The 115343-nt window shown below is 64.4% G+C and carries 100 protein-coding genes and 2 pseudogenes (2 of these 102 cut by a window edge); 55 read left to right on the forward strand and 47 right to left on the reverse strand.

Translation table 11 applies throughout. The features are described from left to right. The 3 genes in view from P8T11_RS14735 to P8T11_RS14745 are tightly spaced (at most 24 nt apart) and all read left to right on the forward strand, a layout consistent with a single transcriptional unit that may run on beyond the window. On the forward strand, positions 1 to 1360 hold the 3' portion of the coding sequence (locus tag P8T11_RS14735; RefSeq protein WP_268081248.1) for a ShlB/FhaC/HecB family hemolysin secretion/activation protein. It extends 374 nt beyond the left edge of the window; 1360 of the gene's 1734 nt are visible here — the last part of the coding sequence; its start codon lies off the left edge, out of view; its stop codon occupies positions 1358 to 1360. Between the two features lie 24 nt (positions 1361 to 1384). Beyond that, the gene (locus tag P8T11_RS14740) at positions 1385 to 18205 is read left to right on the forward strand and encodes a filamentous hemagglutinin N-terminal domain-containing protein (RefSeq protein WP_268081247.1); all 16821 of its coding nucleotides are present in this window, start codon (positions 1385 to 1387) and stop codon (positions 18203 to 18205) included. 9 nt (positions 18206 to 18214) lie between these two features. Continuing rightward, on the forward strand, positions 18215 to 18973 hold the full coding sequence (locus P8T11_RS14745) for a SapC family protein (protein ID WP_268081246.1): 759 nt from the start codon (positions 18215 to 18217) through the stop codon (positions 18971 to 18973). Positions 18974 to 19091: 118 nt separating this feature from the next. Here P8T11_RS14745 and P8T11_RS14750 read toward each other — a convergent pair whose 3' ends face one another. Next, positions 19092 to 19862, reverse strand: coding sequence for an aldolase (locus P8T11_RS14750; RefSeq protein WP_268081245.1), 771 nt, complete (start codon positions 19860 to 19862; stop codon positions 19092 to 19094). 193 nt (positions 19863 to 20055) lie between these two features. Between P8T11_RS14750 and P8T11_RS14755 the strand changes: the two genes are divergently transcribed. After that, positions 20056 to 21069 carry a helix-turn-helix domain-containing protein gene (locus P8T11_RS14755; protein WP_268081244.1) on the forward strand — a complete coding sequence of 338 codons (1014 nt, stop codon included), beginning with the start codon at positions 20056 to 20058 and terminating at the stop codon, positions 21067 to 21069. A 19-nt stretch (positions 21070 to 21088) separates the two neighbouring features. On the opposite strand, the gene P8T11_RS14760 is transcribed toward P8T11_RS14755, so the two are convergent. Then, a complete protein-coding gene (locus tag P8T11_RS14760; protein ID WP_268081243.1) occupies positions 21089 to 22399 on the reverse strand; it encodes an MFS transporter in 1311 nt (436 codons plus the stop codon). A gap of 45 nt (positions 22400 to 22444) precedes the next feature. Next, a complete protein-coding gene (locus P8T11_RS14765) occupies positions 22445 to 23071 on the reverse strand; it encodes a glutathione S-transferase family protein (protein ID WP_268081242.1) in 627 nt (208 codons plus the stop codon). Positions 23072 to 23460: 389 nt separating this feature from the next. Here P8T11_RS14765 and P8T11_RS14770 point away from each other — a divergent pair, with 389 nt between their 5' ends. The 6 genes from P8T11_RS14770 (at position 23461) to P8T11_RS14795 (ending at position 29334) form a co-directional block, all read left to right on the forward strand. After that, a complete protein-coding gene (locus tag P8T11_RS14770; protein WP_268081241.1) occupies positions 23461 to 23748 on the forward strand; it encodes a hypothetical protein in 288 nt (95 codons plus the stop codon). 213 nt (positions 23749 to 23961) lie between these two features. Continuing rightward, a complete protein-coding gene (locus P8T11_RS14775; RefSeq protein WP_268081240.1) occupies positions 23962 to 25011 on the forward strand; it encodes an alpha/beta fold hydrolase in 1050 nt (349 codons plus the stop codon). A 171-nt stretch (positions 25012 to 25182) separates the two neighbouring features. Continuing rightward, positions 25183 to 26082, forward strand: coding sequence for a helix-turn-helix domain-containing protein (locus tag P8T11_RS14780; protein WP_268081239.1), 900 nt, complete (start codon positions 25183 to 25185; stop codon positions 26080 to 26082). Positions 26083 to 26210: 128 nt separating this feature from the next. Then, positions 26211 to 27896, forward strand: coding sequence for a thiamine pyrophosphate-binding protein (locus tag P8T11_RS14785; protein ID WP_268081238.1), 1686 nt, complete (start codon positions 26211 to 26213; stop codon positions 27894 to 27896). 85 nt (positions 27897 to 27981) lie between these two features. Beyond that, positions 27982 to 28980, forward strand: coding sequence for a Bug family tripartite tricarboxylate transporter substrate binding protein (locus P8T11_RS14790; RefSeq protein ID WP_268081237.1), 999 nt, complete (start codon positions 27982 to 27984; stop codon positions 28978 to 28980). A gap of 36 nt (positions 28981 to 29016) precedes the next feature. Next, the gene (locus P8T11_RS14795; protein ID WP_268081236.1) at positions 29017 to 29334 is read left to right on the forward strand and encodes an NIPSNAP family protein; all 318 of its coding nucleotides are present in this window, start codon (positions 29017 to 29019) and stop codon (positions 29332 to 29334) included. Between the two features lie 4 nt (positions 29335 to 29338). On the opposite strand, the gene P8T11_RS14800 is transcribed toward P8T11_RS14795, so the two are convergent. From P8T11_RS14800 to P8T11_RS14850, 11 genes are all read right to left on the reverse strand, one after another. Continuing rightward, positions 29339 to 30112 carry an alpha/beta hydrolase gene (locus P8T11_RS14800; protein WP_268081235.1) on the reverse strand — a complete coding sequence of 258 codons (774 nt, stop codon included), beginning with the start codon at positions 30110 to 30112 and terminating at the stop codon, positions 29339 to 29341. Next, positions 30109 to 31266 (reverse strand): glycosyltransferase family 4 protein, encoded by a 1158-nt coding sequence (locus P8T11_RS14805; protein WP_268081234.1) that lies wholly within the window; start codon positions 31264 to 31266, stop codon positions 30109 to 30111. The genes P8T11_RS14800 and P8T11_RS14805 overlap by 4 nt, the downstream gene beginning before the upstream one ends. Then, the gene (locus P8T11_RS14810) at positions 31241 to 32197 is read right to left on the reverse strand and encodes a glycosyltransferase family 9 protein (RefSeq protein WP_268081233.1); all 957 of its coding nucleotides are present in this window, start codon (positions 32195 to 32197) and stop codon (positions 31241 to 31243) included. Before P8T11_RS14810 ends, P8T11_RS14805 begins: the two co-directional genes overlap by 26 nt. A gap of 125 nt (positions 32198 to 32322) precedes the next feature. Beyond that, positions 32323 to 33639, reverse strand: a complete 1317-nt coding sequence (locus P8T11_RS14815) for an ATP-binding protein (protein WP_268081232.1) — start codon at positions 33637 to 33639, stop codon at positions 32323 to 32325. Beyond that, complete coding sequence (locus tag P8T11_RS14820; RefSeq protein ID WP_268081231.1) at positions 33632 to 34333, reverse strand: response regulator; 702 nt, start codon at positions 34331 to 34333, stop codon at positions 33632 to 33634. The genes P8T11_RS14815 and P8T11_RS14820 overlap by 8 nt, the downstream gene beginning before the upstream one ends. A 215-nt stretch (positions 34334 to 34548) precedes the next feature. Then, positions 34549 to 35514, reverse strand: coding sequence for a Bug family tripartite tricarboxylate transporter substrate binding protein (locus tag P8T11_RS14825; protein WP_277550111.1), 966 nt, complete (start codon positions 35512 to 35514; stop codon positions 34549 to 34551). A gap of 31 nt (positions 35515 to 35545) precedes the next feature. Further along, positions 35546 to 36406, reverse strand: a complete 861-nt coding sequence (locus P8T11_RS14830; RefSeq protein WP_268081229.1) for an alpha/beta hydrolase — start codon at positions 36404 to 36406, stop codon at positions 35546 to 35548. A 32-nt stretch (positions 36407 to 36438) separates the two neighbouring features. Next, positions 36439 to 36870: a RidA family protein gene (locus tag P8T11_RS14835; RefSeq protein WP_268081228.1), complete on the reverse strand. Its 432-nt coding sequence runs from the start codon at positions 36868 to 36870 to the stop codon at positions 36439 to 36441. A gap of 7 nt (positions 36871 to 36877) precedes the next feature. Continuing rightward, the gene (locus tag P8T11_RS14840; protein WP_268081227.1) at positions 36878 to 38356 is read right to left on the reverse strand and encodes a 2-hydroxymuconic semialdehyde dehydrogenase; all 1479 of its coding nucleotides are present in this window, start codon (positions 38354 to 38356) and stop codon (positions 36878 to 36880) included. 51 nt (positions 38357 to 38407) lie between these two features. Next, positions 38408 to 39220 carry a tRNA U-34 5-methylaminomethyl-2-thiouridine biosynthesis protein gene (locus tag P8T11_RS14845; RefSeq protein ID WP_268081226.1) on the reverse strand — a complete coding sequence of 271 codons (813 nt, stop codon included), beginning with the start codon at positions 39218 to 39220 and terminating at the stop codon, positions 38408 to 38410. Between the two features lie 38 nt (positions 39221 to 39258). Beyond that, positions 39259 to 40182: a tRNA U-34 5-methylaminomethyl-2-thiouridine biosynthesis protein gene (locus P8T11_RS14850; protein ID WP_268081225.1), complete on the reverse strand. Its 924-nt coding sequence runs from the start codon at positions 40180 to 40182 to the stop codon at positions 39259 to 39261. Between the two features lie 431 nt (positions 40183 to 40613). On the opposite strand from P8T11_RS14850, the gene P8T11_RS14855 reads away from it, so the two are divergent. Next, a complete protein-coding gene (locus P8T11_RS14855; protein ID WP_326494518.1) occupies positions 40614 to 40967 on the forward strand; it encodes a MarR family winged helix-turn-helix transcriptional regulator in 354 nt (117 codons plus the stop codon). Between the two features lie 241 nt (positions 40968 to 41208). Further along, a complete protein-coding gene (locus tag P8T11_RS14860) occupies positions 41209 to 42390 on the forward strand; it encodes an MFS transporter (RefSeq protein WP_268081223.1) in 1182 nt (393 codons plus the stop codon). A 61-nt stretch (positions 42391 to 42451) separates the two neighbouring features. Here P8T11_RS14860 and P8T11_RS14865 read toward each other — a convergent pair whose 3' ends face one another. Genes P8T11_RS14865 through P8T11_RS14875 form a run of 3 tightly spaced genes read right to left on the reverse strand, consistent with a single transcriptional unit; the run spans position 42452 to position 45761 of the window. Further along, positions 42452 to 43477, reverse strand: a complete 1026-nt coding sequence (locus P8T11_RS14865; protein WP_268081222.1) for a Bug family tripartite tricarboxylate transporter substrate binding protein — start codon at positions 43475 to 43477, stop codon at positions 42452 to 42454. Beyond that, a complete protein-coding gene (locus P8T11_RS14870; RefSeq protein WP_268081221.1) occupies positions 43426 to 44490 on the reverse strand; it encodes an NADPH:quinone oxidoreductase family protein in 1065 nt (354 codons plus the stop codon). Before P8T11_RS14870 ends, P8T11_RS14865 begins: the two co-directional genes overlap by 52 nt. Further along, a complete protein-coding gene (locus P8T11_RS14875; protein ID WP_418910299.1) occupies positions 44490 to 45761 on the reverse strand; it encodes a CaiB/BaiF CoA transferase family protein in 1272 nt (423 codons plus the stop codon). Before P8T11_RS14875 ends, P8T11_RS14870 begins: the two co-directional genes overlap by 1 nt. 90 nt (positions 45762 to 45851) lie before the next feature. Here P8T11_RS14875 and P8T11_RS14880 point away from each other — a divergent pair, with 90 nt between their 5' ends. Further along, positions 45852 to 46841, forward strand: coding sequence for a LysR family transcriptional regulator (locus tag P8T11_RS14880; RefSeq protein ID WP_268082350.1), 990 nt, complete (start codon positions 45852 to 45854; stop codon positions 46839 to 46841). Positions 46842 to 46867: 26 nt separating this feature from the next. On the opposite strand, the gene P8T11_RS14885 is transcribed toward P8T11_RS14880, so the two are convergent. Then, positions 46868 to 47143 (reverse strand): type II toxin-antitoxin system RelE/ParE family toxin, encoded by a 276-nt coding sequence (locus P8T11_RS14885; RefSeq protein WP_268081220.1) that lies wholly within the window; start codon positions 47141 to 47143, stop codon positions 46868 to 46870. 33 nt (positions 47144 to 47176) lie between these two features. Continuing rightward, on the reverse strand, positions 47177 to 47395 hold the full coding sequence (gene relB, locus P8T11_RS14890; protein ID WP_268081219.1) for a type II toxin-antitoxin system RelB family antitoxin: 219 nt from the start codon (positions 47393 to 47395) through the stop codon (positions 47177 to 47179). 325 nt (positions 47396 to 47720) lie between these two features. Here relB and P8T11_RS14895 point away from each other — a divergent pair, with 325 nt between their 5' ends. The 4 genes from P8T11_RS14895 to P8T11_RS14910 all read left to right on the forward strand — a co-directional run bounded on the left by P8T11_RS14895 (position 47721) and on the right by P8T11_RS14910 (position 51020). Further along, on the forward strand, positions 47721 to 48179 hold the full coding sequence (locus P8T11_RS14895) for a hypothetical protein (protein WP_268081218.1): 459 nt from the start codon (positions 47721 to 47723) through the stop codon (positions 48177 to 48179). A gap of 17 nt (positions 48180 to 48196) precedes the next feature. Then, a complete protein-coding gene (locus P8T11_RS14900) occupies positions 48197 to 49144 on the forward strand; it encodes a sensor domain-containing diguanylate cyclase (RefSeq protein ID WP_268081217.1) in 948 nt (315 codons plus the stop codon). Between the two features lie 249 nt (positions 49145 to 49393). Next, positions 49394 to 50632, forward strand: coding sequence for a sulfite oxidase (locus P8T11_RS14905; protein ID WP_268081216.1), 1239 nt, complete (start codon positions 49394 to 49396; stop codon positions 50630 to 50632). Positions 50633 to 50732: 100 nt separating this feature from the next. Then, positions 50733 to 51020, forward strand: coding sequence for a c-type cytochrome (locus P8T11_RS14910; protein ID WP_268081215.1), 288 nt, complete (start codon positions 50733 to 50735; stop codon positions 51018 to 51020). A gap of 48 nt (positions 51021 to 51068) precedes the next feature. Here the strand turns inward: P8T11_RS14910 and P8T11_RS14915 are convergent, their stop codons facing one another. The 3 genes from P8T11_RS14915 to P8T11_RS14925 all read right to left on the reverse strand — a co-directional run bounded on the left by P8T11_RS14915 (position 51069) and on the right by P8T11_RS14925 (position 53092). Beyond that, positions 51069 to 51554: a DUF6644 family protein gene (locus tag P8T11_RS14915; RefSeq protein ID WP_268081214.1), complete on the reverse strand. Its 486-nt coding sequence runs from the start codon at positions 51552 to 51554 to the stop codon at positions 51069 to 51071. 18 nt (positions 51555 to 51572) lie between these two features. After that, complete coding sequence (locus P8T11_RS14920; RefSeq protein ID WP_268081213.1) at positions 51573 to 51959, reverse strand: DUF6152 family protein; 387 nt, start codon at positions 51957 to 51959, stop codon at positions 51573 to 51575. A gap of 191 nt (positions 51960 to 52150) precedes the next feature. Then, complete coding sequence (locus tag P8T11_RS14925) at positions 52151 to 53092, reverse strand: LysR family transcriptional regulator (protein WP_268081212.1); 942 nt, start codon at positions 53090 to 53092, stop codon at positions 52151 to 52153. Positions 53093 to 53207: 115 nt separating this feature from the next. On the opposite strand from P8T11_RS14925, the gene P8T11_RS14930 reads away from it, so the two are divergent. After that, on the forward strand, positions 53208 to 54167 hold the full coding sequence (locus P8T11_RS14930; protein ID WP_268081211.1) for a Bug family tripartite tricarboxylate transporter substrate binding protein: 960 nt from the start codon (positions 53208 to 53210) through the stop codon (positions 54165 to 54167). After that, entirely contained in the window at positions 54164 to 55753 is a 1590-nt protein-coding gene (locus P8T11_RS14935; protein ID WP_268081210.1) for a sulfatase family protein, read from the forward strand. The genes P8T11_RS14930 and P8T11_RS14935 overlap by 4 nt, the downstream gene beginning before the upstream one ends. 448 nt (positions 55754 to 56201) lie before the next feature. Here P8T11_RS14935 and P8T11_RS14940 read toward each other — a convergent pair whose 3' ends face one another. The 7 genes from P8T11_RS14940 to P8T11_RS14970 form a co-directional block, all read right to left on the reverse strand. Next, the gene (locus tag P8T11_RS14940) at positions 56202 to 57176 is read right to left on the reverse strand and encodes a Bug family tripartite tricarboxylate transporter substrate binding protein (protein ID WP_268081209.1); all 975 of its coding nucleotides are present in this window, start codon (positions 57174 to 57176) and stop codon (positions 56202 to 56204) included. 87 nt (positions 57177 to 57263) lie between these two features. Then, positions 57264 to 58139, reverse strand: coding sequence for an HpcH/HpaI aldolase/citrate lyase family protein (locus tag P8T11_RS14945; RefSeq protein WP_268081208.1), 876 nt, complete (start codon positions 58137 to 58139; stop codon positions 57264 to 57266). Positions 58140 to 58149: 10 nt separating this feature from the next. Next, a complete protein-coding gene (locus tag P8T11_RS14950; protein WP_268081207.1) occupies positions 58150 to 58923 on the reverse strand; it encodes an enoyl-CoA hydratase/isomerase family protein in 774 nt (257 codons plus the stop codon). 1 nt (position 58924) lies between these two features. Continuing rightward, on the reverse strand, positions 58925 to 60127 hold the full coding sequence (locus P8T11_RS14955) for a CaiB/BaiF CoA transferase family protein (RefSeq protein WP_268081206.1): 1203 nt from the start codon (positions 60125 to 60127) through the stop codon (positions 58925 to 58927). 37 nt (positions 60128 to 60164) lie between these two features. Then, positions 60165 to 61097 (reverse strand): 3-keto-5-aminohexanoate cleavage protein, encoded by a 933-nt coding sequence (locus P8T11_RS14960; protein WP_268081205.1) that lies wholly within the window; start codon positions 61095 to 61097, stop codon positions 60165 to 60167. Between the two features lie 70 nt (positions 61098 to 61167). Continuing rightward, complete coding sequence (locus P8T11_RS14965) at positions 61168 to 62334, reverse strand: acyl-CoA dehydrogenase family protein (protein WP_268081204.1); 1167 nt, start codon at positions 62332 to 62334, stop codon at positions 61168 to 61170. Positions 62335 to 62382: 48 nt separating this feature from the next. Next, entirely contained in the window at positions 62383 to 62847 is a 465-nt protein-coding gene (locus P8T11_RS14970) for a MaoC family dehydratase (protein ID WP_268081203.1), read from the reverse strand. Positions 62848 to 62979: 132 nt separating this feature from the next. Here P8T11_RS14970 and P8T11_RS14975 point away from each other — a divergent pair, with 132 nt between their 5' ends. From P8T11_RS14975 to P8T11_RS14990, 4 genes and pseudogenes are all read left to right on the forward strand, one after another. After that, on the forward strand, positions 62980 to 64002 hold the full coding sequence (locus tag P8T11_RS14975; protein ID WP_268081202.1) for an NADP-dependent oxidoreductase: 1023 nt from the start codon (positions 62980 to 62982) through the stop codon (positions 64000 to 64002). Further along, positions 64003 to 64470: a MarR family winged helix-turn-helix transcriptional regulator gene (locus tag P8T11_RS14980; RefSeq protein ID WP_268081201.1), complete on the forward strand. Its 468-nt coding sequence runs from the start codon at positions 64003 to 64005 to the stop codon at positions 64468 to 64470. A gap of 187 nt (positions 64471 to 64657) precedes the next feature. Next, positions 64658 to 64990, forward strand: a pseudogene (locus P8T11_RS14985) (transposase); the annotation flags it as partial. Positions 64991 to 65135: 145 nt separating this feature from the next. Then, positions 65136 to 65549 (forward strand): annotated as a pseudogene (locus P8T11_RS14990) (substrate binding domain-containing protein). A 260-nt stretch (positions 65550 to 65809) separates the two neighbouring features. On the opposite strand, the gene P8T11_RS14995 reads toward P8T11_RS14990, so the two are convergent. Together P8T11_RS14995 and P8T11_RS15000 are read right to left on the reverse strand one after the other, a co-directional pair. Continuing rightward, the gene (locus P8T11_RS14995) at positions 65810 to 66286 is read right to left on the reverse strand and encodes a thioesterase family protein (RefSeq protein ID WP_268082349.1); all 477 of its coding nucleotides are present in this window, start codon (positions 66284 to 66286) and stop codon (positions 65810 to 65812) included. 5 nt (positions 66287 to 66291) lie between these two features. Continuing rightward, entirely contained in the window at positions 66292 to 67179 is an 888-nt protein-coding gene (locus P8T11_RS15000) for a LysR substrate-binding domain-containing protein (protein ID WP_268081200.1), read from the reverse strand. Positions 67180 to 67399: 220 nt separating this feature from the next. Here P8T11_RS15000 and P8T11_RS15005 point away from each other — a divergent pair, with 220 nt between their 5' ends. The 20 genes from P8T11_RS15005 (at position 67400) to P8T11_RS15100 (ending at position 88350) form a co-directional block, all read left to right on the forward strand. After that, on the forward strand, positions 67400 to 68563 hold the full coding sequence (locus tag P8T11_RS15005) for a thiolase C-terminal domain-containing protein (protein ID WP_268081199.1): 1164 nt from the start codon (positions 67400 to 67402) through the stop codon (positions 68561 to 68563). 9 nt (positions 68564 to 68572) lie between these two features. Further along, on the forward strand, positions 68573 to 68965 hold the full coding sequence (locus tag P8T11_RS15010) for a Zn-ribbon domain-containing OB-fold protein (RefSeq protein ID WP_268081198.1): 393 nt from the start codon (positions 68573 to 68575) through the stop codon (positions 68963 to 68965). Further along, a complete protein-coding gene (locus P8T11_RS15015; RefSeq protein WP_268081197.1) occupies positions 68966 to 69406 on the forward strand; it encodes a MaoC/PaaZ C-terminal domain-containing protein in 441 nt (146 codons plus the stop codon). Continuing rightward, complete coding sequence (locus tag P8T11_RS15020; RefSeq protein WP_268081196.1) at positions 69407 to 70156, forward strand: SDR family oxidoreductase; 750 nt, start codon at positions 69407 to 69409, stop codon at positions 70154 to 70156. Between the two features lie 32 nt (positions 70157 to 70188). After that, on the forward strand, positions 70189 to 71226 hold the full coding sequence (locus P8T11_RS15025; protein ID WP_326494517.1) for an ABC transporter substrate-binding protein: 1038 nt from the start codon (positions 70189 to 70191) through the stop codon (positions 71224 to 71226). Positions 71227 to 71259: 33 nt separating this feature from the next. Beyond that, complete coding sequence (locus tag P8T11_RS15030; protein ID WP_268081194.1) at positions 71260 to 73005, forward strand: ABC transporter permease; 1746 nt, start codon at positions 71260 to 71262, stop codon at positions 73003 to 73005. Then, positions 73002 to 74066, forward strand: coding sequence for an ABC transporter ATP-binding protein (locus tag P8T11_RS15035; protein ID WP_268081193.1), 1065 nt, complete (start codon positions 73002 to 73004; stop codon positions 74064 to 74066). The genes P8T11_RS15030 and P8T11_RS15035 overlap by 4 nt, the downstream gene beginning before the upstream one ends. A gap of 6 nt (positions 74067 to 74072) precedes the next feature. Further along, entirely contained in the window at positions 74073 to 74870 is a 798-nt protein-coding gene (locus tag P8T11_RS15040; protein ID WP_268081192.1) for an enoyl-CoA hydratase, read from the forward strand. Positions 74871 to 75050: 180 nt separating this feature from the next. Further along, positions 75051 to 76247 carry a CaiB/BaiF CoA transferase family protein gene (locus tag P8T11_RS15045; protein ID WP_268081191.1) on the forward strand — a complete coding sequence of 399 codons (1197 nt, stop codon included), beginning with the start codon at positions 75051 to 75053 and terminating at the stop codon, positions 76245 to 76247. Between the two features lie 1204 nt (positions 76248 to 77451). Then, complete coding sequence (groES, locus tag P8T11_RS15050) at positions 77452 to 77739, forward strand: co-chaperone GroES (RefSeq protein ID WP_006221616.1); 288 nt, start codon at positions 77452 to 77454, stop codon at positions 77737 to 77739. A 37-nt stretch (positions 77740 to 77776) separates the two neighbouring features. After that, positions 77777 to 79417, forward strand: a complete 1641-nt coding sequence (groL, locus tag P8T11_RS15055) for a chaperonin GroEL (RefSeq protein WP_104142010.1) — start codon at positions 77777 to 77779, stop codon at positions 79415 to 79417. Positions 79418 to 79677: 260 nt separating this feature from the next. Continuing rightward, a complete protein-coding gene (locus P8T11_RS15060; protein WP_268081190.1) occupies positions 79678 to 80685 on the forward strand; it encodes a YihY/virulence factor BrkB family protein in 1008 nt (335 codons plus the stop codon). A 68-nt stretch (positions 80686 to 80753) separates the two neighbouring features. Continuing rightward, entirely contained in the window at positions 80754 to 81710 is a 957-nt protein-coding gene (locus P8T11_RS15065; protein WP_268081189.1) for a LysR substrate-binding domain-containing protein, read from the forward strand. A 194-nt stretch (positions 81711 to 81904) separates the two neighbouring features. Further along, the gene (locus P8T11_RS15070) at positions 81905 to 82474 is read left to right on the forward strand and encodes a 3-hydroxyanthranilate 3,4-dioxygenase (protein WP_268081188.1); all 570 of its coding nucleotides are present in this window, start codon (positions 81905 to 81907) and stop codon (positions 82472 to 82474) included. A gap of 80 nt (positions 82475 to 82554) precedes the next feature. After that, entirely contained in the window at positions 82555 to 83556 is a 1002-nt protein-coding gene (locus tag P8T11_RS15075; RefSeq protein ID WP_268081187.1) for an amidohydrolase family protein, read from the forward strand. Positions 83557 to 83658: 102 nt separating this feature from the next. Beyond that, on the forward strand, positions 83659 to 84852 hold the full coding sequence (locus P8T11_RS15080) for an ABC transporter substrate-binding protein (protein WP_268081186.1): 1194 nt from the start codon (positions 83659 to 83661) through the stop codon (positions 84850 to 84852). Positions 84853 to 84892: 40 nt separating this feature from the next. Further along, a complete protein-coding gene (locus P8T11_RS15085; protein WP_050449601.1) occupies positions 84893 to 85813 on the forward strand; it encodes a branched-chain amino acid ABC transporter permease in 921 nt (306 codons plus the stop codon). A 10-nt stretch (positions 85814 to 85823) separates the two neighbouring features. Further along, positions 85824 to 86855: a branched-chain amino acid ABC transporter permease gene (locus P8T11_RS15090; protein ID WP_268081185.1), complete on the forward strand. Its 1032-nt coding sequence runs from the start codon at positions 85824 to 85826 to the stop codon at positions 86853 to 86855. Next, positions 86852 to 87643 carry an ABC transporter ATP-binding protein gene (locus P8T11_RS15095; RefSeq protein ID WP_268081184.1) on the forward strand — a complete coding sequence of 264 codons (792 nt, stop codon included), beginning with the start codon at positions 86852 to 86854 and terminating at the stop codon, positions 87641 to 87643. The genes P8T11_RS15090 and P8T11_RS15095 overlap by 4 nt, the downstream gene beginning before the upstream one ends. Beyond that, complete coding sequence (locus P8T11_RS15100) at positions 87640 to 88350, forward strand: ABC transporter ATP-binding protein (RefSeq protein ID WP_268081183.1); 711 nt, start codon at positions 87640 to 87642, stop codon at positions 88348 to 88350. Before P8T11_RS15095 ends, P8T11_RS15100 begins: the two co-directional genes overlap by 4 nt. Here the strand turns inward: P8T11_RS15100 and P8T11_RS15105 are convergent. The 9 genes from P8T11_RS15105 to P8T11_RS15145 all read right to left on the reverse strand — a co-directional run bounded on the left by P8T11_RS15105 (position 88347) and on the right by P8T11_RS15145 (position 98484). Beyond that, positions 88347 to 89399, reverse strand: a complete 1053-nt coding sequence (locus tag P8T11_RS15105) for an Ldh family oxidoreductase (protein WP_268081182.1) — start codon at positions 89397 to 89399, stop codon at positions 88347 to 88349. The two genes, P8T11_RS15100 and P8T11_RS15105, sit on opposite strands and share 4 nt — an antisense overlap. A gap of 61 nt (positions 89400 to 89460) precedes the next feature. Beyond that, positions 89461 to 90981, reverse strand: a complete 1521-nt coding sequence (locus tag P8T11_RS15110; RefSeq protein WP_268081181.1) for a mannitol dehydrogenase family protein — start codon at positions 90979 to 90981, stop codon at positions 89461 to 89463. A 159-nt stretch (positions 90982 to 91140) separates the two neighbouring features. Further along, entirely contained in the window at positions 91141 to 92676 is a 1536-nt protein-coding gene (locus tag P8T11_RS15115) for a UxaA family hydrolase (protein WP_268081180.1), read from the reverse strand. A 56-nt stretch (positions 92677 to 92732) separates the two neighbouring features. Next, positions 92733 to 93599, reverse strand: coding sequence for a fumarylacetoacetate hydrolase family protein (locus P8T11_RS15120; RefSeq protein WP_268081179.1), 867 nt, complete (start codon positions 93597 to 93599; stop codon positions 92733 to 92735). A gap of 31 nt (positions 93600 to 93630) precedes the next feature. Then, complete coding sequence (locus tag P8T11_RS15125; RefSeq protein WP_268081178.1) at positions 93631 to 94377, reverse strand: SDR family oxidoreductase; 747 nt, start codon at positions 94375 to 94377, stop codon at positions 93631 to 93633. A gap of 13 nt (positions 94378 to 94390) precedes the next feature. Continuing rightward, the gene (locus P8T11_RS15130) at positions 94391 to 95800 is read right to left on the reverse strand and encodes a TRAP transporter large permease (protein WP_268081177.1); all 1410 of its coding nucleotides are present in this window, start codon (positions 95798 to 95800) and stop codon (positions 94391 to 94393) included. Positions 95801 to 95858: 58 nt separating this feature from the next. Continuing rightward, entirely contained in the window at positions 95859 to 96530 is a 672-nt protein-coding gene (locus P8T11_RS15135) for a TRAP transporter small permease (protein WP_268081176.1), read from the reverse strand. Between the two features lie 117 nt (positions 96531 to 96647). Beyond that, positions 96648 to 97622: a sialic acid TRAP transporter substrate-binding protein SiaP gene (locus P8T11_RS15140; RefSeq protein ID WP_268081175.1), complete on the reverse strand. Its 975-nt coding sequence runs from the start codon at positions 97620 to 97622 to the stop codon at positions 96648 to 96650. 127 nt (positions 97623 to 97749) lie between these two features. Next, on the reverse strand, positions 97750 to 98484 hold the full coding sequence (locus P8T11_RS15145; RefSeq protein WP_268081174.1) for a FadR/GntR family transcriptional regulator: 735 nt from the start codon (positions 98482 to 98484) through the stop codon (positions 97750 to 97752). A gap of 223 nt (positions 98485 to 98707) precedes the next feature. On the opposite strand from P8T11_RS15145, the gene P8T11_RS15150 reads away from it, so the two are divergent. From P8T11_RS15150 to pyrF, 3 genes are read left to right on the forward strand one after another with little or no spacing between them, the layout of a single operon-like run. Then, entirely contained in the window at positions 98708 to 99106 is a 399-nt protein-coding gene (locus P8T11_RS15150) for a diacylglycerol kinase (protein WP_050449565.1), read from the forward strand. Between the two features lie 48 nt (positions 99107 to 99154). Beyond that, positions 99155 to 100474: an NAD(P)/FAD-dependent oxidoreductase gene (locus tag P8T11_RS15155; RefSeq protein WP_268081173.1), complete on the forward strand. Its 1320-nt coding sequence runs from the start codon at positions 99155 to 99157 to the stop codon at positions 100472 to 100474. 7 nt (positions 100475 to 100481) lie between these two features. After that, on the forward strand, positions 100482 to 101300 hold the full coding sequence (gene pyrF / locus P8T11_RS15160; protein WP_050449563.1) for an orotidine-5'-phosphate decarboxylase: 819 nt from the start codon (positions 100482 to 100484) through the stop codon (positions 101298 to 101300). A 55-nt stretch (positions 101301 to 101355) separates the two neighbouring features. Here the strand turns inward: pyrF and P8T11_RS15165 are convergent, their stop codons facing one another. The 6 genes from P8T11_RS15165 to ribBA form a co-directional block, all read right to left on the reverse strand. Further along, a complete protein-coding gene (locus tag P8T11_RS15165) occupies positions 101356 to 101913 on the reverse strand; it encodes a CinA family protein (RefSeq protein ID WP_268081172.1) in 558 nt (185 codons plus the stop codon). Then, positions 101910 to 102416 (reverse strand): phosphatidylglycerophosphatase A family protein, encoded by a 507-nt coding sequence (locus tag P8T11_RS15170; protein WP_268082348.1) that lies wholly within the window; start codon positions 102414 to 102416, stop codon positions 101910 to 101912. Before P8T11_RS15170 ends, P8T11_RS15165 begins: the two co-directional genes overlap by 4 nt. A 113-nt stretch (positions 102417 to 102529) precedes the next feature. Further along, positions 102530 to 103495, reverse strand: coding sequence for a thiamine-phosphate kinase (gene thiL / locus P8T11_RS15175; protein ID WP_268081171.1), 966 nt, complete (start codon positions 103493 to 103495; stop codon positions 102530 to 102532). A 175-nt stretch (positions 103496 to 103670) separates the two neighbouring features. Next, positions 103671 to 104180, reverse strand: coding sequence for a transcription antitermination factor NusB (nusB, locus tag P8T11_RS15180; protein ID WP_006227614.1), 510 nt, complete (start codon positions 104178 to 104180; stop codon positions 103671 to 103673). Beyond that, complete coding sequence (gene ribH / locus P8T11_RS15185) at positions 104149 to 104679, reverse strand: 6,7-dimethyl-8-ribityllumazine synthase (RefSeq protein ID WP_268081170.1); 531 nt, start codon at positions 104677 to 104679, stop codon at positions 104149 to 104151. The genes nusB and ribH overlap by 32 nt, the downstream gene beginning before the upstream one ends. Then, a complete protein-coding gene (ribBA, locus tag P8T11_RS15190) occupies positions 104676 to 105866 on the reverse strand; it encodes a bifunctional 3,4-dihydroxy-2-butanone-4-phosphate synthase/GTP cyclohydrolase II (RefSeq protein ID WP_268081169.1) in 1191 nt (396 codons plus the stop codon). Before ribBA ends, ribH begins: the two co-directional genes overlap by 4 nt. 148 nt (positions 105867 to 106014) lie before the next feature. Between ribBA and P8T11_RS15195 the strand changes: the two genes are divergently transcribed. From P8T11_RS15195 to phnE (P8T11_RS15220), 6 genes are all read left to right on the forward strand, one after another. Continuing rightward, positions 106015 to 106851, forward strand: coding sequence for an HAD-IIB family hydrolase (locus P8T11_RS15195; RefSeq protein ID WP_268081168.1), 837 nt, complete (start codon positions 106015 to 106017; stop codon positions 106849 to 106851). 13 nt (positions 106852 to 106864) lie between these two features. Next, on the forward strand, positions 106865 to 107680 hold the full coding sequence (locus tag P8T11_RS15200; protein ID WP_268081167.1) for an IclR family transcriptional regulator: 816 nt from the start codon (positions 106865 to 106867) through the stop codon (positions 107678 to 107680). A gap of 168 nt (positions 107681 to 107848) precedes the next feature. After that, positions 107849 to 108847, forward strand: coding sequence for a phosphate/phosphite/phosphonate ABC transporter substrate-binding protein (gene phnD, locus P8T11_RS15205; protein WP_268081166.1), 999 nt, complete (start codon positions 107849 to 107851; stop codon positions 108845 to 108847). A 6-nt stretch (positions 108848 to 108853) separates the two neighbouring features. Continuing rightward, positions 108854 to 109624, forward strand: a complete 771-nt coding sequence (gene phnC / locus P8T11_RS15210) for a phosphonate ABC transporter ATP-binding protein (RefSeq protein ID WP_268081165.1) — start codon at positions 108854 to 108856, stop codon at positions 109622 to 109624. Beyond that, entirely contained in the window at positions 109621 to 110505 is an 885-nt protein-coding gene (phnE, locus tag P8T11_RS15215) for a phosphonate ABC transporter, permease protein PhnE (protein ID WP_050449552.1), read from the forward strand. The genes phnC and phnE (P8T11_RS15215) overlap by 4 nt, the downstream gene beginning before the upstream one ends. Continuing rightward, complete coding sequence (phnE, locus tag P8T11_RS15220; RefSeq protein ID WP_050449551.1) at positions 110502 to 111326, forward strand: phosphonate ABC transporter, permease protein PhnE; 825 nt, start codon at positions 110502 to 110504, stop codon at positions 111324 to 111326. The genes phnE (P8T11_RS15215) and phnE (P8T11_RS15220) overlap by 4 nt, the downstream gene beginning before the upstream one ends. A 33-nt stretch (positions 111327 to 111359) precedes the next feature. On the opposite strand, the gene P8T11_RS15225 is transcribed toward phnE (P8T11_RS15220), so the two are convergent. Beyond that, the gene (locus tag P8T11_RS15225) at positions 111360 to 111506 is read right to left on the reverse strand and encodes a hypothetical protein (protein ID WP_268081164.1); all 147 of its coding nucleotides are present in this window, start codon (positions 111504 to 111506) and stop codon (positions 111360 to 111362) included. A 58-nt stretch (positions 111507 to 111564) separates the two neighbouring features. On the opposite strand from P8T11_RS15225, the gene P8T11_RS15230 reads away from it, so the two are divergent. The 3 genes from P8T11_RS15230 to P8T11_RS15240 form a co-directional block, all read left to right on the forward strand. Continuing rightward, positions 111565 to 113223, forward strand: a complete 1659-nt coding sequence (locus P8T11_RS15230; RefSeq protein ID WP_268081163.1) for a CYTH and CHAD domain-containing protein — start codon at positions 111565 to 111567, stop codon at positions 113221 to 113223. Positions 113224 to 114062: 839 nt separating this feature from the next. Next, positions 114063 to 114254, forward strand: coding sequence for a hypothetical protein (locus P8T11_RS15235; protein WP_268081162.1), 192 nt, complete (start codon positions 114063 to 114065; stop codon positions 114252 to 114254). 72 nt (positions 114255 to 114326) lie between these two features. Then, positions 114327 to 115343: the start of a phosphocholine-specific phospholipase C gene (locus P8T11_RS15240; RefSeq protein ID WP_268081161.1), read on the forward strand. Its footprint extends 1182 nt past the window's final position; 1017 of the gene's 2199 nt are visible here — the first part of the coding sequence; the start codon lies at positions 114327 to 114329; its stop codon lies off the right edge, out of view.

Below are 115343 nucleotides of genomic sequence, written 5' to 3' on the forward strand. Positions count from 1 at the left end.
CAAGGTGGCCAACGACATCGAACTGCTCTACCGCAACGACGGCTACGTGACCACGCGCGTCATCGTGCCGGAACAGACGGTTGACGGCGGCGTGTTCCGCATCGTGGTGGTCGAAGGCTATGTGTCCGACGTGAAGTACGACGGCGACATCGGCCCCGCGCAAGCGGCGGTTGAAAAGCTGGTGCAGCGCCTGCGCGGCGTGCGCCCGATCAATGTGGCCGAGGTCGAACGCCAACTGCTGCTGGCCAATGACCTGAGCGGCATGGTCGTGCGCGCCTCGCTGGAAGCCTCACCCAAGGAAGTGGGCGGGTCGGTGCTGGTGGTGCACAGCGAACGCAAGCCGGTGGATGCGCGCCTGGGCTTTGACAACCGTGGCTCGCCCTACCTGGGCTGGAGCGAAATGACCGGCCAGGTCACGCTGAATTCGTTTGGTGCGCGCGCCGACACCTTCACGCTGAGCGGGCGCCTGGGCTTTCCGGCCTACCGCAGCCAGGCCGTGGCCGGCAACTACGACATGCTGGTTTCCGACAGCGGCATGACCTTCGGCCTGGCCGCCAGCTACGCCAAGAGCGAGCCGGGCCGCGACCTGGCCCCGCTGAACGTCGCCAGCGACGTGCAGGCCTACACCGCCACGCTGACCTATCCGCTGATCCGCTCGCGTCTGGAAAACCTGCGCGCCTTCGGCATGTTCGACGTGCGCAACGTCACCACCGACATCACCGACACCCCCTTCACGCGCGACCGCCTGCGTGTGCTGCGCGCGGGGCTGAGCTATGACCGCACCGACAGTTGGAACGGCATCACCGCCATCCGCGGCACCGTGCACCAGGGCCTGGACGCGATGGGCGCCACGCAGGAAGGCGCCGAACTGGCTTCGCGCGCCAAGGGCCGCTCTGATTTCCTGAAGCTCACCGCCGAACTGACCCGTCTGCAACAGCTCACCGAACGCCTGTCGCTGGTCGCCACCTTCGCCGGCCAATACAGCGCCAGCCCGCTGCTGGCCAGCGAGGAATTCGCGCTGGGCGGCCCCAACTTCGGCCGGGGTTACGACGACGGCGAAATGTCCGCCGACTCCGGCCTGGCCGGCTCGCTGGAACTGCGCTATGCGGTGTCCACCGACAACTTCCTGCCGCACGGGGCGCACGTCTACTCGTTCATTGACGGCGGCCGCATCTGGTCGCGCAGCGAAAGCGCGCCCTTGACGCGCGCCAACGTGTCCTCCATTGGCGCGGGCATGCGCGCCAACCTCAGCAAGAGCCTGTACGCCACGCTTGAAGTGGCCAAACCCACAAGCGGCGATGTCCTGACCCAGGGCAACAAGAATCCCCGCGTGTTCTTCAGCATTTCGGCGCAGTACTAAGCAGCGAACGACAAGAGACCGACCATGAATCGCAATTCCCGCAGCCTCGCCCAATCCGCTCGCCGCTCGCGCACGAAAAAAGACGCCGCCCTGCCCGCGCTCAGCACACTGGCCGTGCTGATCGGCTCGCTGGCATCCAGCGGCGCGCACGCCAACCCCACCGGCGGTAACGTCGTGGGTGGCGCCGCCAACATCGTTGACCGCGGCAACGGCACGCTGGACATCAACCAGTCGACCGGCAAGGCGATCATCAACTGGAAAGACTTCAGCATCGGCGCCAACGAGACGGTCAACTTCCGTCAGCCTGGCGGCAAGAGCGTCACGCTGAACCGCGTGGTCGGCAATGACCCCTCGGCGATCTTCGGCCGCTTGAACGCCAACGGCACGGTGATGCTGGTGAACCCGAACGGCGTGGTGTTCGGCAAGGGTGCGCGCATCGACGTGGGCGGGCTGGTCGCCACCACGGCGAACATCAACGACAAGGACTTCCTGGCCGGCAACTACAAGTTCAACCAGGCCTCGACCAAGGCCAATGCCGCGATCGTCAACGAAGGCACGATCAGCATCAAGGCCAGCGGTCTGGCCGCGCTGGTGGCGCCGTCGGTGCGCAACTCGGGCGTCATCGAAGCCAAGCTGGGCCGCGTGGCCCTGGCGGGCGCCAAGACCGTCACGGTCGACTTCCAGGGCGACGGGCTGCTCAGCTTTGACGCCACGTCCACGGTCGGCGAACTGCCCAAGGACGCCAGCGGCAAGCCCGTGTCGGCGCTGGTCACCAACACCGGCGTGATCCGCGCCGACGGCGGCACGGTGCTGATGACGGCGCGCGCCGTCAAGGGCGTGATCGACAACGTGGTCAACACCGACGGCATCATCAGCGCCCAATCGGTCGGCATGCAGAACGGCAAGATCGTGCTGTCGGGCGGCGATGCCGGCACCGTGAAGATCGCGGGCAAGGTCGACGCCACGGGCGTGGGCGCGGGTCAGCAAGGCGGCAAGGTCGTCGTCACCGGCGAACACGTGGACGTGACGCGCAGCGCGGCCATCGACGTGTCGGGCGCCGCGGGCGGCGGCGAGATTGCGTTGGGCAGCCTGGGTGTGTCCCCGGACAATGGCTCGGCCGCGTTCAGCGGCAAGTCGTCCACCGTCAAGGTGGCGGCGGGCGCCACGCTGAAGGCCGATGCGCTTGTGAAGGGCAACGGCGGCAACGTCACGATGTGGTCGAACGACGCCACGGCCTTTGCCGGCAGCCTGTCGGCGCGTGGCGGTGAACAAGGCGGCGACGGCGGCTTTGCCGAAGTCTCCAGCAAGAAGAACATCGGCCTGACCGGATCGGTGGACATGCGCGCGCCCAAGGGCAAGACGGGCCTGCTGCTGATCGACCCGACCGACCTGCGCATTGTCGATTCCGGTAGCGGCTCGGGCGCGCTGGACGGCAGCGCCGGCGATGGCACCGTCAATGGCAGCGACGCCAACGCGGCCAACAACACCGTGTCGCGCGGCCTCCTGGAAAGCCTGGCCGGCACCACCAACATCAAGCTGGAAGCCACTGGCCAGATCACCATCGCGGACATGGCCGCGATCAATCTGCAAACCACCTCGGGCAACAGCTTCACGCTGCGCTCGACGCAAACGGGCGGCATCCGCTTCGAGAATTCGAATACCGAAATCAGCACCCAGGGCGGCGCCATCACGATGGAAGCGCTGGGCGTGGGCAGCACGCTGGATAACATCGGCAAGCTGAACAGCCGGGGCGGCACGATCACGCTGAACGCCACCGGCGACATCAACCTGGCCAACGTCATTGACGCCGGCAGCGGCGCGGCGCTGGTCCGTACCAGCGCGGGCACCATCCGCAACGTGGGTGGCGCGAACCAGGTGGTGGCGGGCAACACCGTCACGCTGGACGCCAGCGGCGGCAGCATTGGCGAAGCCGGCAACGCGGTCAACACCCAGACCACACGGCTGGCGCTTGCCACCGGCGGCAACCTGGCCGTGGCCAACCGCTCGGTGCTGAGCACGCTGGACATCACCAGCCGCCATGCGCAACCGGGCGTCAACAACACCTACGCGCTGACGTCCAGCGGACTGGATTTCTCGCTGACGGACAACGGCAGCTACCAACTGAACACGGTCGAACAGGCCGGCCTGAACTTCTCATTCACCGGCGACCGCACGATCAACGTCGGCAACATTGCGCTGGGCACGGGCGCGCTGGCGCTGACGTCCACGGCCGGTGACATCCAGGCGCGCAACAGCCTCGGCAGCATCACCGCCGGCAGCATCGCGCTGAAGGCCACGGGCAGCACCGGCAACAACGGCGCCATCGGCTCGTCGGCCCTGGCGTTGACCACAAACACGGGCGCGCTGACGGCCGCAAGCGGCTCGGGCGGCGTGTATGTGAACAACCTGGGCAACTTGGCCCTGCGTTCGATCGACACCACCGGCGCGCTGTCCGTCTGGGCTGGCGGTCACTTGACCGTGGGCGCAATCAAGGCCGGCACGTCCGTCCTGAGCTCGGATATCGGCAACATCATTGATGATGGCGATGACGCCACGTCGATTTCCACCAGCATGCTGACGTTGTCGGCGCAGAACGGCGGCATCGGCGCCGCATCCCGCGCCCTGAAGACCAACGCCAACAGCGTGTCCGCCACCTCGGGCGCGGGCGGCGTGTATCTGGACAGCACCAGCGGCAACCTCACCATCACCCAGGCACAGGCCAACAACGCCGCGATCGTGATCAACGGCGCAGGCGCCCTGTCCGCCAACAACGTCAGTTCTTCGGGCGGCGCGGTCAACCTGACCGGCAACAACATCTTCGCCGGCGAGATCAACGCGGGTTCGGGCAACGTCACGCTGACCGCGCGCGCGGGCAACATCACGGGATCATCGGCGTCGCTGATCACCGGCAACCTCGTCACCCTGCTGGCACCGGCTTCCAACAGCAACTACACCGTGGGCACGTCGGGCACCTACCTGCGCACGGCGGCCGGTGAACTGCGCGCCACGGGCGGCAGCATCTACCTGAACCAGGCCCAGGGCTCAGTGCTGCTGGACGACCTGAAAGCCTACAACGGCATTTCGGTAATCGGCGTGGCCGACCTGACCGGCAACAAGCTGGACGCCGGCAACGGCACCCTGTGGCTCAACGCCCAGGGCGGCAACATCCTGCGCGCCAATGCCAACAGCGAACTGCTAGGCAGCAGCATCAACCTGCAGGCCCAGCGCCACATCGGCACGGCCAGCGATCACATCAAGACCGCCACCACCAGCCTGATGCTGGCAAGCGGCGGCGACATCTATGTCGACAACCCCGACAAGACGCTGACGTACCTGTCGGTCAGCAACACGCACGCCGACCCCACGCGCCGCAACACGCTGCTGGTGTCCGCGCCCTACCTGGCGTTCGATGTCAATGACGATCTGGGCAACAACGTCTACGAACTGAAGCAGGTCTATAGCTCGTTGCTGAACCAGTTCATCTTCAGCGGTGACCAGAGCCTGCAACTGGGCAACATTCGCGCGGGCAGCAGCGTTGCGCTGACGTCCACGCAAGGCAGCATCCTGGACGATGGCATCGCGGATACGCGCGTCACGGCCAACTCCGTCACCCTTAGCGCCAACCAGGACATCGGCACCGCCGCCGATGCCGTCGCGGTCAACGCCCCGTACCTTTCGCTGAGCACGCGCGGCAACCTCTACGCCACCGACATCGCCGACCTGTATTCACTGACGGTGACCGCACGCCACAAAGCCGAGGATGACCGCTACGTGCTGGATGTGCGCGCGCCGTCGCTGCTGTTCAACATCACCGATGACATCGGCGGGCATACGATTCACGAGATGCGCGACAGCAACTGGGTGAACTTCAGCTTCACCGGTGACCGCGACATCACAGTCGGCAGCATCGACGCCGGCTACAGCGGCAGCATCTCGCTGAACACCACGGGCGCCATTCGCGACGACGGCGACAAGAGCACCCAGTTGCTGGCCAACTCGGTGTACCTGTATGCCGGCCGCGCCATCGGCGCCACCGGCACGGGCTACCTGGACATCCTGACCAGCAACCTGTCCGGCTCGGCCGGCAATGGCGGCTTCTACGCCCAGTTGCCTAAGCCCACCGGCGCCAACAACACCACCGGCATCATCACGCTGGGCAACATCACGGCGACCGACGCGGTGCAGATCGACGCGCGCCAGGGCGACCTGCTGCTGACCGGCACGGTGCGAAGCTGGAACGACGACGTCACGCTGAACGCGGCCAACGGTTCCATCCTGGGCAACGGCGTGGGCAGCGTGTATGCCGGCGGCAGCGACGTCCTGCTGACGGCCACGGGCGCGATCGGCGGCCTGTATTCGGGCAACGTGAGCTATGTGGGCGTGGGCGGCGCGGGCCTGGTCAACGTGCAGGCCAACGCAGGCGGCGACCTCTACCTGAACGGCGGCAACAGCAACATCAAGCTGACGTCGCTGGCGGCGGGCGGCCAGCTTGGCTACATGCAGTTTTCCGGCAACACGACGGTGGGTAGCGTGCAGGCCAACGGGCCGGCCTCGCTTGCCAACAGTTCGGGTTCCATCCTGGACGACGGCGACGACGCCACGAAGATCCAGGCCAGCAGCATCGCGCTGTCGGCAGGTGGCGTGCTGGGCGCGGCGGGCGCCGCGCTGACCTTGCAAGCCCCCGACGTCAGCCTGACCAGCGGTGGCGACATCATCGTCAACAACGAGATCGGCCTGACCCGTCTGGCCGTCACGCGCAATGGTTCGAGCTACGGCACGTACGCCATCACCGCGCCGAACTTGTCGGCCTTCACGCTGACGGACGACGCCAACGGCATTCATCTGAAAGACATCGCCAGTTCGAGCGATCTGGACTTCGCTTTCTCGACCAACGGCAAGCACTTGCTGGTCGGCAACATCGATGCCGGTGCGGCCGGCAAGGTCAGCCTGGTGTCGGCCGGCAACATCGCCAACGACGATCTGGCCAACCCGGGCGCGATCCACGCGGCCAATGTTTCGCTGACCGCGGGGTCGAGCGGCTCGATCGGCTCGTCGGCCACGGGCGGCACGCTGGCCCTGAACGGCACGTCGGCGTTGAGCTTGAAGGGCAACGACTTCTATGTGGGCAGCGACACCGTCCTGCAGAGCCTGGCCATCAACAGCCTGCGCGCGGCCGGCGGCACCAGCACCATCGCCATCGGCGGCGGCGCGGGCCAGACCATCCGCATCACCGACGACGGCATCACGCAGTACCTGGAAGAGATCACCGGCGGACTGACGGACTTCAGCTTCACCGGCCGCAAGAACATCCAGGTGGGCGACATCAGCGCCAGCGACTTGGTCAACCTGACCACGGCTGGCGGCGGCATCTATTCCAGCATCACCAGCGATGCCGGCTCCGGCCGTATCTCGGCCGGCACGGTCAAGCTGTCGGCCACCGGTAGCGACAACTACACCGCGCGCAATGCGAACACGGGCGCCATCGGCAGCAGTGGCCGCGCGCTGCGCACGTTGACCGACAACCTGGTGATCGCCAACAACGGCGACATCACCCTGAACAACGGCGGTCTGAAGCTTGAAAGCCTGGATCTGAACCTGACGCGTCGCGACGCCGGCAGCACCACGAATTTCGATACCAACGCTTATTCCTTCGGCGGGCTAGGAGTCCAATCGCTGTCAATCTCCGGTGGCGAAACCCTGTCGATCGGGGCTAGCATGAGCGGCGCCGCACTCGCCATCAGTGCCGATTCCGCCATCACGACCGGCACGATCAACACGGGCGCTGCGGGTTCGGTGTCGCTGACCTCGCGCTACGCGAACAGCCTGCTCAATCCGACCATCTCGCGCACGTCCGGCACGATCACCGGCAACAGCGTCACCTTGAACGCGCTGGGCACGAACGGCAGCGTGTGGGCGTCCACCAACACCGGCAACCTGACGATCGGCTCGGCGGGCAACGTCACCGTCGCCAACACCCAGCAGTTGTCGTCGCTGTCGCTAACGGCGAACCACAGCAACACCACCGGCACGCAGACGAATGCGTACAGCATCTCGTCCACCGGCCTGACCTTCGCGCTGAGCGATTCGACCGGCGTCAATGGGCTGACGCTCAGCAACGTCACCAGCGCGAACAATCTGGCGCTGTCGATTGCGTCCGACCGCGCGCTGACCGTCAACAATGTCGCGACCGGCGCGGGCGGCTCCGTCACGCTGAACAGCAACAACATCTACGGCACCAGCAGCAGCGCCAGCAGCCCCAACATCACCACCGGCGAGCTGACGCTGAACGGCGGCTCGGTCACGGGGCCGTACAACAGCAACCAACCGCTGTATGTCAGCGTCGACAAGCTGTCGTCGAACCTTCGCGGCATCCTATGGTTGTCGAATAACAAGACGCTGACGCTGGGCAACAACAGCGTCCTCGGTTCGGCGCGCGTCAGCGTCACCGACGGCTCCATCCTGCAAGGCGCGGGCAGCAACTTTGTCACCCCCTCGCTGACGCTGATCGCCACGGGGTCCATCGGTGCCGCAGGCAATGCGCTGCAAACCGATACCCGCCAACTGACCACTCAGACCGGCCGCGACCTGTTCCTGAACAACGCGTCGAACCTGTTCAGCCTGAACGTCACGGCCAACCACGCGGATCAGGGCGTGAACAACACCGTGCAGGTGGCGGCGCAGGGTCTGACGTTCAACGTCACGGATACCAACGACGGCTATAAGCTGTTCGACGTGCGCGACACCACCGGCCTGAACTTCTCGTTCAACGGCGACCGCACGCTGAACATCGGCAACATCGACACGGGCCCGGCCCATACCGTCAGCCTGGCCGCCAACGGCGCCGGCAGCAACCTCGTCAACCTGTCGCCCACCTCGCACGTCACGGGCGATTCGGTGTCGCTGTTCGCCACCGGCCAGATCGGCTTGGGCTCGGCCGACAAGATCAGCACGACCACCAGCGAGCTCTACCTGACGGCCGGCAGCCACGTCTATGTGGGCAACGACCGCGACCTGTCCAGCCTGTCGCTATACGCGACCGGCGTATCGCCCGCCACCTACGACGTCACGTCGAACCAACTGGTGTTCAACGTCGAACACAACGGCCGCCTGGTCGTCAACGAGGTCCGCGACAACACCGGCCTGAACCTGATACTGTCCAGCAGCGTGGGCCAGGACATCGGCACCATTGACACGCAGTCCACCGGCACCGTGCGCCTGTCCACCAACGGCAGCATCCTGGGCAGCGCCGACGACAGCCAGCGCATCACCGCCGGCCAGGTATCGCTGACCGCCCAGGGCACGGGCGGCATCGGCGCCGACGGACGAGAAATCAATCTGTCCGCCCCGGTGTTGACCATCCAGAACACCGGCGATGTCTACATCGATTCCGACACGCACATTGATTCGCTGTCGCTGTACTCGATGGGCAACGGCGCGCGCACCTACAGCATCAACTCGCCGACGCGCGACGGCCAGGGCAACATCGGCTTTACCGCCACGGACGGCGGCAGCGGCAGCACGGCTGGCCTGGTGCTGGGCAACATCACGGACGCGGGCGGCCTGAACCTGAGCGTCAGCAGCGACCGCAACATTACCGTCGGCACCATCAACGTGGGCTACGACAACGTGTCGCTGACCGCGCGCAATAGCTCGCTGTTGGGCGATGGCGACGCCAACACCAAGATCGACGCCGCATCGCTGACCTTGACCGCCAACACCGCGATCGGCGCCGACGGCGCCGGCAACGCCATCGACACCCGCGTCAGCACGCTGACCGGCCGCGCTCTCGGCGGCGGCGCGTACATCACGGTGGAAGGCAATACCAGCCTGCCCAGCCTGACGTCGGTGGGCGCCAGCGCGGTCAGCAATACCGTTGGCGATATCGAACTGGGCTCGGTCAACACCAACGGCAACGCCTTCACCGTCGACAACACCGGCGGTTCGATCCTTAGCGGCACAATCACCAACGCCACCACCGTCAACCTGAAGGCCAATGGCTCGATCGGCAACAAGAGCGCCATCCGCACCACGAACCTCACGGGCGGCACGACGACCGTCAACTTGAGCGCCAAGAAGACGGACACGGCGGACGGCAGCATCGCGCTGATTGAAACCTATGGCCTGCGCGCGGACTCGGTCACCGGCGATGGCAACATCACGCTGACGGCCGACACCGCCTACGCCGGCCGCGACCTGGTCGTGGGCACCATCAGCACCACCGATGGCGCGGTGGCGTTGGCGACCAACCGCGGCAGCATCATCGGCGCGGATAACAGCAACCGCATCACCGGCAAGAGCGTCACGCTGACGGCTGATTACGGCTCGAGCCGCGGCATTGGATCGGGCAACACCAACCGCATTCATCTGGACACGCCGTCGCTGACGTTGAACTCCGCGGGCAGCATCTACGTCGACAACCTGGCCGACCTGAGCGATCTGACCATCAACCGGAACAACAGCGCGGGCAATCAGAATGGCAGCTATGGTTTCCTGACCATTGACGCCCAGAACCTGACGTTCAGCGGCGCCGACACCGGCAACAACACCGCGCTGACCATTGTTCGCGACACCACCGGCCTGAACTTCACGTACAAGGCGATCGGCTCGATCACGCTGAACGACATCGACGTGACGTCCAATGGTTCGGTCAACCTGTCGACCAATCCCTACAACACCGGCGGCTCTATCCAGGGCATGGTCAGCACGTCGAAGATCACGGCGGGCGACCTGACGCTGTCCACGGCATGGGGCAACACCGGAAACTCGATCGGCTCAGCTGGCAACGCGCTGAACACCCAGGTCAACAACATCTCTGCCACGGCCTCGGGCGGCATCTGGCTGAAGCAAGCGGGCTCGATCAACCTGGGGAACCTGAGCGCGGGCGAAGACCTGTCGGTGACCACCACTACCGGTGACATCCTGGTTGGCACGGTCAGCTACGGCAACGACAAGACGCTGACATTGAACGCCCAGAACGGCAGCATCCTGGACGGCGGCGGCGCCATCACGGGCTCGGGCACCGGCGCCATCACGCTGACCGCCAAGAACGGCATCGGCACGAACGATGCGGCCATCAAGATCGCCGCACCGTACAACCCCGTGTCGGCCACCGTCACCGGCGACGGTTCCTTGTACCTGGACAGCACCAACAACCTGCTGGGCGGCCTGACGACGTCGGTCGCCAACGGCGAAACGCGCGTCACGTCCACCGGTAACCTGGTGCTGAACAGCATGACGTCGGCCACCGACGCGGCCGGCAACGGCATTTCGGTGAAGACCACGTCCGGCAACATCACCGTCAAGAACGTGCAGGCGGGCGCCACCCAGGGCCAGATCACGCTGAACGCCGAGAACGGCTACGTGCTGGCCGACGCGGCCGGCGCCACCATCAAGGCGTATGGCGTGGCGCTGAACGCGCGCTACGGCATCGGCGCGAACACCTCGACTGGCCGCATCAACGCGACCGGCCAGCGCGTTGAAGCCACCACCAATGGCGCGATGTACCTGGCGGCGGACAACAACTCCGTCTACTCGTACCTGTCGGGCAATACCATCGACATCGCGGCGGCCGGCAATTTGCAGATCGCCAACGCTATCGCCAGCAATGGCAGCGGCACGATCAAGGTCGTGGGCAACGGCGCGAACAGCCAACTGGTGGCGGGCAACATTGATGCGGGCACCGGCACGGTCAACATCGACTACAGCAAGACCGGTAGCACCATCGTCGACGACCGCGAGGAATCCACGCGCATCATCGGCAATTCGGTCACGTTGAAGGCGGGCGCGGGCATCGGCGGCGCCGAAGGCTCGGCCGACAAGCTGCAAACGACCGCCGCGCTCATCACGGCGGAAGTCACCGGCAACGGCTCGATCTTCCTGGACGACAACCGCGCGGCCGGCACGACGCTGAATTCGCTGATCACGCAGAATGGCGCCATCGGCATCACCACCGCCGGCCCCACCCTGGTCACCAGCGCCATCACCAAGACCAACTCGGCGGACAACGACATTTCGATCGCCACGTCGAACGGCGACCTGTCGATCAACACCATCGACGCCATGGCCTCGGGCGACGTCACGCTGAAGGCGGCCGGCTCCATCCTGGGCGCACTGGCGGGCAACCTGGTCTATGGCAACAGCCTGACGGCCACCGCTGGCGGCAGCATCGGCTCGGCCACCAACCTGGCCAACGGCACGGGCGGCATCGCCCTGCGCACCAACCTCGCATCGCTTGGTGACCTGTCCACCGGCGCCGATGGCGCGGTCATCGTGCTGAACAACGTGGGCACGCGCGCCCTGACGCTCAACGGCGACGTGACGCAGACCGGCGACAACAGCTCGGTCTACCTCCGTTCGTCCGGCGACCTGGACGCGCGTTCGGGCCTGTCCAACACCGCCGACAACCTGCTGCTGTCCTCGGCCGGCACGCTGACCGTTGCCGGTGCGGGCGTTCAGGCCAACGACACCGTCACCCTGGTGGGCACGCGCGACGTGGTTGCAGCCGGCGCCACGCCGCGCACCATCGCAGTCAAGGGCGACGCGCTGAACTTCACGAGCGGCGCGGCAGGCGGCAACACGGCGTTGACGACGGAAGTGGCCAACGCCAACGTCAGCCTGATCGGCATCACCGCGCCGGCGAGCCTCACGCTGAACAACACCGGCGCGCTGAACGCCGCGTTGTCCACCGCCAACGGCGACATCACGGCCAACGCCACCGGCACGCTGGATGTGACGGCCACGGCCAGCGGCAACAACCGCACCATCGACCTGAGCTCGCAGCACGGCGACGTGGCGTTTGGCCTGATCGATGCGGGCGACGCGAGCGGCACCGTCATCCTGACCGCCTCGGAAGGTTCGCTGGTGGGCGCGGGGATCAACCTCGCGACCAACAGCCTTGACCTGACCAGCAAGACCGGTATTGGCGACAACAGCGCGTCCTTCAACACGTCGGCGAGTTATCTCACGGCCAACGTCGTGGGCGCGGGCGACATCATCGTGGACGGCACCGGTGCCTTGACGCTGGGCCGCATCGCCACCGCGGACGGCCATATCCAGATCGCGGCCGTGGACGATCTGATCAGCACCGTCGGGTTGTCCGCCGGCAATCAGGGCGACATCTTCCTGGGTTCGGTGATGGGCAATGTGGGCGTCAACCACGCCATCGCGAACACCGACGCCAACAACCTGATGGTGATAGGCGCGCAGATCGGTTTGGCCGCCGTCGACACCGCCGGGGCACAATCCTACGACGGCGACGTCACGCTGAACGGCGATCTGACCGGCACGGCCATCGACATCACGGGCAATGCCACGCTGGCTGGCGGCAAGCGCACGCTGACCGCCAACGGCGAAAACGGCGGCGTTACCGTCTGGGGCCTGCTGAACGGCGGCGGCCAACAAGCCGTGATCGTCGCCAACGACGGCGAGGTGATGCTGGGAGGCAACGCCAGCATCCTGGCCAGCCTGAACATCGACGGCGCCACCATCGATCTGCAAGGCGTCACCACGACCGGCGCCCAGCAGTACAACGGCGACACGACGCTGCGTGGCCAGTACATCACGAGCAACGGCGCCTTCGGTGTCGATGGCGACACCGTGCTGGGCAGCGGCGTCAACGTGTACACGGGCAACGGCGCGGTCACGTTCACGGGCGACATCTCGGGCAACAAGGCACTGAACGTCAACACGCGGGGCGCCATCACCTACGGCGGCGCCGTCAGCACGGCGTCGCTGAACCAGGTTGGCACGGGCATCACCAACATCAACGGCGGCAGCGTCACCACAACCGGCTCGCAGTACTACACCGGCCGCGTGGTGCTGGGCGATGACACGACACTGACTGGCAGCACCATCATCCTGGCCAACGGCGCGGACGGCGCCCACGCACTGGATATCAATGGCGCCGCGTCGCTTGCGGGCGCCATCGGGGCCAACACCAAGCTGGCCAGCCTGACCATGAACGGCCCCGCCACGCTGAACACCAGCAGCATCGCCACCACCGGCAACCAGCATTACAAAAACGCCGTCTCGCTCATCATCGACCAGTCGCTGTCCACCACCACCGGCAACGTCACCTTCGACGGCACGCTGGACGGCGCCAGCAACCTTGCCATCACATCGACGGCAGGCGGTGACATCAGCTTCAACGGCGAGGGCTACGCCGGGCTGCGCCTGGGCAACGTCACGGCCAACACCGCGGGCGCCACCCGCTTCAACGGCGCAATGTACGCGGCGTCGGTGCAGACGGACGCCCCCGGCACGGTGGCCATCAACGCCAGCCGCATCGACACGACCGGCACGCAGACATTTGGCGAATTGGTGACGCTGGGCGCGGACACCGTGCTCAAGGGCAGCACCATCACGCTTGCCCAAGGCGTAAATTCCGCTGATCAAACACAAGACCTGAGCATCCAGGGCGATGCCGTGATCAACGGCGCGGTCGGCGCGGGCACGAATGCCCGACTGGCTTCGCTGACGATCACCGGCGACGCGCGGTTGGGTGGCGGCGCGATCAGTACCGTGGGCGCACAGGCCTACCAAGGCAATGTCACGCTGGCAGACGACCTGGTGCTCAACACCAACGGCGCGGCCGGCAACAACGTCAGCTTCGGCGGCACCATCGCCAGCACGGACGGCGACGCCAATGGCCTGACCGTCAATGCGGGCCTGGGCAACGTCACGCTGTCGGGCCAGGTCGGCGACAACGCCGACGCCCGCCTGGGCGCGCTGGCCATCAACAGCAGCGGCGCCACCACGCTAGCCAGCGCGGTGTACGTGGCCTCGGTCACCACGAACGCCGGCGGCACGCTGGCGATTGACGGCGGGCTGGTCGATACGACCGGCACGCAGTCCTACGGCGAACTGGCTGTGCTGGGCGCGGACACGGTCCTGAAGGGCAGCAACGTCACGCTGGCGCAAGGCGCGGATTCGGTCGACGAAACCCAAGCCCTGACCATCACCGGCAACGCCGTGATCAACGGCGCGCTGGGCGACAACGCCCGCCTGGCATCCTTGACCATCTCTGGCACGGCCGACCTGAACGGCGGCGGCATCGACACCGTGGGCGCGCAGTCCTACCAAGGCAACGTCACGCTGTCCGATGACCTGGATATACACACCGCCAACAGCAACGTCACGTTCAACGGCACCGTCGCCAGCGCCACCGGCGAGACGAACAACCTGAGCATCGGCGCAGGCAACGGCAACGTCAGCTTCGTGGGCGCCGTAGGCAACGCCACCACGGCTCGCCTGGGCGATGTGGCCATCAACAGCAGCGGCGCCACGACGCTTTCCGGCGCGGTGTACGCGGCTTCGGTCACCACCGATGCGGGCGGCACGCTGGCGATTGATGGCGGCCTGGTCGATACGACGGGCACGCAATCCTACGGCGAACTGGCCGTGCTGGGCGCGGATACGGTACTGAAGGGCAGCACCGTGACGCTGGCGCAAGGCGCGGATTCGGTTGATGAAACCCAAGCCCTGACCATCGACGGCAACGCCGTGGTCAACGGCGCGCTGGGCGACAACGCCCGCCTGGCCTCGTTGAGCATCACCGGTTCGGCCGACCTGAACGGCGGCACGGTCAGTACCGTGGGTGCGCAGGCCTACCAAGGCAATGTCACGCTGTCCGACGACCTCGTGCTCAACACCAACGGCGCGGCCGGCAGCAACGTCAGCTTTGGCGGCGTCATCGCCAGCACGGACGGCGACGGCCACGGCCTGACCGTCAACGCGGGCCTGGGCAACGTCACGCTGTCGGGCAAGGTCGGCGACGATGCCGACGCCCGCCTGGGTGCGCTGGCCATCAACAGCAGCGGCGCCACCACGCTTGACGGCGAGGTGTATGTCGCCTCGGTCACCACCGACGCGGGCGGCACGCTAGCCATCAACGGCGGCCGGGTCGATACGACGGGCACGCAGTCCTACGGCGAACTGGCCGTGCTGGGCGCGGACACGGTACTGAAGGGCAGCACCGTGACGCTGGCGCAAGGCGCGGATTCGGTCGATGAAACCCAAGGCCTGACCATCGACGGCAACGCCGTAGTCAACGGCGCACTGGGTGGCGGCACGGACGCCCGCCTGGCCTCGCTGACCATCACCGGCAACGCGGAACTGGGCGGCGGCACCATCAACACGGTGGGCGCGCAGGCTTACCAAGGCAATGTCACGCTGACCGACGATCTGGACAGCCGCAGCGCCAACGGCGACGTCAGCTTCGGCGGCACGCTGGTCAGCTCGGCCCAAGATGGCCACGGCCTGTCGCTGGATGCCGGCACGGGCAACGTGACCTTCTCGGGCGCGGTCGGCGACGCCGCCGACGGCCGCCTGGGCGACATCAGCATCGCCAGCAGCGGCGCCACCACGTTGGACGGCGCCGTGTACGCGGCATCGATCAGCACCGATGCGGGCGGCACGCTTGCCATCAACGGCGGCCTGGTCGACACGACCGGCACGCAGTCCTACGGCGAACTGGCCGTGCTGGGCGCGGATACCGTGTTGAAGGGCAGCACCGTCAGCCTCTTGGGCGGCGGCGACGGCGAACACGGCCTGACCATCGACGGCGACGCCGTGCTGAAGGGCGCGTTCGGCGCGCAAGACGCGCTGGCCAGCCTGACGATCAACGGCACGTCCAGCCTGGACGGCAGCATCGGCACCACGGGCGAACAGTCGTACAACGGCGCGGTCACGCTGGACGGTGATGTCACGCTGGCCACGCAAGGCGGCAACATTGCGTTCAATGACAAGGTCGCCAGCAGCCAAGACGATGGCCACGGCCTGTCGCTCTCTACCGGCACGGGCGACGTCACCTTCACGGACACCGTCGGCGACGACGCGGGTGGCCGCGTGGGCGACATCCGCATCGCCAGCAACGGCGCCACGACACTGGACGGCGCCGTGTACGCGGCCTCGATCACGTCGGACGCAGGCGGCACGCTGGCCATCAACGGCGGCCTGGTCGATACGACCGGCACGCAGTCCTACGGCGAACTGGCCGTGCTGGGCGCGGATACCGTGTTCAAGGGCAGCACCGTCAGCCTGCTGGGCGGCGCTGACGGCCCGCATGACCTGACGATCGACGGCGACGCCGTGTTGAAGGGCCCGTTCGGCGCCCAAGACGCGCTGGCCAGCCTGACGGTGAACGGCACGTCCACGCTGGGCCAAGGCAGCATCGCCACCACCGGCGACCAGTCGTACAACGGCGCGGTCACGCTGGGTGGCGACCTGACGGTGGCCAGCCGCGACGGCGACATCCGCTTCAATGACGCGCTTGACGGCGCGCACGACCTGGCGGTCTCCGCCGGCCAGGGCAAGGTCGAATTCGCCGGCCCGGTCGGCCAAGGCTCGCGCCTGGGCGACCTGACCATCGCCGCCGCGGGTGACACCGTGCTGGACGGTCCGGTCCGCGCCGCCTCGCTGCAAACCAGCGGCAACGGCGACCTGCTGATCAACGGCGGTTCGGTCAACACCACAGGCGCGCAGCAATATGGCCAGCACGTGATCCTGTCGGGCGTCGACACCACCCTGACCGGCACCAACGTGCAGATCAAGGCGGGCGTGGACGGCACCGAATCGGGCCAGCAAGGCCTGATCATCGCCGGCAACGCCGACATCCAGGGCGACATCGGCGCCACCACGCCGCTGCGCGGCCTGGCGGTCCAAGGCACGACCACGATGGGTCCGGGCAAGGTCGTCACGACCGAAGACCAGGTCTACGCCGGCGCGGTCACGTTGACGGGCGACCGCGAACTGACCAGCAACACCGGTTCGGTCGTGCTGGGCAGCACGCTGGACGGCGGCAATGGCAACAACCTGGCCATCAACGCCGGCCGCGACGTGCTGGTGGCGGGCGACGCCACCGGCCTGGGTTCACTGACCCTGCGCGCCGTGGACACCATCGTGTTCAACGGTGACGTCAGCGCCTACCGCGTGCAGCAGTTGGAAGCCAAGTCCGCCAGCTACAACGGCGCGGTCCGCGCCACGGGTCCCGACGGCATCGACATTTCGGGCGGCACGGTGTCGTTCGGCAAGGACGTCACCGCCGACACGGGTTCCATCCGCATCGCCAACACCGACCCGACCGGCACCACGAGCTTCGCCGCCGGCACCACGGTCCAGGCCGCCACGGGCTTCACCCAGACCGGCGGCGCCGGCCTGACGCTGCCCGCGCAACTGCTGGTGACGCAAGGCCCCATCAACCTGGGCGCGCCCGCCACGCTGCAAGGGGCGACTGCCACCATCAGCACCAACGGCGACATCACCGCCGTCGGTCTGTCCGGCCCGCAGACGTCCTTGACCGTGGCCACCGGCCCGCTGGGCGCGCTGCGCATCGGCCTGAACGACGCCAATATCAGCCACAAACTGGACGTGGCCGAGCTCATCGTTCCCTCCGCCGGCTCGGCCGACGTGTGGGGCACGGTCGGTGGCAAGACGGGCGCCCTGGCGGCCTCTTCCATCAAGAGCTCGCTGGTGGGTTCGCCGTACTACCTGAACGGCGTCACCTGGGGCCCGACGGGCACCATCGACCGCCTGGCCGCCATCACCGCGCCGCAGCCGATCATCCCGACCACGCCTACCGCCGACTCTTTGTTCCGTGGTACGGTCCCGTCTGATGGTTTCGGCCCGGATGCGCTGGGCGCGTACGCCGATCCGCAGGTGCTGCAGGTGGCCACTGCCAGCTTCAACTGGCTGCTGCCTTCCGGCGACAACGCCATGCTGAACGTACCGACCGGCAACAACTCAGTCCTGCAAGCCCCTGGCAGCAGCTCGCAACAACCCGCCGCCGAAGGCAACCCGTCTTCCGACGACGAGCGTCGCGACAACGACGCGCAATCCCGCACTCTTTGATTCGACACCATGACTACGCAGACTTCGCTTCCCCTGTTCTACGAACAACCCCGCCCCCTGGCGGCCGGCGTGCACGCCAACCTGTCGCTGGCCGGCAACACGGGCTTTGCCTATGCGGCCAACACCAACGCGGTGCCGCTGGTGGCCACCGAGCTGCCCACCGCGTGCCGCCATTTCCCCATCGTCTTCACTGACGGTGAGCAGCCCACGCCCGTCGCGGTGCTGGGTGTGCGCGGCCAGGAAAACCTGTTCGTTGATGCCGACGGCCAATGGCGCGCCGGCACCTACATCCCGGCCTACATTCGCCGCTATCCCTTCATCTTCATGGAGAACGAAGACCGCAGCCAATTCACGCTGTGCGTCGACGAGAAGGCCGCATCGGTGGTTGAAGGCCGCGACAATCCGTTCTTCGATGAAGCCGGCGAGCCCACCGACCTGGCCCGCAGCGCCCTGGAATTCTGCCGCGACTACCAGAACCAGCACGCCTACACGATGGAGTTCGCGCAGGCCCTGGCCGCCGCCGACCTGCTGATCGAGAACCGCGCCGACATCACCCTGCCCGACGGCCAACGCCTGGCCATGTCCGGCTTCAAGGTGATCGACGAAGCCAAGTTCAACAAGCTGTCGGACGAAGAATTCCTGCGCTGGCGCGCCAACGGCTGGCTGCCGCTGGTGTACTGCCATCTGCTGTCGATCAACACCTGGCCCGCACTGATCAATCAGGTGCAGCCGGTGGCTGCTGTTGAGGACACGTCCGCCGAGGCGTAATTTGCGACGCGGATGAGCAAGGCCGGCCCTGTTAAGGAGCCGGCCTTTTTGTTTTGTAGCGGGCCCAGCGTTATGCCTGTGCTTATGCCCGTGGGTAAGCCCGTGGGTAAGCCCGTCATTAAGCCCGTGCGGCGTCTTGCCGCTCAATCCGGCGCGCGAACATCGCAAAGCTGGCGCGCACGATGCTGGGCTTGAGCAGAAAGTCGTGCGACTCCGCTGCCAGCGCATCATCCACCGGCTTCACTTCGCCATAGGCAGCAGCCGCCAGCAACTGATTACGCGCGGCGCGCTCGATCAGCACCGACAGATACAAGGTTTCTTCCACCGAGCTGGTCGCCGCCAGAAAGCCATGGTTGGCCAACAGCACACATCGCTTTTCCCCCAAGGCGGCGGAGATGATCACGCCTTCCTGATCGGCAATCGGCAAGCCCGGCCATTCCTTCAGATGCGCACAGTCGTTATGAAACGGCGTGGCGTCCATGTGCGAGACCACCAGCGGGCGGCCGGTCATGGCAAGGGTTGATACATAAGGCGGGTGCGTATGCACGATGCAGCGCACGTCCGGCCGGTTGCGATACACCCAGAAGTGAAAGCGCACGGCGGGGTTGGGCGTGCCTTCTCCTTCCAGCACGTCCATGTTGTCGTTGATGCGGATGACCGTATCAGGCCGGATCTCATCGAACGCCTGGGCCAGCGCCGTCGTGAAAAACGTGCCGTCATCGTTCTTCACCGTGATCTGCCCCGCCAAGGTCTCGGAGTGCCCTTCCCGGGCCAGGATCCGACAGCTTAATGCGATCTTTTCCTGCTCGTTCCAGTTGCCGAAATCCAGCTTGTCAGCCGACCGCTTGAAGAACGCATCGGACTGCAGTTTCTTGTCATCCACACCCATCTCCTAATGCCTCGTGGCACAACACTGCCATTACATCTTGCGGTGGCTTCCAGGCCATTGACCGCAACCGCACAGCGATTGTCCGAGAGTGACACGGCCTAGGGTAAACGGCAGGTGCGTGCGCAATCCGCGTCGATACAATGATTTTGGTTTTGCGGGCACTGGGCTCGCGCTGAAAGTCGGGTCCATCCATATGCAAGTTGCCCAATCGCTTCCGCCTGCTGCCTCCCAGCAGGAACCGGACCTGAACTTCGCCCCCCGTTTTCGTCCCTTCTACGAAGCCGAACTATCCGGCTATCAGGCCCGCTTGAACAAGCTGGTGCTTCCGGGTGATTTCCTTCCGCTGACCCTGCAACCGCGCCTGCATTTGCAGGCTTGCCGGCTGCGCGCGGGCGGCTTGGCCGTGAACCTGGAGTCCACCCCCATGCGGGTCCAGCACCGCGCTGAACACGCGGCCGACGCGATGCGGGCGGAGTTTCTGGCCAGCTTCATCCTCGAAGGGCACGGAACCATCAGCCAGAACGGCGCGAGCCTGCCCGTGGAAACGGGCGACATCATTTTTCGTACGACGGCGCTGCCTTCTGAAGTGCGCATGCTGACGGATTCCCGGCTCGTCGTGATCAAGGGATCGTTGCTGAATCTGCTGGGCATGCATTTGCAGGACATCTCGCAGTTCACCGCCCAACGCGCGGCGTCGACGCTGCCGATGGTGCGCACGGCGCACCACTGCTTGGAGCATGTCTTCTTTGAGCAAGCCGACACGGTCAGCCCCACGTCCAGCATGTTTGCCGAACAGGCGCTGATCTCCTTGCTGGCGGCCATCTACACCAGCCAGGCGCTGGAGCAACTGCCGACCACCGAGCGTGGCCCCATCGAAAGCTGGCAGGCAATCACCAGCTACGTGGACACGCATATCGTCGACAGCGACTTGTCCGTCGCGGCGGTGGCGCGCGCGTTGCGGGCGTCCAGCCGCTGGGTGCATCGTTTGTTCCAGATGCGCGGCATTCAATACGGCCAGTATGTGCGCGAGCGCCGGTTGGAACTGGCCCGCACGGCGCTGGTTGATCCGTGCAAGGCCCATGTGGCGGTCAAGGACATTGCGCTGTCCTGTGGCTTTCAAGATGCCAGCCATTTCAGCCGCTGCTTCCAGCAACGCTTCGGCAGCCCGCCCAACAAATATCGCGCGTTGATGCTTGCGCAGGCGTAGCGGGCTGCCCGAGTGGCGCTCAGTTGAGGCGCCGTGCCGGGGTAGGCTTCATCAAGAATGCCGACGTGCCCGCAATCACGCCCAGCACGGCCAGGTAGCCGCCCACGGGCACGATGCTGTCAAAGCGCGCCACCAGCATGGCCGACACCATCGGCGCCAAACCACCGCCGATTGCCGCCGAGAACTGTACGCCGATCGACAAGCCCGAGTACCGCAGCTCCGGCGGAAACTGCGCCGCATACAGGCTGGATTGCGGAGCAATCATCATCGCGTAGTTCAAGGCCATGGCCACGAACGCCGCCACGCTGTAGGCCAGCAGCGAGCCACTGCCCACGGCCATGAAAATGGGGATAGCCATCACGCCCAGCAACAGCCCGCCCCAGCCGCACACGCGCCGGGCGCCATAGCGGTCGCCCAATATGCCGAACAAGGGAATGGTGAACGTCATCACCGCCGCGCCGTACAGCAGCGCTTGCAACGCGTCGGAGCGGTTGAAGCCCAGCGTGGACACCGCGTACGACACGGAGAAGACCAGGAAGGTGTAGATCAGCGTCACTTCGGCCAGCTTGCAGCCCACACACAGCAACAGCGCCTTGCCATGCTTGCCAAGCAACTCCGCCACCGGCAGCTTGACCTGAGTTTGCTCGGATTTGACGCGGGCAAAATCTGGCGATTCATCGATGCCTCGGCGTATCAATATGCCGACCACGATCAGCACCGCGCTGGCAAGGAACGGCAGGCGCCAGCCCCAGGACAGGAAGTCTTCTTCAGGCAGCCGCGTGACCAAGGAAAACGCGCCCACCGACAGCAAAATCCCCAGCGGGGATCCCACCAAAGGCAGGCTGCCGAAGAAGCCCCGCCAGCGTGGCGGCGCGTGTTCGACGGCCATCAGCATGGCGCCACCCAGCTCGCCGCCAAACGACAAGCCTTGCCCAACACGTAGGGCCACCAACAAGATCGGCGCCCACACGCCAATTTGCTCGTAGGTGGGCAGCAAGCCGATCAGCACCGTACAGATGCCCATCATCAGCAGGCTCAGCGTCAACATGGACTTGCGTCCGATGCGATCCCCGAAGTGCCCGAACAGGATTCCGCCGATAGGGCGGGCCAACATGCCGCTGGCAAAGGCGGCAAACGCGGCCAGGGTGCCGGTCAACGGGTCGAATTGCGGGAAGAACAGCTTGTTGAACACCAGCGCCGCAGCCGTGCCATAGGCTAGAAAATCAAACGCTTCGACGGCCGTACCCACCACGGTCGCCACGGATATTCGAAGCAGGTTCGGCTTTTTTCCAGCCCCCACGTTCATGTCGGGTCGAGAGATCGCTTCCATGTTTTTTCCCCTGTGTGTTGTTCGTTGTGACGTGGCGAACTGCGCTTACGTCACCTGCCCGGGCGCGACGTAACCCGGCAGTTCTTCAATACGACGGCGCCATGCCGATATCGCGGGATAGACGTTCACATCAATCTCGGCCTCTTCGGCCAATGCCAGATAGCCATAGCAGGCGATATCCGCAACGCTGGGTACAGTAGCCAGCCAAGGGCTCGCGCCAAGGCGCTTTTCGATCAAACCCAGCAACCGATCGGTCCGCTGTTGCAGCCCGTTCAAATCAAGCATGGCCTCACTTACGCCCAGGTGATGGGCGGCCTCGGCAAGGCTCACCACCTTGGTCAGGCGCAGCGGCTGCAAGCTGTTGGCAATCTCGTTCGCCGACACCGATATCCACGAGACCATCTGCGCGCTATGAGGCAGCGGCGCCAGCCATTGCGGGGCGTGCTTCTGCGCCAGGTACAGCAGAATGGCGTGGCTGTCCCAAACGGCCAAGCCGTCATCGTCGATCGCCGGAACTTGCCGCCACGCGCTGATGCGTTCAAACGCGTCGGTCTGGTTCTTGCGCGCCAGCACATCGATGAATTCGCGCCGATAGGGCAAATTGATCAGGGACAGAAAGAGGCGCACCTTGTAGCAGTTGCCGGATCGGGGATGGTCGTAGAGCGTGATCATGGGGAGCGGGGCGTGGCGCCTAATCAATAGCCTGCACGGGAAGAATGCGGGGAAGATGCAGGGAATGTTAGGGGCGCCCGCTCGGGCTGAATTGACGGCACGCGCACGGGGATTGACCAGAAGCGACAGGCTGCGGTTCGTGGCCGTATACTTCACCCGCGACCGCAACAACGGCCGCCCGGAATGACAGCCGGCACTAACAACGGCGAACAACTCGCCGCAGCAATGCGGCTTTTTGTTCGTAGGCCTTTGCACGCCTCTATGGGCGGGCCTTGGCTGGGGCACGCTTGCGTGCGCCGGTTTCCGTTGTTACCGGTCTGTCACCCGGCCTTGTGCCCGCCCACCCCGAATGACAGCGGGGCGCGGGCTTCCAAACGACGGAGGCCGCATTGGATAGTCATCCCTACACTCGTGATCGCTGGACCATCATCGACGACCCGGAACACGGCGTCGTCCGGCTGGCTGATATCTACCTTATCGACAGAAGCGTCCAAGCCATCAAAGCCATCGTGCGCATCGTTGGCAACCATTACTCGGATACTGACGCTGCCCCCGCAGGCGCGTTCAACGCATGCACGGCATCCGACCTGATGGGCGGAGCGGAAAGTCTTTGCGACCACATTGCGACGCTAACCGAAGGCATGCTGGATCAGGCAAGGGAATCGAGTCGGCACTGAGCCGCAGCGGGAGCCGTCCGAGCTCACAGGCGGCTCCCACTTCGTATTGACGTGCGGCGGATAAGCCGTGCATCCACGTTTGAAATCCCCCTTTTTGCATCGCACTGTATCCGCCCCCGGGCACCATACATTCCGACACCCAACGCCATCGCACAGCCCCTATAAATCGTTCGCAGCACCCCCAACCCCGCGAACTTTTATGGAGCTTTCACGATGACGAACCCCATCGACCCGCAACGCCGCCGCCTGCTTGCCACCACGTCGACACTGGCGGCCGCCAGTCTGCTAAACCTTGCCGCCAGCGGCAGCGCATTGGCCAAGGCAGCACCCTCATCTTCGAGCACGGCAGGCGCTGGCAGCGCCACGCCATTCAGCGATATCCGCCAGATCCGCGCCGGCACGCTTGATGTGGGCTATGTGGATGTGGGCCCGGCCAACGGCCCCGTCGCCGTCCTGCTGCACGGCTGGCCCTACGATATCCACGCCTTCGCCGACGTGGCGCCCCGCCTTACCGCCGCCGGCTACCGCGTGATCATTCCCTATTTGCGCGGCTCCGGGTCAACGCGCTTTCTGTCTACGGACACGCCTCGCAACGGTCAACAGGCTGCGATTGCCGTCGACATCATTGCGCTGATGGATGCGTTGAAGATCGAACGCGCGGTCATCGCGGGATTCGATTGGGGTGCGCGCACCGCCGACATCATGGCCGCGCTGTGGCCCGAACGCTGCGTAGCGCTGGTCTCCGTCAGCGGCTATCTGATCGGCAGCCAGGAGGGCAACCGCAAGCCGCTGCCGCCGCAGGCGGAATTTCAGTGGTGGTATCAGTTCTACTTCGCCACCGAGCGCGGCGCGGCGGGCTACGCCGCCAACCGCGACGGCTTCAACAAGCTGATCTGGCAACTCGCGTCGCCTCAGTGGAAGTTCGACGACGCCACCTTTCAGCGGTCGGCGCAATCGTTCGACAATCCGGATCACGTAGCGATCGTCATCCACAACTACCGCTGGCGCCTGGCGCTGGCAGAAGGCGAAGCGCAGTACGACGACCTGGAAAAGCGCCTGGCAACGATGCCGAAGATCAGCGTACCGACGATCACGCTGGAAGGCGATGCCAACGGCGCCCCGCATCCGCCCCCCGCTGCCTACGCCAAGCAGTTCACCGGCAAATACGAGCACCGCACCATCACCGGCGGCATCGGCCACAACCTGCCGCAAGAGGCGCCGCAGGCATTTGCGGAGGCCGTGCTTCAGGTGGCGGGACGCTGATGTGACGGGCGCCGGGCCGTTTCTTGGCCCGGCGTTGATCACCCGTCCCACGTGCAGGTTGTATGGGGATTGGTTCGCGGTGCGGTGAACACAGCCATCAACGCTTTTTGCCTTTATCATGGCAAAAAAATAGAGCCGCCCCCCCCCGCGCGCCATCCAGGAGACTCCCGCTTGTCCGCAGGCACACTCACGCCCTCCCCGGCACCGTTTCCCACCTTTGAAACCTCCGATTTCTCGGGCGAGGGGTCGTTCTATTTCGATCTTGTTCGCCTGCAGGACCGTGACGATATTCCGCGCGGTTTCCTGCACCGGCACAACTACTACCATCTGCTCTGGATGAGCGAGGCCAGCGGCACCCACATGCTGGACTTCGAGAAGCACGAGGTGCGCGACCACTCGGTGTTCTTCCTGTCGCCCGGCCAGATCCACGCCTGGACGTCTTCCGTGAAGCCGCGCGGCTACGTGCTGAACATCAGCACGGACTTCTTCGCGCACATGTTTCCGCGCGCGGACGACATCGCCAAGTTTCCCTTCTTCCATTTGGCAGGCGGCTCGCCCGCCATTTATCTGTCGCGCGAGCAGCACGACGGCATGCTGCCGCTGCTGAACGAGATCGAACGCGAAACGCGGGACCGCCAGACCGGGCGCTTCGACGTGGTGCGCTCCTATCTGCTGATCCTGCTGACGCAGTTGCGCCGCCTTTACCCGCCCGACGAACGCGAGACCGCCGCCGGCCCCAGCTATTCGCTGACGAAGCGCTTCACCATGCTGATCGAGGAACACTATCTGGAATTCAGCGCCATCCGCCAATACGCCGACGCGCTATGCGTCAGCGAACGTCAGCTTAACGAGGCCGTCAAGCGCAGCGTGGGGCGCACGGCCAGCCAACTGGTGCAAGAGCGCATTGCGCTTGAGGCCAAGCGCCTGCTCAGCAACACGGGCTTGAGCATCAACGAAATCGCGTTCCAGCTTAACTTCGAAGACCCCTCCTACTTCGCCCGCTTCTTCAAGAAGCACACCGGCAGCACCGCCGGTGATTTCCGCAAGAAGTACGACCGCCCCATCGGCTGACGGCCGCGCCGGACGGATCCGCGAAAAAGTGCAAGACAAGCTCTGATCTGTCCTAACGCGCCCGGCGCCGGGCTGCGTACAGTTCATCCAGACCCAACCCGCCGCCTAGCGGCCTGATTGAAACTGCGATGAACGACACCCCAACATTGATGACGGGCGGCCAGCATGTGGTGCGCGCGCTGCTGGAACACGGCGTGGACACGGTATTCGGCGTGCCCGGCGAAAGCTATCTGGACCTGCTGAACGCGCTGTACACGGAGCGGGACCGCATCCGCCTGGTGTCCTGCCGGCACGAAGGCGCGGCCTCGTTCATGGCCGAAGCGCATGGCAAGCTGACCGGCCGGCCGGGCATCTGCATGGTCACGCGCGGGCCCGGCGCCACCAATGCCAGCATCGGCGTGCAGACGGCGTTTCAGGATTCCACGCCGCTTATCGTGCTGGTGGGCCAGGTAGGCAACGACATGGTGGAGCGCGAGGCGTTTCAGGAAATCGACTACCGCCGCATGTTCGGGCAATTCAGCAAATGGGTGGCGCAGATCGACAGCGCCGCGCGCGTCACCGAATACATGAACCGCGCGTTCTCGGTGGCGATGTCGGGCCGACCCGGTCCCGTGGTGCTGGCGTTGCCCGAGGACATGCTGACCGAATTGGCCGCGCCGCAGGACTGCGGGACGATTCAGTTTCCGCAGGCGCACCCGGCACCCGATGCGCTTGCCGACATGCGCGCACTGCTGGCCGGCGCACGGCGGCCGCTGATGATCGTGGGCGGTTCGGGCTGGACCGACGCGGGCCTGGACAGCCTGGCCCGCTATGCCAGCCGCAATGGCCTGCCCGTGGCGTGCTCGTTCCGCCGGCAAGACCTGTACGACAACCACCATCCGCAATACGTGGGCGAAGTGGGCATCGGCGTCAATCCGGAACTGGCCGAGGCCGTGCGCAACGCCGACGTGATCCTGGCGGTGGGCGCGCGCCTGGGTGAAATGGTGACCGGCGGCTATACGCTGCTGCAATCTCCCGTGCCCAGGCAGACGCTAATTCATGTGCTGGCCAGCCCGGAAGAGCTGGGTCGGGTATATCAGCCCACCGTGAAAATACAGTCGGGCCTTAACGCCTTCGCGGACGCGGCCGCCGCACTGGACCCGCTGGACGCGGCCCCGTGGCGCGGCTGGCTCGACGGGCTGCGGCAGAGCTATCTGCGCTATACGGAACCGCCTGCCACCGCGCTGCGCATGGACCCGGCGCGTGTCATCGTCGCCCTGCGCGAAGGGTTGGACGCGCGCGCCATCCTCACCAACGGCGCCGGCAACTACAGCGCCTGGGCGCATCGCTACTACCGTTTCACCCATGCCCGCACCCAGCTTGCGCCCACCAGCGGCGCCATGGGCTACGGCGTGCCCGCCGCCATTGCGGCCAAGCTGCGCCACCCCGAACGGCAGGTGGTGTGCCTGGCGGGCGACGGCTGCTTTCTGATGACGTCGCAGGAGCTGGCCACCGTCAAGCAGCATCGCCTGGCCATCGTCTTCATCGTGTTCAACAACGGCATGTACGGCACGATCCGCATGCATCAGGAAGTGCACTACCCGGGCCGGACCATCGGCACGGATCTTTGCAACCCCGACTTCGTGGCCTACGCGGAATCGTTCGGCGTGCCCGCCGAGCGGGTGGACAGCCACGAAGGCTTCGCGCCCGCCTTGGCGCGCGCGCTGGATAGCGGGTCGCCGTATCTGATCGAACTCAGTCTGGACCCCGAGGTGATCACGCCTCGGGCCACCCTGACCAGCTTGCGCGAAAAGGCTCGGCTTGCCGCAGCCTGACGTTCAGGATCGGTTTGCCGCGCGCCGGCCGCAAGCACGGCGCGCGGCGCCCACATAAAAAAATATCCACATCTGGAGAGAGACTATGAATACCCCCCTGCGCCCCCTGCGGCGGCTGGCCGTGACCGCGACGATGGCCGTCGCGGCCCTAGTCGCCGCATCGTCCGCGGCATCGGCCGCCGCCGCCGACTATCCCGAACGCCCCCTGCGCATCATCGTGCCCTTTGCCGCGGGCGGCGCCACCGACGTAATCGCCCGCACCGTGGCGCAGTCCATGTCCACCCGCCTTGGCCAGCCGGTAGTGGTGGAGAACAAGGCAGGCGCCAACGGCAACATCGGTGCCGTCATGGCGGCGCGCGCCGAGCCGGACGGCTACACCCTGCTGATGGCCACATCCAGCCACGCCATCAATTCCACGCTCTATCACAAGCTGGATTACAGCCTGACGGGCGACTTCGCGGGCCTGTCGAACCTGGCGTCGGTGCCCTTGCTGCTGGTGGTGAACCCGTCGGTGCCGGCCAAGACGCCCGAGGAGCTGGCCGCCTACGTCAAGGCCAACGGCAACCGGGTGAACTACGCGTCGGGCGGCACCGGCACGGCGTCGCACCTGGCGGGTGCCCAGTTCAATTCGCTGGTGGGCGCGCAGATGACGCACGTGCCGTACAAAGGGGGCTCGCAAGCGCTCAATGACCTGATGGGCGGCCAGGTCCAGATCATGTTCGCCAACCTGCCCGAAGTGCTGTCACAGGTACAGGCCGGCCGCCTGACGCCCATTGCCGTCACGGGCCAACAGCGCCACGCCGCGCTACCCAACGTGCCGGCGTTTTCCGAGACGTCCTACCCAGCCATGAACGCCCGCTCGTGGTTCGGCCTCTTCGTACCCGCAGCCACGCCCGCCCCCGTGGTGGAAAAGCTGTCGCAGGCCATCACCCAGGGCGTGGCCGACTCCGCCGTGCAAGACAAGCTGAAGGGGCTGGGCGCCGACCCCGTCGGCGACGGCCATGCCGCCTTTCAAAAGTACGTGAACCAGGAAGTTGAGCGCTGGAGCGTGCTGGTGAAACAGTCCGGCGCCACAGCCGACTGACGATCAATTTTCCGCAACATCCATCGAGGAAACCCCATGCTTTACGACGTACGTACCTACACCTGCCGCGCCGGCACCATCAAGAAGCATCTGGCGCTTTATGCCGAGCACGGCTATGAGGTGCAAAGCCGCCACCTGGGCAAGCCCCTGGCCTACATGCAGACCGAGACGGGCGACGTGAACAGCTACATGCACATCTGGGTCTATGACAGCGCCGCCGACCGCGACGCCAAGCGCCAGGCGCTGCAAAAAGACCCCGCCTGGGCCGGCTACCTGACCAAGAGCGCCGACGCTGGCTATCTGATCAGCCAGGTAAGCCGGCTCATGACGCCCACGGCGTTCTTCAAGCCCTGAGTGCTCACCCCTGAAGCGCGGCTGCCTCGGCAATGCCGTTGATAAACGCCGCCACCCGCGCGATCACTTCGCGGCGCTCGCAACCCATCGTGATCAGGTGGGCGCTGTCTTCAAGTAACTGCAAGGACACGTTCGTATTGCATGCCCGGTGCACGATTTCAAAGGCATTCGATACGGACGCGACGTCATCGTGCCGGGCATGCATGACCAGGCAAGGCGCCCGCAGTACGGGCATGCGTCGCAACACCGAGGCGGTCAGCTTTCGGATCTCGGCAAGCGCCCACCAGGGAGTGCCCGACAGCCCCAGGTGCGGTTGGTCTGGAAACACGCGATGTTGGCCAATGCCTAGCACCCGCAAGACGGGCAGCAGGAAGGAAAGCCGGGTATAGCGCGGCAGACCCTTGCCGTCATGTCGAAAGGCGGGCGACAAGGCCAGCACGCCCGCCACGTGCAACGGGCGCTCCTGTGCCAAGGCCAGCGCCAGCACCGCTCCCGTGGAGAATCCGCCGACCACCAGGCGATCGACCTGGCTTGCCAGCAGATCCGCGCCGCGCCGCACGCTGGCCAACCAATCCAGCCAGCTTGTGTTCTCCAGGTGTTCTCGCGTGCCGCCATGGCCCGCCAGCGCTACCGTCAGCACCGTGTAGCCCTGAAGGTTCAGACTGCGCGCCAGCAGGCGCATTTCTTTAGGCGTGCCGTTCAGGCTGTGGACCAGCAGGACTCCCGTGCGGCCACGCGCGCCCTTACCGGCAAGCAGATACTCGTGAGGCAGGTTCACGCCGACGACCCCTCACCCTGGCAGGCTTCAGCGGGCAAACTGGGGTCCATCGCGCGGCGGTATGCCTCAAGCGTACGGAACATCTTTTCGCCCAAGCGGAAATGCGTGTCCGCGAACCCGTGGGCGTTGGCCACGATGGCTTGCGCATGCCACGGCCGGTTTCGAATTTGCAAGATGCAATCGACATACCCCGCGACGTCACCCGGCGCGGCCAGCCAGCCGGTCTTGCCTGGCGTGACGATCTCGGGCAAGCCACCCACATTGCTGGCCACGACAGGCCGGCCCGTGGCGTAGGCTTCGGGCACGATGCGCGACCAGGCTTCCGCCGCCGACGGCACCAGCACCACGTCAGCCGCCCGGATCATGTCGGGCACATCGGTCCGGTGGCCGGCGAACACCACATGTTCCGCAATGCCCAGATCCACAGCCAGGCGGTACAGCTCGTACGCATAGGCTTGAGTGTCGGGGGTGGCCATGCCCACGACCAGGGCCACGGCGGGCACCCCCTGGACACGCAGGCGTTGCACCGCTCGCAGCAGGTCGGCCTGGCCTTTTTCCGGGCGCAACATCGCAACGGTTGCGATGACGTAAGCCTCGTTGGCGGTTGGAATCCGCAGGTCGCGCCGGATGCGCAAGCACGCTTCGGGTTCGTCAGCCGGCCGGAAGAATTCGTCGCCGGCCCATTCGCCCACGACGCTGATCCGATCTTCACGCACCAGCCGAGCCGCCAGCAGTTCCTGTTTGCCGACTTGGCTGGTGGCGATGACGTGGTCGCAGCCGATGTGCCATTCCAGCCTGCGGCGCGGCGAAGTGCGCATCGGCTTGGCGAAATGACGGGTTCGGACGACCGCGCACAAGTCGCGGCACAGCGCGGCGGTCTTGCCGTCGGCGCGGCTATGGCTGTCGATGACCTGGATGTGCAAGGCCTTGATGGCGCGACGCAACGCCAGGACGGTCAACGGTGAATACGCCGGCTTGAAGTCGATGTCCACGGTCGTCAGGTGGCGCTCGCGCGCCGCGTGGCTGACGGCGCTGCCCGAGGGCGACGCGATGGCCACGTCGTAGCCGTGGTCTTGCAGCCAGCTTGCCTGCTCCAGGGTGCGGAATTCCAGTCCGCCCAGGCTGGGTTCAGCCAGCGTATGCAGTATGTGCATGATGCTCCAATACATTAAGGCAGGCGGCCAGCACGTCATCGGGCGTGATGGCGTCGATTCTGTCCTGCGGATGGCGCGGAACGACAGAGGCCGCGCCGGGCCGCTGCCAGAACCATTCCGGATTCGGTTCGTTGAAGATTCCGACATAGGGCACACAGGCGCCTTGCGCAATATGCGAGGGGCCGCAGTCATTGGCCACCACCAGGCGCGCGCGCAGCATGATGGCGCTTAGCTCGGGAATCGGCCGGCAATAGGCAATGGCGAGGTCGGGCCGCTGCATCGCCAGCAAGGCGTCGCGTTCCGCGTCTTCTTGCCGGCCCAGCACGAACAGAAAGCGGGTGTCTTTGCCCAACTGCCGCTTGAGCTGCTCGGCCAACAGCAGGTAGTTGGCCAGGCTCCAGCGCTTGAACGCGCCCGAGCCGCCACCAGGAATCATCACCACATCGGCGCTGTGAACGGTGCGCAGGTGCGGACGCGCCAGCGTCTGAAAGCACGCGCGTGTTGCGCTTGCTGGGTCAAGTGGACGGTACGAGGCCAGCAGGCGCAGATTGGCCAGGCCAATGTATTCGGTGATGTCCTTGCGGTGGCCATGCGTCCAGGCCAGGTCGCTGATTCGCGCATTACGGAAGCCCAGGCGGATCGGCGGCCGACGCAGCAGGTTGACCAAGCCAAAACGTTCGCTGCTGTGATGCAGGCTGACGCATATGCGCGTGTTTTTTTTCAGGCTGCGCAGGTAATCGCTGAAGGTCGAAGCGCGCACAAACTCCTCAACCCAGGGCAGCGCGCGATAGAAGCCGCCCACGTTGTCACGGGCAACCACCTTGATGTCCAGGCACGGCCACCACGTCTTGAGTTGATACAGCGTGGGCATGGCGACGATCTGGTCGCCTAGCTGCGGCTGGCTTCTGACAAACACAACGATTTCCGACACCTTCGGCCTCCCTGCCGGTGACGCGGCCGCTTGACCGCTGGCGGGCAATGTATCGGGAGGCGCTTGGCAAACTTCCGGGTTCCCTTTAACGATTGTGAAGAAGCATGCAGGCGCGCTTCATACAACTACACAATTCGCTGGCCGTTCCAGCTGATCACGAAGCGGGCGCCGCCCAGCGGACTATCGGCCACCAGTGCCGTGCCGTGATGCCACCGCGCCACCCGGCTGACGATAGCCAGCCCCAGGCCCGTGCCGCCCGTGCCGCGCGCGCGACTTTCATCCAGGCGGATGAAGGGCTCGAAAATGCGTTCACGATCGGCGGGCGGCACGCCTGGCCCGTCGTCGTCCACCGTCAGCACGTACTGATGTGGCGCCGGACGCGTCAAGCCGACCTGAACCTGCCCGCCCGCGTGCCGGATCGCGTTCTGCAGCAGGTTGAGCAAGGCACGCGTCATGTAGCGCGAGTGCAGCTGAACCTCGTCCACATCGCATTGCGTAACGGTGCACTGCACGCCCAGCGGCCCGGCTTCGAATGCCGCGTGCTGTACGACGGCATCAACCCAGCCACGCGCATCCAGCGACTGAAGCGGAACGTTGTCGCTCTTGTGTTCCAGGCGCGCATACATCAGCAATTCCGACGCCATGCTGTCCAGCTCGGCCACATCGCTTTTCATTTCCTCAACCAGGCGGCTGCGCGCCGCCGGGTCGGGTTCACGGTCGATCATGTCCAACTCGAACGACAGCCGGGAAATGGGCGTGCGCAGTTCATGCGACACCGCGTTGGTCAGGTCGCGCTGATTGCTGATCAGCGCACTGATGCGATCGGACATCTGGTTGAACGTGTCGCCCAGCCCACGGATGCTGGAAAAACGCGACAACCGGACACGCGCTTGCAAATTGCCCTGCCCCATGTGCTGCGCGGCGGTCTTCAGTGCTTCCAGGTCTCGCCAAATCGGCAGCGCCCACAGCAGCATGAACCCGCACAGCAGCAAGCCCAACGCGGAATAGACGCCAACAATTACCCAGGTGCCGACCAACGGCTCGGGCGGCATCTTGACCAGCAGCCATTGCGCGCCCGGCCCCGGAATGGCCGCGACGAAGCTCATCTGCTTGTCACGCAGGAAGAACCCGCCCGCATCGATGGTGCGCCACTCTTCATCCGTCAGCGCGAAATCCGCCGCGTGGTAGTCGGCGGGGTCCAGCACCTGCAAGGCCAAACCGTAATGCGGCGCCAGCGTGTCGCGCACATAATCGCGGCGCGCCTCCGGCGGCACGTTGGCCAGTTCCTGCTTCAGGCTGTGCAACTGGCCGCGCACCGCTTCGCGCGTGTAGTTCGCCGTCTCGGGCTCAAACAAGTAGTTCGCGGCCCGGTCCACCACTTCGCTGGACAGCACAAAGCCAATCGCCAGCACCACGAAGATGCGCAGGACGAACTTAAGCATCGCCAAGCTCGTGCGCCTTGGGCGAGAACAGATAGCCCTTGCCCCAGATGGTCTTAATGCGGGTGGGGTCGCGCGGATCATCGTCCAATTTGCGGCGCAGCTTGCTGACGCACACATCCACACTGCGATCCAGCCCATTGAATTCGATGCCGCGCACGGCGTTCAGCAGATCGTCGCGCGTCAATACCTGACCGGCCTGGCTGGCCAAGGCCCACAGCATTTCGAATTCCATGGTGGTCAGGTCAAGCTCGACGCCCGCGAGCTTGACCGCGCGCGTCTGGCGGTCGATGGACAGCGGACCGAACGCCAGATGATCCGGCTGCGCGTCAGTCTGGTTGTGGCGGCGCATCAGGGCGCGAATCCGTGCGAGCAGCACGCGCGGCTCAACCGGCTTGATGACGTAATCGTCCGCGCCGGATTCCAGCCCCAGAATCTGGTCCAGGTCGTCTTCGCGAGCGGTCAGCATCAGGATGGGCGCGCTTGAAAACGCGCGCAGGTCACGGCATACCTGCAAGCCATCGCGGCCCGGCAGCATCAGGTCCAGGATGGTGATGGCCGGCTCGTGGCGGCGAAACGCCTCCACGGCATGATCACCGCGATAGGCCTGGGCGACATTGAAACCGTGCTGTTCCAGAAACTGCGCAATCAGGCGCGAGAGCTTCGGATCGTCTTCGACTAACAAGGCCTTGGTCATGGTGTCCGGGCTAAAGTTCTTGCACCGTTACGGTGCATTTGCGCGGCAAGCATACACCGAAAGAATCGAGATTCTGCGTGGCAGCCGCGCCGCGCGGCAGCCCATTCCCGCGCGTCGAAGTCGGGCATGACCAGGCCCAATGCAAGAACTACCGCAACGCCGCCACCGCCTTCGCCAAGACACGACAAGCGGTGGTCGTCGTGCGCGGACCGTCGCTATTCCGCCCTTGCGCCGGAAACTTTGACGGTCTCAGCCCAGCGTTTGGTTTCCGTGGCAATGAACGCCGTGAATGCTTCAGGGCTTGAGGCAAGCGGGTTGAGCGACATTGTGGCGTTGGCCCGTTCGACTTCGGGGGTCTTGAGGGCAAGCCCGATCGCTTCGTTCATGCGCTTGATGATGGCATCCGGCGTTCCCTTGGGCGCCACAATCCCGCCCCAAGCCACCGCTTCGAAGTTCGGAAAACCAGATTCAGCCATTGTTGGAACATCCGGCATGGTCGCCAGGCGCTTCGAACTGGTGACCGCAAACGCTTTCAGCGTTCCGTCGTTGATGAACTGCTGGACGCCGTTCACGTTATCGAACATGACGTCGACCCGCCCGCTGACAACATCCGACAGCGCCATGGACCCGCTGCGATACGGCACGTGGGTGATATCCAGCGCGCCAACCGCCTTCATCATTTCGCCCGTCAGATGGCTACCCGAACCTACCCCGGTTCCCGAGGCGAAGTTCACCTTGCCGGGGTTCTGCTTGATATACGCCGTCAACTCCGAGATGGAATTCGGCTTGAAGTTCTTGCCCGCGACAAGGATGTAAGGGTTGTCGAACAGCAAGCCGACAGGCGCAAAATCCTTGATCGGGTCATAGGGCAAACTGCTATAGAAGCTTGCATTGACAGCCAAGGTGATGTTGTTGCCAAAGCCGAACGTGTAGCCATCCGGCGCCGCCTTTGCAACCGTGCGGGTGCCCACGATTCCTCCGGCGCTCGACAGGTTTTCCACGATGACGGGCTGTTTGAGGATTCTTCCAATCTGTTCGGCAACGGGCCGCGTCGCCACGTCAGGCCCAGACCCCGCCGCGTAGGGAATGATGAGTTTGATGGGTTTGTTCGGCCAGGATTGCGCGTGCACGGCCGTAGACAATGTGATCGCCAAAAGCGCGATCCATCGGGAAATTTTCATGGGATTCTCCAAGCTACTTTTTGAATGCACGTCATCCGCGCAGAATTTGAATCAGGCGATTCATCCAGGGCGACCCCGGTTCCCCCGCCGCAAGCGCCGGAGAAAAATGATCCCCCGGCAGCACCATGGTTTCGCAGGGTCGTTGCAGCCGGCGCAGCTCGGCTTCCATCGTTTGATTGCCCTTGACGATCCTTGGCAAGTCTTCCTTGGCATAGGCCAGCAACATAAAGGGGCTGTCTTGATCCAGAAGACACACGGGACTTGCCAGCGCCGCTTCCGAAGCGTCATGTAGAAGATTCTGATGCGTGCGTTCTTCCCCGCTGTCCGGAAGCCGGTCGGGATACCGGATATCAAGCGGCGCACACAGCGGAAAGCACGCGACGATCGACGACGCAGGGATGCCGTGGCTCGTCAGACCGTTGACGCTTAACGCGGCAAGCGTCATCAAGTGGCCGCCCGCCGAATGCCCGCCAAGCGCGATGCGGCCTGGGTCGCCGCCATACTCGTGAATGTTCCGATGCACCCACGAGATCGCTGACAGGCAATCGTCCAGAAGCGCCTGCCACTTGAAGCGCGGCGCAAGCCGATACGAGACCGAGACAAACGTAATACCGGCGGCAACCAATGCAGGGGCCATCAATGCCACCCACTCCTTGTAGCCGTTCGTCCACGCGCCGCCATGCGCGAAGACCAGCACCGGGCCGGCTTGTCCGTGTGCGTTTCGGCTGGGGTAAACGTCGAGCCGGTGCGCGGCGGTGTCGCCATATTGAATGTCCGCGACACGTTCGCATCGCTGTACGGCGGCAGCGGACAGCGCTAGCGCCGCCCGCGCGTAGTCCTCGGCCTCTGGGGGATATAGCGGGGGCTGTGGGGCAAGATGGGGAAAGCTCATATCTGGACCGCGCTGAAGTGATTTCGGTTGTGCTAAAGCGATAGCGGCTTGTAGGCCACCGCCTTGATCTCAATGCGCAGCATCGGATGCGGCAACTGGTGCACCGCCACGGTGGTTCGGGCGGGGCCGTCGTAGTCGAAGTATTCGGCGTAGACCTCGTTGTAGCCCTTGAAGTCGCCCATATCGACCAAGTACGTGGAGAGTTCGACCAGGTCTTTCAGGCTGGCGCCCGCGCTTTCAAGAATCGCCTTGATATTCTCGATGACCGCGCGAGTCTGCGCGCGGATATCGGCATCCAGCACGCCCATGGCGTCAGCCTCGGCGCCCACGAAGCTGTTGTCGGCGCGCCGGGAGCTGGTGCCCGAAACGAACAGAAAATCACCGGCACGTTTCACGTGAGGGAACTTGCCGCGCGGCTGCGCGCGCCCTTCGACGACGGCTGACGACACATTGCTTTTGCTCATGGTTTTCTCAGTCATTGACGACATCCGGCGCATCCACGTGGATGCAGACATTGGTGAGTTCGGAGTAGAAATTCAACGAGTGCAGCCCGCCTTCGCGGCCAATGCCGGACAGACCGCTACCGCCAAACGGTGTGCGCAGGTCGCGCAGGAACCAGGCATTGACCCAGGCAATGCCAACGTTCATGGACTGCGCAACGCGGTGCGCCTTGTTCACGTTGCTGGTCCAGATCGTCGCTGCCAGGCCATACGGCGTGGCGTTGGCACGGCGGATGACTTCCGCTTCGGTGTCAAAAGGCGTGATGTGGCCGATGGGGCCGAAAATCTCTTCCGACACGCAGCGCGCGTCATCGGCCAAGCCGGCGATCAAGGTGGGTTCAACCCAAAAGCCGCCATCCAACGCATTGCCGAAGCTGGGCGTGCCGCCACCCACGATGAACTGCGCGCCTTCTTCTCGCGCCAGCGCGTAGTAGCTAAGCACCTTGTCACGATGCGCCGCTGAAATCACAGGCCCCATGTCCGTAGCCGCGTCGGTGGGATCGCCCAGCTTGATGCGTTTGGCGCGCTCGGCCAGCGCGGCCACGAAGCGGTCGTAGATGGGCCGTTCAACAAAAATTCTTTCGGAGCACAGGCACACCTGGCCGCTGTTCAGGAACGCCGCGCGCGTCATCCCTTCCACGGTTTTTTCGAAATCGCAGTCGGCGAAGATAATGGCCGCGTTCTTTCCGCCCAGCTCGAACGACACCGGCTTCACGCCGTCGGCGGCGGCGTGCATGATGGCCGTGCCGGTCTTCGATTCACCAGTAAAGGTGATGGCGCTGATGTCCGGATGCTTGGTGATGAACTCCCCGGCCGAGTTTGGGCCAAAGCCGTGCACCAGGTTGAACACGCCGTCAGGCAGCCCGACGGACTGCATTACCTCGGCAAGCAGCGTGGCCGTGCCCGGCGTTTCTTCCGATGGCTTGGCGACCACGGCATTGCCGCACGCAAGCGCGGGCGCGACTTTCCAACTGAACAGAAGCAGAGGCAGATTCCACGGCGAAATGATGCCGACCACGCCCAAGGGCTTTCTGACGGCGTAGTTGATGGCGTGGGCGCCATCGGCCAGCTCGGTGCGAAACGTTTCCAGCGGCGCCGTCTTCAGGATGTCCGCAAAGATGCGGAAATTCGCCGCGCCGCGCGGGATATCCAGCTTGGACGCCAGCGTCACCGGTTTGCCCGTATCGCTGACCTCTGCCTCCAGGAAGTCGTCCGCGCGCCGATCGATCTCGTCGGCGATGCGGTAGAGCATGTCGGCCCGGTCGGCAACCGAAGTCGCGCCCCAGCCGCGCACCGCCCGGTGGCCCGCGGCGATGGCCTCGTCGACCATTGCCTGAGTGGCCTCGTGCACGTCTGCAAAGCGGACGCCGGTTGCCGGGTTGATGCCGGCAAACCGCTTCTCGCTATCGACAAACCGGCCATTGATGAAATTTCTGTACTGCTTGAACACGACTGCTCCTTGGCAAGGTCGGGCCCGCTAGGCAAGCCCTATTGATAGGCGCTACTGGAGCTTGAACTCCACGACGGCGCCGCCGCTGCCATACAGCGGCGCGTACGCATGCACGATGGCCTGCTTGAAATTCCCACCCATCGCGCCAAGCAGCCAATGGAATTGCTTCAGCCCCATGTCCGGATGCGCTTCCTTGGCATAGTCGGGAAGGCTTGCGCGCAGCGCTTGCACATCCCCGCTTTCCATCAGGGCGAGCAAACGCCGGTTCCAGGTGTCATCAGCTTCCGAAAGAATGTGGTCTTCCTGAAGGTTGATGTTGTCGCGGAACATGCTGTTGGACAGACCACCGATGCCGACCACCGCCACACGCTTGTCCTGCAAGGCGGACGCGGCGATGGCGCCAAGTTGCTCGGTCTGCTCGGCGCTGTGATAAAGATTGTTTGCCGCGATGACGACCGGCAGCGACGATGAACCGAAGTTCATCAGCGTGGTCGCCGTGATCGTGCCCGTGTCGATCGGGAACTGGTCGTAGTCGACGCCTCGCGTCTTGATGCCTGCGTCGTTGCAGGCTTGGACACAGCGATGCGCCAGGGCTGAATCCGAATGAATGTCGAACGGCTGCTCGCCGAACTCATGCCAGTTTTCGTCGACATGCAGTCCGGTACTGCGTGCCCGCGTGATCCACAACTGGTCCAGCACGGCAAACCATTGCGTGGAATAGACCAGCACGCAATCAGGTTTGGACTCGGCCAGCGATTTCCCGGCCTGCGCCAAGGCGTCTCGCAGGCGGCCCCACGGCGCAATGTCGGGACGCAACTGCGGCAGCGGACTGCCGGGTACAAGAAACGCGGATACGATGCTCATGATTTTTCCCCTTTCCTTTTTCCTTCCAAGCCGCGCGATCAGGCGGCCTGGGCTGCCGGCGTCAGGCTTGAAAGGCCCGCTTCCTGAAGGTTCCATTCGATCACCGCGTTGCCGGTGCCGATGACGGTGCCGTAGCCATGCAACCTGCCGGCAAGTTCGGGATAGCCCATCGCGGCGTGCATCCAGGTGAAGGCGCCAGACTTCACTTCGGCGAAGGCTTCATCGATGAACTGGGGCAGAAGCTGGAAGGTTTCTTTCATGCGGCCTTGCCGCATCAGGTTGATCATGCGCACATCCCACTTGTAGCCGTCGTAGCGCTCGGGATGTTCCTTGGTCATGTCCTCGGGCAGCTCCGGTTCTTCATGAAAATGCCAGTGGGACAAGGTGTTGCTGGCCAGCAGGACGGCGCGGCGTCCGGTCTTGCGGATCGCTTCTCGCGTGGCGCGGCCCAGAAGATCCATCTCGCCCTGGCCTTCCTTGGTGTTAAGGAAATACGGGGTGTTGTTGGCGGATATGCCCACAACAGGAATGTCCCATTGCGGTCGGATCATATGCAGCGTGGTGATCGTTCCGTAGTCGGGCCGGAACTTCGGATTGCGCATCATCTTGCTGACCAGGCCTAGATTGGCGGCCTCTGCGCAGCAGGCCTCGGCCAGTTCGACGTCCACGTCCATGCCGAAGTCATAGCGGAATATGTTGGGGAAGATGGGGTCGACCGATCGTCCGGTAAGCCGTGGCACGCCAAGAAAATGGTGGCCCACCTGCGTAATCCAATGCGGGGAATGGACCAGCAGCACGTCAGGCTTCATGCGTTCAATGCTCTCGCGTGCCTGCTCATACGCCCAGCGCAGCGGTTCCCAGCCGCCTTCGGACCTAGGCTCGTTCTGAGGCGGGTTTTCGCCGTAGACCAGGTGCGGGGGATGCGGCGCCAGGAAGCCGGAAAGAATCATTCCTTCGCTCATGGTGAAGCTCCTTGATTGACAGTTGAAACGCAACTCCCACCGCGGTACCCAGCGGAACGGGCCTTATTGGACGTATGCGTACTATATTAGGGCGGAGCAACAAGCCAATGAACGGGGAATAACCCTATAAATTCATATTGCACGCGGTAAAAGTACTTATTGAAAACCTCTTATCTTGTACGTATACATGCTATTGTAACTACGCGGGGTCCCATCTTAATATTTCCAATCAACCGTAGAACTCTCCGATCACAATGGCCCGTTCACCTTCCTCCAAGACCGCCCCATCCCCGGTTTCGTCCTCACCCGCCGCGGCGGAAGTCGACGCACTGCTGCGGAATTTCCGGCTTGAAGATGTGCCGTCGCATCTCTTGCGACGCGCTCACTTCAAGGCCGAGGAAATCTTCGCTACGACGTTTTCAGGCGAAGGCGTGACGCCCAGACAGAAAGCCGCCTTGGTCCTGCTTTACCAAGAGCCGGGGCTTAGCCAAAATGCCTTGGCGGAACGCTTGGCGATGGACCGCAACACGGTCGCCGAAATGGTAAGACGCATGCATGGCGGCGGGCTGATCGAGCGCAGGCCGTCTCCGACGGATGCCCGGGCTTACCAGCTGTACGTGGCGCCGGCCGGGCTGGACCTGCTAGGTAGAGTGATGCCGCGCGATGTGGTGGTGGAAGACCAACTGCTGGCTCGCCTGCCCGAGGAATACCGGGGCCTGTTCGTCAAATGCCTGCGCCTGATCGCCGAGTACGACAATGAGGCGGACGCGCCCACACCTGATTGACGGTTGAACACCGGGCGTGCGCCCGCCCGTATGGCATGACGCGGCGCACTTCAGGGCGGGCAACTGACAAGGGCGGGCAATTGACAAGAGCGGGCAATTGACGCTTTGCTTTCAGCCGGCCGACAGCCGGACGCGGGCCGCTGCCGCTACACTCTCGGGATCCCGCGCCGATGGCCGCCGGACCGGCCCCGCGCGCATAGGTGTGGCGGTCGGCAGGCGGCCTTGCTCTCATCGTCCCGTCATGTCGCAACCTAATTCGTTCAATCTCAGGCAGATCGCCGTGCCGGCGTTCGGCCCGTCGCTGCTGTACGGCATCAGCAATGGCGCCATCCTTCCCGTCATCGCGCTCACCGCGCGCGACCAGGGCGCATCGGTAGCCACCGCCGGGCTGATCGCCGCCCTGATCGGGATCGGCTCGCTGCTCTGCAATATCCCGTCCGCGCTGATCACCGAGCGCTTCGGCGAGAAGCGCGCCATGGCCGGCGCCGCCCTGTTGAGCATGATCGGCCTGCTGCTCGTCATCACCGTTCCCAAGCTCTGGGTGCTGGCGTTGGCCATGCTGATGCAGGGGTGCGCGCAGTCGGTATTTCAACTGGCGCGCCAGAGCTACATGATCGAGGTCGTGCCGATAACGTACCGGGCACGCGCCCTGTCCACGCTGGGCGGCACGACGCGCATCGGCACCTTCATCGGCCCCTTCGCGGGCGCGGCGCTCATCCATTTCGTGGGGCTGGAAGGTGCGTACTGGATTGCCATCTGCGCCATGTTCGGCGCGGGATTCATCGCCATCAAGGCGCCAGACATCGAGCCCTCGGGCGGCAAGAAGGCGGGGGCTCCGCGCGCCCGCATCGGCGAGGTCGCGCGAGACCATCGCGGCGTGTACGCCACGCTGGGCGTGGGCGTGATGCTGATCAGCGCTCTGCGCGCGTCGCGCCAGGTGGTGATTCCGCTGTGGGCGGATCATCTGGGCCTGGACGCCACCACCACGTCACTCGTCTACGGGCTGGTGGCCGCGGTCGACATGTCGGTGTTCTATCCGGCGGGCAAGGTCATGGACCAGCGCGGCCGCCTGTGGGTGGCGCTGCCCTGCACGCTGCTGATGGGCTTGAGCCTGATGGCGATTCCGCTGACCAGCGGCGTCACGAGCTTCATCCTGGTATCGGCGCTGCTGGGCTTTGGCAACGGCATCGGTTCCGGCATCGTGATGACGCTGGGCGCCGACGCCGCGCCCCCAGGCGCCCGCACGCAGTTCCTGGGCATCTGGCGCTTCATGGCTGACCTGGGCGCAAGCGGCGGGCCGGTGGCGTTGTCGGTGCTGACCGCCCTGGTGTCGCTGGGCGGCGCATCGTTCGGCGTGGGTACGCTGGGCCTGGTGGCGGCCGGCGTGTTCTGGCGCTGGCTGCCCGGGCGCGCGCAGACTTAGGGCCCGGCTTGCGACGACCTTGCCCCTCAAGCCATCCTTCCTGATGGCTTGAGGGGGCCCGCTATTGCGGTGTTATCTGCGCCGCCTTCACGATATCGCCCCACTTTTGTCCCTCGGACACATTGAAGCGCGCGAACGTGGCGGGGTCCGAACCCACAGGCTTGGCGCCAAGCGCCGTGTACTGCGTCACGACGTTGGGCTGCTTGAGTGCTCGCGCGGCATGGTCGGCCAGCTTGGCCACGATTTCTGGCGGCGTGCCCTTGGGTGCCCACAGGCCATACCAGGTGCTGATATCAAACCCCGGAAAGCCGGAGTCCGCCATGGTCGGCACGCCGGGAAGCTCATCCACCCGGCGCGCCGTCGTAACCGCCACCGCGCGCAGCTTTCCGGACTTGATGAACGGCATGGCCGAAGGCATCGAGTCGAACATCAGCTGGATCTGTCCGCCCACCAGATCCGTCAATGCCGGCGCGCTGCCCTTGTAGGGCACGTGCTGCATCGTCAGGCCGGAGCGCACCTTGAACGACTCTCCCGCAAGCTGCTGCGCCGATGCAGACCCCGCCGATCCGAAATTAAGCGGCTGCGTCTTGCCCTGCGCGATCAATTCCTTAACGGTACGAACCTTGCCCGTTTGCGGCACCACCAGCACCAACGGCACGTCGGCCAACTGAGTGATGGGCGCGAAATCCTTGAAGGCGTCGTAGCGCATGGACTTGTAGATATACGGATTGATCACGTGCAAGGATGCGTTGGCCAGGAAGGTATAGCCATCCGGCGCGGCACGCGCCACGAGATCCGCGCCGATCATTCCGCTTGCGCCCGGCCTGTTGTCAACGATGATGTTCTGGCCAATGGTCTTGGACATTTCCGCGGCCACCAGGCGCGCCACGATATCCGTCGGGCCGCCCGGCGGATACGGGACGACCATGGTGATGGGCTTGGTCGGAAACGCAGCGTCCGCGGCCAGCGAGGTCAATGGGCCTGTGGCCAGCCCCAAGGCCAGCGCGGCGGCGGCCAGTTGCGGGATGGGTAGTGCTACGCGGGAGCGGCTCGCCCTGCGGGCGAGTCGGGCAGTGATGGCATGCATGGGTTTGTCTCCGTCGTTATTGTGATCGCCACCTTGCCGACGACTTGTCGGCTTTCCAGGGCGGCGAGTGCTGCGGCAAGACCGGTGATCGGATAGACCGCCGTTACAGCTGGCCGGATCCGCTTGCTGCGGGCCCAGTCAAACAAAGTGGACATCGTGCGCTGCATGGCGGGCGCGTGGACGATGCGTTCGTCAGCGGGCGTCCAGCCTATGTAGCGGCCAAAGAAAAACCCATGCAGGGCAATGTTCTTCACAAGCAGCAGGTTCAGTGGCACGTCGGGAACTCGGCCGCTGGCGAAGCCTACCGAGACCATCCGCGCATTGGCCGCCGCCGCGCGCACGCTGCGCTCGAAGGCGTCGCCCCCCACGGCATCCAGCACCACGTCGGCGCCACGTCCGCCGCTTGCCGCCTTGACCGCCTGCACCATGTTTTCGTCGGCAGCGAACGCATGCGCGGCGCCCGCCGCCAGCGCGGCCTGGCGCTTGGCATCCGAGCTGGCGCAGGCCAGCACCGTGGCGCCCAGCGACGACGCAATCTCCACCGCCGCCAAGCCGACGCCAGACCCGGCCCCCAACACCAGCACCGTGTCGCCAGGCTGCATGGCGGCACGCCACAGCAAGGCGCACCAGGCCGTTCCGTAGGAAATGGGAATGGGCAGCGCGGACAGCAGCGGCAAGTCGTCGGGCACGGGATAGACGGTGTGCTCGGGCAAGGTCAGGCGTTCCGCATAACAGCCCCAGCGCGACAGCGCCACCACCTTGTCGCCCGGCTTCAGGCGCGTGACTTCCGCCCCGCAAGCAATGACACGCCCGGCCGCTTCGGTGCCCGGCGCGAATGGCAGGGGCGGCCGGCTTTGATAGCGCCCTTCGATCAACAGCTTGGTTGCGTGGCTGACGCTTGCGACTTCCACGGCAATCGTGACGTCGTGGGGGCCAGGGGCCGGAGCGTCCGGCATGTCTCCCGGCAAGACGTCTTCAACCGGACCATGGCGTTGGCAGATCAGCGCGCGCATCAGCAGCCCTCCTGCGCAGATGGCGCTTGGCGCAACACACCCATGTCCAGCATGGACTGAATATCTGACGGCGCTACCCCCCACTCCGTCAGCACGGCAACCGTATGCTGGCCGATCTCGGGCGCGGCTTGCAACGGCCGGCGCGCAGCCGCGCCTGGCACGCGTGCGAACGGCAGTGGCCCACCGCCGGGCTGCGACAGCGGCTCCAACAGGCCGATATGCGCGGCCTGCGGGTGCGCGGCCAAACTGTCGTAGTCCCTGACCCGCGCATGCAGCACGTCTTCGCGCGTGAAGCTCGCGACCCAGTGCGCGGCAGGCTGCGTCGCAAGTTGCACGGCCAGTTCGCGATGCAGTCGTTCGCGCTGCGCCATGCGACCTTCGTTGCTGGACAGCGCCGGGTCGGCCAGCCAGTCGGTGCGCTCCAGCGCACGGCAAAGCCGCGCGAACTGGTCGTTGTTCAGCGCCAGGACCGACAGGCTTGCGTCCGCCGTACTGAACACGCCGTTGGGCGCGCTGACCGCGCCCGTCGCGCGTGACCCCGCCATGCCGTACGCAAGAATGTCGTTGACCTGCAATGCGGCGCAGGCCTGGAACAGGCTCAGTTGCACGTGCTGGCCGCGGCCCTCGCGCGCCTGCTGATACAGCGCGGCGCTGGTGGCCTGCACGGCATACAGCGCCGTGGCAATGTCGGCCATCAGCAGGCCGATCCGGCGCGGCTCGCCCTCGGGCGTCTGGTTCGCGAACATCAGCCCGCTGTCGGCCTGCATCACCGAGTCCGACGCTGGTGCGTTCGAGCTGGGGCCATCCGGCCCGTAGCCGCTGATGGACACGTACACCAGGCCCGGGCAGCGCTCTGCCAGACTGTCGTAGCCCACCCCCATGCGTTCGGCGACGCCGGGGCGGAAATTCTGGATCAACACGTCGGCGCGTTGTGCCATCTGCGCCAGCAGGGCTTTGCCCCGAGGCTGGCGGGCATCCACGCATACGCCGCGCTTGCCCACGTTGTAGGCAATCGACAGCGCGCTCTGGCCGTCGCGCACGACACCGACATGGCGGCCCCAATCGCCGTCCGGCGGCTCCACCTTCACGACATCCGCGCCTTGCTGCCAGAGAATTTGGGCGCAGTAAGGGCCGGCGATTCCTTGGCTGAGGTCGAGTACGCGCAGGCCGGAATATGGGCCTGAATGCGGGCCTGAGTGCGGGCCTGAATGCGGGGCTGAATGCGAGTCTGACTGCGGGCCGGATGTAGGGTCGATCGGCGTGGTTGGCATGGGTGGGATAAAGGCAAGGACAATGCGGTCGATGCTAGACTCGCCAGCATCATTGGACAATCCACCAACTTGTTCCTTGAATGGTGAATGATGATTGACAATATGCCGGACCTGAACCTGGTCAGACTCTTCGTGGCAATGGTGGAATCACGCAATCTGAGCGCCGCCGCCGTGCGCTGCGGCATGACGCGATCGAACATGTCGCATCGGCTAAAGCGGCTTGAGCTGGACCTGGGCGCGCAGCTCTTCCGGCGCACCACCCGGCATGTCGAACTGACGCAGGCCGGCCAGTTGCTGTATCAGCACGGCATCCGCCTGTTGGACGAGATGCGCGCAGTGCAAGCCGCCATCGATAGCCTGGACGGCGCCGTCAGGGGCGACGTGCGCATCCGGCTGCCGACGGGCCTGGGTCATCTGTATCTGGCGCCTGTGCTGCTTGAATTCGCGCGCGCGCATCCCGATATTTCGCTGCGCGTGCATATCAACGACGGCATCGGAGACCTGATCTCCGCCGAAGTCGACATGGCGCTGAAGATCACCTCATCGCCGCCCGAGGACCACGTGGCTCGTCGGGTATGCGGCATCCAATGGTGCCTGTGCGCGTCGCCAGCATTCCTGGCGGAAAACGAACCGGTGCAGAAGATGGAGCACTTGGGGCGATGCGATCTGATTACCCCGCAGTCCCTGGGCCGCCGCTTTGACCTGCGCTTGAAGCAGGAGCACGGAGACCCGCTGATCCTGCGCGTGACGCCCAGGCTGCAATCGGGTGACTATCCGTTCCTGCGGGACGCGGTCCTGGCGGGGCTGGGCGTGGCCTTGCTGCCCCGCTACGCGGTATGGGAACAGTTGCGCGACCAGGAACTGCTTGAAGTGCTGCCCGAGTTCGAGCCCGAAGGCGTCGGCGACGCCATCTATTTGCTCACCGCGCCCAACCGCTTTCCGTCCATGGCGACGCGCGTGCTTGCCGACTTTATCCGCGAGCATATTGAGCGGCATGTGCAGGACTGGACAAGCTTGCGATCGCGAGCTGCCGGTCGCGACGCTGCGGGGAATGGAGTATCGGTTCTACGATCCGATTGAATGCCGGCGGCGGGGCGAGGCGGCGGCTATGGGTATTCCTGGCGGGCGTGCATGACAGCTATGACCCCGATGTGGTCGGCTCGGACTTCGTAGACCAGGATGTAATTGGGATGTGCCACGATTTCCCGCGTACCTGGCACACGGCCCGGGCGGTAGAGGTACGGATGTTCTGAGGCTGGGTGCACTGCGTTTTCGATCAGCTCGTGCATGCCGATGGCTGCATGCACGTCGTATTCCGCGATGTAGTTGGTGATCTCGTCCAGATCATCGAGTGCGCTAGCACTCCAAAAGATAGGAAGCATCGTTGGCCGGTTGTCCTGTTGCGATACCGGCTATTAACGGTCTCGACTGCGCCGCGTAGCTGGCGCTGCATCATGATCGGCCAGCTTTTTTGCCAATTTTTCACGGATACGCGCCATCGCGGCATCGTGCGGAATGCTCGGGCGCGGGTCGTCCCGGCTGGCCTGTACTTTCGCACGAAACCAGCGGTCATAACTGACCGCTTGCTCTTCGGTTTCGAATTCCGAAACGATAGGGGAGAGGGTTGGGCTCATGGCAAAAGCTCCTTTTATGACCGGCCATTTTAAGGCACTTGGAGTCAATAGGGGGAAAGCGCGATGTCAGGGCTTCATCCTAGGCCTGCAGCTTGCGCGAGGCCGCAATTTCAAGGTGAAAATTGCAATCTGCCCCCAAAATTCAGAAGTAGAGAATTTTGTGAGCGTCTGAAGCTGAGCGCGCTGAACGCACACGCTATGTATCCGTGGACGCGGCATCGACACAAAAACGCTGTGCGTGAAAAGCCAAGTCCCGCATACGCAGGTGCGACGCCACCGGCCAGCGTGATGTCGACACTTCGTTGGTCGGGGTCGAATTCATTAAATGATCTACGGTATTCTCACCCCCGTCCGCCCGACGCCACGACGTAATTTCGCCGCACACCTTTTGCCGATCAACAAGGGAGTCATCATGAAACGCCATTCGCGCGTCTTTATCGTTGCCGCAATCGCCGCGGTGCTTGCCGCTTGCGCCGCCACGCAAACCAAAGCGCCCATCACCGGCAACACGCACGCTGGTGCAACGTTGAAAGCCGACGTCGCCCGGAACATTTCCATGCAGGCCCAAACACAATTGAATTGCCAGAAGGTCGACGCGATTCAAACCGAAGTCGTGAAGGTCAACCCGGTCGGCACCGGCAGTTCAGCCGCTTCCCGGCAGTATGGAAGCGTCGACGAACGATGGATTGTGCAGCTGTGCAATCAACAGATTCCGTTCCGGGTGACGTTGACGCCGGATGGCAAGGGCGGAACGTATTTTTCAACGTCGCGCGAAACGTATTGATCGACAAAGGATTTGGCATGTCCCACGCAGGCCCGACTTTGGATGACAACGCGGTGTACAGGACCTTGCTGGAGTCGACCAAGGCGATTCCTTGGAAGATCGATTGGGCCACGATGAAGTTCGCCTACATCGGCCCGCAGATCGAGGCATTGCTGGGCTGGAGCACTGAAAGCTGGGTAAGCGCCGAAGACTGGGCCATGCGCATGCATCCCGAGGACCGCGAGTACGTGGTGAATTTCTGCGTCACCCAATCCCAGGCCGGCGTGGACCACGAGGCCGACTACCGCGCGCTGACCAAGGACAACGGCTACGTGTGGATTCGTGATGTGGTGCACGTCGTGCGCAACGGCAGCGGCGACGTCGATTCGCTGATCGGCTTCATGTTCGACATCACCGAACGCAAGAAGACCGAAGAAACGCTGCTGAGCCTGCAAAAAGAGCTGGAGGTACTTTCCTTCAAGGACAGCCTGACGAATATTGCCAACCGCCGCCGCTTCGATCGGTGTTTTGAATTGGAATGGGAACGCGCGGAAAGCGAACAACGCCCCCTGTCCGTGCTGCTGTTCGACGTGGACTTTTTCAAGCAATACAACGATTTGTATGGCCACACCCAAGGCGACAACTGCTTGGTGGAAATTGCCCAGACGCTGAGCTTGGCGCTGGACGGCCCCCGCGATCTGGTGGCGCGTTATGGCGGCGAGGAATTCGTCGTGCTGCTGCCCGAGGCCGACGCCGAGGTTGCCCGAAAAGTCGCCGAACGCTGCCAGCGCCTGCTTCGGAAAAAATCCATTCTGCACGCCCTGTCGCCGCATGGCAGGCGCGTCACCGTCAGCATCGGCGCGGGCACGGTGGTACTTGATGGAAAGGCGGAACGTGCCGACTTCATCAAGGCCGTGGACGAACAGCTATATGCCGCCAAGCACAACGGGCGCGACCGCGTTGAGCATGTGCAATGGCGGTCGTGAGCGGGCTCAACGAATAGAATCCGACATCCGCGGCTTGCCGCACGGTGCGCCGGCGTGTTGCTGACGGGCCGCGCCAGCTTGGTCATCCCAAGCTCTTATGCCAAAAAAGTACGAAATCCATAGTTCTTTAGAACCCCTTGACATAAAAAAACGCAGTGTCGATGATGCAGAAGGCCCCGCTTCGCCGGGCCACCATCGGTAGAACACAGCGCCGGGTTCTCAAAGGCGCGGCAACCAAAGAGGCATGCCATGGAGACGCTTCCCCCAAACCTTGCCCGACGCCGCCTGCTGGCAGGCAGCGCTGGCGCCCTTGCGGCCGTTGGCCTGGGCGCCACAGGTGCCGTCTGTGCCACGGACGCCGTCGCTAACACCACCGCGACCAAAGCCGCCCCCGCAGCCAAGCCCTTGCCAGCCTACGCGGCATGGAAAGACGCCGACAGCGTCATCGTTCATAGTGCCAACACGATCGAAACCAAGCGCAGCGCCTTTGGTGACGGGGTCATCACGCCATCACGCCAACTCTACGTACGCAACAACCTTCCGCCACCCGCCGCGTCCGTCCTGGACGACCGCGATGCATGGACCATCGAGATTGTCGGCGTGGAGCAACCGCGCACCCTGACCGTGGGGGATCTCAAGGCGTTGGGCGTGGAAACGCTGGCCACGGTGCTGCAATGCTCCGGCAACGGCCGGGGCTTTTTTCCGCACAAGCCCAGTGGAACGCCATGGGAGGTGGGCGCGGCCGGCTGCGTCATGTGGTCAGGCATTTCCGTGCGCACCTTGGTCGAATACCTGGGCGGCCTGAAGGGCAAACCCGTCTACATGACGGGCACAGGCGGTGAAGTTTTGCCCGAAGGCTTGGATCCCATGTCCTTGCTTGTAGAGCGCTCGGTGCCGCGCGAGGCCATGCAAGATGCCATGCTGGCCTGGGAAATGAACAACGAGCCTCTGTCGCTGGCTCACGGCGGCCCGCTGCGGCTGATCGTTCCTGGTTATACCGGCGTCAACAACGTCAAGTACATCAAGCGCTTGGCCTTCACTGACGAGCAGAGCCGCGCGAAGATCCAGCAAACCGGCTATCGGCTGACACCGATGGGCGCCAAATCCAGCCCCGACCAGCCGTCCGTTTGGGCCATGGAGCCCAAGTCCTGGATCACCGCGCCTGGCACGGATGGGCAGGCCCTTAAGGCGGGACGTGCCGTCGTGCGGGGCGTGGCGTTCGGGGGCATGCATGCGGTCAAGCGGGTGGAGGTCTCGATAGACGGCGGCAAGACCTGGAAAGAGGCATCGCTTATCGGGCCGGACCTTGGCAAATACGCGTGGCGACAGTTCGCGCTGCCCATCGATCTTCCGGCGGGACAGCACACACTGGTCAGCCGCGTCGAAGACACAGCGGGCAATGTGCAGGTGGAAAAGCGATTTGAAAATGTACGGGGGTATATCAACAGTAGCTGGCAGGATCACGGCTTGGCAGTCAATGTGTCATGAACATGGCGGATTGATGCAGAGCAGGTTTGTGTCAGCTCCTACACCGCGCCGCCTTACAGGGTGGCGGATATTCCCCCTGTTGGCGGCGGCCCTCATATGCATGCCGGGCAGTTTGACCATCGCCGCCGAGCCCGCTGATGCCGAGGCTGGCCGCGCGCTGTTCCTGAAGGGCTCAACGCCGGCCTGCGCCGTTTGCCACACGATGGCCGACGCGGGCGCCAAGGGGACCATTGGACCGAGTCTGGACGAGCTCAAGCCAGACGCGCAGCGAGTCATGCAGGCCGTACGCAACGGCATCGGCGTCATGCCGGCTTTTGACGCGATGAGCGATGGGGATGTACAGGCGCTTGCGAACTATGTGGCCAGCGCAACCGGCGCAGCGCAGTAGCACCGGGACGCCATCGGCCTGACCTGGCCTGTGCCGACGAACCGCAAGCTACAGGAACCCGATCCACCTGCCCGCTACCAGGCAGCCCGTCCACAGCAGCAGCGAAACGGCGGCCTGGCAACGCAGCGCGCCGGACGGGCGGTCTCCCTGCAGTACCCGCCCCCATGCCCCGCCCCGGCGCACGAACCAGGCGTTGATCGCACCCGCGCCCAGCAAGCCCATCTTCACCACGAATGCCGGATTCTGCAGGTATTCCTGCGGACGCACGGTAAACAGCGTGGCGCCGGTCAGTACGGCCAGCGCAAGCCCAACCGCGGCCGTGCGCGCCAACACAGGCGCCAGCAGCGCCAGGGAAGTGGGCTTGAGGACGCCGAGCAGGCGCAGGTCCAGCGGAACGATTGAACCGATCAACAGGCCGATGGCGCCGATATGGGCGGCGTTGATCAGAAGGTACAGCGTTCCGGACCGTCGCAGCCACATCGCTGGCGGCAGGGTCGTAAGCTGTTCCAGCGCCAGCCGAAGCAGTTCAGGCATGGCTGAGGGCCGTGCGGCTCAGGGCTTCTTGATGCGGCTGGGATAGATGTCGTAGGTCTTGCCGCCCACCTTGATCTGGACGGCCTTCATGCGCTTGTTGCCAGCGTCCTGATCGCGGTTGCCAATGGCGGTGATGGCGTCGCCCGGCTTGGCGGACCCCTCGACAAATCCCGCTTCCTTCGTCTGGTTGGGATTGCCAAGTTCGACCACCCAGACACCATCGCTGGCTCGCACCCTCAAATTGGGATGGGGCGGCGCGATCTGCACCTGCTCGATCGTGCCTTGCAAGGTCATCTGTTCGGATTCCGCCCAAGACCAACCGTGATGCGCCATGGCCGCGGGGGCCACTGCCGCCAGCGCGGATAACGCCAGCCCTGCCAATAACACGCGTTTGGATAGCTTCATGTCGATGCTCCTGGGTTGCGGTTGGGCTGCCGCCATGGCCCGGCGCTGCAGCGTGGCGGCCAGTGAGCCAAGCATAGCAGCGGGATGGCGGTTTCAACCACGGCGGACAGCGGCTATGCCCAGCCCTAGTACAAACCCGGGCACCGCGTCGATCTACCCATTTTTACAGGCCAACTTCTGTGAACCAAATCTCAGGTTGAATGAACGTCGACATTAGGTTCACGCGCCTGCGCCAGCCAGTCCAGCGCGGCCTGCACCGCGGGCATACGCGTGCCCTGCTGGCGATAGATGGCACCGATTGCGCCGAAATTTCCCTCGATGCGCAAAGGCAGAACATCCAGCGCGCCCCGGTCGCGGTAGAACTCCGCGATGGCGGTCGGCATGGCCGCGAGCCAATCACTATGGTCGATATGGGCCAACGTTGCCAGCAGCGAATTCGTATGCATGCGCGCCGGCGGCACCGGCAGGCCGGCCTGCTCGAACGCCCGCTCCAACCGTTCCCGCAACATGGTGCCCGGCAAGGGCAAGACCCACGAACGCCCCTGCAACTCGGGCAGATGCAGGTCGCGCCCACCTGCCAGCGGATGACCTGGCGCGGATACGATGCAGATCGGTTCATCGTGCAGGCGCATCGCTTCGCATTCGGCCGGCAGCGGACGTCCGCCCAGCCGGCCCAGAACGATATCCAACTCGTCCACGGAAAGCCTGTCCAGAAGGTTGTCCAGCACCCCCTCCACCAGCGTCACTTCCAAGGCGGGCATGCGTTGGCACAGCGCGGCTATCAGCCTCGGCGCCACCGTGACCGCTGCCGAGGGCAGCGTGCCCAGCCGCAGCAAGGCGCACCCACGTTCCTGCGCAGCCTGCAGCTCCGCCGCGACCCGCGCCGCCGAACCCAGAGTGTGGCGGGCGTGCAGGATCATGATGGAACCGGCGGCGGTGGGCTGAGTGCCATGGCTTGTGCGCTCGAACAGCGCATGGCCCACCTGCTCTTCCAACTGCGCCAGCGCCTTGGACGCCGCCGGCTGCGACATGTGCAGCCGATCCGCCGCGCGCCCCAGATTGCGCTCCTCATCAAGGGCAATCATCAGTTCCGCATGGCGTGGTTTCAGATGCGTACCAAGGCGTACGGGCATGGCATGGATAACTGAATGGTTATGGTTCGGTGAGTTTATTTCATTTCCCAGGCATGAACGCCCCGCCCATACTTTGCAGGCCGCGTTCCATGCGCGGCGTGGATGGAGACAGACAATGAAAAAGACACTGGCCGTGATGGCGGCCTGTACCGCCTTGGCGTCGTCGGGCGCGTACGCCGCGGATGCCTATCCGGCCCGGCCCGTGCAGGTCGTGGTTCCGTTCTCGCCGGGCGGCGCGGTGGACGTGCTGACACGGCAGTTGGCACAGCGCCTGCAGGCCCGGGGCTACACGATGGTCATCGAGAACAAGCCCGGCGCCGGCGGCAATATTGCCGCCAGCCTGGTGGCGCGCGCCAATCCCGACGGCTATACCTTGCTTATGGGAACCACCAACACCCATGGCATCAACAGCGCCTTGTACCCCAACATGCCGTACGACCCGGTCAAGGATTTTGCGCCCATCGGCATGGTGGCTGAAAACGTGGTGGTGCTGCTTGCAAACCAGAGCTTTCCGGCGAAGAACCTGTCTGACGCAGTGACTGTGCTGAAGCAGAATCCCGGCAAGTACACCTACGCCTCGCCTGGCGTAGGCACCGTGCATCAGCTTGCCATGGAGCAGCTGAAGCACGCCGCCGGCCTGGACGTGGTGCACGCAGCATACAAGGGCGCCGGGCCAGCGATGAGCGACCTGGTGGCCGGCCACGTGCCGCTGATGATAGGCGGCATTGCGCCGGCGCTGCCTTTCCTGTCCGATGGCCGAGTCCGGGTGCTTGGCGTTGCCAACCCCAAGCGCTATCCGGCCCTGCCCGATACGCCGCTGTTCTCAGAGGTGGCCCCCGGCGTGAGCGTGCAGTCGTGGATCGGCCTGTTCGCTCCGGCCGGAACACCGGCGCCGGTGATCGAGCGCCTGAGCGCCGATCTGCAAGCCGTGCTGCAGAATCCCGAATTTACCGCCGCGCTGCAGCCGCTGGGCATGGCTCCGCGTCCGATGACGCCGCAGGCGTTTGGCGACATGGTGCGCAACGACATGCCCAAGTGGAATGCAGCGGTGAAAGCATCGGGAGCCACGCAATGAAGCCCGACCGTCCCGTGAACTTTCTGCTGTTCATAACCGACCAGCATCGCGCCGACCACCTCGGCGCCTATGGCAATAGCGTCGTCGCGACACCCCATCTGGACCGCATGGCCGCCGACGGATGGCGCGCGGACAATATGCATGTGGCCACCCCCATATGCATGCCGAACCGCGCCAGCCTGATGACAGGCCGCTACCCCTCCGCCCACGGCGCGCGCCACAATGGCATTGCGCTGTCGCTGCGCAGCAGGACCTTTGTGGACATGCTGGGCTCGGCGGGCTGGCGCACCGGCGTGGTGGGCAAGCTCCATCTGCAGAACATGACGGACATCCCGCCTTCCTGGCCCGTGCGCGCCGAGGATCGTCTTCCGCTGGAAGCGGTAGCGCCGGATGCCAGCGGGCGCTACGACCAGGAAAACCGGCGCTCCTGGCTGGAACGCGACGATTATGAGTTGAGCTATCCCTACTACGGATTCCAGCAAGCGGACCTGGTGGACGACCATAGCGATCAGCCCCACGGGCATTACCGCTATTGGCTGCGCCGCCATCACCCGGAGGTGGAAGCGATGATCGGCTTTGAAGCCGCCATCGATACCCCGGAATATGAGCTGACCCGCATTCGCCAAGCCTGGCGGACCCGCGTTCCCGAGGAACTGTATCCCACGGCGTACATCGCGGATCGCACGATCGAAAAATTGCGCGAATACAGCCAAGGCGACAGCCCCTTCTTCCTGCAGTGTTCCTTTCCCGACCCACATCACCCCTTTACGCCGCCGGGCCGCTACTGGGACATGTACAAGCCGGAGGACATGGAGTTGCCAGCGTCCTTTCACGCCGGGCATTCCATACCGCCGCATGTGGCATGGCTGCGCGACCAGTGCGACAGCGGCAAGGCCGTCAGGCACACTCCGGCGATCTTCGCCTGCAACGAGCGCGAAACGCGCGAAGCGCTGGCCTTGAACTATGGATCCATCGCCAATATCGACCACCATATCGGACGCGTGCTGGCGGCCCTTGAGCAAAGCGGCCAGGCGGAAAACACCGTGGTGATCTTCACCAGCGACCACGGCGACTATCTGGGTGACCATCAACTGATGCTGAAAGGCCCGATTCACTACCGGGGCCTGACCCGGGTGCCGTTCATCTGGCGGGACGGCGCCGGCGCCACCGAGGGTTCCGCCAGCGATGCGCTGGTTAGCACGATCGACATCGCGCCCAGCATCCTGGCGCGCGCGGGCGTCCAGCCCTACAACGGCATGCAGGGGCACGATCTTGCGGCGGTCATGTCGGGCCAGACCACCGGCGTGCGCGATGCGCTGATGATCGAGGAGGAAGGCCAGCGCGTCATCCTGGGTTTCGACCGCCGCATTCGCTGCCGCACGCTCCTGGCGAAAAACCACCGGCTGACGATATACGACGGCGCAGACTGGGGAGAGCTATACGACCTGCGTCAGGACCCGCACGAGCTGCAAAACCTCTGGGACACGGCGCAGAGTGCGCAGGTTCGCGCACGCCTGCTGGAGCAGTTGTCTCGGGCCATGCTGTCCCACATCGACACCAGCCCCTACCCTACGGCGTTGGCGTAGCCGATACGCTGTCATTGAGGAGGCTTCGGCTAGGCTCGCAAGCCCTCTGTCGAAGTTCATTTATCTTCGAAGCCGATCTCCATTTAATTTAAAGACTTAGCGAAATTTGGTTCATCCACTTTGGCCAAAATGGTTCATTGAACTTGGTATTTTCTCGGAAAAAGTTCATTGAAGTTGGAACTGTCGCTACGCCATGCCCGTCGGGCATGTTCCTGTTGTGCGTGAATGGCCGCGCGCAGGCCTGGACAGATCTACATGGCACCAGACTGGAGTGGAGATGACCGGCCATCACCCAAGCGATTTCACTTGAACGCCTGCACGATCACGTGACGCTCGCAGCTGTCCGGCGCGCAGGCATTGACACGCCGTGCTCCTTGTAAAGACAAGCATTTGGACGCCGAGCGTACCGCGTTCGCGTGCCTGTTTTCATACCCGCCAGAGTTCCCCGTTACTCGGGCTGGATGCCAGCCTGCTTCACTTTGTCTCCCCAGACTTTTTGCTGCTGAGCCACGAAAGGAGCAAAGGCCGAGGCCGGCGCGGGCGTAGGCTCCGCGCCCATTTGCGTCAGCTTCAGCTTGATCTCGTCGGATGAGACGATGCGGTAGAGCTCGTTGGCCAGCCGCTTGGCGATGGGTTCGGGCAGCTTGGCCGGGCCGAAGATACCAACCCACGCGGCCAAGTCGAAGCCTGGCTGCCCCAACGCCTCGGACACGCTAGGCAGATTGGGCGCCAGCGCGCTACGCTTTTCCGTCGAGACGGCCAACGCCTTCAGCGTGCCCGCCTGGATGTGCGCAGCGGCGGAAGCTAGATCCACGAACATGAAGGTTGCACGCCCTCCGATAATGTCGGTCATGGCCTGCGGCGTGCTCTTGTACGGAATAGCCGCCGCGCCGAGTCCGGTCATCTTGTCAAATGAAGCGGCGGAAATCTGCCCGGTGCTGTTGCCATAGGCGTAGTTCAAGCTGCCCGGGTTGGCCTTGCCGTAGGCCAGCAGGTCTTGGACGTTCTGGATGGGCAGCTTGGCGCTGACGGCCAGCACGAACGGAAAATTGCACACCTGCACGAGCGGCGTGAAATCCTTGATTGGGTCGTAGCGCAGGTTCTTATAGAGGTAAGGGTTGGACGAATGGGTGGTGTTGGTGGCCAGCATAATGGTGTAGCCGTCGGGTTGAGCGCGCGCGACAAGATCGGCCGCCACCTGCCCTGAGGCACCGGGCCGGTTCTCTACGATGACAACCTGGCCCAGCGCCGCCTGCAGACGTTCGCCGATCAGGCGCGCGACGATGTCGCTGGCGCTACCCGCGCCAAACGCCGTAATCAGTTTCACCGGCTGCGACGGATAATCCGCCGCTCGCGCGGCGCTGGCCAAGCCCACAGCCAGCGCCGCGGCCGCGCATAGCGGCGTCAAGATGGAACGCAACATGTCTCTCTCCTTGGTTTGGCGCCGCCCTTGTGCCGGACGGTCGCGGGTAGGCCTTCCAGGCCTGTCGTGATAGATGCCGGAATGGTGTCAGCCGCCCGCCGGGACGCTGGCAAGAATGCGCATGGCCTGTTTCAGGTGTGGGCGGTCCAGCATTTCTCCGTCCAGTTGCAAGGTGCCCGTGCCCGGCGCGTCTTCGAAGGCCTGCACGATGCGCCGCGCCCGCTCCACGTCCGCGGGATCTGGCGTGAAGGCCTGGTTGATGATCGCGACCTGGTCCGGGTGGATGGCGATCTTCCCGGTAAAGCCTGCCCGGCGCGCCCGCGTGCTGTCTTGCCGCAAACCATCGCCATCGCGGAAGTTGCCCCAAATTGTGTCGATGGCGGGCACCCCCGCCGCGTGCGCGCCCAGCAGGCATAACGACCGCGCCAGCTGATAAGTGAAGTCATACTCGCCGTCTTCACGGCGGTTGCTGGCGGCGCCCAGCACGGCGGCTAGGTCCTCCGCTCCCCAGGTCAGGCCGCGCAGCCGCGCGCTGCAATCGGCATAGCTGCCCAGATTGAACATCGCGCCGGCAATTTCGGTAGCCACCGGCATGATGCCTATGCCGCCGGCTCGCAAGCCCTCGCGCGCTTCCAGCGCGGTCAGATAGTGATCCAGCACGACGATGTCGCGGGCGCCCCGCCCCTTTGGCAACAGGATGGCGTCGGGCGCTGCGCGCGCGACCGCCGCCAGATCGTCCAGGGCCAATCCCGAATCCAGCGGGTTGATGCGCACCCACAGCTGCGGCCCGCTATCCGGGCGCGCGGCCAGGTACTCCCGCACCATGACACGCGCGGTCGGCAGGCGCGCGGCGTCCACCGCGTCTTCCAGGTCCAGTATCAGCGCGTCGGCGCCGCTGCCGAGTGCCTTCGCCAGCTTTCTTTCGCTGTCCCCCGGGACGAACAACATCGATCTCAATGCCATGTCTTGCTCCTCAACGTCCTTGAAAATGGGGCGGCCGCCGCTGCGCGAACGCTTCGGTGCCTTCGGCCACATCCTGCGAGTCCTGCAACAGCCGCAGGAACAGTTGTTCAAGCCGCAGACCCGTCGCCAAGTCGGCGTCGCGGCTACGCAGTGCCAATTCTTTGGCGGCCTGCACGGCTAGCGGCGCATTGGCGGCCAGGCGGCGGGCATACGCCATTGCCGCGGGCAGCAGTTCGGCTTGCGGCACCACGCGGTTGACCAGCCCCCAGCGCAGCGCGGCGTCGGCGTCGAAAGCATCGCCCAGCAGCAGCATTTCCATGGCGATGGCGTGCGGCAGTTGCTGCGCCACGCGCTGCGTGCCACCGTTGGCGGGAAAGACGCCACGCTGCACTTCCGTCAGCCCGAACGTCGCCGCGGGCACGCACACGCGCAGGTCCGTCGCCAGCAGCAGAGTCATGCCGCCGCCAAGGCAATGGCCGTTGACGGCGGCCACCACCGGCTTCCAGACCTCCAGCCCGCGGTTGAGCAACTGGCCTTGCTGCGTGTGCATCAGCGCCGCCAGGCTCGGCGGCGCACCGACAAAGGACTTCAGGTCGGCGCCCGCGCAGAAGGTGCGTTCACCCGCCCCCGTGATGAGCGCGACGCGGATGGCGTCGTCGTCCCGCACGCGGCGCCACGCCTGCGACAGAGCGTCGTAATGCGCATGGTCCAACGCGTTGCTTTTCTCGGGGCGGTTAATGGTGATCCGCGCCACCCCGTCGGCTTCATGAAAATCGATGGCCATGTCAGTCAGCCTCCCCGGCGGCGACCTTGGGCTGGCGCGCCTGCAGGTAATGTGCAATGGCGGCTTCGTCATAGCCCAGCTCGGTAAGCACCTGGCGCGTGTGCTGGCCCACCGTAGGTGGCGGCGAAGACGGAATGGGCCGCTGACCGTCGAATCGCAGCGGCTGCGACACCACGTTCAATTCGCCGTGCGCGGATTCCTCAAAGCGGTAAATCATGTCACTTGCTGCCATGTGATCGTGCGTCAGCACCTCGCCCACGCCCTGGATCGGTGCGCAGGGTATGCCGGCGCGCGACAGCCTTTCGATCCAGCCGTCGCGACTGTCTTCGCCCATGATCGCAGCGACGCGCTCCAGCACCTCGGGGCGATGGCCCACGCGATCGGCGTTGGTGGCGTAGCGCGGATCGTCGGCCAGTTCCGGCTGGCCGGCCTCGTTGCAGAAAGTGCGCCATAGCGTGTCGTTGGCCACGCCCAGCAGCAGCGGCCGATCATTGGCTTGAAACACTTGGTACGGGCACAGAGACTCATGCGCCGAGCCCCAACGGCAAGGCTCGGTGCCGCGCTCCCAATAGCTCTGCATGACGTAGCTCATAAAGCCGACCGAGGTGTCAAACAGCGAGGCCTCGACCTTGCAACCCTTGCCCGTGCGCAGCCGCCGCACCACCGCGGCCAGGATGCCGGTAGCCGCATGCATGCCGGTGGCCTGGTCGATGGGGGAAATCGGGCTGCGGATGGCGGGCCCGCCTTGTTCGCCCGTAATCGACATCATGCCGCTGAAGGCCTGCAGGATGACGTCATAACCCTTGCCGCGATTCAGTGGCCCTTTGCTGCCAAAGCCGGAAATGCTGCAATAAACCACGTCCGGCCGCAGCGCGGCGGCAGAGGCGTAGTCGATGCCCAGCCGGGTAGCCACGCCGGGGCCAAAGCTTTCCACGACGATGTCGGCCGTGGCGATGAGGCGCTGCGCGGCCTCGCGGCCTTGGGCGGACTTCAGGTCCAGCGCCACGCTGCGCTTGTTCCGGTTGACGCTTAAGAACACCGTGCCGTCTTCCTGCCGGAACGGCGGCCAGCGCCGCGTGTCGTCGCCTTGCAGCGGCTCCACCTTGATGACTTCGGCGCCCATATCGCCCAGGTACTGCGTGCACAGCGGCCCGGCAAGCACCTTTGAAAAATCCACCACCCGCAATCCTTGTAAGGCGTCCATCGTATCGACCTCCTCTATGGGCACGCGCCGCCTTGGCTCAAAAGGCAACGTTGGCGCCGCCCTTGGTTTGAATCATGGCCCGCGCCTCATCGGGCGTGGCGATCTCGAACGACAGCTCTTCCAAGATTCGGCGAATCTTCGCGACTTGCTCGGCATTGGAGGTGGCCAACTTGCCACGGCCCGCATACAGGCTGTCTTCCAGGCCCACCCTGACGTTGCCGCCCAGCAGCGCGCTGGCGGTGACGAACGGCAACTGGTGACGGCCGGCGGCCAGCACCGACAGGTAGTAGTCGTCACCAAACAGGCGATCGGCAATGGTGCGCATGTGCAAGAGGTTGTCGTGGTCGGCACCGATGCCGCCCAGGATGCCGAAAATGCATTGCAAAAAAAACGGCGGCTTGGCGAGCCCGCGGTCGACGAAATGCGCCAGGTTGTACAGATGCCCGACGTCGTAGCATTCGAATTCAAAGCGCGTGCCCACGTCCGAAAGCTCGCGCAGGCCGCGGTCGATCTGCGCAAAGGTGTTGGACAGGATGAAGTCGCGCGTCATCTCCAAATAAGGCTTCTCCCAATCGAACTTGAACTCGCTGATGCGCTCGCCCGCTCCGGCAATGTTGAAGTTCAGCGACCCCATGTTCATCGATGCCACTTCCGGCTGTGCCCACTTGGCCGGGGCTAGCCGCTGGTCCAGCGACATACCCAGGCCGCCGCCCGTCGTGATGTTCAGAATGGCGTTGCTGCGCGCCTTGATTTCGGGCAGAAACTGCGCGAACAGCTTGGGGTCCTGATCCGGACGGCCGGTTTCGGGGTCGCGCGCATGCAGGTGCAGCATGGCGGCGCCCGCTGCGGCCGCGGCTACCGCGTCGTCAGCGATCTGCTTGGGTGTAATGGGTAGATACGGCGACATCGACGGGGTGTGGATCGAACCCGTGACGGCGCACGTGATGATGACTTTCGGGGATTTGCGCATGCCTGTCTCCTACAAAGTCGGGTCGTGGCGCCCGGGTGATTCCGCCCGGAAGCCGGATACGCAAGGCCGGCTAGTACGACTTCGGCAGGCCCAGCACTTTTTCTGCGATGTAGCAAAGAATCAATTGCGGCGACACAGGCGCAATGCGGGGCAGCATGGCCTCGCGAAAGTAGCGCTCAACGTGATACTCCTTGGCGTATCCCATGCCGCCGTGCGTCAGCACCGCGGTCTCGCAACTCCGAAAACCCGCTTCGGCGCAAAAGAACTTGGCGGCGTTAGCCTCGGCGCCGCATGGCATGCCCTGGTCATACATCCACGCGGCGCGGCGATACAGCAGTTCGGCCGCCTCCAGTTCTACCCAGCGTTCAGCCAGCGGATGCTGCACACCCTGGTTCTGGCCGATCGGCCGGTCAAAGACCACGCGTTCGCCCGCGTAGGCCGCCGCACGGCGCAGGCCCGCGCGGCCCAGCCCGGTCGCCTCGGCGGCCAGCAAAACGCGTTCAGGGTTCAGCCCGTGCAAGATGTACGAGAAGCCCTGCCCCTCTTCGCCGATGCGATCCTCGACCGGCACCTCGAGCCCATCGATGAACAGCTCGTTGGAGTCCACAGCCTTGCGGCCCAGTTTTTCGATCTCGCGTACGGTGACGCGGCTGCGGTCCAGGTCGGTATAGAACAGGCTGAGCCCCTGCGTCGGGCCGGTCACCTGTTCCAGTGGCGTGGTACGCGCCAGCAACAGGATCTTCGTGGCCACCTGAGCCGTCGATATCCAGATCTTCTGCCCATTCACCACATAGCGGTCGCCGTGCCGCACGGCCTGCGTGCGCAGCTTCAGCGTATTCAACCCCGTGTTGGGCTCGGTCACTCCAAAGCAGGCCTTGTGTTCGCCGCTGATGATCGGCGGCAGCCAGCGCGCCCGCTGTGCGTCGCTGCCATGCACCACCACCGGATGCAGGCCAAACACATTCATATGGACGGACGAAGCGCCCGCCATGCCCGCGCCGGACGCCGCCACCGCCTCCATCATCAGTGCGGCTTCCAGGATGCCCAGTCCCGCGCCGCCGTACTCCGTAGGCATCGCCACGCCCAGCCACCCGGCATCGGCCATGGCCCGGTAGAAATCCTCGGGAAACCCGCCTTCTTTGTCCTTTCGGGTCCAGTACTCATCGTCAAACCCCGCGCACAGATCCTGCACGGCGCGGCGGATGGCGGTCTGTTCTTCACTCAGCGCGAAATCCATGGGCAACCTTATCGGGTGGGAAATTCGGCAATGGCGGATTGGCCGCGCTTAGCCACGCTGGATAGCGGGTTGGCGCAGCATCAACGCGACGCGTCGGCAACTTGCCACCAATTCGTCGCGCTGGTTGTAGGCGCGGTGGTCGAACACGACGATGCCGTTCTGCGGACGCGAACGGCTTTCACGCAGCTCCAGCACCTGCGATTCCACGCGTAGCGTATCGCCGGCAAAAACCGGGTTTGGAAAGCGCACCTCGTCCCAGCCCAGATTGCCTACGGTGGTGCCCAGGGTGGTGTCGCCCACCGAAATGCCCACCATCAGGCCCAGCGTGAACGCGCTATTGACCAAAGGACGGCCGAACTCGGTCGTCTTGGCATATTCCGCGTCCAGATGGATGGCCGCGGGATTCAGTGTCATGGTGGTGAACAGGACGTTATCGGTCTCGGTGACCGTACGCCGCACGTCGTGCGTAAATCGTTGCCCGACTTGGAATTGCTCGAAATACAACCCGGCCATCATCGTCTCCTGTTGCGCATGCGGGATGGTTCCCGTCTGGTGCGTGGATATCCGTGCACGTTGCGCTAAAATGAACGCTAACATACTGTATGCATCCATACAATATCAGGAACAACCCCTAAGGAGACACCCATGCAGCGCGGAAAACAGGTCAATCGGCAGGTCGTACTGAAGGAACGGCCGCTGGGCATCCCCCAGGCCTCGCACTTCGCGCTGCACGACGCAGCCATCCCCGAACCCAAGGAGGGCGAGATCCTGGTCCGCAACTTGTTCCTGTCGGTCGAACCGGCCATGCGTGGCTGGGTCAACGCCGCGGCCAACTACTCCGACCCCGTGGCCATCGGCGAAGTCATGCGCGCCTTTGCAGCGGGCCGCGTCATCGCGTCGCGGCATCCAGGCTACGCCGAAGGCGACCTCGTCATGGGTATGCTGGGCTGGCAGGACTACGCCGTCACCGACGGTCGCGCCATTCGCCGCAAAGTCCGTGAAACCGATCTGCCCCTGTCGCTGTCGCTGGGCGTCTTGGGCATCAACGGCGTCACCGCCTACTTCGCGCTGAACGCCTGCGGCGACCCCAAACAAGGCGACACCGTCGTGGTGTCGACGGCGGCGGGGGCAGTGGGTTCGGTGGCCGGACAGCTGGCCCGCCACCTGGGCTGCCGCGCTGTGGGCATTGCCGGTGGCGCGGACAAGACTCGGCTGTGCGTGGAGGAATTCGGCTACGACGCCGCCTTGGACTACCATTCGCCCCAGATGGCCGAGGGCCTGGCCACCGCCTGCCCCGACGGCGTGGACGTGTACTTTGACAACACGTCGGGTCGCATCAGCGATACCGTCATCCCGCTGATCAATCGGCATGCCCGCATCGTCGTCTGCGGCACCGCATCGGTCGCCAGTTGGGATCCGTGGCCCACCGGCCCGCGCATCGAACGTCATCTGCTGAACAAGGCGGCGCGCATGCAGGGGTTTCTAGTGTGGGACTACGAGCACCGTTACGAGGAAGCCATCGACGTGCTGGCGCCCTTGGTGCGGCAAGGCAAACTACGGTATCGCGAAGAGATCCTGGACGGCATCGAAGCCGCGCCTGGATCAATCGCCGATCTGTACCAGGGCAAGAACATGGGCAAGCGGCTGATTCGGCTGGAGGATGAGTGAATGACAACAAAGATGGCGGCAGGCGGCGAGAACTGGGACCAGCGGCTGGGCTTTCTGATGCACGACGTCTCGCGGCTGCGCCGCAAGGTGTTCGATGAAGTCATGAAACCCGAGGGCATCACGCGGTCGCAGTGGTGGGTCATGGCGCACCTGTCGCGCCATGACGGCATGTCGCAGAGCGACTTGGCCGACGTGCTTGATCTAGGGCGCGCCGCGTTGGGCGGCCTGGTGGATCGGCTGGAGTCGCTGGGCTTTGTGCGCCGCGGCGCCGACGGCCAGGACCGCCGCACCAAGCTTGTGCTGCTGACCCCCGAGGGCCGCACCATGATTGAACGCATGCGCGTCAAAAGCGATGTCATGAGCGAAGCCATCCTGCAAGGGCTCAGCGTCGAACAGCGCCATCAACTCGCCGACATGCTGGGGCTGGTCAAGCGCAACCTGCTGGAGTTCGACATCACTCAGCTCTGACCCGCCGGTCCGCTCGAGAGGTTCATCCACGCTGGAACGCGAACGCTGGAGAAATCAGAAAAGCGGAGTGAATCAAAAAAGGCTGTGGCCCAACGACAGCTGTCGGCCGATTCTGTTGAAAAACTCGCGGCCGTCTCCGTCGTCTGGCAGAATTTGCAAAGCGCCAACGAGTTCGGAGAGCACCGACATGATGGGCCATCAAGCGAGCGGGCAAGAGCGGTTGTTCTACGCTTTCAACCTTGAAGACGTCGTTCCGCCGACCCATCTTCTTAGAGCCATCGATCGCTGTCTGGATCTGAAGGAACTCCACCAACACCTGGCGAAGCACTACAGCCATACGGGCCGTCCGTCCATTGACCCCGAACTTATGATCCGTATGCTGATCGTTGGGTATTGCTACGGCATCCGCTCCGAGCGTCGTCTGTGCGAAGAGGTTCAACTGAATCTTGCATATCGATGGTTCTGTCGTCTCGGCCTCGAGGATGCAGTGCCCGATCACTCGACCTTCTCCAAGAACCGTGCCACTTTATTGAGACCCACTCCGCGGTGGCCAACTGGTCGACAAAGTTCGGCAAGCCGCCAGCTTGCTCAGTGATGCTCAAAAAGAAGCTGCGCGAGGGGCCGTGTAGGTGCGAGGCCCACTTAGACTTTCTACGTCGGCGGTGATGGGCCACCGATGGCTGAGCGCCCTGGTCGCAGAATTTGCGATCAACCATCCGCAGGTCGCTCTCGAAGTTGAGTACAGCGACCGCATCGCCGACATCGTGGCTGAGCGTTTCGACGCAGCAATTTAGATTGGGGAGCTTGCCGACAGTCGCTTGGTTGCGACCAAGCTGTGCAATCACTTCAGAGTGCTTTGCGCTTCGCCCGCCTATCTCGACCGATATGGCGCGCCCCGCAACCCCGAGGATTTGGTTAACCACAACTGCCTGGGCTTTACAGGCCTTCTGTCCTATCCCGAATGGGAGCTGACGCCAACTGACGTCCGGCCCCGGACTGCTGGCGTTCGGCAACGAGCGGATAGCCCCAGGTGCGAGTCAGCGGCTCCAATACCCCCAATGACACCAAAGCGTTATTGACGGCGGCGTTGATGCCCCAAGCAATATGTCGAAGCGAAATTCTCGCAAGTACCTTGTCAGATTTCCACTGACCAGATACAGAAATAGAAATCTCGCGGTGCGCAGGCCGGTAACCCTCAATTAAGACGCGCGTGTGAGAGCCACGCCGCTTCCGAATATTTCTTTATAGCTTATGCATGAGCGTGGCTTTGAAGGCGATGGGACTTAAGCATGAGCTGCTTCTAACTTTCCTGCACTTTCGCATGCGTCTGCTGGTGGCGTTAGGGCTGCCTAGCCAGCGGCAAACTCCTTCGAAACCCGATTGGCAAGGAATGATGCGCATGTTCGCGCGCCAGACGGGCCAGCCGCTCTGCCAACTCCAGCGGAAAGGGGATTGCGCGCCTGGCGCCCAGATCGACGTGCAACGACAACTGCTCCATCGTTGCGGCCAGATAGTTTCCGCTCGTTTGCCATAGCTCCAGCAGGCAAAGCAGACGTTTGTCGTCCGCCTCCAGGACCCTTGCGCATAAGCGTAGCGGATCGCCGACAACCACCTCCCGCAGGTAGTTCACGTCGATGCGTATCGTATAGATGCCGCAATATGACTCCGCGGTGTAGTCCAGCCCGACGCCGAAAGCCTTCAGCAATTCAAAGCCGTGACGGTCGAATACCCCGACGTAGTGCGCGGCGTTCATGTGGCCATATTCGTCGATCCACTGCGGGTCAACGGTCAGATCAAGCGTGGGTAGTGTGGTCATAAGCTTCATGCAAGGGTTTCGGTGAGCCATTGCCTGACGGCGGCAATGGCGGAATCGTTCCATTTGTGTTCCGGCGCGACGAAGTAATAGCCCCCCATCTGCACCGAGATATTCGGCAGGATCTCCACCAGATCGCCGCGGGCGATCCTGTCATTGGCAAGCAGCTCGCTCACGAGCGCCACGCCCTGCCCCAATTGCGCGGCCTCCATCGTCAGGTGCCCATGCCATAACCTGGGCCCGCGAAGGATGGGCAACTGCGAAACGCCGACGGCGCGCAGCCATTGCTCCCATTGGTCAGTCGATTGTTCGTGCAGCAACGGCACCGTCACGAGGTCCTGCGGGTTGTCAACCTCGGGAAAGCGATCGCGAAACGTCGGGCTGCAAACCGCCAGGATGCGGGGCCTTGCGAACATCTCGGCACGCAAACCTTCACCAATCAAAGGCTGCTTCAGATAAATGATTTCGGCATCGGCCTCGTCCTTGCTGAAGTCGGGCCGCGCGGTGGTCGGCTGGAGGATCAATTCCTTTCCGTCCAACCGGCTCTCGAGTTCCGGCAAACGCATCAGAAGGCGGCGCGAGGCAAGCCCGGCCATACAGCAGACGTGTATGGCGTCGCCCCGGCCATGGACGAGTTCGCCGCAGGCGTCGGCAATGAGGTCGAGCGCGCGTTGCGTCTTCGCGGCAAATCTCTCGCCTTCACGCGTCAAGATCAGACCGCGGCCATCCTTTCTGACCAATTCGGTTCCGACCGCTTCCTCCAGGTTCTGGATATGGCGCGACACCACGGTATGGGAGATGGCCAGCGTATCGGCCGCTGCACGGATGCTGCCACTGCGACTGAACGCATCAAATGCACGGACGGCGATCAATGGCGGCAGGCGTCGATAGCTCATTTCGAATCTCGGGTACCGGGAAAGCCTTATATACAGCCATTTCGCGCTGCTTCCTCACAATAGGTGTTATCCCCTAAAAATAAAAGGTCCACATATCGTGTTCATAAGAAGCACCAATTCGTGATCTGCAAACTGCTTGTTGGCCTGTTTGGATTCCGCCATTCTTGCCGCCATGCGAGGTCCCGTTCGAGACCACCAAAATCACCTATCGGGGGAAGTCATGAGCATTTCCGGTCGGACAGCCATCGTTGGCGTGTACGAATCTGCCCGGCGCGATGCGCCTCAGGTCCATCCGTATCAGCTCCAGATGGAATGCGTCCTGGGCGCGTTGGCGGACGCCGGGCTGGAACTGGCCGATGTCGACGGACTCTGCGTGGCATCGGGGGACTGGGCGGAAGGCGGCGGCGTGAACAGCGTTACCGAATTTGCCGAATACGCCGGATTGCGTCCCACCTGGTTCAACAGCACGGACGTCGGCGGGTGCTCTTACATCGTGCATGCCGGTCACGCCGCAGCGGCGATCGCGGCGGGCCTGGCTCAGGTCGTGGTGATCAGCTATGCGGCGACGCCGCGATGGTGGCCGCTCACCACCCCCTCGTTCGACCCCTTCGTCTTGCCCGCCGGACCGGGCCAGTATGAACTGCCCTATGGTCCGACGCTGATCTCCGCTTACGCGCTATATGCGCGCCGGCACATGCACCTTTACGGCACCACGCCAGACCAACTGGCAAGCGTGGCAGTCACTTTTCGGTCCCACGCCTCGGCCAATCCCGATGCCAGGCTGCGCACCCCGATTACCGTGGAAGACGTTCTGGCCTCCCCGATGATCGCCGACCCGCTGCATCGCCTGGACTGCTGCGTTGTGACCGATGGCGGCGGCGCGGTGGTGATGACCAGCGCCGAGCGCGCCCGCGATCTCCGGCGAAAGCCCGTCCTGCTGTCGGGATTTGGCGCCGCGACCGTGCGCACGCAGCTCAGTCAGATCGATACTGACCTGAAGACGCCCGCGGCGTTGTCCGGCCCAGCGGCGTTCGCCATGGCGAACATGAAGCCAAGCGACATCGACGTCGCGCAACTCTATGACGCGTTCACCATCACCCCTCTTCTCGCGCTGGAGGACCTGGGGTTCTGCCAGCGCGGCGAAAGCGGCGCCTTCGCCGAAGCCGGTCAGTTGACGCTGGGCGGCGCCCTGCCCTGCAACACGGATGGCGGGGGCCTTTCGTCGAATCATCCCGGCAAGCGCGGCATCTTCGCGCTGATTGAGGGCGCGCGCCAGCTTCGCGGTGAAGGGCCCGGCGTGCAGGTGCCGGATGCCCGGACCGCGCTCGTCCACGGCCTGGGGGGCACGTTCTGCGCCGCCGCGACCGCCATCCTGACCGTTTGAGAGACAGCCATGTTCGACATCAGCCATGCTCCGGTACGCGATGCCACCAGCCAGCCGTTTTGGGACGCTGCCAATGAAGCGCGTCTCCTGATTCAGCAATGCCCTTCGACCGGCGTCTATCAGTGGTATCCCCGCGCGCACAGCGTCACGGCTCCGAAGGTTGCGCCTCGCTGGGTGCCCGCATGCGGCCGCGCCACGTTGTTCTCGTACACGATCATCCGTCGGGGCGGCGTTCAGAAGGCGCCGTACGCCTGCGTGCTGGTCGAGCTTGAAGAAGGTCCGCTCATGCTCACCCGTTGCCTCGTCCTGGAAGGCCTGCGCGTCGGCATGCCCATGCAGGTGAAGTTCGCCTCGCTGGGCGATGGCCTGAGTTTGCCCGTTTTTTCTCCCGTGGAGTCTTGAGTGCGCGTATCCGTCGAACGCATCACAGTCGGGGAACGTTACGTTTCCTCTCGCGTCACCGTCACCGAAAGCCATATCGTGGGCTTTGCGGGATTGACCGGCGACTTCAATCCCTTGCACATGGACGAGGTTGCCGCCCGTGAGAACGGATTCGGCAGGCGCATCGCCCACGGCATGCTGGGACACTCGCTCAGCACCGGTCTGCGCTCGCCCATCGATGATTGGGACATCATCGCCTTCATGGAAACACGGCGCCGCTTTACCGCCCCGATCCTTGCCGGAGACACCGTGAATTACGAGGCCGAAGTGTCCGAGGTCCGCCCCAGCCGCAGCAAGCCGTTCGACGTGGTTCGGGTTTCCATTCGTTTGAAGAACCAGGACGGCGTCGTGGTGCAGGAAGGCGAAGACGTATTCGCGGTCGCCAACGCCGAGGAGAATTGAATGCAGTTACAGCAACGCATGGCAGGCAAGGTAGCTTTGGTCACGGGCGGCGCGGGCGGGATTGGACTGGCCGTATGCCGGCGGTTGCGCGACGAAGGCGCGCGTATCGTTGTCGGCGATATCGGTGAAGGGCGCGTCGCCACTGCAGCCGCCGAGCTGGGCGAAGACGCGATCGGCATTTTTCTCGATGTGGCAGATCGGCACAGTTGGGGCGCCGCACAGCGCGCGATCGACGCGAAAGGCTGGGACGTCGACATCGTCGTCAACGTGGCAGGCATCGTCCGCGACCGGTCGCTCCTCAAAATGTCGGACGCGGAATGGAGCGCCGTCATCGAAGTCAATCTGCGCGGCACCTGGCTGGGCTGCCAGCACGCGTTTCTCTGGATGGCGGAGCGCGGTTGGGGCAGAGTCGTCAACGTGGCCTCCACCGCGATCTTTGGCGCGTACGGTCAGGCCAACTACTCGGCTGCCAAGGCTGGCATCGTCGGCCTTACGCGGACGGCGGCGCTCGAAGGCGCCAAACGCGGCATTCTGGTCAACGCGGTGGCGCCGGGCATTGTCGAGACATCGATCCTGGCCGACGTCCCTGAGGAAGTCCGTGCAGGGTGGCAGGCGAAGATGCCGCTCAAACGCACCGCAAGGCCCGAGGAAATTGCGTCGGTCATTGCCTTTCTGGCGTCGGACGACGCCAGCTACATGACCGGCCAGACCCTGGTCGTCGACGGTGGCGCCACCACCGGCGATTACTGAAAGCAACGTCTAACGATATCAAAGGGAAAAAAATGAAGCACTACACGCGCAGAGAAGTGTTGCGGCTCGGGATGTCCGCAACGGCAATGATGGCGGGCAGCGCGCTGCTGCCCGTTCGCGCCGAGGACAATCCGCTGTACCAGGCCGCCCGCAAGGAAGGCGCCCTGAACCTGTACTGGGGATCGTACGAACAGAAGACAATCGAAGACATCCGCGACGCCTTCGTCAAACGATATCCGGGCATCCAGGTGAATCTGCTCCGGCAAGGCTCGCAGACCGTCTACACGCGTCTCAGGCTCGAGCTGCAGAACAACGCCGCCAATTGCGACTCGCTCGGCACCACAAATCTGCTTCACTACACCGAACTCAAAAAGATCAATGCCCTGATGCCCTACCAGCCCGCGGGTGTGGAGCATCTGCCACAAGCCTTCCGCGCACTGGATACGGACAACATGTTTCACGTGGGCGCAATCAGCCTGACGTCGATCAACTTTCAGCCGCAGAAGGTGGCTACCCCGCCGGATAACTGGCAGGCGCTACTGGATGAAGCGTGGCGCGGCAAGATTACCGTGGGCAGTCCGGCTTCGTCGGGCGACGTGGCGCATTGGGCGCTGGCGATGCGTCACAAGTATGGCGACGAGTTCTTCAAGAAGTTCGCCGCGCAGAAGCCCAAGGTGGGCCAGTCCAACGTGGACACGGTGACCGACATCCTGGCAGGCGAGCGCGTGGTGGGCGCCGCCGCGCCGTTCAGCTACTCGCTGACGCAAAAGGCCGCCGGGCAGCCCGTCGATGTCAAGGTGCCGACTGACGACGCGATCCTGAACCTGGGCCTGACCGCGATTCCGGTCAAGGCGCCGCACCCGAACGCCGCCAAACTGTTCACGGATTTCCTGTACACGACCGAGGTCTCGCAGATTCTTTCGCGCAACTTCTGGCCGACCTTGCGCGCGGATGTCCCTTGGGCGGATGGCCGCAGCCTCGAGAACATCAAGTGGTACCGCAATCCGACGGATGATCTGGCCCGCCGGGTCAATGACACGATCGCCTTGTGGCGCTCGACCGTAGGCTGACGCGCCCTGCCTCAAGACAGAAAAGGGAAATCCATGTCTATGGTACTTACCGGGAGGCCTGCACAGGCCGCCCGGATTTCGCACCGCTTCAATCCTGCGGCGCTTGTGGCGCTGCTCGTGACTGTTGCGCTGGCGCTGCTGGTGTTGCAGCCGGTTGGATGGATCGTTCTAAATGGATGGCGCGACGACCTCACAGGCGATTGGTCGATCGTCAACTATGCGCGCATCTTCAGCTCGCCCGGCTTGATCGAGCCGATGCTCAACTCGCTGATCCTGGCCGGCAGCACAGCGATCCTGGCCACGCTGCTGGGCGTACCGATGGCCTGGCTGGTCGCGCGTACCGACATGCCGGGACGTGGGGCGGTGCGCGTGCTGGTGCTTGCGGCGTTCATCACGCCATCGTTCATTGGCGCCCTGGGCTGGATCCTGCTGGCCGCGCCCAATTCGGGCTGGCTGAATCAATGGCTGCGGCCGTTGCTCGGCGGGGAGTCGCCGCTCAACATCTATTCCATGTGGGGAGCGGTGTTCGTGTGCGCCGTCTATACGGTTCCCTTCACGTTCACCATTGCGGCCACTGCGCTCGACGAAATGGCGGTCGAGCTTGAGGACGCCTCGGCCATGCTGGGCGGTGGCATCCTGCGCACCATGCGAACCATCACGCTGCCCCTGGTCATGCCGGCCATCGTGGTTGGGTTCATCCTGTCGTTCATCCAGGGCATGACGTTGTTCGGGGTGCCGGCGTTTCTACTGACGCCGGCTCGCGTGCCGGTGGTGACGACCAAGCTGGCGGAGTTCTATCAGACCTTTCCGCCCGAACTGAACCTGGCCGCGGCCTATTGCATGCCGATGCTGCTGATGACCGGCGCCTTGTTCTACCTGCGCAAACGCATTCTCGGACGCCGGCAGTACGTCATGATCGGTGGCAAGGCACGTGGATCGCGCCTGGTCGGCCTGGGCAAATGGCGGTGGCCGGCACTGGCTGCGGCAATGATCGTTCCCTTGGTGACGGTGTTCCTGCCCTACGCCGCGCTGGCGCTGGTGTCGCTCAGCAAGGCCTGGGGCCAGGGGCCATCGTGGGACAACCTGACGCTGCACTGGTATCGCTGGGCGGTGCTGGACAATCCCCAGACGCAATCAGCCATCGTCAATTCCCTGAGCTACGCCACGGTGGCGGCGACGTTCTGCCTGCTGCTCGGCGTCGTGGTGGCGTACATGGTCGAACGCCGACTCTTCCGTGGCGCATCGTTGCTGGGCGCCACGGCAACGCTGCCCATCATCATTCCAGGCATCGTATTGTCGGTGGGCTATTTTTCCGCCTTCACGCAACCCATCTATGGGTTGTACGGCAGCGGCGCCCTGCTTGTGCTCGCATTCATCGCGACCTTCCTTCCCATCGCGTACTCGCATGGCGGCTCGATCATTAAGACCATCAGCCCCGATCTGGAAAGAGCCTCGCGCATTCTGGGCGCCGGCGAGGTCCGGACCTTCAGCAGCATCACGCTGCCGCTGATGAAGCCCGGGCTGGTGTCGGGCTGGATGCTGATCTTCATTCCGGTCATGCGCGAGCTGTCGGTGGCGGTGTTTCTCATCACCCCGCAGACCAACGTCATGACCACGCTCATCTACAACTACAAGGACGGCGGCAACTACGAAGCCGTGTGCGCCACCAGCATCGTATTGCTGGTGGGCACGATGTTCATCGTCCTGCTGGGCAGGGTACTGTCGAATCTGGCACGCCGCCGTCGTGCCGCACCTGTTTCTCTCGGAGTCGGCTCGTGAAGGCTATTCGAATTCAAGGACTTACCAAGAACTACGGCGCGCATCAGGTGCTGCGCGGCATCGACCTGGAGTTGGCCCAGGGCGAACTGCTCGCATTGCTGGGGCCCTCGGGCTGCGGCAAGTCGACCACATTGCAGATGCTGGCGGGCTTCGACCAACCCACCAATGGCTCGATCTGGATCGGCGAACGCCAGGTGTCAGGCAAAGGCGTCATGATTCCGCCCGAGCGCCGCAACATCTCTCTGGTGTTCCAGAACTACGCCGTGTGGCCGCACAAGACCGTGTTCGAGAACGTCGCCTTTGGCCTGCAGGTGCGCAAGGTCTCCGGTGCCGAGCTGGAGGCGCGCGTCAAGAAGGCGCTGGACACCGTCCGGCTCACGGCGCTGGCGCACCGCTATCCTTCCGAGCTTTCCGGCGGGCAGCAGCAGCGCGTGGCGCTCGCTCGGGCGTTGGTCGTCGAGCCGGGCATCCTGCTGCTCGACGAGCCCTTGTCCAATCTGGATGCGCACTTGCGCGAGGAAATGCGCCATGAAATCCGTCAGGTGCATGACATGTTGGGCCTGACGACCGTGTACGTCACCCACGACCAGGGCGAGGCGCTAGTGACGGCGGACAAGATCGCCGTTATGCAGGGCGGGCAGGTCCAGCAGTTCGACAGCCCGGTCAACGTGTTCACTAGGCCCGCAAACACCTTCGTGGCGTCATTCATCGGCAACAACAACGAACTGCGCGGCACGCTGTCTGCGCCTGGCACGCTTCAATGCGGGGATATCACGCTGCACGGCGAAGATCGGAGCGGAGCCCGCGCCGGCGGCGACGCATGCCTTTGCATCCGTCCGTCCGCCGTGCGCTTGGGACGGCACGAGCACGCGAACCAACTGTCCGGCACGGTAACGCGCGTCGCCTATCTTGGCGAGTACCGAGACGTGCTGATCGAAGTGCGCCCTGGCCTGACGGTTCGTGCATTTGTCGACCCGACCACAAATATCGAAATGGGCCAGCGGACCGACGTGAGCCTGCCGATTTCGCACTGCCAGCTTTTGAGCGTTTCCACGACCTAGGAGCCAATGTTGACTGTCCAGCATTCCCACATTCGCAACGAGCTGATGAACGGCGTGTTGTGGATCATGTTCGACCGCCCTTCGGCGCGCAATGCCATGACAATGGACATGGAACATCAAATCCTCTCTCTGTGCCAGCGCGCGGCCGATGATGAAGCCGTCAAGGCGGTGATTTTCAGCGGCGCGCCGGCGGAAAGGCCCGCCTTCATGGCCGGCGCGGACTTCGGCGAACTCGAATCCGCCACCACGCCGGAAGAGTTCGTGGCGCTGGAGCGCAGCAGCGAGACGCTGCTCGAGGCCATCGAGGGCCTGCGCAAGCCTACCGTCGCCGCCATCGCGGGCGCCTGCGTGGGTCAAGGCGCGTTGCTTGCCATGAGCTGCGACATTCGGCTTGCCAGCAACTCGCTGAAATTCGGATTTCCAATCGCGCGCACCGTGGGCAATTGCCTGAGCGCGAGGAACTACGCCCGCCTCACGGAGAATCTTGGCGTGGCGCGTGTCCGCGACATGGTGTTTTCAGCCAGCCTGCTAAGTGCGAACGATCTGCGCGAAGCCGGCACGATCCGCGAAGTCGTCGAAGAAGACCGACTGCATTCCCGTGCGCAGGAAATTGCGGAACAGGTGCAGACCCTCGCACCGCTGACGCTTTGGGCCACCAAGACCTCGCTACTTCGCTTGCGCGATGCCTCGCTGCAAGGTATCGAGGACGAGGACCTCTTGTCCGCCTGCTACATGTCGGCGGATTTCCAGGAGGGCGTTCGCGCATTCATGGAGAAGCGGAGTCCCATCTGGCAAGGCAGATAGCACGACAGCCGCGCACGATGGGCGCGTCGCGCCCGGTCGGGGGCTGGCGAATCCGCGGCTTGCAAGGACCCGTGCTTTTCTTGCACGGGTCCTTGCAAACTAAGCGATTGTTGTCCGCGGCGCATAGCCTCAACATGGCTGAATATAAACCTCATAGGGCCTCGCGCTCCATACCGCAAAATGAATGCACAGATTGCACAAGACAAGCCTCTGCAAGGGCTGAAGGTCCTCGATATCACCCATATGCTGGCCGGGCCTTACTGCACGTGGATGCTCGGGCTGATGGGCGCCGATGTCATCAAGGTGGAGCGACCCGGAGAAGGTGATTTTGCCCGGGCCATTGCGCCGTTCCGGGACGAGGAAAGCCTGTACTTCATGAGCGTGAACCGCAACAAGCGCAGCATCACGCTCAATCTCAAGACGGAAGAAGGCAAGCAGATTCTTCGCGACTTGATCGTGCAGAGCGACATCCTCGTGGAGAATAATCGCGCCGGCGTCATGGACCGGCTGGGTCTGGGATATCAGGACGCCTGCGCGATCAATCCGCGGCTGATCTACGCGTCGATCTCCGGCTATGGCCAGACCGGACCGTACCGGCACAAGCCGGCATTCGACGTGATCGCACAAGCGGTGTCCGGCATGATGAGCATCACGGGTCAGGAGGGTGGCCCTCCCGCTCGCGTCGGCGTGTCCATCGGCGACATCGCGTCCGGACTGTTCGCCGCCGTCGCGGTGCTTGCCGCCGTCGAGGGCCGCCACAAAAGCGGCGAAGGCGCGTTCGTCGACGTGTCCATGATGGATTGCCAACTGGCGCTGATGGAGAACGCGGTTTCGCGGTATCTGAATGCTGGCGAAGTCCCTGTCCGCCTAGGCAGCCGTCATCCGTTGATCGCGCCCTTCCAGTCCTTCAACACGGCCGATCAGCCCATTGCCATTTGCGTGGATACCGAGCCCCAATGGCACCGCTTCTGTCACGCGTTGGGGGTGGAAGCGCTACTGGACGATCCGCGCTTTGCAGATGGTCCGATGCGCGCGGCGCGGCACGCGGAATTGGAGCCACTGCTCAACGCCGTTTTCTCCCAAGGGCGGCGGGATGATTTTCTTGAACGCCTTGAAGCGGCCGATGTGCCCTGCAGTCCCATCAACAGCATTCCCGAGGTTACGCAAGATCCCCAGGTCGCACATCGGCAGGTGCTGGTAGAGGTTCCGGAGGCGTCGGGCATCAAATATGTGGGAGCGCCCTTTCATTACAACGGCGGGCCGGTGTCGGGCGAAACCGCCCCACCCGCCCTCGGCGCGCACAGTGAAGAGATTTTGGCTGAACTCGGCCTGGACAATGTGCGGATAGCCGAGCTGCGGCGGAATGGTGTTCTATAGGCTCCTGCTTTCAGCTCACGATCCCATCAACTCCACGGTCGCAACAGCTCAACGCATGCGTCGCACTTGCGCGCCGTGGAGTCGGATCGGAATCAGAACAAGAGGCACAACATCCCGCTGTGCGAAACCTGTGACTGGCTAATACCCGCGCTGACTGTTCCAAGTTTGATCCAGCCGGCTCTGTTGGTATCGTCGCAGACCATAAGTTGAACGGATGTCAGCGGAACAAGTTTAGGTACGCAATAGGTGCGATGCTGGGGATCCTCGCAGGTGCATCTCCCCTTTTCAGTGGTTGTCGTGGCCAACAACGACGCTGAGTACGCCATACCGAACCCGAAGCGGCCGGGGAGAGGCGCGCGCTTGAAGGTGCCAACCGACCATCCGTCGTGCGCGAGCGCCCCGCGCGTAAGGAGCCGGGGAGGGGGAGCCCGGCCTCCAGAGATTTCCGCCTCTCGAAGATGACCGACCAACGCGAAGTAAAAGTGCACTCGGTCATCGACGTACGCGTATGGGATCGCGCCGAGTGGACAGGCGCTGCCTATGGAGTGGCGCATCCCGAGGCATTCGCAGCTAACCAAGACTGGCATCGCGCGGACCGTAACGCCAGCGAACGAGGTTTCTTGAACGCCGGTCGCTTGTCCGCAAGGCCCCACGCGGCGCGCGGACGTTCATCTAGAGAGCCAACACCATAACCAGAGCCCTTAAGACTTCTGGCGGCCGTAGTCGGCGCCGGGAACTGGGGTCAAAGCGGCCGCGAACTAGCCGGTTGCCGCTGTGGAGGGGACAGATCTCTGCGAACGGTAGAAAAGTTGAATGAATTTTCTGTGGAAAATTCCAACTTGAGTGAACTTTTCGCGCCTAAAACCAACTTCAATGAACCAATACCGCGAGAATTTGGAGGGTGCATTACGGCCTCCCGTCGTCGGGATATTGGGACCTCGACCGCAAAAAATCGTGATGCCCCGCATGGATTGCGGCTTCCAGCGCATTTTGGAGTTCCAAGTTCAGTGAACCGAATCTCAAGTTGAATGAGCTTCGACAGCCGGCTTCGACAAATGCCCCCCCAAATATGTAACAGCCGCCCCTCCCCCCCTTGAACCCTGCAACATCATCCCTATAATTAGCACTCGACACCGGTGAGTGCTAACAGCCCTCCCGGGGCTAACCGATCATTCACTTTCATTCAAGTAAACAGGAGTTCCTCATGGCCTTGCGTCCCCTGGGCGATCGCGTGATCGTCAAACGCCTCGAAAACGAGCGCAAGACTGCCTCGGGCATCGTCATCCCCGACAGCGCCGCAGAAAAGCCTGATCAAGGCGAAGTCGTGGCCGTCGGCCCCGGCAAGAAGACCGAAGACGGCAAGATCCTGCCGGTTGACCTGAAGGCTGGCGACAAGGTTCTGTTCGGCAAGTATGCCGGCCAGTCCGTGAAGGTTGATGGCGAAGAATTGCTCGTCATCCGCGAGGACGAAATCCTCGCCGTGGTTCAGTAAACCCCGCCTCAAACGAATTTTCGAAGGAAGCTAACAAATGGCTGCCAAGCAAGTATTGTTCGGTGACGACGCCCGTGTGCGTATCGTCCGCGGCGTGAATGTTCTCGCCAACGCTGTTAAGACCACCCTGGGCCCCAAGGGTCGCAACGTCGTGCTGGAGCGCTCGTTCGGCGCCCCGACCGTTACCAAGGACGGCGTGTCCGTCGCCAAGGAAATCGAACTGAAGGACAAGTTCGAGAACATCGGCGCACAACTGGTCAAGGACGTTGCCTCCAAGACCTCCGACAACGCCGGTGACGGCACCACGACCGCCACCGTGCTGGCTCAAGCCATCGTCATGGAAGGCCTGAAGTACGTTGCCGCCGGTTTCAACCCGATCGACCTGAAGCGCGGTATCGACAAGGCTGTCGCCGCCGCCGTGGCTGAACTGAAGAAGCAATCCAAGCCGGTCACGACCAGCAAGGAAATCGCTCAAGTCGGTTCCATCTCGGCCAACAGCGATGCCTCCATCGGCCAGATCATCGCTGACGCGATGGACAAGGTTGGCAAGGAAGGCGTCATCACCGTCGAAGACGGCAAGTCGCTGGAAAACGAGCTGGACGTCGTCGAAGGCATGCAATTCGACCGCGGCTACCTGTCGCCCTACTTCATCAACAGCCCGGAAAAGCAAGTTGCCGTGCTGGAAGATCCGTATGTCCTGATTTTCGACAAGAAGATCAGCAACATCCGTGACCTGCTGCCCGTGCTGGAGCAAGTTGCCAAGTCGAGCCGTCCGCTGCTGATCATCGCCGAAGACGTCGAAGGCGAAGCGCTGGCCACCCTGGTTGTGAACAACATCCGTGGCATCCTGAAGACCACCGCCGTCAAGGCGCCGGGCTTCGGCGACCGCCGCAAGGCCATGCTGGAAGACATCGCCATCCTGACGGGCGGCACGGTGATCTCCGAAGAAACCGGCATGTCGCTGGAAAAGGCCGGCCTGGCTGAATTGGGCCAAGCCAAGCGCATCGAAGTGGGCAAGGAAAACACGACGATCATCGACGGCGCTGGCGACAGCAAGTCGATCGAGGCTCGCGTCAAGCAAGTCCGTATCCAGATCGAAGAAGCCACGTCCGACTACGACCGTGAAAAGCTGCAAGAACGCGTGGCCAAGCTGGCCGGCGGTGTTGCCGTGATTCGCGTTGGCGCTGCCACCGAAGTCGAAATGAAGGAAAAGAAGGCTCGCGTCGAAGACGCCCTGCACGCTACCCGCGCCGCAGTGGAAGAAGGCGTTGTGGCTGGCGGCGGTGTTGCACTGCTGCGCGCCAAGCAAGCCATTGCTGAACTGAAGGGCGACACGCCTGACCAGAACGCCGGTATCAAGCTGATCCTGCGTGCTGTGGAAGAGCCGCTGCGCACCATCGTCACGAACGCCGGCGAAGAAGCCAGCGTCGTGGTCAGCAACGTGCTGAACGGCAAGGGCAACTACGGCTACAACGCCGCAACCGGCGAGTACACCGACCTGGTTGAGCAAGGCGTTCTGGATCCCACCAAGGTGACCCGTACCGCCCTGCAAAACGCTGCCTCGGTTGCCAGCCTGCTGCTGACGGCTGAAGCCGCCGTGGTCGAACTGGCCGAAGACAAGCCCGCTGCCCCGGCCATGCCGGGTGGCATGGGCGGCATGGGCGGCATGGACTTCTAAGTCCCGCTTTCCTTGCACGGCCTCCCCGGCGTCAAAGCCGGGGAATGCAGTATCTGAAAAACCCTCGGACCTTCGCCCCGGGGGTTTTTCTTTTTGTCGGCCGCCAATGCGTACAACATGGCGGCCGCATTCTTTGCCTGTTGTTTCCACAGCGCCCCCAGGCTCCCCGGCAAGCACACGTTTGCGCACAAACTCACGGTTTCCCCGTGGCGCATCCGTCCCTACAATGAAGGCTCCTTCGCCCCACGCCGCCCAGCCCTATGCGCCTTCCCCAAAGCCTGCGAGCCTTGCGCCCGTCCGAGATCGGCGGGCTGTTGATGGATTCCGCCAACCAGTGGTCCAGCCACCGCGCGTCCAGCAAAGGGGCCGCGCTGGCGCTGTATATGGTGTTTTCACTGGCGCCGATGCTGATTCTGGTGATCGCGGTGGCGGGCGCGTTCTATGGCGAAGACGCGGTGCGTTCCGAACTGTTTCTGCAGATGCGCGACTTGACCGGCGAGCGCGGCGCGGAAGTCATTCAAACGGTATTGGCCAGCGCCCACGAATCAGGCGGCGGGTGGATTGCCGCGCTGATTTCGATTTTTGTGCTGATCTTCAGCGCCACCACGGCGTTTGCCGAACTGAAGGCAAGCCTGGACGATTTGTGGGACGTGTCCGCCAACCAGAAAGGCGGCATCCACGGCATGGTGCGCAGCCGCATGTTGTCGTTTGGGCTGGTGCTGGTGCTGGCGCTGTTTCTGCTGGTGTCGCTGACTGTGAATGCGGTGCTGGGCGCCGCGAGAAAATTGTATGGCGACATGTGGATGGCCTCAACTTTCGCGACGGTGCTGGACTGGGTGTCGACGCTGTTCTCCTTTTCGGTGGTGGTGGCGCTGTTCGCGGTGATCTTCAAGCTGCTGCCCAGCGCCAAGATTTCCTGGCCGGACGTGATACCCGGCGCCATCGTGACGGCCGCGCTGTTCCTCGTGGGCAAGTGGGGCATCGGCCTGTATTTGAGCCGGGGCGCGGCGGTGTCGGCCTATGGCGCGGCGGGGTCGCTGATTGCCCTGTTGCTGTGGATTTACTATTCCGCGCAGATCTTTTTCTTTGGCGCGGTGTTCACGCGGCAGTTCGCGCTGCGCTTTGGCAAGTCGGCCAAGACCGATGCAGCGGATGCAGGCGATGCAGGCGACGAAACCGACAAGACGGACGAGACGGACAAGACGGACGAGAGCGGCAAGACCGACAAAGCGGACGCAAGCTCGCCGACGCCTCCAGGGCAGCCGTAAGCTCCGTACTTCGCAGGTCAACACAACAGGACGATGGCTCGCGGCGCACCGCCCGGGCGACCGCAAGCATGTCGAACTTTCGCATCACGCCCAACGCGCTCAGCCATAAACTGAAGCTGCATCAGCTACAGATTTTTGAGCGCGTGCTGGCGCGCCGGTCGCTGTCGCGCGCGGCCAGCGAACTGCACCTGACCCAACCCACCGTCACCAAGGCCATCCACGACCTGGAAACGTTCTTCGGTGCGACCTTGTTTGAACGTTCGAACCGGGGGGTCACGCCCACCGAGCTTGCCCTGGTGTTGGGGCGCCGCGTTCACGCCATGCTGGCCGAAGTGCGCTACATGGCCGACGACATCGACGCGGTGCTGGGCGGCGCCAGCGGTCACGTGGTGGTGGGCACGCTGATTGCCGCGTCCGCCAAGCTGCTGCCCGAAGCCATCGCGCGCTTGATGACCGACCACCCCGGCATCCAGGTCACCGTGCGCGAAGGGCCGTCCGCGCAACTGCTGCCCGCGCTGGCCACGGGCGACGTGGACATCGTCGTGGGCCGCCTGCCCGGCGCCGACATGGCGTCGATCTCGGGCGTGGCGGTGGACCACCACAAGCTATACCGCGAAGCGCTGTGCCTGGTGGTGGGCGCGCAGCATCCCCTGGCCGCCGCGCAAGACATCGCCTTAGCGGATCTGGCCGATCACATCTGGATCTTGCCCGCGCCCACCTCGCCGTTGCGGGCCTCCGTGGAACGCACCTTCTTTGATGCGGGCTTGCGCCTGCCCGCCCGCCACGTGGAATCGCTGTCGCTGCTGACCAATATCGGCATCCTGATGCACAGCGAGGCGCTGGCGTTGATTCCCTATGACGCGGCGGCGCAGTTTTTGTCCATGGGCTTGTTGGCGCGACTGCCCACTACCGTGTTCGGGGATTTTGGCGACGTGGGCTATTCCGTCCGCGCCGACCGCCCGATAACGCCTGCCTGCCAGCGCTTGGTGGAATATCTGAAAGCCATCGCTGCGCAGCGCGGCTGAAGCACACGCCCGCCGCGCAACCATGCTGAAAGCGCACAGCGCAACGATGCTGAAACCGCGCGGCAGGCTGCCGCGCGCCCGCTCTACGGGAAACCCCGCGATAGATAAGCCGCATACCCAAGCGCGCAATTTCTATTATTCCCCTGGCGCGCTCGCCGCCTAGACTGCATCAAACTCGCCTTCCGGAGATCTTCATGCCCGCCTACGGCCCGCCGTTGAATTTCCAGCGCTGGATCGACGACCACGCCCACCTGCTCAAGCCGCCGGTCGGCAACCAGCAGATCTGGCAAGACGCCGACTTCATCGTCACCGTGGTCGGTGGCCCGAACCACCGCACCGACTATCACGACGACCCGCTGGAAGAGTTCTTCTACCAGTTTCGCGGCAACGCCTGGCTGTCCTTGTGGGTGGACGGCAAGGCCGAACGTGTCGACCTGAAGGAAGGCGACATCTTTCTCTTGCCGCCGCACGTGCGCCATTCGCCGCAACGCCCCGAAGCCGACAGCGCCTGTCTGGTCATCGAACGCCAGCGCCCCGTTGGCCTGCTCGATGGCTTTGAATGGTATTGCCCCCACTGCGGCCATTTGGTGCATCGCGTGGAGGTGCAATTGAAAAGCATCGTGACCGACTTGCCGCCGCTGTTCCAGGCGTTCTACGACAGCCCTGACAAGCGCACCTGCCCTGGCTGCGGCCAGATGCACCCCGGCAAAGGCCACGCGCCCACGCAGCAGGCAACCCAGCAGACGACCCAGCAGGCCACATAGCCAGCCGCTGAACCAGCCGCGCAGCAAGCCACATAGCAGGCCAAACCCGCCTCTAGCATCCTCTCTATTGCAAAGCCCCCATGATTCAGAAAATCGACATGCACGCCCACTTCTTTCCGCCGATCACGCTGCAGGAAGCGGCGGCGCTGGACCCGGTCAACGCGCCCTGGCTGCGTCCGGATGCCGACGGCACCACCGGCCAGATCATGGCGGGCGACCGCGAGTTCCGCCCGGTGGACGCCACCTTGTGGGACCCGGCGCTGCGCGTGGCGCAGATGGACCGCCATGGCGTGGACGTACAGATCCTGTGCGCCACACCCATCATGTTCGGCTACACCTACCCCGGCCAGGCCGCCGCCGATTGGGCCGCCCGAATGAATGACCTGGCATTGGAGCACTGCGCCCACGCGCCGTCGCGGTTGAAAGCACTGGCGCAAGTGCCCTTGCAAGACCTGGACCTGGCCTGCAAGGAAGCGTCGCGTGCACGCGCCGCCGGCCATCTGGGCGTGCAGATCGGCAACCACGTCGGCCCCCGCGACCTGGACGACGAATTGCTGGTGCAGTTTCTGATTCACTGCGCCAACAACGACATCCCCGTGCTGGTGCATCCCTGGGACATGATGACCGACGGCCGCATGAAGAAATGGATGCTGCCCTGGCTGGTGGCCATGCCGGCTGAAACGCAGTTGGGGATTCTGTCGCTGATTCTGTCGGGCGCGTTTGAACGCATTCCGCGCAGCCTGAAGCTGTGCTTCGCGCATGGCGGCGGCAGTTTTGCGTACCTGCTGGGGCGCGTGGACAACGCCTGGCGCCATCGCGACATCATCCGCCAGGACTGCCCGCAATTGCCCTCGTCGTACACCGACCGCTTCTACACCGACAGCGCCGTGTTCGACGCGCGCTCGCTGCGCCTGTTGATCGACGTCATGGGCGAAGACCGCGTGCTGCTGGGCTCCGATTATCCCTATCCGCTGGGCGAGCAGGACGTGGGCCGCCTGGTGGCGCACGCCGAGCTGGTGCCTGACGTGCAGCAAAAGATTCTGTTCCGCAACACGATGACGTTCTTTGGCCTGACGCCGTAGCTCATCAAGCCGCACTTCGCCAGCTATACCTCGCCGGCCGCACCTCGCCGGCCGCACCAAAACACCACGACCGTGACACACGGCAACTCAAGGGAAAACACCATGAAACGCACCACCACGCTGACCGCCGCCGCGGTCCTGGGACTGGGCCTGGGCCTGGGCCTGACCCTCCCCGCCGCCGCGATGGCCGACGTGAAAATCGGCCTGTTGACCACATTGACCGGCCCCGGCTCCGTACTCGGGCAAGACCAACTGGATGGCTTCATGCTGGCCGTGGAGCAAGGCGGCGGCAAGTTGGGCGGCGTGCCGGTGCAGGTCATCAAGGAAGACGACCAGTTCAAGCCCGAGGTGGGCGTGCAGGCCGCGCGCAAGCTGGTGCAAAGCGACAAGGTGCCCATCATTACCGGCGTGGTGTATTCCAACGTGATGCTGGCCGTGGTGCGGCCGGTGACCACCGCCGGCGTGTTCCTGGTGGGGTCCAACGCGGGCCCGACCAACCTGGCCGGCAAGGACTGTTCGCCGTATTTCTTTTCCACGTCCTGGAACAACACGCAGCGCCACGAAGGCAGCGGCGAAATGGCCAACCAGATGGGCTTCAAGAAGGTCTACCTGCTTGCCCCCAACTACCAGGCCGGCAAGGACGCCATGGCCGGTTTCAAGCGCTTCTACAAGGGCGAGATCGCCAACGAAGTATTCACGCAGGTCAACCAGCCCGACTACTCGGTGGAACTGGCGGCGCTGGCGGATGCGAAGCCCGACGCCGCCTACGTGTTCTTTCCTGGCGGCATGGGCGTGAACTTCATCAAGCAGTACCGCCAGGCGGGGCTGTTCGGCAAGATTCCGCTGTTGTCGGTGGACACCATCGACGGCGCCACGCTGCCGGCCTTGCAGCAAGACGCGCTGGGCGCGGTGACCAACGTGCCGTATTCGCCTGATCTGGACAACGCCGCCAACAAGGCGTTTGCCGCCGCGTTCCGGCAGAAGTACGGCCGCGAACCGTCCAGCTACGCCGCGCAATCGTTTGACGCGGCCCAATTGATTGGCTCGGCCTTGAAGAAAACGGGCGGCAAGGTCGACGACAAGGACGCGCTGCGCAAAGCGCTGGAAGCCGCCGACTTTGCGTCCGTGCGCGGTGAATTCCGCTACCAGCCCAACCACTTCCCGGTGGCCGGATTTTTCCGCGCGGACGTCCAGGCGGGCGCGGACGGCAAGGTGGCCTTTGTGAACAAGGGACCCATCTTTCCAGACCTGTCCAAAGTGTCCGACCAGTACGCTGCCCAATGCGTGATGAAGTAAAGCGGGTGGCCCGGCCGGCCGCTTGCGCAAGGGGATTCCCATGTCCATGACACTGCTGCTGGTGCAGGCCTTGAACGGCTTGCAGCTAGGCATACTACTGTTCCTGTTGGCTGCCGGGCTGACGCTGGTGTTCGGCATCATGAACTTCATCAACCTGGCGCACGGCTCGCTGTACATGATGGGCGCGTTCATCGCGGCCACCGTGTTCCGCCACACGGGTTCGTTCCTGCTGGCGGGCGCCGCCGTCATCGCGGGCATGGCGGCCCTGGGCCTGCTGCTGGACCGCATAGCGCTGGCGCGGCTGTACCCGCGCGACCATCTGGATCAGGTGCTGGCCACCTTTGGCTTCATCCTGTTCTTCAACGAACTGACGCGCATCATCTGGGGGCCCGCACCCATCAGCATGGGGCTGCCGTCGTGGCTGTCGGGCACCATCGACATCCTGGGCGTCACGTATCCGCTGTACCGCTTTCTGATCATCGTGGTGGGCCTGCTGGTGGCGGCCGGCTGCTATGTGCTGATCCACCGCACGCGGCTGGGCATGCTGATACGGGCGGGGTCCACCGACCGCATGATGGTGGGCGCCCTGGGCGTGAACATTGCGCGGCTGAACACCTTGCTGTTCGTGCTGGGCGCGGTGCTGGCGGGCCTGGCGGGGTTGATGGCCGGCCCCATCCTGTCGGCGCAGACCGGCATGGGCGAACCCATCCTGATCCTGACGCTGGTGGTGATCGTCATCGGCGGTATCGGCTCGGTGCGCGGGGCGTTCCTGGCCGCGCTGATGGTGGGGCTGATCGACACGCTGGGCCGCGCGCTGCTGCCCACGCTGCTGCGCGCGGCCTTGCCGCCCGCCGCCGCCAACGCAGCCGGCCCGGCAATTGCGTCCATGTTGATCTACATCGTGATGGCGCTGGTGCTGGCGATGCGGCCGCAGGGCCTGTTTCCCGTCAAGCACGGCTAAGGAGAACCTCATGCCCATGCTGTCTCCGCGCTTTCTGGTGGCCACCGCCCTGCTGCTGTTGCTGGCCTTGGTACCGGTGTATGCGCACTGGCAGGACGAACCTTTTCTATTGGCGCTGTTCGGCCGCGTGCTGGTCTACGGCGTGGCCGCGCTGGCCCTGAATCTGCTGCTGGGCTTTGGCGGCATGGTCAGCTTCGGGCATGCGCTGTACCTGGGGCTGGGCGCGTATGCCGTGGGCGTGATGTCGCACTACGGCATCGAAAGCGGCTGGCTGCATCTGGCCGGGGCACTGGCTGCCTGCGCCGTGGTGGGCCTGGTCAGCGGCTACGTGGTGATGCGCACGTCCGGCATCGCCTTCATCATGATCACGCTGGCGTTCGCGCAGATGTTCTATTTTTTGGCGACGGGGCTGGACGGTTTTGGCGGCGACGACGGCATGTCGCTGTTTGCCGGCAGCGATTTCGGCGCGTTCCGGCTGGATACGCCGCTGGCGCTGTACTACTCGGCCTTTGGCGTGCTGCTGGCGGTGCTGGGCCTGATGCATCGGCTGATCCATGCGCCCTTCGGCATGGCCCTGCGCGGCTGCCAGGCGAACGAACGCCGCATGCGCGCGCTGGGCTTTCCCACCTTGCGCTACCGGCTCGCGGCCTACGTGATATCGGCCATGATCTGCGGCGTGGCCGGCGTGCTGCTGGCGAACCTGACCATGTATGTGTCGCCGTCCTACCTGGCCTGGACCACGTCGGGCGAGCTGATCGTGATGGTGGTGCTGGGCGGCATCGGCACGCTGTTTGGCCCCGTGGCCGGCGCGCTGGCGTTCCTGTTGCTTGAGGAAGGGTTGAAGCTGCTGACCGGGCACTGGATGCTGATCATGGGCTTGCTGATCGTGGGCGTTGTGCTGGTGTCGCGGCGCGGCGTGTACGGCAGCCTGCGCGACACGCCCTGGCGTGGCCGCAACGCGGCGCGGCGGCAACGCCCGGACGAGGCGCAAGGAAAAGCGGTGGGAAAGGACGTGAAAAGCGCACTGGGAGAAACGCCATGACCGCGCTGCGTGTCGAGAACCTGGTGAAACGCTATGGCGGCCTGACAGTTACCGATGACTTGTCGCTGGACGTGCACGCGGGCGAACTGCACGCCGTGATCGGGCCGAACGGCGCGGGCAAGACCACGCTGATCGGCCAGCTTAGCGGCGAACTGCGGCCCGACAGCGGACGTGTCCTGCTGAATGGCCGCGACATTACCCGCATGCCCGTGAACACACGCGTGCGCCACGGGCTGGCGCGTTCCTACCAGATCACCTCTGTTTTCAAGCCCTTCACCGCCCTGGAAAACGTGGTGATGGCGGTGCAGGCGCGGCGCGGCCACAGCTTCCGGTTCTGGAAACCCGTGCTGTCGACCACCGCCCTGACCGACCCGGCCCTTGAGGCGCTGGCGTTGACGGGCTTGTCAGCCCGCGCCGATACGCCCGCGGGCGAACTCGCGCACGGCGAACTACGGCAGTTGGAACTGGCGATGGTGCTGGCTTGCCAGCCGTCGCTGCTGTTGCTGGACGAGCCGATGGCGGGCATGAGCCAGCACGAATCCGAGGCCATGACGCGCCTGCTCTTGCAACTGCGTGGGCGCTACACGATCTTGCTTGTCGAGCACGACATGCAGGCCGTGTTCGCGCTGTCCGACCGCATTACGGTGCTGGTGTATGGCAGCGCGCTGGCCTGCGGCACGGCGGACCAGATTCGCAATAATCCACAGGTGCGCGAATGCTATCTGGGCAGCGAACGCGCCAGCGCGCGCGGCAAGCTTGGGAAGGCAAAACAAGGGGAAGCCGCATGAGCGCGCTGCTATCGCTGCGTGGCGTGACCGCGCACTATGGCGCCAGCCAGGCGCTGTTTGGCATCGACCTGGATATCGGGCCGGGCGAATTCGTGACCTTGCTGGGCCGCAACGGCATGGGCAAGTCCACCACCGTGAAGACGGTGATGGGGCTGGCCCGCGCCACGCAGGGCAGTGTCGTGTTCGACGGCCAGGACATCAGCCGACTGCCGTCGTACAAGGTAGCGCAATGCGGCATCGGGCTGGTGCCGGAAGGCCGGCACATCTTCCCCAACCTGTCGGTGCGTGAAAACCTGGTGGCCACCGCGCACAACCGCCAGGGCTTGTCGGAACCGTGGACGCTGGACCGCGTGTACGCGCTGTTTCCGCGCTTGTCCGAACGCGCGCGCCATCTGGGCAGCCATCTATCGGGCGGTGAACAGCAGATGCTGGCGATTGGGCGCGCGTTGCTGACCAACCCGCGCCTGCTGATTCTGGATGAAGCCACGGAAGGCCTGGCGCCGGTGGTGCGTGAAGAAATCTGGGCGGCGCTGGACAGCCTGAAAGCAACCGGGCTGGCGGTGCTGTGCATCGACAAGAACCTGGAACCGCTGCTTGCCACGGCCGACCATCACGCCATTGTCGAAAAGGGGCGCGTGGCGTGGACGGGTTCGTCGCAAGCCTTCCTGGACGACGAGCCGCGCCTGTTGCAGTACCTGGGCGTCTAAGCGCGGCGCGCGGGCAGCGTCACGCGCAAGCGCTGGCTCCAGCCCTGCATCTCGTTCCACAATGCCGGCGGCACGGGGATGCCATCGCGCAAGCGCTCGGCCTGGGCCTCGGCTTCGGGGTCGCCCGGCATGCGGGGAGCGCCGGGCGCTTGCGACAATTCCCCCGCCATCGCCGCCACCACGCTCGCTAGCGCGGCACCACCCGCAAAGCGCTGCGGATCCATCACGATGAAGAACGCGCCCAATTCACGCGGGCGATCCAGCGCGTCGTACATGGGGGAAATGTGCGGACCAAAGGGATTGCCGTTCAAGGGGCCGCACAGCAGCTCAATCATCATGGCCAGCCCGTAGCCCTTGTAGCCATATTCTTCTCCGCCCAAGGGTCGTAACGCGCGCACCGCGTCGGCGTCCGTGCAATCACGGCCTTGAGCGTCCAATGCGACGCCTGGCGGCAGGGCCACGCCGTCGCGACGGGCGTTCATGACGCGGTTCCACGGAATGGCGGTGGTGGCCATGTCCAGGCATAGCGGCTCGCCGTCCGCGCGCGGGAACGCCATCGAAATGGGGTTGGTGCCGAAGAAGGCTTGATGGCCGCCGTGGGGCGCGGCAATGGAATCCGAATGCGTGTAGGCAATGCCGATCAGGCCTTGCCGGGCGGCCGCGCGGCTATACAGGCCCACCGCGCCGCAGTGCGAGGAATTGCTGACGCCGACAGCAGCGATGCCGGCTTCGCGCGCCAGTTCCATCGCCAGCGCGTTGGCGCGGTGCGCCACCACAATGCCCTGCCCTTGCCCCCCGTGCAATTGCGCCGTGCCTGGCCCGGTGCGTTCAATGCGGATGACCGGACGCGCCAGAATGGAGCCATGCGCCACGCGGTTCAAGTAATGCGGCAAGCGCGCGATGCCGTGCGAATCTATGCCCCATAGGCTGGTTTGCGCCAGGCTGCCCGCAAGGCTGCGCGCATCCTCCTCGTTGAAGTCTTGCGCGCGCAGGCAGGCGATGGCCCAGCGTTCCCATCCAACGACGTCCACTCGGCTATCAGCGGGCATGCCATGCACTCCTTGATTCGTGGTCGGGAAGCGTCAAGTTGGAACCCTTACGTTGGAACCCTCAAGTTGCTGCCTTCACCGCGGCCATCACACCGTGCTCGCGCAGGTTTTCCAGATGCGAGGCCAGCGCGGCGACGAAGTCGGGCTTTTTTCCCAGGTCGCCAAACACGGGTTTGAAGGCTGCCAGCACCATGGCGCGGCGGTGCGCCGCTTGCGAAGGGGCCGACGCCCGCGCGGCGACCTCGGCGCGCGACAGCAGCTTGGCCAAGCGCGCTGCCAGCGGGTCTTCGATGGCGTAACGCGCACCCAGCTCGTCTTCGCCGCGCAGATAGTGCAGCCACGCCGCCACGGCAAGCGTCAGGCGGTTGATGTCGTCGCCCGTGCGCAGGCGGTCGCGTAGGGTTTCAAGCAGCCGTTGCGGCACCTTCTGCGAGCCGTCCATGGCCACTTGCGAGCTCGGGTGCGGCAAAGCCGGGTTGGTGATACGGGCCAGGAAACGGTGGTGATATTCCTCCAGTCCGCTGGCCGGAATGCCCTTCAAGGTGGGTGCGATTTCCAGCCGCATCATGGCATCGACAAAATCACGCAAGGCCGGCGTCTGCGCCGACGCGCTGATGGTCCGATGCCCCAGCAAGGTGCCCAGGTAGGCAAGGGTGGAGTGCGGCCCGTTCACCATGCGCAGCTTCAGGCGTTCATAGGGTTCGGCGTTACGCACAAAGGTGGCGCCGCCTTGCGTTTCCCACGCCGGGCGACCGGCCGCGAATTTATCTTCGATCACCCAGTTCAGATAGGGCTCGCCCACCACGGGCCAGGCGTCCTGCACCCCCAGCCGCGTGGCGATGCGCGCCCGGTCGCCGTCGTCGGTGCCGGGCACGATGCGGTCCACCATGGAATTGGGAAAGGTGCAGTACGTATCGATCCAGGCGGTCAGCGCCACGTCCACGCGCAGGGCAAAGGCCAGCACCAGGCTGCGCAGCATGTCGCCGTTGCCCAGCAGGTTGTCGCAAGACAACAGCGTGACGGGCGGCAGGCCGCGCTCGCGACGCAGCGCCAACCCGTAGACCAGGATGCCGATGGTGCTGCGCGGGCGCTGCGGGTTTTCAATGTCATGAAGAATGTCCGGGTCATCCCAGCGCAAATAACCGGTGGCCGGTTCGTGGCTATAACCCTTTTCGGTCACGGTCAGGCTGACGATGCGGGTCTGCGGATACGCAATGCGCTCAAGCACGGCGTTGGGATCTTCCTCGGCCACCATCACTCGCAGCACAGAGCCCACCACGCGCAGTTGTTCGCGGGGCTGACCGTCGACGCCGCCCTCGCGCAGGGCCAGCGTGTACAGGCCGTCTTGCGGTGTCAGGGCGTCGCGCGTGGCGCGGCTGCGCAGCGACACGCCCAGGATGCCCCAGCTCATGTCGCCGCTGGCCTCGATGGCCAGGTCCGTCATCACCGCCTGATGCGCGCGATGAAATGCCCCCAGGCCCAAATGCACGATGCCGGGCGTGAGCCGGCTGCGGTCATAGGCCGGCTTTTCCACGTCTGCGGGCAGGCGCGGCAACGACTCCGAATTCAAACGTTCGAGCATGATTGACCCAGGGCGGAAGGCGCCATGCACCCGTCGGATGACCGGCCAGTCGGCGCGCGAATGAGGATATCTGTAGCGGCTGAATTCTTCGACACCAAGACGGTGACCAAATGCAACGCCGGCGTCCACCATCACCGGCCCCTTCATCACTGATGGCCGCTACATCACCGCGCCCAGTTGCCACGGCACGAATTCGTTCTGGCCATACCCGTGCTCTTCGCTGCGCGTGCGGCGGCCCGACGCCGTTTGCAGCATCAGCTGGAAAATGCGTTCGCCCATCTGCGCCACGCTTTGCGCGCCGTCCACCACTTCACCGCAATTGATGTCGATGTCGTCTGACTGGCGCTGCCACAAGGCGGTGTTGGTCGACAGCTTCAAGGACGGCGCGGGTGCGCAGCCATAGGCGGAACCTCGGCCGGTGGTGAAGCAGATCAGGTTGGCGCCGCCCGCCACCTGGCCGGTGGCGGACACGGGGTCGTAGCCCGGCGTGTCCATGAACACCAGGCCGCGCGTGCGCACGGGCTCGGCGTACTCGAACACGTCGGTCAGGTTGGTGGTGCCGCTCTTGGCAATGGCGCCCAAGGACTTTTCAAGAATGGTGGTCAGCCCGCCCGCCTTGTTGCCGGCCGATGGGTTGTTGTCCATTTCGGCGTCATTGCGGGCGCAGTAGTCTTCCCACCAGCGCACGCGCGCCAATAGTTTTTCGGCCACGGCGGGCGTTTGGGCGCGGCGCGTCAGCAGGTGTTCGCCGCCATAGATCTCGGGCGTTTCCGACAGGATCGCGGTGCCGCCATGACGCACCAGCAGATCCACCGCCGCACCCAGCGCCGGGTTGGCGCTGATGCCCGAATAACCGTCGGAACCGCCGCATTGCAGGCCCACCGTCAGATGGCTGGCCGGCACCGATTGGCGGCGTACCTGGTTGGCCTGGTCCAGCATGCGCTCGACCAGTTCAATGCCACGCGCCACGGTTTTGCGCGTGCCGCCCGTGTCCTGGATATTGAAGGTGTGCAAGAGGCCGCTTTCACGCAGGCCTTCTTGTTCCATCAAGCCGCCGATCTGGTTGGTTTCGCAGCCCAGGCCCACCACCATCAGCCCGCCAAAGTTGGCGTGGCGCGCATAGCCGCCCAGCGTGCGGCGCAGCACTTTCAGCGGCTCGCCCTCGCTGCCGGTGGCACAGCCCGCGCCATGCGTCAGCGCCACTACGCCGTCCACGTTCGGACAGGCGGCCAGCGCCTCGGGATGGATGTCGCGGCGGAAGTGGTCGGAGATGGCGCGCGCCACGGTGGCCGAACAGTTCACGCTGGTCAGGATGCCGATGTAGTTGCGCGTGGCGATTCGGCCATCGGGGCGCACGATGCCCTCGAAGGTGGCAGGCTGCGCCACGTAATCGGTGGGGTGCGCGCCCTGCCCCACCGCGTAGTCGCGCTCGAATTCAGAGAACTCCAGGTTGTGCGTGTGCACGTGCTGCCCGGCCGCGATGGCCTGCCGCGCCACGCCGATGATCTGGTTGTAGCGGCGCACCGGTTCGCCCTCGGCGATGGCGCGCACGGCCACCTTGTGACCAGGCGGCACCAGCCCCTGCACCGTCACGCCTTCGCCTTCCAGCCGCGTGCCGCTGACCAGTTGGCGCCGGGCGATCACCACGTTGTCCGCCGGGTGGATGCGGATGAACGCCATTTCGTTCTGGGACATGAGGACTCCGGAAAATAAAGGGTGCGGGCGGGGGTGCAGACGAGGCTTGGGCGCGATCAGCCGTCGATCAACGCCGGGTCCCAGGCATGCACGCGCTGGCGCTGTTCGCCCAGGCCCGCGATGCCCAGCTTGATCTCGTCGCCCGCCTTCAGATAAACGGGCGCGGGCTTTTGTCCCATGCCCACGCCGGGCGGCGTACCGGTGCTGATCAGGTCGCCGGGGTACAGCGTCATGAAGCGGCTGACGTACGCCACCAACTGCGCCACGCCGAACACCATGGTGCGCGTGCTGCCATTCTGGTAGCGCTTGCCGTTCACTTCCAGCCACATCTCCAGGTCTTGCGGATTGGGAATTTCGTCGGCGGTGGCCAACCACGGGCCAATGGGGCCGAAGGTGTCGCAGCCCTTGCCCTTGTCCCACGTGCCGCCGCGTTCAATCTGGTATTCGCGTTCGGACACGTCGTTCACCACGCAATAGCCGGCCACGTGCTTCATGGCGTCGGCCTCGCTGACGTAGCGCGCCTTTTCGCCGATGACCACGCCCAGTTCAACTTCCCAATCGGTCTTGATGGAATCCTGCGGCAACACGACGGGGTCATTGGGGCCCACCACCGCTGAGGTCGGCTTCATGAAGATGACGGGTTCGGCCGGCACGGGCAGGCCCGATTCGGCGGCGTGGTCGGCGTAGTTCAACCCAATGCAGATGAACTTGCCCATGCCGCTCCACGGCGGCGCCACGCGCCCCGGGTTCGCCACCAGCGGCAGCGTGGATGCATCCAGCGCGCGCAGTTCGGCCAGGCGCGCGGCGCTGAGCGTTTGCGCGGTGATGTCGGGCAGCACGGCAGACAGGTCGCGCACCTTGCCCTGCGAGTCGATCAGGCCAGGTTTCTCGGCGCCCTTGGCGCCATAGCGCATCAGTTTCATAACGGTTCCTTGTTGCGAAAGAGGAAAACAATCAGTTGGACCAGCCGCCGTCAATCACCTGGGCGGTGCCGGTGGTGAAGGCGGATTCATCGCTGGCAAGATACACCGCCAGCGCGGCGATTTCATCGGTGCGGCCGATGCGGCCCATGGGTTGGCGGGCGGTGAAGGCAGCTTCGACAACGGCTATCGTCTGCCCGCTGGCCACCGCCTGCGCTTCGATGCGCTGACGCAAGGACGGCGATTCAACGGTGCCTGGGCAGATGGCATTGCAGCGGATGCCTTGCGCCACGAAGTCCGCCGCCACCGACTTGGTCAGCCCGATCACGGCGGCCTTCGTCGCGCCATAAGCGCAGCGGTTGGGCGCGCCCTTGATGCTGCCCGCCACCGACGCCATGTTGACGATGGACCCCGCGCCGCGCGCCAGCATGCCAGGCAGGCAGGCGCGGATCAGCCGGTACATGGACCGCACGTTCAGGTTGAAGGAAAAGTCCCACGCGTCTTCGTCGCAGTCCAGGATGGTGCCGGCGTGGACAAAGCCCGCGCCGTTGAACAGCACATTCACCGGCCCCGCGCCTTCCACCAGCGCGGTGATGGCGCGGCCATCGGTCACGTCCAGCACTTGCGTGCGGCAGCCGGACAGCGTCAGCAGCGCCTCGGCATTGATGTCCACGGCCAGCACGTCGGCGCCTTCGCGCGCGAATGCCTCGGCCACGGCGCGGCCGATGCCCTGGCCGGCGGCGGTCACGATGGCGGTCTTGCCTTGCAGTCTTTGCGACATGAATGCGTGCTCCTTATTTGCCGGCCATGCCCATGGCGGTGGGCAGCCACAGCGTGATCTGCGGGATGTAGGTAATGGCGATCAGCGCCGCGAACAGCGGCAGCAGCCACGGCAGGATAGCCATGGTGGTGCGCTCGACCGACAAGCGCGACACCCTCGCCAACACGAACAGCACCATGCCCATGGGTGGATGCAGCAGCCCGATCATCAGGTTCAAGACCATGATCAAGCCGAAGTGAACCGGGTCGATGCCCAGTTGCAGCACGATGGGCAGCAGGATGGGAACCAGGATCGTGATGGCGGCAATGGTGTCGATGAAGCAACCCACGATCAGGATCAGCACGTTGGCCATCAACAGGAACACCCACTTGTTCTGCGTCACGCTCAGGATGGCGTCGGTCAGCGCCTGCGCGGCCTGCGTCGTGGTCAGCAGCCAGGCAAAGACCGATGCCGCCGTCACGATGAACAGCACGGATGCGGTGGTTTCGATGGTGTCGAATGAGGCCTTGGCCAAGGTCTTCAGCGTCATCGAGCGGTAGCGCACCAGGCCCAGGAACAGCGCCCAGATCACGGCGGCCACGGCGGCCTCGGTGGGGGTGAACCAGCCCAGCGTCATGCCGCCAATCAAGATCACCGGCGCCATCAAGGCCATGACGGCCGAAAAGTTGAAGCGCCAATCCAATAGCAGCAGCGCCGCGAAGGCGATGCCGGTGGCCAGGTTGGGCGATACGCCGGCCAGCGTCATCAACCAGATCAACAACGGAAACGCCAGCACGATCAGCACTTCCAGCCCTGCCCCGCCCAGGCGCCTCCAGTTGAACGCAACGTCGCCGCCCCAGTTATTGCGGCGCGCGTAATAGGCCACGGTCAACATCATCAACAAGGTCAGCACGACGCCCGGGATCAGGCCCGCCAGGAACAGCGAGCCGATCGACACGTTGGCCATCATGCCGTAGATGACGAAGGGCAAGGACGGCGGAATGATGGGGCCCAGCGTGGCGGATGCGGCGGTGACCCCGACCGCGAACTCCGTGTTGTAGCCATGGTCTTTCATGGCCTTGATTTCAATGGTGCCCAGGCCCGCCGCGTCGGCAATCGCGGTGCCCGACATGCCGGCGAACACCACCGAGCCGATGATGTTCACCTGACCCAGGCCGCCGCGCATCCAGCCCACCAGCGCCACCGCGAAGTTGTAGATGCGGCCGGTGATGCCGGCGATGTTCATCAGGTTGCCCGCCAGGATGAAGAACGGCACGGCCAGCAGCGGAAACGACTCTATGCCCGCGATCATGCGCTGCGCCACCACCACGTCGGGCACGCTGCCAGAAGCCAGAATGAACAGCAGCGACGCGCCCACCATGGACACCGCCACCGGCAGGCCCAGGATCATCAACAGCAGAAACGTTCCAATCAATATGCCCATGTCTTGCTCCTGGATAGGCAATGCGGGGTCATCAAGAATTGCGCCACGGCGAACACGTTCAATCCTGCGCGTCGTAGGCCGCGGGGTTTTCCAGGATGGAATAGCCTTGCCGCCAGTTGCGCGCCGACACTTGCAGCGACCGCAGGAACATCATGGCAAAGCCCGCCAGGGCCACCCAGTACACATAGGACTTGTTCCAGAACAGCGTGGTCATGGGCTCGTCGCCCACCAGCACGATGTAGCGGTACGTGAGCCACACCGCATAGCCAAAAAAGGCGGTGCGCAAGATATCGATCGCGGTAGCCAGCACGCGGCCCACCGGCTTGGGCAGGTAGCGGTAAAGGAAGTCCACCTGGATGTGGCGGCAGGTCCGCACGCACATGGCGGCGCCCAGAAACACCACGCCAATCAGGCAATACACCGCCAGTTCCTCGGTCCAGGCAAAGGAGTCGTTCAGTACATAGCGGGAGAAGAACTGCAGGAAGACCAGCAGGGACATCATCCAGAATATGGCCAGGCAGATCCAGTCTTCAGGCTGGTAGCTGGACAGGTCGACCTTGTGCTGGTCGGCCTCTTCGAAGCTGTGGACGATGTCGTCGACGCTGGTCTGGTGCGGGCCGGAGGACGGGCCGGCGTGGCTGGTAGACGGGTTGGCGTGGCTGGGGGTCGACACCGGACCCGGCCTATGGCTCACGGCCGCCATCGGCGCCGCTTTCGCGTTGGAGTGCATGACGTTCCCCTGATCGGATTTCGGTGGATCGGCGGGCCACAAGGGCCCGCCGGTTCCGTGGGCGGCTACGACGGACAGCGACCGTGTGCAGTTACCCCGTGCAGCGAACACACGCGGCTACTTCACCGCCTGGATCTTTTCCCAATCCGACTTCTGGTAGCCGTATTGCTCGAACGGCACCTTCTCCAACACGGTTTTGCGGAAGTCTTCAACATTGACTTCGGCCACGTTCAGCCCGCGCTTCTTGAACACATCCACCATTTTCTTTTCGCTCGCGGCGACCTCGGCCGAGGCCTTTTCCGCCGCCTGCTGGGCGACTTCGGCGAAGACCTTCTTGTCGGCATCAGACAAGCTCTTCCAGAGCTTGCCCGAGATGACCGTGTTCAGGTGGTCGACGATGTGGCCCGTCAGAATGATGTTCTTCTGCACCTCGTAGAACTTCTTCGCTTCGATGGTGGTCAGCGGGTTCTCCTGCGCTTCCACCGTGCCGTTCTGCAAGGCCAGGTAGACCTCGGCGAACGCAATCGGCGCGGTGTTGGCGCCACAGGCGCGCGGCATGGCCAGGTAGGCGGCCACGTCCGGCACCCGGATCTTCAAGCCTTTCATTTCCGCGCACTTGGTGAAGGCGCGGTTGGACGTGGTCTGGCGTGTGCCGTAGTACGTGGTGGCGACGATGTGGTTGCCGCTTTTCTGGTCGTAGCCTTGCGTCAGCTCTTTGTAGATGTCGCTCTTGGTGTAGGCGATCAGGTGCTCGGGGCTGCGGAAGGTGTAGGGATAGTAGGTGACGCCGATGCGCGGGAAGCTCTTGGCGGCGAAGCTGGACCCGGAAATGATCATGTCCACCGTGCCCAGGGTCAGCCCCTGGTTGATGTCGTTTTCCTTGCCCAACTGAGAGGCGGGATAGACATCGATGTGATAGCGGCCGTTGGTGCGTTTTTCGATTTCCTGCGCCGCCCACACCGACGAGGTATGGAAGGGTTCGGAAGTCTCGTACACATGCGCCCATTTCAACTTGGTTTGCGCCAGCGCGCTGCCACTGACGGCCAGCGCGACGGCGGCAAACAGCACTTTGATAGCGTTGCCTTTATTCATGTTGTCTCCTCTCTTTGAGGTGGCGGGCGCGGCGACTGTTGTTATGAGCCGGCCCGCTTTATGTTTCACATCGGAATTTCACCTACAGGTTGCACCTTCGTACTGCGACTACGGATCCCCGGTGGCGTCAGGACGCCGCCGGTTCTTTGCTATCGATGCGCATCGTTTCGGCCGCGCCCGGCCAACTGGCGGTCAAGCGGTCGAACGAGCAGGAAAGATGGTGATGCATGGCGACGCGCGCGGCGGCCTCGTCGCCCGCGGCAATGGCGCTGATGACGCGGCGGTGCTCGGTGATGGCGGCGGCCCAGCTATCGGGGTTTTCGAAGTAGTCGCCCAGCTTCACGGACAAGGGGTTGTGGCGTTCGTCGAATAGTTCGCCCACCACGCGCACCAGCACGGCGTTGCTGGCCATTTCGGCCACGCGCAAATGGAACAGCCGGTCGCCGCGTATGGGCACGCTGGCCGCGCGGGCTTCGTCTTCCATGGCGCCCACCGCTTCCAGCAGGCCATCCACCAGCGCGGGCGCCGGGTTGCGAGCCGCCTGCGCGGCAAGCTCGCCTTCGATCGTCCAGCGCGCGCGGATGGTTTCCAAGGGGCTTTCCGCCGTCAGGCTGGCGCGCGGCGCGCCCGACAGGCTTTGCACGTATACGCCCGACCCCATGCGCACTTCCACCCAGCCTTCCACTTCCAGCGCAATCAAGGCTTCACGCACCGACGGGCGAGACACGCCCAGCTTCAGCGCCAGGTCGCGTTCCGGCGGCAGGCGCGCGCCCACGGGGAATTCGCCCGCCTCGATCAGCAAGCGCAGTTGGTCGGCGATCTGGCGGTACAAGCGGCGCGGCTCGATGGTCTGGATCGGCATGGTGGCGATGGGGTTGCGGTGAAACGGCGATGCCTGGGCGATACCTTGGCGATACCCCGGGATCTTGTAATCCCGGAAAGGTAAAGTGGCCTTACCAATTGACCAGAATCCTGCGCCTGCGCGCGATGCGTCACAATTAGGGTTTGCCCATAGCCAAGCATCACGCCATGCGGGCAACCCACATCTGTTAAAAAGCGGCCACCTTCCGCCTTTCTAAGCGCTCATGACCTACGACCCGCAACACTCGCCCTTCAAAAGCTCCGGCGGCTTGCGCCGCATCCTGAATGCGCTGCGCTATTCGTGGCAAGGCCTGAAAGCGGCCGTCAAATATGAAGCCGCGTTCCGCCAGGAACTGGCGCTGGCCGTGCTGATGATTCCGGCGGCGTTCTTCCTGGGACGCACCACGGTCGAGGTATTTTTCCTGGTGGGCACGGTGGTGATGGTGTTGGCGGCCGAGCTGCTGAATTCCGCCATCGAAGCGCTGGCCGACGCCTTGTCGGTGGAACGCCACCCGCTCTTGGGGCGCGCCAAGGACCTGGGCAGCGCGGCCGTGATGCTGCTGCTGATCTTCGCCGGCGTCGTCTGGGTGGGCGTAGCCATCAGCCGATTCGTCATGCATTGACACGGCCGGCATCCCACGGGGGATGCGGCCGTATTTATACTGGGAGCCATGATGCCTAATTCGACGTCAGCACGCTCTGAACGCATCGTCATCGTTGGCGGTGGCGCGGGCGGCCTTGAACTGGCCGCCAAACTGGGCCGCATCCACGGCCGCCAGCACATCACGCTGGTGGACAGCCGGCCCTTCCACATCTGGAAACCGTCGCTGCACGAAGCGGCCGCGGGCACGCTGGATATCCACCAGGAAGGTTTGTCCTACCTGATGCTGGCCCACATGAACGGCTTTTCCTTCGCGCAAGGCAGCCTGGTCAGCGTAGACCGCGAACGCCGCCAGATCGTGGTGGACGCGGTGAACGATGCGCAGAGCCTGGAAGTGCTGCCGCGTCGCGAGCTGGGCTACGACACGCTGGTGCTGGCCCTGGGCAGCACGTCCAACTTTTTCAACACCCCCGGCGCGGCCGAACACGCCGTCACGCTGGACACCACCGAAAACGCCGAACAGTTCCGCCTGACCATGCTGAAAGCCATGGCGTTGGTGGACTTGGCCAAGGTGCGCGACCCGTCTGCCCGGCTGGACCTGGTGATTGTGGGCGGCGGCGCCACCGGCGTTGAACTGGCCGTGGAACTGACCGAAGCCAGCCACGTGGTCAGCGCCTACGGCTTGCCGAACTTCCGCGCCGAACGCGACCTGGCCATCACGCTGGTGGAAGGCGCGCCGCGAATTCTGTCGGCGTTGCCTGAAAAAATATCCGAAGCCGCCACCAACCGGCTGACCGAGCTGGGCATCGGCGTGGAAACGTCGTGCCGCGTGTCGGAAGTCACGGCCAATAGCGTCAAGACCGCCGACGGCCGGGAATTCCCCGCCCAGTTGTGCATGTGGGCGGCCGGCATCAAGGGTCCCGCTTTGCTGGCAAACCTGGACCTGCCGCTGAACAAGCTGGGCCAGTTGGAAGTCAACGAACGGCTGGAAACCCCCGACCCGCACATCCTGGCCCTGGGCGATTGCTGCGCGGCGCCCTGGCGCGACGGGCGCACCGTGCCCGCCCGCGCGCAGGCAGCCCACCAGCAGGCCGACTACCTGGCCAAGAAGCTCACGGCGCGCCTGCGCCGCACCGCTGAACCCACCGCGCCCTACGTCTACCAGGACCATGGCTCGCTGGTGTCGCTGGGCCAGGACGCTGGCGTGGGTAGCCTGATGGGCAAGCTGGCCGGACGGGGACTGTTCGTAAGCGGTACACTGGCGCGCTTGATGTATATGAGCCTGCACCTGATGCACCACAAAGCGGTGCTGGGCATCTCGCGCACCGCCTCCCTTGCCCTGGCCCGCCTGCTGATGCGGCGCACGCGCCCCCGGGTCAAACTGCACTGAACTCCCCATGAACTTCCTGCAAAAACTCGAACACGCCTGGACCACCAGCAACTCGCTTCTGCAAGTGGGCCTGGACCCCGACCCCCAACGCTTTCCGCGCGAATTGCAGGACAAGCCGGACGCCATCTTCCAGTTCTGCCGCGACATCGTCGACGCTACCGCGCCCTACGCTTGCAGCTTCAAGCCGCAGATCGCGTACTTCGCCGCGCACCGCGCCGAAGACCAGTTGGAAGCGCTGTGCCAGCACATCCGCGACAAGCACCCGGACCTGCCCATCGTGCTGGACGCCAAGCGCGGCGACATCGGCTCCACCGCCGAAAACTACGCCCGCGAAGCCTACGAGCGCTACCAGGCGCACGCGCTGACGGTCAGCCCCTACATGGGGCTGGATTCAGTCGAGCCCTATCTGGCGTGGCGTGACCGCGGCGTGATCGTGCTGTGCCGCACGTCCAACCCCGGCGGTTCGGATCTGCAATTCCTGAAGATGGATAACGGCGAACCGCTCTACCTGCACGTGGCAGGGCTGGTGGCCGATAAATGGAACGCCAACGGCCAATGCGGCTTGGTGGTGGGCGCCACGTTCCCGAATGAACTGGCGGCAGTGCGCCAACGCATCGGCGACGCCCTGCCCCTGCTGGTGCCGGGCATCGGCGCGCAAGGCGGCGACATTACCGCCACCGTCAACGCGGGCGCCAATGCCGCGCGCAGCGGCATGATGATCAACTCATCGCGCGCCATCATCTACGCCAGCGGCGGCGACGACTGGCGCGAAGCCGCCGGCCAGGCCGCGATGGGCCTGCGGGATGCCATCAACGCGGTGCGTTGATTGTCAGAGGATCAAAGCGGCGCGTTGATGTCCTTGGTCAACGCGCCGTATTGAATCAGGCCGGCTCGCCCAGGAATTCCAGCAAGCCGCGCAGCGCGAATTCCACGGCGGCCTGACGCACCTGCGTGCGGTCGCCGTTGAACACATGGGTGACGGCGCGGCTACTGATGCCGTCGTCCACCCGCATCGCAAAACCAAAACACACCATGCCCACCGGCTTGCCGGGCGTGGCCCCGCCCGGCCCGGCGATGCCGGTGGTGGATACCGCCATGTGCGCGGCGGGCGACACCAGCAACACGCCGTTGGCCATTTCCAGCGCCACGGGTTCGCTGACCGCGCCGAAGTGATGCAGCGCGTCGGGCGACACGTCCAGCTCGGTCACCTTGGCGTCGTTGCTGTAGGTGACGAAGCCACGTTCGAACCAGTCACTGGAACCCGCCACCGACGTCATCGCCCCGGCCAGGAGGCCGCCCGTGCACGATTCCGCCGTGCCCAACATCCAGCCCTTGCGCCGCATCGCATCGCCCAGCCGTTCGGCCAGGCCCACCAACGTGGCTTCCGACAACTGCGCCGCCGACAGATTCGAGCGGGTGACTGCTTGCTGTTCGTTCATCCCAAGACTCCTGTACGCACTACCAAAGCCATGACCAGCAAGGCGTAGCCGGCCGCAACGATATCGTCCCACATGACGCCAAAGCCACCTTTGACGTGGGCGTCAAAGAACTTGATGGGCGGCGGCTTGACGATGTCGAACGTGCGAAACAGCGCGAACGCCAGCAACTGCGACAACCAGCCGGCCGGCGTCAGCCAAAGCACCAGCCAGAACGCCACCATCTCGTCCCAGACCATTCCGACATGGTCGGACTGCCCAAGTTCACGGCCCACGCGATGGCAGGCCCAGCAACCGTACACAAAGGCCAGCGCCAGGAACACGCCGATCGCCATGTTGGATGCGGCCGGCGCGGCCGCCACCCAGATCCCCCAAGCAAGTAGCGTGCCCCAGGTACCCGATGCCGGTCGGATCAAGCCGCTGCCCAGGCCGAAGGCGATCAGGCGCCCGGGGTCGCGGCACACCCACGAAAGCGCGGGATACACGGCGCGCGAGCGTTCGCGCATGGAGGGAGATGGCTTGGAGGAAGAGGACATGGATCCTGGGCCGATGGGGAAAGGGGAATGGAAAGGGAAATGGGAAACGGCGAATGGAAAGTGGCGAAGCGCGAACCCGCCGATCAGGCGTCAGGGAAATGATCGAAGCCGCCCGGCAGGTCGGCCAGCGGCCGGCCCTGCCCGTCCAGCACTTGCAGCCCCGGTTGCGCCAGTGTCCGGCCCACGCGGGTGACCTGAGCGCTGGCCGCGCTGGCGGCGGCCTGGACGGCCTCGCGCTGCGCGGCCGGGGCGGTGAAACACAGTTGATAGACGTCGCCACCGCCCAGCACCGCGCGCCGGCGCGGCGCGTCGTCCAGCGCCGCCACGGCGGCGGCCACCGGCAAGCGGTCGACTTCCAGGCTTGCGCCCAGCCGGCTGGCGGCCAGGATGTGGCCCAGGTCTTGCAGCAGACCGTCAGACAAATCAACGGCGGCATGTGCGATACCGCGCAGCGCCATCCCCAGCGCCACCTGCGGCTGCGGCCATTCCAGCGCGGCGCGCGTGGCGGCCAGCAAGGCGTCGTTGGCGGGGTACTTGCCGTCCAGCAGGCGGTAGGCGACATCAGCCGCGCCCAGCTCGCCGGAGACCCAGATGTCGTCGCCCGCTTGTGCGGCGTCGCGGCGCAGCGCCTGGCCGGCGGGCACGGCGCCAAAGACCGTGACGCTGATCGCCAGGTCATGCGCGCTGCGCGTGGTGTCGCCGCCAATCAGCGGGCAGCCATGGGCCGCCGCCAGCGCATGGAAGCCTTCGGCGAAGGCGGCCAGCCAGGGTTCGTCAAGGCGCGGCAAGGCCAGGCCCAGCACGCAGCCGATCGGGCGCGCGCCCATGGCGGCCAGGTCGGACAGGTTCACGGCCAGCGACTTGTGGCCCAAGGCGCGGGGGTCTACGTCGGGAAAGAAATGGCGGCCTTCCAGCAGCAGGTCGGTGCTGGTGGCGACCTGCTCGCCCGCGGGCACGGGAAACAACGCGCAGTCGTCGCCCACGCCCAGCAAGCCGACGGGCGCGGTCCGGGTGAAATAGCGCGCGATCAATTCAAATTCGGACGCCACGGCAACTCCGAGAGGCCGGCACGCGGGCCGGCGGGAAAAACAAATACCAGATACACGAAAGGGTCAGGTGCAGACCACGCCTGGCGCACTGGAAAAGTGCGCGCAGGGCGGCATGCGCCTGACCCCTTCGCAAGACCCTTGGCCTGGACCGATGGCCCGAACCAATAGCCCGAATTCAGCGCCGCTGCTGCGCCGCGGCCTGGACCTCGTTGGCACGCACATCGGCGGCCAGCTTGTCGAGCACGCCGTTGACGAACTTGAAGCCGTCGGTGCCGCCAAACGACTTGGCCAGCTCAACGGCTTCGTTGATGGCAACCTTGTACGGCACTTCAACATGATGAATCAGTTCGAAGCTGCCGATCAGCAGGATGCCATGCTCAACGGGCGACAACTCGGCCAACGGGCGGTCGACGTAAGGCGTGAAACGCTCGCGCAGCGCGGGCGCTTCGCGCAGAACACCATGCAGCAAGGTCTTGAACCATTGCGCGTCGGCCTCGGAGAAATCCTCGGTGTCGCGCAGATGGGCGTCGATCTCGCCGGCGTCCTGCGTGCCCTCGCCCCCGCGCAGCAGCCACGCATAAACGCCTTGCAGCGCGAATTCGCGTGCACGGCGGCGTGCGCTGCGCGCGTTGGCGCGGGCTTGCGCCGCGCTATCAGCGCTTGTCGTCGTCTTCTTCGTCGTCAAAATCTTCGTCCTCGTCGTCTTCGTCTTCGTCTTCTTCCTCGGGTTCCAGCGCCGCAACCAGGTTGGCCATTTCAACGGCCACCTGGGCGCAATCGCGGCCCTTGCCGGCGGCGCGGGCTTGCGCCTGCTCGTCGGTGTCGACGGTCAACACGCCGTTTGCGACGGGGATGCCGGTTTCCAGGGAGATACGGGTGATTGCAGTGGCCGTTTCATTGCTGACCACTTCAAAGTGATAGGTCTCGCCACGAATGACGGCGCCCAGCGCGATCAGTGCGTCGAATTCAAACGTTTCGGCCATGTGGGACAGGGCCACGCCCAGTTCCAGGGCGCCCGGGACGGTGGTGACCATCACGTCGCGTTCGTCCACGCCCAGCTCGGCCAGTTCCTTCAGGCACGCTTCGAGTTCGGCCTGACCGATTTCTTCGTTGAAGCGGGCGCGTACGATGCCGATGTGCAGCCCTTCGCCGTTCAGGTCGGGGGTAAGGATGTAAGGGTTCATGTGTCGGCCTTAAGTGTTGCGGGAGTATTCTGCGGGTCGCAATCGTAACCCGTAATGGTCAGGGAAAAGCCCGCCATGCTGGGCATCTTGCGCGGCCGGGCCAGGAGCCTCATCTGGCCCACATTCAGGTCGCGCAGAATCTGTGCGCCGATGCCATAAGTACGCAAGCCGAAACGGTCGGTGCTGGCGGCGGCGTCGGCCTGCGCCTTCGGGTCATTCCAGCCGGCAATCTGGCCAAACAGGTGTTCGGTGGAAGACTGGCAATTCATCAGCACCAGCACGCCAGCGGGCGCGGCGGCAATGGCCTCCAGGGCCTTCGCCACGCCCCAGCTATGCGGGCTGGCGCCGGTGTCCAGCACGTCCAGCACGGAAGCCGGTTCATGCACGCGCACCAGCGTTTCGACGTCGGGGGAAACGTTACCATGCACCAGCGCCAAGTGGGCGGAGCCAGTCGCGGCGTCTTCGTAGGCCACGGCCTCGAATGTGCCCCAGGCTGTCTGCATGGGCCGCTTGCCCACGCGTTTGACGATGGATTCGTGTTCGCTGCGGTATTGGATCAGGTCGGCGATGGTGCCGATCTTCAGGTTGTGCTGGCGGGCGAATTCCACCAGGTCCGGCAAGCGGGCCATGGTGCCGTCGGGCTTCAGGATTTCGCAGATGACGGCGGCGGGCGTCAGGCCGGCCATGGCGGTCAGGTCGCAACCGGCTTCGGTATGGCCGGCACGCACCAGCACGCCACCGGGCACCGCGCGCACCGGGAAGATGTGGCCGGGCTGGACCAGGTCGGCCGGCTTGGCGTCGCGCGCCACCGCCACCTGGATGGTGCGGGCGCGGTCGGCGGCCGAAATACCGGTTTCGACGCCTTCGGCGGCTTCGATCGACTGCGTGAAGTTGGTGCCGTAGCGCGTGCCGTTGCGAGCCGCCATCATGGGCAGCTCCAACTGGCGGCAGCGTTCTTCGGTCAGGGTCAGGCAGACCAGGCCGCGGCCGTGGGTCACCATGAAGTTGATGGCTTCGGGCGTGACGAATTCGGCGGCCATGACAAGGTCGCCCTCGTTTTCACGGTCTTCTTCGTCAACCAAAATGACGATACGGCCGGCGCGCAGCTCGGCGATGATCTCGGCTACCGAAGCGATACCGAAGGATTCCGGCTCGGAGCCGGGCAAAGAGGACAACTGGACGGACATGGCGGGCACGCAAACCAGGCGGGAAAGCCCGGATTTTACCGCCCCTCGGCCCATATCCCCTATCGGCCCGCAAGAAGCCCGTCCGGCGGGGGGCATACGGTTAAACTTTCGCCCGGAGATCCCCCTTAAAACTCGAAGGAAAAACCTCATGCAAGCCCTTGCGGCCATGCCTTTGACCGTGGCGGCGGCGGTTCGCGTCGTCCTGACCGATATCGACGACACGCTGACCACCGAAGGCCGTCTGCCGGCCGACGCCTACGCCGCGCTGGAGCGCCTGGAAGCCGCCGGCATCCAGGTCGTGCCCATTACCGGCCGCCCGGCCGGCTGGTGCGACCATATCGCCCGCATGTGGCCGGTGCGCGCCGTGGTGGGGGAAAACGGCGCGTTCTACTACGCCTATGACCGCCAGGCCCGCCGCATGACCACGCATTACTGGACGGACGCCGCCTCGCGTCAGGCCAGCCGCAAGCGCCTGGACGCCATCCGCGACCGCGTGCTGGCCGAAGTGCCCGGGTGCGCGGTTGCCAGCGACCAGGACTACCGCGTGGCCGACCTGGCCATCGACTTCTGCGAAGACGTGCCCGCCCTGCCGGACGAGGCTGTCACGAAGATAGTGCAGATCTTCCACGACGCCGGCGCACAGGCAAAAGTCAGCTCCATCCACGTCAACGGCTGGTTTGGCGACTACGACAAGCTGACCATGACGCGCACGATGTTCCAGCGCGAATTCGGCCAGGACGTGGCGGATGCGCTGGACAGCACGCTCTTCATCGGCGATTCGCCCAACGACGAGCCGATGTTCGCGTACTTTCCGATTTCGGTCGGCGTGGCGAACATCCAGGCGCAATTGCACCGTTTGACGGATCGCCCCGCTTTCGTGGCGGCCTTCCACGGCGGCGCGGGCTTTGTTGAAATGGCCGATCGACTGCTGGCGGCGCGGCAATCACCGCAACCATCGCAGCCAACTCCGGCCCAACCGGCCTAAGGTCAGACACCCCGTGGCCACCTCCAAGACCCCCGCAGCCTCCGCCAATGACGGCCGCCGCAGCATCCAATCCATTGAAGTGGGCGTGCCGCTGCTGGCCGCGCTGGTTGACGCCGGCAAGCCCCTGACGCTGCGCGACCTGGCGACGCGCGCCGGCATGACGTCCGCCAAGGCGCACCCCTACCTGGTCAGCTTCATCCGCGTGGGACTGGTGCAACAGGACGCCACCACAGGCCAGTACGAACTGGGCCCCTTCGCCTTGCAGATGGGCCTGGTCAGCCTGCAACGCCTGGACCCGGTACGCATCGCCATGCCCGAGATCGCCCAGCTGCAATCCGAAATTGGCCACACGTTGGGCATCGCCGTGCTGGGCTCGCATGGCCCCACCATGATTCACATGACCGAAGCCAGCTACCCGGTACACGTGAACATGCGCAAGGGCACAGTGATGTCCATGCTGCACACCGCCACCGGTCTGGTGTTCGCGGCGTGGCTGCCGCCCAAGGTCAGCGAACACTACATCGCGCGCGAAGAGGGCGACACCGCCGTCATCGCCAGCGTGCCCCCGCCGCGCAAGGCGTCGCGCGCCAATATCGACGCGCAACTGGCCGACATCCGCGTGCACGGCATGGCGCGCGCCCTGGGCAACCCGCTGCCGGGCGTGGACGCGCTGTCGGTGCCCGTGTTCGACAACACCGGCAACATCGTGCTGGCGCTGACCAGCCTGGGGCCGACGGGCTTGTTCGACGTGTCTTGGGACGGCACGATTGCCCGGCCGCTGCTGGCCTGCGCGCAGGAGATTTCGCGCAAGCTGGGGTATCGGGGCTAGCGGGAACTAGCGGCCAGCGGCTCCGTTGTTCGAAAATAAACGAACACAAAACGAATAATTCGAACAAATCACGAAAAAAAAGGCAGGGACTTTCCCAGGTGCGCGTTTTCCCTCTTGTGTGTTTGAATTCAGGAAATATTCAAATTCATTCCCCTGAGGAGACAAACCATGCACGCGATGCGTCTATTGCAAGCGGCCGCCCTGGCCGCCTTCGCCGTTGGCGGCTCTGCCGCCAACGCCGCCGACACCTGCTCCAACCGCGGCGATCTGGACCAGATGTACTGCGACGCCAACAAGGATCTGGTGGCGGACACCCCCACTGACGCATCCAAGCTCAAGACCCCTTCCACCCTGGTGTTCACCTACACCCCCGTGGAAGACCCGGCGGTCTATGAAGACATCTTCAAGCCCTTCACCAAGCACCTGTCCGAATGCACGGGCAAGCGCGTGGTGTTCTACCAAGTGCAAAGCAACGCCGCCGAAATCGAAGCCATGCGCTCGGGCCGCCTGCACGTGGGCGGCTTTTCCACCGGCCCCACCGCGTTCGCCGTGAACATCGCCGGCGCCGTGCCCTTTGCCGTGAAGGGCTATGCCGACAGCTTCCAGGGCTACAACCTGATCGTCATCGTCAAGAAAGACAGCCCGTACCAGAAGCTGTCCGACCTGAAGGGCAAGAAACTCGCGCACACCGCGCCGTCGTCGAACTCGGGCCATATGGCGCCCGTGGCCCTGTTCCCCAAGGAAGGCCTGACGCCGGACAAGGACTACAAGGTGATCTTCTCGGGCAAGCACGACCAGTCCGTCATGGGCGTGAACTCCGGCGACTACGACGCCGCCGCCGTGGCGTCCGACGTGTTCAAGCGCATGGTTGAGCGCGGCCAGGTCAAGGAAGCCGATTTCCGCATCATCTACACCAGCGAAAAATTCCCGACCTCGTCGTTCGCCTACGCGCATGACCTGGAGCCCAAGTTCCGCGACCAGATGTTGAAGTGCTTCTACGACTACCGCTTCCCCGCGGAAATGTCGAAGGCCTTCGACGGCGCCGACCGTTTCTATCCGGTGACCTATCAGAAAGATTGGGCCATCGTCCGCCAAGTGGCTGAATCGGGCGGCGAAAGCTTCAACCGCGCCGCTTACGACCGCGAATCCGCCAAGAGCAAGAAGTAATCCAGCATGACGACGTCGCTACGCATTTCCGGCCTGGTCAAGGAATACCGGGCCGGCCGGCCGGTTCTCAATGGCATCAACCTTGAAATCGCCGGCCAAGGCCTGACCGCCATCATCGGCCCTTCCGGCACCGGCAAAAGCACGCTTCTGCGTTGCGTCAACCGGCTGATTGAACCCACGCAGGGCGAGATCGTGCTGCAGTCCCAGGAAGGCAGCGTGGACCTGGCCCGCGTGCGTGGCGCGTCGCTGCGCCGCGCGCGCCGACGCATCGGCATGGTGTTCCAGGAATACAACCTGGTTGAACGCCTGACCGTCATGGAAAACCTGCTGACCGGCCGGCTGGGGTATACCTCGGCGTTCAAGGCCTGGATGCGCCGCTTTGAGTCCGAAGATATCGAGCACGCCTACAAGCTGCTGGATACCGTCGGCCTGGCGGGCTTCGCGGACCAGCGCGCGGATGCACTGTCGGGCGGCCAGCGCCAGCGCGTGGGCATTGCCCGCGCCCTGATGCAGCGCCCCCAACTGCTGCTGGCCGACGAACCCACCTCGTCGCTGGACCCCAAGACCTCGGTGGAAATCATGGAGCTGCTGTCTGATCAGGGCAGCGCCACCGGCATTCCCGTCATCGTCAACATCCACGACGTGGATCTGGCTCGCCGCTACGCCACGCGTATCGTCGGCATGTCCGGCGGAGCCGTCGTCTACGACGGCGACGGCCAGGGCCTGGACGCCACCATGCTCAAGACCATCTACGGAGGCGAGTCTTGGCTGGAATGACCCCCCTTCAGGGCAAGCGCCCCTTTGCCATGTCCGGGCGCGCCAAGGCGGGCCTGGTGTTGCTGCTGATCTACACCGTCTACGCGGCCGCGCAACTGGATTTCAGTTGGGCGCGCTTTGAAAGCGGCATGGGACACGCCTCGACGTTTCTGGCGCGCATGTTTCCGCCCAATTTCGAAAAGCCCGACACCTTGTGGAAGGGCATCGCCGAAAGCCTGGAAATCGCCGTGCTGGCCTCGGTGCTGGGTATTTTGTTTGCGCTGCCCGTGGGGCTTCTGGGCGCACGCAACATGATGCCCGCCTGGGTGTCGTGGCCCGCGCGTTCGCTGGTGGCTTTGTGCCGCGCACTGCACCCGGTCATCGTCGCCATCCTGTTCGTCAAGGCCGTGGGCTTTGGCGCGCTGGCGGGCATTCTGGCGCTGACGGTGGCGTCCATCGGCTTCATCGGCAAGCTGTTCACCGAAGCCATCGAAGAGATCTCGTTGAAGCAGGTGGAAGCCGTGCGCGCCAGCGGTGCGTCGTTCGCCAACGTGATCATCTTCGGCGTGCTGCCGCAGGTGTTCGCGCGCTTCATCGGCTTTGCCACTTACCAGTTCGACTCCAACCTGCGTAACTCCACCATGGTGGGGATCGTGGGCGCGGGCGGGGTGGGCGGCACGCTGTTCTCGGCCTTCCAGCGCTTTGACTACGACTTCGTCAGCGCCATCTTGCTGACCCTGATCGCCATCATCATGCTGGGTGAGATCATCGCGGGCTTCGTGCGCGCCGTGTTCCTGGACAACCTGGGCTTTGACCGCATCCTGCAAGGCCGCTTTGCCGGCGCGCGCGGCATCGGTTCCGGCAAGCCGCCGGTGGCCCGCAAGGCGGAGGTGGAAGAATGAACGCCCACGCCTCTACCCTGAATCCGGCGGGCACGCCGCGCGTGTGGCAGCGTTACAGCATGGGGCAGCGGCTGCTGCGCTTTGCGCTGTACCTGCTGGTGGTCGCGGCCATTGTCCAGGCCATCCGTGGCGTGGAAGTCATACCGGAATTCCTGTATGACGCCCCCGAGCAAATGGCCGACCTGTTCCGCCGCATGTGGCCGATCGACTGGGCCTACTACCCGGATGGCGTGCACGCGGCGCTGATCGAAACGCTGCACATCGCCACGCTGGGCACCATCCTGTCCGTCTTCATGGCGGTGCCGGTGGGCTTGCTGGCGGCCAACAACCTGACGCCCAGCAAAACCATCAACATGCTGGCGCGCTTGATCCTGGTGTCCAGCCGCTCGGTCAATTCGCTGGTGTGGGCGCTGCTGTTCATCGCCATCTTCGGGCCCGGCGCGTTGGCGGGCACGCTGGCGATTGCGTTCCGCTCCATCGGTTTTGTCGGCAAGCTGGTGGGCGAAGCCATCGAGGAAGCGCAACGCGGGCCGATCGAAGCCGTTACCGCCACGGGCGCCAGCAAAGGCGCGGTGCTGTGGTATGCCTACTGGCCGCAGATCCGCCCGGCGTTCTGGTCCATCGTGCTGCTGCGCTGGGACATCAACGTGCGCGAATCCGCCGTGCTGGGCCTGGTGGGCGCGGGCGGCATCGGCATGGCGCTGGACACCGCGCTGAACCTGTTCCAGTGGGATCGCGTGGCCTTGGTGCTGGCCGCCATCTTCGTGGTGGTTGTGTTGGCCGAAATCATCATCACGCAGGCGCGCAAACGGATTCTGTAGTCGCGGTCCGTCGTTGCGGCCTGTAGTTGAGTTCTATTTACGCTTGTCGGTTTCCCCTGACCAGCGCTCCTTGGCGCCGCCCTTGAAAAAGGGCGGCGTTTTTTCTTTTGCTGCGCTGCCAGCTTGTTTCGCGCAACAAATGGCGTCTATGCTCGATATGACCAAAATATGAACGGTCATCAAATCCCGCCCCTTACTTGATTAAGATCTCGGCTTTTGCCGTCGGACACCCACCGCCATGTCGGAACAGGAATTGAAACTGCACGTGCCCGCCGCTACGCGTCAGGCCGTGCTGAAGGAAGTCAAGCAACGCGAAGCCACGCGCATCCGCTTGCATGCCATGTATTTCGATACGCCCGAGCGCGAGCTGGCGCGTGCGCGCATCGCCATCCGCTTGCGCCAGGAAGGCAAGGATTGGGTGCAGACGCTGAAGATGCCCGGCATCAACGCCATCACCCGCATCGAACTGAACCACCCTCGCCCCGGCCCCGTGCTGGACCTGTCGGTGTATGCCGGCACCGAAGTCGAAGCGGCGCTGAGCGCCATCAAGGGCGAACTGGGCCTGCGCTACGAAACCGACGTGCTGCGCCAACTGCGCAAAGTGCGCACGCGCTACGGCACGGTTGAACTGGCTTATGACACCGGCATCCTGCGCGCGGGCGCGCTGGAACTGCCCATTTCGGAACTGGAATTTGAACTGGTGTCGGGCCGCCCCGCCGCCATCTTTGCCGTGGCGCGCGGCTGGCAGCAGCGGCACAGCCTGGTGCTGGACCCGCGCAGCAAGTCTGAACGCGGTGATGCGCTGGCGCAGTTGGCGCAACGGCTTGCCGAGGAAGACGCCAAGGCGGGCGATGACCTGGAAGCGCGCCGCGCCCAAGCCATTGCCCAGTTCTGGGCGCCTCGCGGCGCGGCCTCGGTCAAGCTACGCGAAGACATGACGGCGCCGCAGGCCTTGGGTCGCATCGCCGCCGAATGTTTGGACCAGATCGCGCGCAACGCCGCGGTGCTGGCTGAAGTGGACACCGAAGGTGTGTACCGCGCGGGCAATTCCGAACATGTGCACCAGTTGCGCGTAGGCGTACGCCGGCTGCGTTCGGCGTGGAAGCTGTTCGAAGGCTGGGTCGCGCCGCTGCCCGACGCGCTGTTGCAAGGGGTGCGCACGCACTTCGCCGCCTTCGGCGCCAATCGCGACCAGGACGTGCTGAACGAAACCGTGGCGCCCGCCCTGCTGCGCGCCGGCATGCCCGTCATCCCGATGGAAGCCGCGCCGCCTGAACAGGACGCGCAAACGATCGCCGGCGGCAAGGCCTTCCAGGCGTGGTTGCTGGACCTGCTGGAATGGAGCCTGGACGTGCCGCCCGCGCTGCCGTCCGACGGGGCGCAAAGCATCGCCAACGGCACGCCCAGCGACACCGCCCCCGAACCCGCCATCCGGCTGGAAGGCGGCTTGTCGGTGTCCAGCGTGAAGCCCACCATCATTCCGATGCTGGCGCCCGAGCCGGATCCGCACCGCTTGCGCAAGCAACTGGCGCGCCGCCTGCACCGCTGGCATAGCAAAGTGGCCGACCAGGGCACACAGTTCGCCAAGCTGGACATTCCCACCCGCCACGAATTGCGCAAGCGCGGCAAAAGACTGCGCTACAGCCTGGCGTTTGCCGAATCGCTGCTGCCCACCGCCAAGCTGCGCGGCTATCGCAAGCTGTTGTCCAAGGTGCAGGACGTGCTGGGCGAAATCAACGACCTGGCCGTCGCCAAGGACTACTACGAATCGTGTACCGCCACGCATCCACAAGCCTGGTTTGCGCTGGGCTGGATCAGCGCCCGCCTGGAGGAATTGGCGGTGGACGCGCAAAAGGCGTTCGACGCGCTGGCACAAAGCAAACCTTTCTGGCGGTGAACGTGGTTGCCCCATATTCACGACGGACCATAACTTCGTAGGATGGGTGAAGCGCGCAGGGACGGCGGCAAGATCGCAGAGGCACCATCGCGCGTAACCCATCTGGCGGCGGCCCGGTTTATATCCACCGGCGGCTGATGGGTTGCGCGCGTTCGTCTATTGCGCTTTTCTGAAGGGCTTCTCGCGCTTCACCCATCCTACGAACTCGGAGACCACATCGTAGGATGGGTGCAGCGCGTGCGGACGGCAGCCAGGTCGCTGACGCCACTTCGCGCGTAACCCATCTTGCGGCGATCCGGTTTATCTCCACTGGCGGCTGATGGGTTGCGCGCGTTCGTCTATTGCGCTTTTCTGAAGGGCTTCTCGCGCTTCACCCATCCTACGAACTCGGCGCCCACATCGTAGGATGGGTGCAGCGCGTGCGGACGGCAGCCAGGTCGCTGACGCCACTTCGCGCGTAACCCATCTGGCGGCGGCCCGGTTTATATCCACCGGCGGCTGATGGGTTGCGCGCGTTCGTCTATTGCGCTTTTCTGAAGGGCTTCTCGCGCTTCACCCATCCTACGTCCCCTGCTACCCCATTTTCGCGACAGGCCGCGTTGCGGCTTGCACCTGGAAACGCATCTCGCAAGGCGTTTCAAAAAAAGGGCCATAGTCAGCAACGGGTCAGCTTCCGGTCAATTGTTCGACATCCGCGGCGTCAATACTGGGTTGCTGTCGCCCCGCCATCACATCATGCGTTGGGCGCATTCGTGGCCCGCTGCATACGCCCGACATTCGTCCTTGTGACGGCAAGACGGCCCCTGGCGGGCCGTCAGCCCACCCTCAATGACCGAACCATGAAAAACCCATCCTGCTTGCCCGCCTATGCAAGACGAGGCCTGGCGGCCCTATGCGCCTTGTCGCTGGTGTTCGCGCTGTCCGCCTGTGGTGGCGACGACGATGACGACGTTGACGATCCGGCGCCCAACCCGCCCGCGACGACGCCCACGACACCACCCGCCGCATGTGCCGTGCATTGCGCCCCTTGAGTCTCTTGAGTCTCTTGAGTCGCTTGAACCGTTTCTGCACACTTCACATCGATCACCAGGACAGGCAAGCCAATGACGTTCGACGCATCCAAAAGAAAGTTCTTCAAGACCACCGTGGGCGCCACCGCCGCGGTCAGCGCGCTGTCGATGTTCCCGCCCAGCATCCGCCGGGCGTTGGCCATTGAGGCCAGCAACACCACCGGCACCATCCAGGACGTCAAGCACGTCGTTCTGCTGATGCTGGAAAACCGTTCCTTCGATGGCTATTTCGGCACCTTTCCCGGCGTGCGCGGGTTTGGTGACCGCTTCCCGATTCCGCTGGCCAACGGCAAATCGGTCTTCCACCAGACGCGCAGTGACGGCACCGAAGAACTCCCCTATCACCTGGACACCACGCTGGGCAATGCGCAGCGCGCGGGCAGCACGCCGCACTCCTGGCCCAACTGCCAGGCGGCGTGGGACCACGGCCGCATGAACAAGTGGCCCAGCGCCAAGCAGCCGCTGTCCATGGGCTACTACGAAACCGCCGAAGTGCCGTTTCACCGCGCGCTGGCCGACGCCTTCACGCTGTGCGACAACTACCACTGTTCGATGCACGCGGGCACCATCCCCAACCGCCTGTTCTTCTGGACCGGCACCAACGGCCCATCGGGCGACAACGTGTCGGTGGTGATGAACGAAATGAACGACGGCGCCGACGTGGGCCCGTCCACCGAAGGCTGGACGTGGACCACCTACGCCGACCGGCTGCAAGCGGCCGGCGTCAGTTGGAAGGTCTACCAGAACATTCCCGACAATTTCGGCTGCAACGAAATGATGAGCTTTCGGCACTGGCGCGCCGAGATCGAAAAAATGCCTGCCGACCGCCAAGTCACCAACCAGGGCGGCCCCGCGTACAACCCCGCCATCGACGACCTGTACAGCCCGCTGGCCAAGGGCTTCGGCAACACCATGCCAGACGGCGGCTTCCTGCAAAGCCTGCGCGACGACGTCATGAACGGCACGTTGCCGGAGGTGTCGTGGATCATTCCGCCGGCTGCCTACAGCGAGCACCCCGGCCCCTCCAGCCCCGCCAAGGGCGCGTGGTAC

The sequence above is a fragment of the Achromobacter spanius genome (genome assembly GCF_029637605.1).
In the GTDB taxonomy this organism is placed as follows: Bacteria; Pseudomonadota; Gammaproteobacteria; order Burkholderiales; family Burkholderiaceae_B; genus Achromobacter; species Achromobacter spanius_E.

Excerpts from the sequence above, each read along its gene's own strand:
- P8T11_RS14740 (WP_268081247.1), top strand. The coding sequence starts at position 1,385 with ATGAATCGCAATTCCCGCAGCCTCGCCCAATCCGCTCGCCGCTCGCGC.
- P8T11_RS14745 (WP_268081246.1), top strand. The coding sequence starts at position 18,215 with ATGACTACGCAGACTTCGCTTCCCCTGTTCTACGAACAACCCCGCCCC.
- P8T11_RS14750 (WP_268081245.1), bottom strand. The coding sequence starts at position 19,862 with ATGGGTGTGGATGACAAGAAACTGCAGTCCGATGCGTTCTTCAAGCGG.
- P8T11_RS14755 (WP_268081244.1), top strand. The coding sequence starts at position 20,056 with ATGCAAGTTGCCCAATCGCTTCCGCCTGCTGCCTCCCAGCAGGAACCG.
- P8T11_RS14760 (WP_268081243.1), bottom strand. The coding sequence starts at position 22,399 with ATGGAAGCGATCTCTCGACCCGACATGAACGTGGGGGCTGGAAAAAAG.
- P8T11_RS14765 (WP_268081242.1), bottom strand. The coding sequence starts at position 23,071 with ATGATCACGCTCTACGACCATCCCCGATCCGGCAACTGCTACAAGGTG.
- P8T11_RS14775 (WP_268081240.1), top strand. The coding sequence starts at position 23,962 with ATGACGAACCCCATCGACCCGCAACGCCGCCGCCTGCTTGCCACCACG.
- P8T11_RS14785 (WP_268081238.1), top strand. The coding sequence starts at position 26,211 with ATGAACGACACCCCAACATTGATGACGGGCGGCCAGCATGTGGTGCGC.
- P8T11_RS14790 (WP_268081237.1), top strand. The coding sequence starts at position 27,982 with ATGAATACCCCCCTGCGCCCCCTGCGGCGGCTGGCCGTGACCGCGACG.
- P8T11_RS14795 (WP_268081236.1), top strand. The coding sequence starts at position 29,017 with ATGCTTTACGACGTACGTACCTACACCTGCCGCGCCGGCACCATCAAG.
- P8T11_RS14805 (WP_268081234.1), bottom strand. The coding sequence starts at position 31,266 with ATGCACATACTGCATACGCTGGCTGAACCCAGCCTGGGCGGACTGGAA.
- P8T11_RS14815 (WP_268081232.1), bottom strand. The coding sequence starts at position 33,639 with ATGCTTAAGTTCGTCCTGCGCATCTTCGTGGTGCTGGCGATTGGCTTT.
- P8T11_RS14820 (WP_268081231.1), bottom strand. The coding sequence starts at position 34,333 with ATGACCAAGGCCTTGTTAGTCGAAGACGATCCGAAGCTCTCGCGCCTG.
- P8T11_RS14825 (WP_277550111.1), bottom strand. The coding sequence starts at position 35,514 with ATGAAAATTTCCCGATGGATCGCGCTTTTGGCGATCACATTGTCTACG.
- P8T11_RS14830 (WP_268081229.1), bottom strand. The coding sequence starts at position 36,406 with ATGAGCTTTCCCCATCTTGCCCCACAGCCCCCGCTATATCCCCCAGAG.
- P8T11_RS14835 (WP_268081228.1), bottom strand. The coding sequence starts at position 36,870 with ATGAGCAAAAGCAATGTGTCGTCAGCCGTCGTCGAAGGGCGCGCGCAG.
- P8T11_RS14845 (WP_268081226.1), bottom strand. The coding sequence starts at position 39,220 with ATGAGCATCGTATCCGCGTTTCTTGTACCCGGCAGTCCGCTGCCGCAG.
- P8T11_RS14850 (WP_268081225.1), bottom strand. The coding sequence starts at position 40,182 with ATGAGCGAAGGAATGATTCTTTCCGGCTTCCTGGCGCCGCATCCCCCG.
- P8T11_RS14860 (WP_268081223.1), top strand. The coding sequence starts at position 41,209 with ATGTCGCAACCTAATTCGTTCAATCTCAGGCAGATCGCCGTGCCGGCG.
- P8T11_RS14865 (WP_268081222.1), bottom strand. The coding sequence starts at position 43,477 with ATGCATGCCATCACTGCCCGACTCGCCCGCAGGGCGAGCCGCTCCCGC.
- P8T11_RS14870 (WP_268081221.1), bottom strand. The coding sequence starts at position 44,490 with ATGCGCGCGCTGATCTGCCAACGCCATGGTCCGGTTGAAGACGTCTTG.
- P8T11_RS14875 (WP_418910299.1), bottom strand. The coding sequence starts at position 45,761 with ATGCCAACCACGCCGATCGACCCTACATCCGGCCCGCAGTCAGACTCG.
- P8T11_RS14880 (WP_268082350.1), top strand. The coding sequence starts at position 45,852 with ATGATTGACAATATGCCGGACCTGAACCTGGTCAGACTCTTCGTGGCA.
- P8T11_RS14885 (WP_268081220.1), bottom strand. The coding sequence starts at position 47,143 with ATGCTTCCTATCTTTTGGAGTGCTAGCGCACTCGATGATCTGGACGAG.
- relB (WP_268081219.1), bottom strand. The coding sequence starts at position 47,395 with ATGAGCCCAACCCTCTCCCCTATCGTTTCGGAATTCGAAACCGAAGAG.
- P8T11_RS14895 (WP_268081218.1), top strand. The coding sequence starts at position 47,721 with ATGATCTACGGTATTCTCACCCCCGTCCGCCCGACGCCACGACGTAAT.
- P8T11_RS14900 (WP_268081217.1), top strand. The coding sequence starts at position 48,197 with ATGTCCCACGCAGGCCCGACTTTGGATGACAACGCGGTGTACAGGACC.
- P8T11_RS14905 (WP_268081216.1), top strand. The coding sequence starts at position 49,394 with ATGGAGACGCTTCCCCCAAACCTTGCCCGACGCCGCCTGCTGGCAGGC.
- P8T11_RS14910 (WP_268081215.1), top strand. The coding sequence starts at position 50,733 with ATGCCGGGCAGTTTGACCATCGCCGCCGAGCCCGCTGATGCCGAGGCT.
- P8T11_RS14915 (WP_268081214.1), bottom strand. The coding sequence starts at position 51,554 with ATGCCTGAACTGCTTCGGCTGGCGCTGGAACAGCTTACGACCCTGCCG.
- P8T11_RS14920 (WP_268081213.1), bottom strand. The coding sequence starts at position 51,959 with ATGAAGCTATCCAAACGCGTGTTATTGGCAGGGCTGGCGTTATCCGCG.
- P8T11_RS14925 (WP_268081212.1), bottom strand. The coding sequence starts at position 53,092 with ATGCCCGTACGCCTTGGTACGCATCTGAAACCACGCCATGCGGAACTG.
- P8T11_RS14930 (WP_268081211.1), top strand. The coding sequence starts at position 53,208 with ATGAAAAAGACACTGGCCGTGATGGCGGCCTGTACCGCCTTGGCGTCG.
- P8T11_RS14935 (WP_268081210.1), top strand. The coding sequence starts at position 54,164 with ATGAAGCCCGACCGTCCCGTGAACTTTCTGCTGTTCATAACCGACCAG.
- P8T11_RS14940 (WP_268081209.1), bottom strand. The coding sequence starts at position 57,176 with ATGTTGCGTTCCATCTTGACGCCGCTATGCGCGGCCGCGGCGCTGGCT.
- P8T11_RS14945 (WP_268081208.1), bottom strand. The coding sequence starts at position 58,139 with ATGGCATTGAGATCGATGTTGTTCGTCCCGGGGGACAGCGAAAGAAAG.
- P8T11_RS14950 (WP_268081207.1), bottom strand. The coding sequence starts at position 58,923 with ATGGCCATCGATTTTCATGAAGCCGACGGGGTGGCGCGGATCACCATT.
- P8T11_RS14955 (WP_268081206.1), bottom strand. The coding sequence starts at position 60,127 with ATGGACGCCTTACAAGGATTGCGGGTGGTGGATTTTTCAAAGGTGCTT.
- P8T11_RS14960 (WP_268081205.1), bottom strand. The coding sequence starts at position 61,097 with ATGCGCAAATCCCCGAAAGTCATCATCACGTGCGCCGTCACGGGTTCG.
- P8T11_RS14965 (WP_268081204.1), bottom strand. The coding sequence starts at position 62,334 with ATGGATTTCGCGCTGAGTGAAGAACAGACCGCCATCCGCCGCGCCGTG.
- P8T11_RS14970 (WP_268081203.1), bottom strand. The coding sequence starts at position 62,847 with ATGGCCGGGTTGTATTTCGAGCAATTCCAAGTCGGGCAACGATTTACG.
- P8T11_RS14975 (WP_268081202.1), top strand. The coding sequence starts at position 62,980 with ATGCAGCGCGGAAAACAGGTCAATCGGCAGGTCGTACTGAAGGAACGG.
- P8T11_RS14980 (WP_268081201.1), top strand. The coding sequence starts at position 64,003 with ATGACAACAAAGATGGCGGCAGGCGGCGAGAACTGGGACCAGCGGCTG.
- P8T11_RS14995 (WP_268082349.1), bottom strand. The coding sequence starts at position 66,286 with ATGACCACACTACCCACGCTTGATCTGACCGTTGACCCGCAGTGGATC.
- P8T11_RS15000 (WP_268081200.1), bottom strand. The coding sequence starts at position 67,179 with ATGAGCTATCGACGCCTGCCGCCATTGATCGCCGTCCGTGCATTTGAT.
- P8T11_RS15005 (WP_268081199.1), top strand. The coding sequence starts at position 67,400 with ATGAGCATTTCCGGTCGGACAGCCATCGTTGGCGTGTACGAATCTGCC.
- P8T11_RS15010 (WP_268081198.1), top strand. The coding sequence starts at position 68,573 with ATGTTCGACATCAGCCATGCTCCGGTACGCGATGCCACCAGCCAGCCG.
- P8T11_RS15020 (WP_268081196.1), top strand. The coding sequence starts at position 69,407 with ATGCAGTTACAGCAACGCATGGCAGGCAAGGTAGCTTTGGTCACGGGC.
- P8T11_RS15025 (WP_326494517.1), top strand. The coding sequence starts at position 70,189 with ATGAAGCACTACACGCGCAGAGAAGTGTTGCGGCTCGGGATGTCCGCA.
- P8T11_RS15030 (WP_268081194.1), top strand. The coding sequence starts at position 71,260 with ATGTCTATGGTACTTACCGGGAGGCCTGCACAGGCCGCCCGGATTTCG.
- P8T11_RS15040 (WP_268081192.1), top strand. The coding sequence starts at position 74,073 with ATGTTGACTGTCCAGCATTCCCACATTCGCAACGAGCTGATGAACGGC.
- P8T11_RS15045 (WP_268081191.1), top strand. The coding sequence starts at position 75,051 with ATGAATGCACAGATTGCACAAGACAAGCCTCTGCAAGGGCTGAAGGTC.
- groES (WP_006221616.1), top strand. The coding sequence starts at position 77,452 with ATGGCCTTGCGTCCCCTGGGCGATCGCGTGATCGTCAAACGCCTCGAA.
- groL (WP_104142010.1), top strand. The coding sequence starts at position 77,777 with ATGGCTGCCAAGCAAGTATTGTTCGGTGACGACGCCCGTGTGCGTATC.
- P8T11_RS15060 (WP_268081190.1), top strand. The coding sequence starts at position 79,678 with ATGCGCCTTCCCCAAAGCCTGCGAGCCTTGCGCCCGTCCGAGATCGGC.
- P8T11_RS15065 (WP_268081189.1), top strand. The coding sequence starts at position 80,754 with ATGTCGAACTTTCGCATCACGCCCAACGCGCTCAGCCATAAACTGAAG.
- P8T11_RS15070 (WP_268081188.1), top strand. The coding sequence starts at position 81,905 with ATGCCCGCCTACGGCCCGCCGTTGAATTTCCAGCGCTGGATCGACGAC.
- P8T11_RS15075 (WP_268081187.1), top strand. The coding sequence starts at position 82,555 with ATGATTCAGAAAATCGACATGCACGCCCACTTCTTTCCGCCGATCACG.
- P8T11_RS15080 (WP_268081186.1), top strand. The coding sequence starts at position 83,659 with ATGAAACGCACCACCACGCTGACCGCCGCCGCGGTCCTGGGACTGGGC.
- P8T11_RS15085 (WP_050449601.1), top strand. The coding sequence starts at position 84,893 with ATGTCCATGACACTGCTGCTGGTGCAGGCCTTGAACGGCTTGCAGCTA.
- P8T11_RS15090 (WP_268081185.1), top strand. The coding sequence starts at position 85,824 with ATGCCCATGCTGTCTCCGCGCTTTCTGGTGGCCACCGCCCTGCTGCTG.
- P8T11_RS15095 (WP_268081184.1), top strand. The coding sequence starts at position 86,852 with ATGACCGCGCTGCGTGTCGAGAACCTGGTGAAACGCTATGGCGGCCTG.
- P8T11_RS15100 (WP_268081183.1), top strand. The coding sequence starts at position 87,640 with ATGAGCGCGCTGCTATCGCTGCGTGGCGTGACCGCGCACTATGGCGCC.
- P8T11_RS15105 (WP_268081182.1), bottom strand. The coding sequence starts at position 89,399 with ATGCCCGCTGATAGCCGAGTGGACGTCGTTGGATGGGAACGCTGGGCC.
- P8T11_RS15110 (WP_268081181.1), bottom strand. The coding sequence starts at position 90,981 with ATGCTCGAACGTTTGAATTCGGAGTCGTTGCCGCGCCTGCCCGCAGAC.
- P8T11_RS15115 (WP_268081180.1), bottom strand. The coding sequence starts at position 92,676 with ATGTCCCAGAACGAAATGGCGTTCATCCGCATCCACCCGGCGGACAAC.
- P8T11_RS15120 (WP_268081179.1), bottom strand. The coding sequence starts at position 93,599 with ATGAAACTGATGCGCTATGGCGCCAAGGGCGCCGAGAAACCTGGCCTG.
- P8T11_RS15125 (WP_268081178.1), bottom strand. The coding sequence starts at position 94,377 with ATGTCGCAAAGACTGCAAGGCAAGACCGCCATCGTGACCGCCGCCGGC.
- P8T11_RS15130 (WP_268081177.1), bottom strand. The coding sequence starts at position 95,800 with ATGGGCATATTGATTGGAACGTTTCTGCTGTTGATGATCCTGGGCCTG.
- P8T11_RS15135 (WP_268081176.1), bottom strand. The coding sequence starts at position 96,530 with ATGCACTCCAACGCGAAAGCGGCGCCGATGGCGGCCGTGAGCCATAGG.
- P8T11_RS15140 (WP_268081175.1), bottom strand. The coding sequence starts at position 97,622 with ATGAATAAAGGCAACGCTATCAAAGTGCTGTTTGCCGCCGTCGCGCTG.
- P8T11_RS15145 (WP_268081174.1), bottom strand. The coding sequence starts at position 98,484 with ATGCCGATCCAGACCATCGAGCCGCGCCGCTTGTACCGCCAGATCGCC.
- P8T11_RS15150 (WP_050449565.1), top strand. The coding sequence starts at position 98,708 with ATGACCTACGACCCGCAACACTCGCCCTTCAAAAGCTCCGGCGGCTTG.
- P8T11_RS15155 (WP_268081173.1), top strand. The coding sequence starts at position 99,155 with ATGATGCCTAATTCGACGTCAGCACGCTCTGAACGCATCGTCATCGTT.
- pyrF (WP_050449563.1), top strand. The coding sequence starts at position 100,482 with ATGAACTTCCTGCAAAAACTCGAACACGCCTGGACCACCAGCAACTCG.
- P8T11_RS15165 (WP_268081172.1), bottom strand. The coding sequence starts at position 101,913 with ATGAACGAACAGCAAGCAGTCACCCGCTCGAATCTGTCGGCGGCGCAG.
- P8T11_RS15170 (WP_268082348.1), bottom strand. The coding sequence starts at position 102,416 with ATGCGCGAACGCTCGCGCGCCGTGTATCCCGCGCTTTCGTGGGTGTGC.
- ribH (WP_268081170.1), bottom strand. The coding sequence starts at position 104,679 with ATGAACCCTTACATCCTTACCCCCGACCTGAACGGCGAAGGGCTGCAC.
- ribBA (WP_268081169.1), bottom strand. The coding sequence starts at position 105,866 with ATGTCCGTCCAGTTGTCCTCTTTGCCCGGCTCCGAGCCGGAATCCTTC.
- P8T11_RS15195 (WP_268081168.1), top strand. The coding sequence starts at position 106,015 with ATGCAAGCCCTTGCGGCCATGCCTTTGACCGTGGCGGCGGCGGTTCGC.
- phnD (WP_268081166.1), top strand. The coding sequence starts at position 107,849 with ATGCACGCGATGCGTCTATTGCAAGCGGCCGCCCTGGCCGCCTTCGCC.
- phnC (WP_268081165.1), top strand. The coding sequence starts at position 108,854 with ATGACGACGTCGCTACGCATTTCCGGCCTGGTCAAGGAATACCGGGCC.
- phnE (WP_050449552.1), top strand. The coding sequence starts at position 109,621 with ATGACCCCCCTTCAGGGCAAGCGCCCCTTTGCCATGTCCGGGCGCGCC.
- phnE (WP_050449551.1), top strand. The coding sequence starts at position 110,502 with ATGAACGCCCACGCCTCTACCCTGAATCCGGCGGGCACGCCGCGCGTG.
- P8T11_RS15225 (WP_268081164.1), bottom strand. The coding sequence starts at position 111,506 with ATGACCGTTCATATTTTGGTCATATCGAGCATAGACGCCATTTGTTGC.
- P8T11_RS15230 (WP_268081163.1), top strand. The coding sequence starts at position 111,565 with ATGTCGGAACAGGAATTGAAACTGCACGTGCCCGCCGCTACGCGTCAG.
- P8T11_RS15235 (WP_268081162.1), top strand. The coding sequence starts at position 114,063 with ATGAAAAACCCATCCTGCTTGCCCGCCTATGCAAGACGAGGCCTGGCG.